This is a genomic window from Larsenimonas rhizosphaerae (genome assembly GCF_023700005.1).
GTDB classification, from domain to species: Bacteria; Pseudomonadota; Gammaproteobacteria; order Pseudomonadales; family Halomonadaceae; genus Larsenimonas; species Larsenimonas rhizosphaerae.
This window is the reverse complement of the sequence record NZ_JAMLJK010000004.1, coordinates 1-115,343: the sequence shown is the minus strand read 5'-3', so window position 1 is coordinate 115,343 and position 115,343 is coordinate 1. Positions and strand designations below refer to the sequence as shown.

The 115,343-nt window shown below is 55.5% G+C and carries 102 protein-coding genes (1 of these 102 running past the window's edge); 16 read left to right on the top strand and 86 right to left on the bottom strand.

What is annotated here, in order from left to right; genetic code table 11:
- Together NAT21_RS13820 and NAT21_RS13815 are read right to left on the bottom strand one after the other, a co-directional pair.
- A protein-coding gene (locus NAT21_RS13820; protein ID WP_250939315.1) for a PDR/VanB family oxidoreductase crosses the window boundary here: on the bottom strand, window positions 1-236 show its 5' end (the start). It extends 727 nt beyond the left edge of the window; the window shows 236 of its 963 coding nt (coding positions 1-236); the start codon lies at window positions 234-236; its stop codon lies beyond the left edge, outside the window.
- 37 nt (window positions 237-273) lie between these two features.
- Window positions 274-1,323 carry an aromatic ring-hydroxylating dioxygenase subunit alpha gene (locus NAT21_RS13815; protein WP_250939313.1) on the bottom strand — a complete coding sequence of 350 codons (1,050 nt, stop codon included), beginning with the start codon at window positions 1,321-1,323 and terminating at the stop codon, window positions 274-276.
- Window positions 1,324-1,476: 153 nt separating this feature from the next.
- On the opposite strand from NAT21_RS13815, the gene NAT21_RS13810 reads away from it, so the two are divergent.
- On the top strand, window positions 1,477-2,172 hold the full coding sequence (locus tag NAT21_RS13810) for a GntR family transcriptional regulator (RefSeq protein ID WP_250939310.1): 696 nt from the start codon (window positions 1,477-1,479) through the stop codon (window positions 2,170-2,172).
- Between the two features lie 90 nt (window positions 2,173-2,262).
- On the top strand, window positions 2,263-3,420 hold the full coding sequence (locus NAT21_RS13805) for a hypothetical protein (RefSeq protein WP_250939309.1): 1,158 nt from the start codon (window positions 2,263-2,265) through the stop codon (window positions 3,418-3,420).
- A 68-nt stretch (window positions 3,421-3,488) separates the two neighbouring features.
- On the opposite strand, the gene NAT21_RS13800 is transcribed toward NAT21_RS13805, so the two are convergent.
- Window positions 3,489-3,773, bottom strand: a complete 285-nt coding sequence (locus NAT21_RS13800) for a hypothetical protein (RefSeq protein ID WP_250939308.1) — start codon at window positions 3,771-3,773, stop codon at window positions 3,489-3,491.
- A gap of 147 nt (window positions 3,774-3,920) precedes the next feature.
- On the bottom strand, window positions 3,921-4,481 hold the full coding sequence (locus NAT21_RS13795) for a TetR/AcrR family transcriptional regulator (RefSeq protein WP_250939307.1): 561 nt from the start codon (window positions 4,479-4,481) through the stop codon (window positions 3,921-3,923).
- Window positions 4,482-4,576: 95 nt separating this feature from the next.
- Between NAT21_RS13795 and NAT21_RS13790 the strand changes: the two genes are divergently transcribed.
- Window positions 4,577-5,779, top strand: a complete 1,203-nt coding sequence (locus NAT21_RS13790) for an MFS transporter (protein ID WP_250939306.1) — start codon at window positions 4,577-4,579, stop codon at window positions 5,777-5,779.
- On the opposite strand, the gene NAT21_RS13785 is transcribed toward NAT21_RS13790, so the two are convergent.
- The 13 genes from NAT21_RS13785 to NAT21_RS13725 form a co-directional block, all read right to left on the bottom strand.
- Complete coding sequence (locus NAT21_RS13785; RefSeq protein WP_250939305.1) at window positions 5,723-6,424, bottom strand: RraA family protein; 702 nt, start codon at window positions 6,422-6,424, stop codon at window positions 5,723-5,725. The two genes, NAT21_RS13790 and NAT21_RS13785, sit on opposite strands and share 57 nt — an antisense overlap.
- Window positions 6,414-7,190, bottom strand: coding sequence for an IucA/IucC family C-terminal-domain containing protein (locus NAT21_RS13780; RefSeq protein WP_250939304.1), 777 nt, complete (start codon window positions 7,188-7,190; stop codon window positions 6,414-6,416). The genes NAT21_RS13785 and NAT21_RS13780 overlap by 11 nt, the downstream gene beginning before the upstream one ends.
- Window positions 7,187-7,978: an ABC transporter ATP-binding protein gene (locus NAT21_RS13775; RefSeq protein ID WP_250939303.1), complete on the bottom strand. Its 792-nt coding sequence runs from the start codon at window positions 7,976-7,978 to the stop codon at window positions 7,187-7,189. Before NAT21_RS13775 ends, NAT21_RS13780 begins: the two co-directional genes overlap by 4 nt.
- A 6-nt stretch (window positions 7,979-7,984) precedes the next feature.
- Entirely contained in the window at window positions 7,985-9,013 is a 1,029-nt protein-coding gene (locus tag NAT21_RS13770) for a FecCD family ABC transporter permease (RefSeq protein ID WP_250939302.1), read from the bottom strand.
- Window positions 9,000-9,989 carry a FecCD family ABC transporter permease gene (locus NAT21_RS13765; protein ID WP_250939301.1) on the bottom strand — a complete coding sequence of 330 codons (990 nt, stop codon included), beginning with the start codon at window positions 9,987-9,989 and terminating at the stop codon, window positions 9,000-9,002. The genes NAT21_RS13770 and NAT21_RS13765 overlap by 14 nt, the downstream gene beginning before the upstream one ends.
- Window positions 9,986-10,918 (bottom strand): ABC transporter substrate-binding protein, encoded by a 933-nt coding sequence (locus tag NAT21_RS13760; RefSeq protein ID WP_250939299.1) that lies wholly within the window; start codon window positions 10,916-10,918, stop codon window positions 9,986-9,988. Before NAT21_RS13760 ends, NAT21_RS13765 begins: the two co-directional genes overlap by 4 nt.
- Window positions 10,919-10,940: 22 nt before the next feature.
- Entirely contained in the window at window positions 10,941-12,854 is a 1,914-nt protein-coding gene (locus NAT21_RS13755) for an IucA/IucC family protein (RefSeq protein ID WP_250939297.1), read from the bottom strand.
- Complete coding sequence (locus NAT21_RS13750; RefSeq protein WP_250939295.1) at window positions 12,851-13,633, bottom strand: HpcH/HpaI aldolase family protein; 783 nt, start codon at window positions 13,631-13,633, stop codon at window positions 12,851-12,853. Before NAT21_RS13750 ends, NAT21_RS13755 begins: the two co-directional genes overlap by 4 nt.
- Entirely contained in the window at window positions 13,623-15,485 is a 1,863-nt protein-coding gene (locus tag NAT21_RS13745) for an IucA/IucC family protein (protein WP_250939293.1), read from the bottom strand. The genes NAT21_RS13750 and NAT21_RS13745 overlap by 11 nt, the downstream gene beginning before the upstream one ends.
- 15 nt (window positions 15,486-15,500) lie before the next feature.
- Entirely contained in the window at window positions 15,501-16,883 is a 1,383-nt protein-coding gene (locus tag NAT21_RS13740; RefSeq protein ID WP_250939291.1) for an MFS transporter, read from the bottom strand.
- Window positions 16,880-18,088 (bottom strand): type III PLP-dependent enzyme, encoded by a 1,209-nt coding sequence (locus tag NAT21_RS13735; RefSeq protein ID WP_250939289.1) that lies wholly within the window; start codon window positions 18,086-18,088, stop codon window positions 16,880-16,882. The genes NAT21_RS13740 and NAT21_RS13735 overlap by 4 nt, the downstream gene beginning before the upstream one ends.
- A complete protein-coding gene (locus NAT21_RS13730) occupies window positions 18,081-19,847 on the bottom strand; it encodes an IucA/IucC family protein (protein ID WP_250939287.1) in 1,767 nt (588 codons plus the stop codon). Before NAT21_RS13730 ends, NAT21_RS13735 begins: the two co-directional genes overlap by 8 nt.
- Before the next feature lie 210 nt (window positions 19,848-20,057).
- Window positions 20,058-22,160: a TonB-dependent receptor gene (locus NAT21_RS13725; protein WP_250939286.1), complete on the bottom strand. Its 2,103-nt coding sequence runs from the start codon at window positions 22,158-22,160 to the stop codon at window positions 20,058-20,060.
- Between the two features lie 346 nt (window positions 22,161-22,506).
- On the opposite strand from NAT21_RS13725, the gene NAT21_RS13720 reads away from it, so the two are divergent.
- Window positions 22,507-23,007 carry an ankyrin repeat domain-containing protein gene (locus NAT21_RS13720; protein ID WP_250939285.1) on the top strand — a complete coding sequence of 167 codons (501 nt, stop codon included), beginning with the start codon at window positions 22,507-22,509 and terminating at the stop codon, window positions 23,005-23,007.
- Between the two features lie 30 nt (window positions 23,008-23,037).
- Here the strand turns inward: NAT21_RS13720 and NAT21_RS13715 are convergent, their stop codons facing one another.
- The gene (locus NAT21_RS13715) at window positions 23,038-24,699 is read right to left on the bottom strand and encodes a methyl-accepting chemotaxis protein (RefSeq protein ID WP_250939284.1); all 1,662 of its coding nucleotides are present in this window, start codon (window positions 24,697-24,699) and stop codon (window positions 23,038-23,040) included.
- A gap of 133 nt (window positions 24,700-24,832) precedes the next feature.
- On the opposite strand from NAT21_RS13715, the gene NAT21_RS13710 reads away from it, so the two are divergent.
- The 3 genes from NAT21_RS13710 (at window position 24,833) to NAT21_RS13700 (ending at window position 28,058) form a co-directional block, all read left to right on the top strand.
- Window positions 24,833-25,228 carry a DUF2946 domain-containing protein gene (locus tag NAT21_RS13710; protein WP_250939283.1) on the top strand — a complete coding sequence of 132 codons (396 nt, stop codon included), beginning with the start codon at window positions 24,833-24,835 and terminating at the stop codon, window positions 25,226-25,228.
- A 47-nt stretch (window positions 25,229-25,275) separates the two neighbouring features.
- On the top strand, window positions 25,276-26,655 hold the full coding sequence (locus tag NAT21_RS13705; protein ID WP_250939282.1) for a PepSY-associated TM helix domain-containing protein: 1,380 nt from the start codon (window positions 25,276-25,278) through the stop codon (window positions 26,653-26,655).
- 221 nt (window positions 26,656-26,876) lie between these two features.
- A complete protein-coding gene (locus NAT21_RS13700; protein ID WP_250939281.1) occupies window positions 26,877-28,058 on the top strand; it encodes an EAL domain-containing response regulator in 1,182 nt (393 codons plus the stop codon).
- Here NAT21_RS13700 and NAT21_RS13695 read toward each other — a convergent pair.
- Window positions 28,031-30,229 (bottom strand): ATP-binding protein, encoded by a 2,199-nt coding sequence (locus tag NAT21_RS13695; RefSeq protein ID WP_250939280.1) that lies wholly within the window; start codon window positions 30,227-30,229, stop codon window positions 28,031-28,033. The genes NAT21_RS13700 and NAT21_RS13695 overlap by 28 nt on opposite strands.
- A 12-nt stretch (window positions 30,230-30,241) precedes the next feature.
- The gene (locus NAT21_RS13690) at window positions 30,242-30,694 is read right to left on the bottom strand and encodes a putative pterin-binding protein (protein WP_250939278.1); all 453 of its coding nucleotides are present in this window, start codon (window positions 30,692-30,694) and stop codon (window positions 30,242-30,244) included.
- Between the two features lie 168 nt (window positions 30,695-30,862).
- Between NAT21_RS13690 and NAT21_RS13685 the strand changes: the two genes are divergently transcribed.
- Both NAT21_RS13685 and NAT21_RS13680 read left to right on the top strand, forming a co-directional pair.
- Window positions 30,863-32,668: a PAS domain S-box protein gene (locus NAT21_RS13685; RefSeq protein ID WP_250939277.1), complete on the top strand. Its 1,806-nt coding sequence runs from the start codon at window positions 30,863-30,865 to the stop codon at window positions 32,666-32,668.
- Window positions 32,669-32,761: 93 nt separating this feature from the next.
- The gene (locus NAT21_RS13680; RefSeq protein WP_250939276.1) at window positions 32,762-35,248 is read left to right on the top strand and encodes a two-component system response regulator; all 2,487 of its coding nucleotides are present in this window, start codon (window positions 32,762-32,764) and stop codon (window positions 35,246-35,248) included.
- Here the strand turns inward: NAT21_RS13680 and NAT21_RS13675 are convergent.
- The 11 genes from NAT21_RS13675 to NAT21_RS13625 form a co-directional block, all read right to left on the bottom strand.
- Entirely contained in the window at window positions 35,227-37,305 is a 2,079-nt protein-coding gene (locus NAT21_RS13675; RefSeq protein WP_250939275.1) for an FUSC family protein, read from the bottom strand. The two genes, NAT21_RS13680 and NAT21_RS13675, sit on opposite strands and share 22 nt — an antisense overlap.
- Window positions 37,306-37,311: 6 nt before the next feature.
- The gene (locus tag NAT21_RS13670; protein WP_250939274.1) at window positions 37,312-38,256 is read right to left on the bottom strand and encodes an efflux RND transporter periplasmic adaptor subunit; all 945 of its coding nucleotides are present in this window, start codon (window positions 38,254-38,256) and stop codon (window positions 37,312-37,314) included.
- Window positions 38,257-38,260: 4 nt separating this feature from the next.
- The gene (locus NAT21_RS13665) at window positions 38,261-38,470 is read right to left on the bottom strand and encodes a DUF1656 domain-containing protein (RefSeq protein ID WP_250939273.1); all 210 of its coding nucleotides are present in this window, start codon (window positions 38,468-38,470) and stop codon (window positions 38,261-38,263) included.
- Window positions 38,471-38,657: 187 nt separating this feature from the next.
- Entirely contained in the window at window positions 38,658-39,800 is a 1,143-nt protein-coding gene (locus NAT21_RS13660) for a porin (protein ID WP_250939272.1), read from the bottom strand.
- A 353-nt stretch (window positions 39,801-40,153) separates the two neighbouring features.
- Window positions 40,154-40,873 carry a ProQ/FINO family protein gene (locus NAT21_RS13655; RefSeq protein ID WP_250939271.1) on the bottom strand — a complete coding sequence of 240 codons (720 nt, stop codon included), beginning with the start codon at window positions 40,871-40,873 and terminating at the stop codon, window positions 40,154-40,156.
- A gap of 43 nt (window positions 40,874-40,916) precedes the next feature.
- The gene (locus tag NAT21_RS13650; protein ID WP_250939269.1) at window positions 40,917-41,465 is read right to left on the bottom strand and encodes a dihydrofolate reductase; all 549 of its coding nucleotides are present in this window, start codon (window positions 41,463-41,465) and stop codon (window positions 40,917-40,919) included.
- Window positions 41,462-42,256 (bottom strand): thymidylate synthase, encoded by a 795-nt coding sequence (locus tag NAT21_RS13645; protein WP_250939267.1) that lies wholly within the window; start codon window positions 42,254-42,256, stop codon window positions 41,462-41,464. The genes NAT21_RS13650 and NAT21_RS13645 overlap by 4 nt, the downstream gene beginning before the upstream one ends.
- An 18-nt stretch (window positions 42,257-42,274) precedes the next feature.
- Entirely contained in the window at window positions 42,275-43,078 is an 804-nt protein-coding gene (gene lgt, locus NAT21_RS13640) for a prolipoprotein diacylglyceryl transferase (RefSeq protein ID WP_250939265.1), read from the bottom strand.
- 10 nt (window positions 43,079-43,088) lie between these two features.
- Window positions 43,089-43,877 (bottom strand): sulfite exporter TauE/SafE family protein, encoded by a 789-nt coding sequence (locus NAT21_RS13635; protein WP_250939263.1) that lies wholly within the window; start codon window positions 43,875-43,877, stop codon window positions 43,089-43,091.
- Window positions 43,878-43,952: 75 nt separating this feature from the next.
- On the bottom strand, window positions 43,953-46,223 hold the full coding sequence (gene ptsP, locus NAT21_RS13630) for a phosphoenolpyruvate--protein phosphotransferase (RefSeq protein ID WP_250939385.1): 2,271 nt from the start codon (window positions 46,221-46,223) through the stop codon (window positions 43,953-43,955).
- 64 nt (window positions 46,224-46,287) lie between these two features.
- Window positions 46,288-46,803, bottom strand: coding sequence for an RNA pyrophosphohydrolase (locus NAT21_RS13625; RefSeq protein ID WP_250939262.1), 516 nt, complete (start codon window positions 46,801-46,803; stop codon window positions 46,288-46,290).
- Between the two features lie 160 nt (window positions 46,804-46,963).
- On the opposite strand from NAT21_RS13625, the gene NAT21_RS13620 reads away from it, so the two are divergent.
- Window positions 46,964-47,626 (top strand): histidinol-phosphatase, encoded by a 663-nt coding sequence (locus tag NAT21_RS13620; RefSeq protein WP_250939260.1) that lies wholly within the window; start codon window positions 46,964-46,966, stop codon window positions 47,624-47,626.
- 68 nt (window positions 47,627-47,694) lie between these two features.
- Here NAT21_RS13620 and rsd read toward each other — a convergent pair whose 3' ends face one another.
- From rsd to NAT21_RS13600, 4 genes are all read right to left on the bottom strand, one after another.
- The gene (gene rsd / locus NAT21_RS13615) at window positions 47,695-48,183 is read right to left on the bottom strand and encodes a sigma D regulator (RefSeq protein WP_250939258.1); all 489 of its coding nucleotides are present in this window, start codon (window positions 48,181-48,183) and stop codon (window positions 47,695-47,697) included.
- 22 nt (window positions 48,184-48,205) lie between these two features.
- The gene (locus tag NAT21_RS13610) at window positions 48,206-48,721 is read right to left on the bottom strand and encodes a disulfide bond formation protein B (RefSeq protein ID WP_250939256.1); all 516 of its coding nucleotides are present in this window, start codon (window positions 48,719-48,721) and stop codon (window positions 48,206-48,208) included.
- 44 nt (window positions 48,722-48,765) lie between these two features.
- Window positions 48,766-50,367 (bottom strand): glutamate--cysteine ligase, encoded by a 1,602-nt coding sequence (gshA, locus tag NAT21_RS13605; protein WP_284732815.1) that lies wholly within the window; start codon window positions 50,365-50,367, stop codon window positions 48,766-48,768.
- Between the two features lie 147 nt (window positions 50,368-50,514).
- Window positions 50,515-52,821, bottom strand: coding sequence for a Tex family protein (locus tag NAT21_RS13600; RefSeq protein WP_250939254.1), 2,307 nt, complete (start codon window positions 52,819-52,821; stop codon window positions 50,515-50,517).
- A gap of 189 nt (window positions 52,822-53,010) precedes the next feature.
- On the opposite strand from NAT21_RS13600, the gene NAT21_RS13595 reads away from it, so the two are divergent.
- Complete coding sequence (locus tag NAT21_RS13595) at window positions 53,011-54,744, top strand: methyl-accepting chemotaxis protein (protein ID WP_250939252.1); 1,734 nt, start codon at window positions 53,011-53,013, stop codon at window positions 54,742-54,744.
- A gap of 84 nt (window positions 54,745-54,828) precedes the next feature.
- Here the strand turns inward: NAT21_RS13595 and NAT21_RS13590 are convergent, their stop codons facing one another.
- The 4 genes from NAT21_RS13590 to NAT21_RS13575 all read right to left on the bottom strand — a co-directional run bounded on the left by NAT21_RS13590 (window position 54,829) and on the right by NAT21_RS13575 (window position 58,652).
- Window positions 54,829-56,385 carry a phosphoenolpyruvate carboxykinase gene (locus NAT21_RS13590; protein WP_250939250.1) on the bottom strand — a complete coding sequence of 519 codons (1,557 nt, stop codon included), beginning with the start codon at window positions 56,383-56,385 and terminating at the stop codon, window positions 54,829-54,831.
- 242 nt (window positions 56,386-56,627) lie between these two features.
- Entirely contained in the window at window positions 56,628-57,515 is an 888-nt protein-coding gene (gene hslO / locus NAT21_RS13585) for an Hsp33 family molecular chaperone HslO (protein ID WP_250939383.1), read from the bottom strand.
- A gap of 22 nt (window positions 57,516-57,537) precedes the next feature.
- A complete protein-coding gene (locus NAT21_RS13580; protein WP_250939248.1) occupies window positions 57,538-57,933 on the bottom strand; it encodes an RNA-binding S4 domain-containing protein in 396 nt (131 codons plus the stop codon).
- A gap of 62 nt (window positions 57,934-57,995) precedes the next feature.
- Window positions 57,996-58,652, bottom strand: coding sequence for an HAD-IA family hydrolase (locus NAT21_RS13575; RefSeq protein WP_250939246.1), 657 nt, complete (start codon window positions 58,650-58,652; stop codon window positions 57,996-57,998).
- Window positions 58,653-58,817: 165 nt separating this feature from the next.
- Between NAT21_RS13575 and nudE the strand changes: the two genes are divergently transcribed.
- The gene (gene nudE, locus NAT21_RS13570) at window positions 58,818-59,396 is read left to right on the top strand and encodes an ADP compounds hydrolase NudE (RefSeq protein WP_250939244.1); all 579 of its coding nucleotides are present in this window, start codon (window positions 58,818-58,820) and stop codon (window positions 59,394-59,396) included.
- Window positions 59,397-59,454: 58 nt separating this feature from the next.
- Here the strand turns inward: nudE and NAT21_RS13565 are convergent, their stop codons facing one another.
- Window positions 59,455-59,832: a hypothetical protein gene (locus tag NAT21_RS13565; protein WP_250939242.1), complete on the bottom strand. Its 378-nt coding sequence runs from the start codon at window positions 59,830-59,832 to the stop codon at window positions 59,455-59,457.
- A gap of 518 nt (window positions 59,833-60,350) precedes the next feature.
- Complete coding sequence (gene ilvD / locus NAT21_RS13560) at window positions 60,351-62,210, bottom strand: dihydroxy-acid dehydratase (protein WP_250939241.1); 1,860 nt, start codon at window positions 62,208-62,210, stop codon at window positions 60,351-60,353.
- A gap of 182 nt (window positions 62,211-62,392) precedes the next feature.
- Here ilvD and NAT21_RS13555 point away from each other — a divergent pair, with 182 nt between their 5' ends.
- Complete coding sequence (locus tag NAT21_RS13555; protein WP_250939240.1) at window positions 62,393-63,157, top strand: SDR family NAD(P)-dependent oxidoreductase; 765 nt, start codon at window positions 62,393-62,395, stop codon at window positions 63,155-63,157.
- A gap of 65 nt (window positions 63,158-63,222) precedes the next feature.
- Here the strand turns inward: NAT21_RS13555 and lon are convergent, their stop codons facing one another.
- The 9 genes from lon to nrdR all read right to left on the bottom strand — a co-directional run bounded on the left by lon (window position 63,223) and on the right by nrdR (window position 72,510).
- On the bottom strand, window positions 63,223-65,583 hold the full coding sequence (gene lon, locus NAT21_RS13550) for an endopeptidase La (RefSeq protein ID WP_250939382.1): 2,361 nt from the start codon (window positions 65,581-65,583) through the stop codon (window positions 63,223-63,225).
- Window positions 65,584-65,768: 185 nt separating this feature from the next.
- A complete protein-coding gene (locus tag NAT21_RS13545; RefSeq protein WP_250939239.1) occupies window positions 65,769-67,031 on the bottom strand; it encodes a DUF945 family protein in 1,263 nt (420 codons plus the stop codon).
- 27 nt (window positions 67,032-67,058) lie between these two features.
- Entirely contained in the window at window positions 67,059-67,532 is a 474-nt protein-coding gene (locus tag NAT21_RS13540; protein WP_250939238.1) for a phosphatidylglycerophosphatase A family protein, read from the bottom strand.
- Window positions 67,529-68,554 carry a thiamine-phosphate kinase gene (gene thiL, locus NAT21_RS13535; RefSeq protein ID WP_250939237.1) on the bottom strand — a complete coding sequence of 342 codons (1,026 nt, stop codon included), beginning with the start codon at window positions 68,552-68,554 and terminating at the stop codon, window positions 67,529-67,531. The genes NAT21_RS13540 and thiL overlap by 4 nt, the downstream gene beginning before the upstream one ends.
- Entirely contained in the window at window positions 68,526-69,032 is a 507-nt protein-coding gene (gene nusB, locus NAT21_RS13530) for a transcription antitermination factor NusB (protein ID WP_250939236.1), read from the bottom strand. The genes thiL and nusB overlap by 29 nt, the downstream gene beginning before the upstream one ends.
- On the bottom strand, window positions 69,029-69,526 hold the full coding sequence (gene ribH, locus NAT21_RS13525; RefSeq protein WP_250939234.1) for a 6,7-dimethyl-8-ribityllumazine synthase: 498 nt from the start codon (window positions 69,524-69,526) through the stop codon (window positions 69,029-69,031). Before ribH ends, nusB begins: the two co-directional genes overlap by 4 nt.
- 64 nt (window positions 69,527-69,590) lie before the next feature.
- Window positions 69,591-70,736 carry a bifunctional 3,4-dihydroxy-2-butanone-4-phosphate synthase/GTP cyclohydrolase II gene (ribBA, locus tag NAT21_RS13520; protein WP_250939232.1) on the bottom strand — a complete coding sequence of 382 codons (1,146 nt, stop codon included), beginning with the start codon at window positions 70,734-70,736 and terminating at the stop codon, window positions 69,591-69,593.
- An 88-nt stretch (window positions 70,737-70,824) separates the two neighbouring features.
- Window positions 70,825-71,970, bottom strand: coding sequence for a bifunctional diaminohydroxyphosphoribosylaminopyrimidine deaminase/5-amino-6-(5-phosphoribosylamino)uracil reductase RibD (ribD, locus tag NAT21_RS13515; RefSeq protein WP_250939230.1), 1,146 nt, complete (start codon window positions 71,968-71,970; stop codon window positions 70,825-70,827).
- An 81-nt stretch (window positions 71,971-72,051) separates the two neighbouring features.
- A complete protein-coding gene (nrdR, locus tag NAT21_RS13510) occupies window positions 72,052-72,510 on the bottom strand; it encodes a transcriptional regulator NrdR (protein WP_250939380.1) in 459 nt (152 codons plus the stop codon).
- Window positions 72,511-72,691: 181 nt separating this feature from the next.
- On the opposite strand from nrdR, the gene NAT21_RS13505 reads away from it, so the two are divergent.
- Both NAT21_RS13505 and NAT21_RS13500 read left to right on the top strand, forming a co-directional pair.
- Window positions 72,692-72,952, top strand: coding sequence for a hypothetical protein (locus tag NAT21_RS13505; RefSeq protein ID WP_250939228.1), 261 nt, complete (start codon window positions 72,692-72,694; stop codon window positions 72,950-72,952).
- A gap of 85 nt (window positions 72,953-73,037) precedes the next feature.
- A complete protein-coding gene (locus NAT21_RS13500; RefSeq protein ID WP_250939226.1) occupies window positions 73,038-73,286 on the top strand; it encodes a GlsB/YeaQ/YmgE family stress response membrane protein in 249 nt (82 codons plus the stop codon).
- A 66-nt stretch (window positions 73,287-73,352) separates the two neighbouring features.
- On the opposite strand, the gene NAT21_RS13495 is transcribed toward NAT21_RS13500, so the two are convergent.
- The gene (locus NAT21_RS13495; protein WP_250939223.1) at window positions 73,353-74,345 is read right to left on the bottom strand and encodes a TerC family protein; all 993 of its coding nucleotides are present in this window, start codon (window positions 74,343-74,345) and stop codon (window positions 73,353-73,355) included.
- Window positions 74,346-74,653: 308 nt separating this feature from the next.
- On the opposite strand from NAT21_RS13495, the gene NAT21_RS13490 reads away from it, so the two are divergent.
- Window positions 74,654-76,414: a sugar phosphorylase gene (locus NAT21_RS13490; RefSeq protein WP_250939222.1), complete on the top strand. Its 1,761-nt coding sequence runs from the start codon at window positions 74,654-74,656 to the stop codon at window positions 76,412-76,414.
- A 57-nt stretch (window positions 76,415-76,471) separates the two neighbouring features.
- On the opposite strand, the gene NAT21_RS13485 is transcribed toward NAT21_RS13490, so the two are convergent.
- From NAT21_RS13485 to cysC, 35 genes are all read right to left on the bottom strand, one after another.
- On the bottom strand, window positions 76,472-77,692 hold the full coding sequence (locus NAT21_RS13485; RefSeq protein ID WP_250939219.1) for a glycosyltransferase family protein: 1,221 nt from the start codon (window positions 77,690-77,692) through the stop codon (window positions 76,472-76,474).
- The gene (locus tag NAT21_RS13480; RefSeq protein WP_250939217.1) at window positions 77,685-78,521 is read right to left on the bottom strand and encodes an HAD-IIB family hydrolase; all 837 of its coding nucleotides are present in this window, start codon (window positions 78,519-78,521) and stop codon (window positions 77,685-77,687) included. Before NAT21_RS13480 ends, NAT21_RS13485 begins: the two co-directional genes overlap by 8 nt.
- 98 nt (window positions 78,522-78,619) lie before the next feature.
- A complete protein-coding gene (locus NAT21_RS13475; protein ID WP_250939215.1) occupies window positions 78,620-79,534 on the bottom strand; it encodes a 2-dehydro-3-deoxygalactonokinase in 915 nt (304 codons plus the stop codon).
- Window positions 79,531-80,202 carry a 2-dehydro-3-deoxy-6-phosphogalactonate aldolase gene (locus NAT21_RS13470; protein ID WP_250939214.1) on the bottom strand — a complete coding sequence of 224 codons (672 nt, stop codon included), beginning with the start codon at window positions 80,200-80,202 and terminating at the stop codon, window positions 79,531-79,533. Before NAT21_RS13470 ends, NAT21_RS13475 begins: the two co-directional genes overlap by 4 nt.
- A gap of 63 nt (window positions 80,203-80,265) precedes the next feature.
- Window positions 80,266-81,414, bottom strand: coding sequence for a galactonate dehydratase (gene dgoD / locus NAT21_RS13465; RefSeq protein ID WP_250939212.1), 1,149 nt, complete (start codon window positions 81,412-81,414; stop codon window positions 80,266-80,268).
- Between the two features lie 57 nt (window positions 81,415-81,471).
- The gene (locus tag NAT21_RS13460; protein WP_250939211.1) at window positions 81,472-82,191 is read right to left on the bottom strand and encodes a FadR/GntR family transcriptional regulator; all 720 of its coding nucleotides are present in this window, start codon (window positions 82,189-82,191) and stop codon (window positions 81,472-81,474) included.
- An 855-nt stretch (window positions 82,192-83,046) separates the two neighbouring features.
- The gene (gene cysQ, locus NAT21_RS13455; RefSeq protein WP_250939210.1) at window positions 83,047-83,862 is read right to left on the bottom strand and encodes a 3'(2'),5'-bisphosphate nucleotidase CysQ; all 816 of its coding nucleotides are present in this window, start codon (window positions 83,860-83,862) and stop codon (window positions 83,047-83,049) included.
- A gap of 27 nt (window positions 83,863-83,889) precedes the next feature.
- Window positions 83,890-84,738 (bottom strand): 3-deoxy-8-phosphooctulonate synthase, encoded by an 849-nt coding sequence (kdsA, locus tag NAT21_RS13450; protein WP_250939209.1) that lies wholly within the window; start codon window positions 84,736-84,738, stop codon window positions 83,890-83,892.
- Window positions 84,739-84,822: 84 nt separating this feature from the next.
- Window positions 84,823-85,752 (bottom strand): lysylphosphatidylglycerol synthase transmembrane domain-containing protein, encoded by a 930-nt coding sequence (locus tag NAT21_RS13445; protein ID WP_250939208.1) that lies wholly within the window; start codon window positions 85,750-85,752, stop codon window positions 84,823-84,825.
- A gap of 2 nt (window positions 85,753-85,754) precedes the next feature.
- Window positions 85,755-86,120 (bottom strand): GtrA family protein, encoded by a 366-nt coding sequence (locus NAT21_RS13440; protein ID WP_250939207.1) that lies wholly within the window; start codon window positions 86,118-86,120, stop codon window positions 85,755-85,757.
- Between the two features lie 35 nt (window positions 86,121-86,155).
- On the bottom strand, window positions 86,156-87,454 hold the full coding sequence (locus NAT21_RS13435) for an NAD(P)/FAD-dependent oxidoreductase (protein ID WP_250939206.1): 1,299 nt from the start codon (window positions 87,452-87,454) through the stop codon (window positions 86,156-86,158).
- Window positions 87,454-88,395, bottom strand: coding sequence for an NAD-dependent epimerase/dehydratase family protein (locus tag NAT21_RS13430; protein WP_250939205.1), 942 nt, complete (start codon window positions 88,393-88,395; stop codon window positions 87,454-87,456). Before NAT21_RS13430 ends, NAT21_RS13435 begins: the two co-directional genes overlap by 1 nt.
- Window positions 88,396-88,404: 9 nt before the next feature.
- A complete protein-coding gene (locus tag NAT21_RS13425) occupies window positions 88,405-90,693 on the bottom strand; it encodes a hypothetical protein (RefSeq protein ID WP_250939204.1) in 2,289 nt (762 codons plus the stop codon).
- Between the two features lie 56 nt (window positions 90,694-90,749).
- Window positions 90,750-92,327: a hypothetical protein gene (locus NAT21_RS13420; protein WP_250939202.1), complete on the bottom strand. Its 1,578-nt coding sequence runs from the start codon at window positions 92,325-92,327 to the stop codon at window positions 90,750-90,752.
- Between the two features lie 9 nt (window positions 92,328-92,336).
- Window positions 92,337-93,089 carry an SDR family NAD(P)-dependent oxidoreductase gene (locus NAT21_RS13415; protein ID WP_250939200.1) on the bottom strand — a complete coding sequence of 251 codons (753 nt, stop codon included), beginning with the start codon at window positions 93,087-93,089 and terminating at the stop codon, window positions 92,337-92,339.
- 1 nt (window position 93,090) lies between these two features.
- Complete coding sequence (locus NAT21_RS13410; protein ID WP_250939199.1) at window positions 93,091-94,383, bottom strand: FAD-binding oxidoreductase; 1,293 nt, start codon at window positions 94,381-94,383, stop codon at window positions 93,091-93,093.
- A complete protein-coding gene (locus NAT21_RS13405; RefSeq protein ID WP_250939198.1) occupies window positions 94,377-95,813 on the bottom strand; it encodes a UbiA family prenyltransferase in 1,437 nt (478 codons plus the stop codon). Before NAT21_RS13405 ends, NAT21_RS13410 begins: the two co-directional genes overlap by 7 nt.
- A gap of 325 nt (window positions 95,814-96,138) precedes the next feature.
- Entirely contained in the window at window positions 96,139-96,861 is a 723-nt protein-coding gene (locus NAT21_RS13400; protein WP_250939197.1) for a WbqC family protein, read from the bottom strand.
- Window positions 96,862-96,871: 10 nt separating this feature from the next.
- Window positions 96,872-97,963, bottom strand: a complete 1,092-nt coding sequence (locus tag NAT21_RS13395; RefSeq protein ID WP_250939196.1) for a DegT/DnrJ/EryC1/StrS family aminotransferase — start codon at window positions 97,961-97,963, stop codon at window positions 96,872-96,874.
- 6 nt (window positions 97,964-97,969) lie between these two features.
- Window positions 97,970-98,926 (bottom strand): glycoside hydrolase family protein, encoded by a 957-nt coding sequence (locus NAT21_RS13390; RefSeq protein WP_250939195.1) that lies wholly within the window; start codon window positions 98,924-98,926, stop codon window positions 97,970-97,972.
- A gap of 2 nt (window positions 98,927-98,928) precedes the next feature.
- On the bottom strand, window positions 98,929-99,624 hold the full coding sequence (locus NAT21_RS13385) for an acetyltransferase (protein ID WP_250939194.1): 696 nt from the start codon (window positions 99,622-99,624) through the stop codon (window positions 98,929-98,931).
- A gap of 2 nt (window positions 99,625-99,626) precedes the next feature.
- On the bottom strand, window positions 99,627-100,553 hold the full coding sequence (locus NAT21_RS13380) for a hypothetical protein (protein ID WP_250939193.1): 927 nt from the start codon (window positions 100,551-100,553) through the stop codon (window positions 99,627-99,629).
- A gap of 32 nt (window positions 100,554-100,585) precedes the next feature.
- On the bottom strand, window positions 100,586-101,542 hold the full coding sequence (locus NAT21_RS13375; RefSeq protein ID WP_250939192.1) for a hypothetical protein: 957 nt from the start codon (window positions 101,540-101,542) through the stop codon (window positions 100,586-100,588).
- Window positions 101,543-101,552: 10 nt separating this feature from the next.
- Window positions 101,553-102,938: an undecaprenyl-phosphate glucose phosphotransferase gene (locus tag NAT21_RS13370; RefSeq protein ID WP_250939190.1), complete on the bottom strand. Its 1,386-nt coding sequence runs from the start codon at window positions 102,936-102,938 to the stop codon at window positions 101,553-101,555.
- A gap of 49 nt (window positions 102,939-102,987) precedes the next feature.
- Window positions 102,988-103,650 carry an ABC transporter ATP-binding protein gene (locus tag NAT21_RS13365; protein ID WP_250939188.1) on the bottom strand — a complete coding sequence of 221 codons (663 nt, stop codon included), beginning with the start codon at window positions 103,648-103,650 and terminating at the stop codon, window positions 102,988-102,990.
- Window positions 103,647-105,101 (bottom strand): ABC transporter permease, encoded by a 1,455-nt coding sequence (locus NAT21_RS13360; protein WP_250939185.1) that lies wholly within the window; start codon window positions 105,099-105,101, stop codon window positions 103,647-103,649. The genes NAT21_RS13365 and NAT21_RS13360 overlap by 4 nt, the downstream gene beginning before the upstream one ends.
- 54 nt (window positions 105,102-105,155) lie before the next feature.
- Entirely contained in the window at window positions 105,156-106,079 is a 924-nt protein-coding gene (locus NAT21_RS13355) for a glycosyltransferase family 2 protein (RefSeq protein WP_250939184.1), read from the bottom strand.
- Between the two features lie 19 nt (window positions 106,080-106,098).
- Entirely contained in the window at window positions 106,099-106,938 is an 840-nt protein-coding gene (locus NAT21_RS13350) for a glycosyltransferase family 2 protein (RefSeq protein ID WP_250939182.1), read from the bottom strand.
- Window positions 106,928-107,914 (bottom strand): sulfotransferase family 2 domain-containing protein, encoded by a 987-nt coding sequence (locus NAT21_RS13345; protein ID WP_250939180.1) that lies wholly within the window; start codon window positions 107,912-107,914, stop codon window positions 106,928-106,930. The genes NAT21_RS13350 and NAT21_RS13345 overlap by 11 nt, the downstream gene beginning before the upstream one ends.
- Window positions 107,899-110,868 carry a glycosyltransferase gene (locus tag NAT21_RS13340; RefSeq protein WP_250939178.1) on the bottom strand — a complete coding sequence of 990 codons (2,970 nt, stop codon included), beginning with the start codon at window positions 110,866-110,868 and terminating at the stop codon, window positions 107,899-107,901. The genes NAT21_RS13345 and NAT21_RS13340 overlap by 16 nt, the downstream gene beginning before the upstream one ends.
- Window positions 110,868-111,440 carry a dTDP-4-dehydrorhamnose 3,5-epimerase gene (rfbC, locus tag NAT21_RS13335; protein ID WP_250939176.1) on the bottom strand — a complete coding sequence of 191 codons (573 nt, stop codon included), beginning with the start codon at window positions 111,438-111,440 and terminating at the stop codon, window positions 110,868-110,870. Before rfbC ends, NAT21_RS13340 begins: the two co-directional genes overlap by 1 nt.
- Window positions 111,437-112,321: a glucose-1-phosphate thymidylyltransferase RfbA gene (rfbA, locus tag NAT21_RS13330; RefSeq protein WP_250939174.1), complete on the bottom strand. Its 885-nt coding sequence runs from the start codon at window positions 112,319-112,321 to the stop codon at window positions 111,437-111,439. Before rfbA ends, rfbC begins: the two co-directional genes overlap by 4 nt.
- A gap of 60 nt (window positions 112,322-112,381) precedes the next feature.
- Complete coding sequence (gene rfbD, locus NAT21_RS13325; protein ID WP_250939173.1) at window positions 112,382-113,299, bottom strand: dTDP-4-dehydrorhamnose reductase; 918 nt, start codon at window positions 113,297-113,299, stop codon at window positions 112,382-112,384.
- Entirely contained in the window at window positions 113,275-114,333 is a 1,059-nt protein-coding gene (gene rfbB / locus NAT21_RS13320) for a dTDP-glucose 4,6-dehydratase (protein ID WP_250939172.1), read from the bottom strand. The genes rfbD and rfbB overlap by 25 nt, the downstream gene beginning before the upstream one ends.
- Before the next feature lie 112 nt (window positions 114,334-114,445).
- Window positions 114,446-115,343, bottom strand: an 898-nt coding sequence (gene cysC / locus NAT21_RS13315) for an adenylyl-sulfate kinase (RefSeq protein ID WP_250939171.1), incomplete at its 5' end; no start/stop codon positions are given.

The window sequence follows — 115,343 nt, the reverse complement described above, 5'->3', positions numbered from 1 at the left end:
CGCGACGATGGCTCACGCAGCACGGCAATGCGGTACTGGTCCCGGTCCGTGTCGGTATTGCACAGGGAATACTGGCGAATCAGCCCCTCTCCGACACGCACATCGATATGCGCGCCGGCACTGAAGGCCGGCAGGGGCCGGCCATGTGGATCCGCCAGGATAAACCCGGCAACGGTTTCGGAAGCGCGCCACTTTCTTTCGACGCGCACAAACAGGGACAGTGACGTATCGTTCATGACAGATCTCCCGACGAATGCTGGTGGCCATGCTCCCTCATGCCGCGGGACCTTTGGCCGCTGCGGTTTCTTCCTTGATGAAGCGCTCGATCACACGACGCGCCTGAACTCCGCCACTGTCGATATTGAGCTTGAGCAGATTACGGTCAGGCCAGTGCAGCAGGTTGCGCTGCTGGGATTCGAGCATCTCCAGATCTTCGCTGAAGATCTTTCCCTGCCCTTCTCGAATGCGATCGGTCAGCGCCTGGTCGGTCGGATTGAAGTTACGGGCCATGCCCCAGAAGTACCAGTGTGAGGTGTCGGTTTCCGGAGTGATGAAATCCACCACTATGCTGGACGCCTTGTACTCGGGCGGGGCGTCATACCCGCCGTGGCCGGCATGGGCCACACCGACCTCGATCAGCACATGGGTCGGCGGCGAAAAGCGACAGATCTGCCAGCGGTCCACCGGCACATCGGAGGCCAGATTGTTGCCTTCCAGCGCAGCCTGCCAGAACGGCGGCGCCATGATGCCTTCCATGGTGCGACGCGTAATGACTTCATCGCCGTTGACCACGGTTTCAGGAGCGGCCTCCTCGATTTCAGGCTGACCGATACTTGAGGCATGGACGTAGGTCTCATGGGTCAGATCCATCAGGTTGTCGATCATCAGTTCAGCGCCACACTGGATGTGATACATGCCTCCGCCATAGGCCCAGTCCGGATTGTCCGCCCACTCAAGGGTCGGGATCAGCGAAGCGTCTGCGGCGGCGCTGTCACCGGGCCAGACCCAGATAAACCCGTAACGCTCCTCGACCGGATAGGCCTTGATGGCCGGAAAGCCCCGAACCCGCTGCCCGGGCATGTCGCTGCACTGCCCATTACAGCCCATTTCCAGGCCGTGATAGCCACACACCAGTACGCCGTCACGGACAAATCCCAGCGACAGCGGCGCACCGCGGTGGGGGCAAAAATCTTCCACAGCAGCAACTTTGCCGCCTTCACCACGGAAGAAGACAATCCGTTCATTGCAGATGGTACGGCCCAGCGGGCCGGACTCGATATCATCGGGCAGACAGGCGACATACCATGCATTTCGGGGGAACATGGACATACTCCTCAGGGGTCGGTATCAGGTAGTTATTTTCTTATTGGATCCAAAGTACACGCCATAACCACTTTTGAAGGCAATATATGCTTTGGTTGGATCCATAATTGGCACATTGATTCTGTAAACGGCAACTCACTGAAAAGGAACGACATGAGCGACAACTCAAGCGTGGTGGCTCGACTGCGAAAATTGATCAGCGAGGGTCATTACCCCCCGGATGAACGAATTGCCGAGCTGCAGGTCGCCGAAGAACTGGGTGTATCGCGCACGCCGGTCAGACTGGCCTTTCGCACTCTGGAGCAGGAAGGATTGCTGGTACGCGTCAAAAGCCGCGGCTTCAAGGTACGTCACTTCACCGAGCAGGATATTGTGTGCGCAATTGAAGTGCGTAGCGTGCTGGAAGGGCTTGCCGCCCGGCGACTGGCCGAACAGGGTATTTCCCCCCAGGTACTGACGGCTCTGGAGCAGTGTCTGGATGACGGCCAGGCCGTTCTGGCCAATGGCCATCTGAATCATGATGACGTTGCTACCTGGGCCAGGGTCAACTCCCGCTTTCACGGGCTGATCGTGCGGGCGACCCAAAGTGATGTCATTGCCGATGCCTTGGCCCGCAACAATCACCTGCCGTTCGCCTCGTCGGATTCATTGCTGGTAGACAGCGACCACCTCGAACGGGAATACCAGAAACTGGTAGTGGCCCAGCAGCATCACGTACTGATCGTGCAGGCGCTGCGAGGCGGGGAAGGCAGCCGGGCCGAAATGCTGATGCGTGAACATGCCTATATCAATATTCGCTATGGTCGCCTGTTCGGGCTGGCGTATCCGCTGGCCGATGTATCACGCTGACAGCTGCCGAGGCATGGTTCACCCTTCGCGGCTCACGTATGATGCGCCGACTGCCCGTCGGGCGGCCTACCCTGTTTACATCGAGGGCTTATGTATAAATCGCTGTTGGCCGGCCTGGTGCTGGCGTGTTTCACCACTATCGCTCACGCCGATACCGACACGTTCTTTGATCGCGACAAGGCATTCAGCCAGCTCAAGGACGCAGTGGCATACTTTGACGAGATCGGCACCCTTCCAAGGGACAAGTGGTTTGCCCGTGACCAGGCCTCGGCCACCTCGGACATGAACAGGCTGATCGACGAAGCCATGGAGACCCTGGACGTGCCCACGCTGGTCGACATGCGCCGTCAGTACCGGGCGCTCGAAGACCACATTGCCGACGAGCGCACCCGCATTGCCGAGCTGAAGGAGAAACGGCTGACCGCGCCGGATACCGAGGTGTCGACGCTGACCCGCTATACCCCGACCGACATGCTCAAGACATTTACCGCCTCGACTCGCGGTGACTACGAGCTCTTGATCAAGGCGCGTCAGGACAATATCAGCGCCTGGCAACAGGATATGGACACCATCGAGCAGCAGATGGCTGAGGCCCTGAACAGCATTGGCGTCACCCTGTCCGCTGCCGAAGTCGATACCTGGCTCTCCTCCGCCGTGGGTGATGACGTGCTGTCGATGAGTGCGGTCTTTGCCAGCATCAAGGCCGTTACCGGCCAGCTGGCCCGGTTGACCGAAGACAGCGGAGAAGACCTTTCCTATGCCAGGCGCTATTACGGCATGGTCATGATCCTGCACAAGCTGGTAGTGAGAATGCAGCAGCAGTTCATCGATCATGTGGACCAGGACATTCTGCCGGTACTGACCGAGTTTGACCGCCAGGCCCAGGCCAATATTGCCCAGGCACGGACCCTGATTCAGCAGGGCGGCAACCGCTCAAGTCTTTCCGGCAACATCGAGGCCAACCAGCTGACCCGCCAGGCCATCGCCCTGTATACCCGTCTGGTGAGTCAGCAGCGTGACAGGGTGCGTCAGTCACTGGCACGAAGTCAGCAGGAGGCACAGGTGGCCGTTAATACCTACCGCACCGTCAACCTGAGCTCACAGGTATCCGGCCTGATTCGGGAAGGCCAGAAGACCTTCCTGGCCCTGTCCAACCTGCAGATTCCGGCCACCACCACCTTCAAGAATCAGCAGATCAAGGAAGAGTTCCGGAAACTGACGGAGCGATTGCGCGCAGCCGGACCATGACAGGCCCCCGACACTCAAAACGCCCCGGGCAGCTTCACTGCGCGGGGCGTGCGTATTGACACCATGGCTTACCAGTCGGCGCGATGGCCCACATCCGGCGTATCGGTGGTCATGGCGGGCAGGGACGTATCGAGCACACCGTGCGACAGGTAGGCCTGGGTTCTGGCCATGCTGATACTGGTACCGCGAATGTCATGAATGGGTGCATACCCCACTGACTCGAAGGCAGGCGCGGTGCGGGTGCTCAACGGCTCGCTGTGAATTCGACCGGCATGATCGGTAATGGCACTGGCATGTGCTGCCATCGGTAGTATGGAAAGGCTCAGGGCCGCGACAAGGTGGCGTACGTTCATTGGATACTCCAGTAATCAGGTGATGTCTTTCTCTGGGCACCAATTTACCTAGCATACTAACAAAACCCCAATATAAACTTAGCATGCTAACGATACAGTTCACCTATCGCATCCTCCACGAGGATCGAACCAGTCCGTGGCAGCGACTCACATGCTCCCCAGAGCCCGCGCAATACAGCGCCTGAGCCATGACTCGGACACCGTATCGGGTGCGTAACTCAACCGATAGGTCAGGGGCCCCATGATCAGATCCAGCAGGGTGTCGATATCGCAGGAGACGATTTCTCCCCGGGCATGGGCACGGGCCAGAAACAGCGACACCTGATCACACTGCCACTGCCGGCAGCGGCCCTTGAGCGCTGCATCCGTACTGCCGAGCGCATCTGCCAGCACCTGCTGTCCCGGCAGGGACACCATGTCCTCCATGAACTCCCCTGCCCAGGCCAGCAGGTCCCCGGCCAGCGACCCCGTATCCTGCGGCTCTGCCTCGGGCTTCAAACGCTCGGCAGCCACGTGAGCCATCAATTCCTTGAGGCTGCCCCAGCGACGATAGACGGTGGACGGTGTAACGCCAGCGCGCTCGGCAATCAGGGGTATGGTCAGCTGATCGCGTTCGACTTCATCGGCCAGTTGCCTGACAGCGTCATGCACTGCCTGCTGGACCCGGGCGCTACGCCCACCGGGTCGCACTGCTGTAGTGGTGCGCATGCCGCCCCTCCTAACGCAAAATAATTGCTTTAAACCCGTAATGGCTTACACTGGCGGCATTCTAACGCAAAAAGTCAGCCTTAAGGACGTTCTCCATGACCGCTCCGAGTGCGACCCATTCATGGGATACGCCTGATCCTCGTCAGTTGATGTTCTATACCCTGGTACTGGTCGCATTCGTGGCCGCCTCCAGCGTCCCTACGCCCCTGTACCCGCTGTATCAGCATCAGTGGCACTTCTCGACAGCCATGCTCACGCTCGTCTTTGCCACTTATCTGTTTACCCTGCTGCTGACGCTTCTGGTAACCGGAGCCCTGTCGGACCACCTGGGGCGACGGCCGATCGTGCTGGGCGGGTTGATACTGGAGGTGCTGGCAATGGCCTGTTTCTGGGGGGCACAGGGGCTTGATACCCTGCTGCTGGCCCGCGCCCTGCAGGGCATTGCTACTGGTCTGGTGACCAGCGCCCTGGGGGCCGCCATCATCGAAAGTGATCATCTGCGCGGCCCGGTACTGGCCAGCGCCGGGCCATTGTTCGGCACCGGGCTGGGGGCATTGGGCTCCAGTATTCTGGCAGATACCGCCCCTTACCCGCTGCGGCTGGTATTTATCGTCATGATCGGTCTGTTTGCCTGGCAGATAGCGGGGCTTCGTCATCGGCGGGAATATGTAGTGCCACGCCCGGGAGCGCTGCGCTCGATGCGCCCCCGGGCGCATGTTCCTGCCGAGGTACGTGCAACCTTCCTCCGAGTGATTCCAGCCAATATTGCGTCCTGGACCCTGGGCGGGTTCAGTTTGTCTCTCGGCCCCCACCTCGTGCAGGTCATCACTGGCAACGATAGCGCCATGCTCGGCGGGCTGGTCATTTTCCTGCTGACCGCGACCGGCTCCCTGAGTGTATGGCGGCTGCGGGGGCTGCCGACCGACCGGATCCTTCGCGTCGCCAGCACCCTGCTGCCGACAGGTATGGTGATCGTACTGGCCAGCGTTTACCTGCACGCCACCTGGTTGCTGCTGGCTGGCATTACCGTGGCTGGCGTCGGTTTTGGTACGGGGTTCATGGGATCGATGCGCGCGGTCATGCCGCTGGCCCCCCCGGAAGATCGGTCATCATTAATGGCCGCATTTTATGTGGCAAGTTATCTGTCAGCCAGCCTGCCCGCTCTGATCGCGGGGGTGGCCATTCAGTACGTGGGGTTCGAACCGGTGGTCTACGTGTATGGCAGCTGCGTCGTCATGCTGTCACTGATGGTGCTGATCAACGTCCTGCGCGGCCCCGACGTCGTCCTCACGCGCTAGATTGCCCGGCCGATCCGGCGCCCCGTCTTCGCCAAACCGACGCATCAGCTCCTGGCGGCGACGGGCATCCTCGGCTTCTCGGGCCTGCACGTCGGGAAGCAGCGCCCGTGCCCGGCCCGGGGGCAAGGCAAAGACGCCATCCTCGTCACCGAAGATCAGATCCCCAGGTGCAATGCGCCGGCCCTGTAGTTCAAGCACCTGATTCAGACGGCCCCATGGGCGCTCGGAATGGATGGTCAAGGCACTGATGCCCTGATGAAATATCGGCAGGTCAAGCGTACGCAACGCCGCCACGTCCGTCACCGAGCCGAAAATCACCACCCCGGCCAGCCCCTTCACAAGCCCGGCCAGGGTTCGCAATTCACCCCAACAGGCCAGCCCCTGCCCCCGGTCATGATCCAGCACGACCAGCACATCACCGGCGCGGGCCATGATCAATGCCTCGCGCAGGATCCGGCTGTCCTGATTATTGACCTCCACGGTCAGGGCGTTGCCGCAGATTCGGGTGCGCCGTCCCAGTGGCCGAACCTCAGCCAGATAGCCGTCATGCGTAACGTGCCCCAGCGTAGACGCCGCCAGCACTTGCCAGGCTGCTCGCTCCGACAGGGAAAGCCCGTCGCTTCGCGGGGCAAGGTCATAGGCCATGTCGATCTCTCCGGGGCTTTAACAAAGGGCAGGCATCACAGTATTCCGGCGGGCAGGTGGCCTTGAAATAAAGACAGCAGGTCTTGCGAAAACGCACCGAACCACCCGCCTCAAGCGGCGTTCGCTCACCAAGGAAATACGCCAGCGGGTTATAGGGCAGACCAAATACAGCCGGCGAGGCCGACAGGAGAAACTCGAAATCAGCGTCACGCCTTGCCTGCGCCCGAGCAGAGGGCAAGGTCTTCATTCGCCGCTCATAGAGGGAGTACACGCGAACGGCCGTGTTCTCCCACAGCATCCTCGGCGGCACGCCACTGACCTCGGTGAGCACCTGCCACAGCGGCTGCATTACTCCGGCAAAGAGCCGATGCACAAGCTGCTCACGGGCGGACGGCCGCGCCTGGTCGGGCCAGTCGTACAGCGCCGTATCTTGAAGCAGCAGGGAGGACACCCAGCACTGGCCATCATGAGAGAGATCCAGCAGGCAGTTGTCCCGCGACACATCGAGTCCGCGATCACAGGCCGACAACGCATAAAGGCCAGCCCCGGTCAGCAAAAATGCCCACCGCTTGGCCAGCAAGGAGGCCGTGATGCGTCGCCGGGGCGAGCCGATCACAGGCCCAAGCCAATCCAGCATCTCAGCGCAGTAGTCACGGTCAAGGAAGGCATCCACCGTACAGGTCTGAGGCCCGGCCTGTGTGGCAGGCATCAAGCGCAACGGACCGGTCAGAAACGCCGTATCAACCTCACCGTGCAACACCGTCATGGCGGCGCATCCCGGCCAAAGGGAATACACAGGGGCGTATGGAAGAAAGGATCCTGGATGATCCGGCATGACAGCCCGAACACTTCCTTGACCTGCTCACGGGTGACGACCTCGGACGGCGTCCCCTGAATATGCACACGGCCACGGCATACCGCGACCATGTGGTCAGCGTAACGACAGGCCAGATTGAGGTCATGCAGCACCATGACCACGGTCTTGCCCTCCTGCCGGTTAAGGTCACGTAACAGATCCAGCACCTCCATCTGATGAGTCAAATCCAGAAAGGAGGTCGGCTCGTCCAGCAGCATCAAGGGGGTATCCTGGGCAACCGCCATGGCGATCCAGGCGCGCTGGCGCTGCCCGCCTGACAGTGAGTCCACACCACGTTCGGCCATATCCACCAGCCCGGTACGCGTCAGGGCACGCTCTACCTGCCGAGCGTCCTCACGGGACCACTGATTGATCCAGCTCTGATGAGGATAGCGACCCAGGCTGACCAGCTGTCGTACGGTCATGCCCTCCGGCGCGACCGGATGCTGGGGAAGCAGCGACAACAAACGCGCCACCTCACGGGTCGGGCGGGTCTGGATATCGACACCGTTCAGACACACCTCCCCGGACCAGGGCGACAACAGGCGCGCCAGCGCCTTCAACAGTGTGCTCTTGCCGCAGCCGTTGCTGCCGACCAGCACGGATATCTGCCTTTCCGGCAAGACCACATCCAGTTCATCCAGAATACGCTGATGCTGGTAGCCAAGCGTCAGCGCACGAGCAGAGACGGTCGCCATAATGATCTAGCGCACCTCACGCAACAAAAGGCCCAGAAAAAACGGCGCGCCAATGGCGGCCACGAAAATCCCCGCCGGCAAGTCCAGCGGTAAAAACAGGGTGCGCCCCAGCAAATCGGCCAGCATGACCAGCGTGCTGCCGATCAATACTGCCAGTACCCCCTGGGAAAGCCCCGGTCGCCGGCAGACAAGCCGCGCCAGATGAGGCGCTACCAGCCCGACAAAGGCAAATGCCCCTCCCCAGGCAATGGCCACCCCGGCAAGCGTCGCCGCCAGGGCCAGCACCATGGCCCGGAGGCGCTGTACCCGCACCCCAAGGCCCGTTGCCAATGCGTCATTCAAAGGCGCCAACGGTACATGACGCATCAGCGGCACCAGCACCATCAGAAGCAGCGCGCAGCAGCCGGCCAGCGTGCGCACCGTGCCCCAGTGGGCACCATAGACACTACCGGTCAACCAGACATACGCCGACAGCGTCGTGGTCAGTGGACTGAGCACCAGTGCCAGCATCGTCAGCGCGCCAAGCGTTGCAGAGGCCCCGATCCCCATCAGCACGAGCCGGATCGGCGTCACGCCGCCCTGCCATGCCAGCCGATAAATACCCAGCGCCGTCGCAATGGCCCCGGCGACCGCCGCGACCGGCAACCACTGCATGCCAGAACCTGCCCCCAGCAACGCCATATACCCGACGGCCGCGGCACTGGCCCCACTGGTTACGCCAATGATATCCGGCGAAGCCAGAGGATTACGCATCACTTGCTGCAACAGCCAGCCGGACAAACCAAGCGCTCCCCCCACCAACGCCGCCAGCACGATGCGTGGCAGACGAAGCTCGGTGACAATCATGCCGGCCGGGGTGGACGGGGCTCCCCATGCCGCCCACAGTGCCGCAGGCGTTAATACCACCTTGCCCAGTGACAATGACACCAGCACCACTGACACCACGACCAGCAGCGCCAGACCAACACGGCCGCTGCCCTCACGGCACCACTGCCGTGAAAATCCCGGCGTTCGGGTCAGGTCACGCTCGGCCATGTCCACCTCCCTGTCGGCGTACCAGCGTAATAAACAGGGGGGCGCCGATCAGCGCAGTCATGACACCAATCGGTATTTCCCGCGGGAGTATCACGGTGCGCCCGATCACATCAGCCAGCAGGAGCAGCGTGGCCCCCATCAGAGCACACCCTGCCAGCCAGATACGATGGTCTACCGGCAGTAGCCGTCGGGCAATATGCGGCACGATCAACCCCACAAAGGCAATATTGCCGGCCATCGCCACCGAGGAACCGGCCAGCAGGATCACCAGCACCACCATCAACAGCTGCAGCCGCGCCACACCGACGCCGACGCCACGAGCAATCGCCTCGCCCGCGGCCAGTACATTCATGCTTCGCGCCAGAGGCCGGCAGGCAAACAGTGCAACCAGCGCCACCCCCATCAACGGGGTAACCTCCGCCAGCGGACGCCCGGCCACTGACCCTGCCAGCCAGAACAGGACGGTATCCAGGCCTTGCTGATCGATCACCAGCATGGCCTGGCTGAACGAGGTAAACAGCGCCGTGATGGCAGCACCGGCCAGCACCAGCTTGAGCGGCCCCCCGGACGCCTGTCCACGCATGGCCACGGCCCATACCAACAGGGCCGCCAGGGCCGCCCCGGCAAAGGCCCCGCCATACCACAGGGAAACGCCCGCGCCAGGCCAGAGGGATACCAGCATCACCATCACGAACAGGGCTCCGGCATTGACCCCCAACAGCCCAGGCGAAGCCAGTGGATTGCGGGTCAGGGTCTGCATGACGCCGCCGGCCACGGCCAGACAGGCCCCGGCGACCAGCGCCACCAGTGTTCTCGGCACACGGGTGGTGCGTATTACCAGCCCCTGCACATCGGTAGGCGACGCCGACAACAGCGCGTGCCCGACAGTAGACGGCCCGTACCAGACCGCTCCCGCCATCAGGCTAAGCCACAGACTCGCCAGCAACAGAACCAGCATCATGACAAGACGCGTCATGACTGCACCTCACGCCGGTCAAGCCAGTGCTCGATGTCATCAAGCATGGCAAACACCCCCAGCATGCCACCGGACAGGCTCCATGCGACTGTATCCACCGGCACCACCTGACCATGGCGCGGCGCGGCGAGGCGTTGCCACAGAGGGTGATGAATCAACCGTTCATAATGAGCTGTCACGGCCGGCGAATTGCTGTGGCGCATTACGAAAAAAAGTGACGCATCAATGGCCGACACACTTTCAACACCACCCAGCTTGAGCATCACACCACCCGCCTGACGGGCGGTTGCGTTCCATCGAAACCCAAGCGCCGATAACACCTCGCCGCCAAAACTGGCCGGGAGGTAGCTGCGGATCTGATCAGCACGTACATCAATCAGTGATACGGTCATCGGCCAGTGCGGCGCCAGGGTCACGGCAAGGCGTGCCCTGAGCGCCACGATACGCGCCGCGTACTGGCTTTCCAGCCAGTCGGCGGCAGGCCTTTTCCCCAGGGCACGGGCCATGCTCGCCAGCGTGTCATGAAAGCGATAGACATCCTCCAGCATGATCACCGGCGCGATCCGGGTCAGCAGCGGCGCAATTTTTTCATGGCGAAACCGGGAGGCCACAATCAGGTCGGGTTGAAGCATGACAATATCTTCAAGGCTGGGCTGGGTTTCCAGCCCGACCAGCGTGGCATCACACAGTGCAGCACGAAGGTAGGGATACACCGGTGGGTCCTGCCATGACTCGACCACCCCGACCGGCATGACACCCAGCGCCACGGCAGTATCCGTGGCGCCCTGAAACAGCGTCACCAGCCGTGGGCGCGCCCCGGCCGCCGCCAGCACGGCCTGAGGCGCTACCGCCCAGATGCAGGCCATGCCCAGCAGAGCACGCCGGGACACGCCACTGCGCCGGGTCATCCCCGATACCGCCTGCTGCATTTATCCTCCAGTGTCAGGCGCATCACGCGATGCGCTGTAACGGATTAACGGCCCTGCCGGTGCCAAACGGCATGCTGCCCGGCCCGCCGGCACGCACCATGATCGGCCCGACCAGATGCTTGAACGGCCAGTACGGCGCGTCGAACAACTGCTTGATCAACAGCGCACGCACCGGCGCGGTAAAGGGAATATCGTGTATCTGCCGGCGTAACTGCCTGGCCACTTCCTGCCAGAGCGTGGACACTGGCATCTCGAAATGAGACGCAATAGTATCAACAACAGCCCGCACATTGACTTGAATGGCCAGGGTTTGCAACCAGAACAACAGGCCCGCCAGGTCATCGTGGTAAAGCGTATTCGAGTGCCCCGGCTTGATGCGGTACTCAGGATCGGCAAGGCCCGCGGCCTCCAGGGCCGGGACAGCAATCCGCAGGGAATCATGGTCACGCAGCACCATGCCGGTGATCCGCCCCTCGCGCCATACCAGCACCGCATTTTGCCCATGCACTTCCGGCAGCATGCCCAGCCGAAACAGGCGCAGGGTGAGTTCGAAGAACACGCCGACCAGCTCACCGGTCAGCTGCACCACGTTCTCTTTACAAGGCTCAAGCCGGCGCCAGGCCAGCCAGTCATCCAGAAAGTGATGGCCACCCTCCGGCAAGGGCGTTCCCAGTGCGGCCATCGGTAACAGGCGGCACGCCGGATCGCGGGCCAGTGCCTCGGGATAACTTCTGACCATGGCGGATAAATGCCGTGGCGCTTCATCAAAAAGCGAGGCACCCTCGGGCATGAAGGCCCACCATCGCCCCTCCTCGCACAGGTGCAGTGCCTCCGCCAGCCGGGCATCGCGTGCCTGGGCCTGATGCAACAGGGCGGCGCTCAGATCGCCGTTCATCATTTTGACCGCCGGCAGGTAGCGCGACGCCCCCAGTGAGTTAACCGCCATGGGCAGCTTGACGCTGTGTCGACTGTCTCGTCCGGGCAACAGTGACCTGAGTGACGAGCTGGCCCTCCAGTCCGTCGAGGTAACCGCAAGCGTCAGGCAGTCACCGCAGGCGAAAGCCTCGGCAAGCCAATGAGGCAAGGCGTGCCGCTGCTGCCAGGGATGTACAGGCAGCGCCATGTGGCTTTCCTCAACGCCCAGGCGGTGAAGCTCGGCCGCCAGCGCGGCCTGTTCGGCAGCGGTCATCAACCACGTGGCCGGGGCATCGCCAGCGGCCACCTTCGCGCCGGTCATCAGCGCACTGCGCCTGACGGCCACCCAGGCAAGAGTCACCGGCTGGTCAAACTCGGCCACCCAGGCGACATACTCCTCCGCCGAGAGCCCTTCCTTGGCCTTGGCCGTCGGGTGATAAGGTCGGTCCAGCAGCGAGGCCCATTGCTCCATGACGGTAAAGAATGCCCACGCCGGCTTGTCGAGCAGGCCCTGATGATCAATACAGTGCGCCTGCGAGCGGGCCAGTTGCCAGGTACTGGTGGCCAGCGCATTTAAAAACACGGCCTCCCCCGCCGTGGGGTCAGGGTCGTCTGGATGAAGGCCCACACACACCTGGCGCATGAACTCATCCGGGGCAAGGGACGCACCCTCCACTGACACCGCGCCATGGGCAGGCACACACCAGACACCGCTGCCGTCGGCCAGCTCCCAGGCCTGGGTAATCCCCGGTTGCAGCACCATGAACAGCGTTACCTCGGGCGTAGTCGCCACTGTCCAGCGCCAAAGCCGTCGCGCCGGGTCTGCGCTCAAGAGGGACATCGCCGAGTGACCGGCAAGCCACAAGGAGGCCTCATCGGCGTCTGACCAGATCACCGGTAGATGGCTGAACATCTCCTCGACCAGCAGTGCATCCACCAGACTGCGAAGCAGATGGCGTCGGGCTGCCTCGGCATGAAGGTCATCCGTCGTCGGGGCATCGTACGTGGAAAATGCAGTCATGAGCGAGCTCCTGTATCGGTATGTGCTTGTTCAAGGGCGCGGCGCAGTGCGCGAAAGGCAATACCGCGCTCATCGCCGAGCATGAAGGTCGTGACGCCACGCGCACGCCAGTAGGCACCGGCATCCTCGTGGCGCAGAAAGGCGGCGTAGGGTACGCCGCTGTCGAGACAGGTCCGGGCAGTATGTTCCAGCGCCGCCAGCACACGAGGATGGCTGGTATCCCAGCTGACACCCAGCGACTGGGACAGATCAGCCGCGCCTTCCAGCACCAGATCCAGCCCCGGGGTCTCGGCAATATCCCGGGCGGCCGCCACCCCCGCCACGGTTTCAATCATGGCCACCACCATGATGTGGCGATTGGCATGCGCCACGTACGTCGACAGGGCATCCCGCCCGAAGGCCCCCGGGCGCCCGGCATTCAGACTGCGGTTGCCTTCCGGGGCGTAACGGCAGGCCTGAACCGCCTGGCGCACCGTTTCCGGCGATTCAACCTGAGGGATGACAATGCCCTGCGCCCCGCCATCCAGCAGCCGCAGCATGCGCTTGGGGTCGGCATCCGGCACACGCACCAGCGGCGTCATGCGATAACGCTCCGCCGTGCGGATCATGTGCTCAATGGTTTCGGGGTTAATCAGCACGTGTTCGGTATCAATCACCACAAAATCAAAGCCGGCGTCGCCAATCAGCTCGATGGACGCGGCCGTGGGCAACGACGCCAGCACGCCAAATACGCTACGGCCGGCCTTGAGGGCCTGCCTGAGACGGTTCTCACTCAGCATTGCGCTGCTCCCCGGGCCGGAACGCCGTCAGTGGATTGGGTACGTGCCGGATACGGGGTTCGTCATCGCCAAACAACCGGCGACAGGTCAGCGCCTCCACGTCATACCCGGCATTGAACACGTCAAAGCGTTCGAATCGCTCACGGTGCTGCGGGTGCGCCTGCTGATACGCCATGATGACCTCGGCCGTCATCTGCCAGAACCGGGACTCGTCCAGGCCGTAATGCCGCTGCAGGAAAATGGCCATATCGGCCAGCGCGATGAAGAAAAAGGCATCGCAGGAGTAGTCTCGAACCGCGGCCGGGTCATCGGTAATCAGGAAGGAATTGCGGTTCAGTGCGGCGTGGCGGGCAGGCACCGGCTCAAGCTCAGGGACCTGCTGCGGATGAGCCAGATGGGCCGGACTGAAGCGTACCCCATCATGGAAGTCCTTCAGGGCCGCTCGCACCGGCCAGCCATTCCGGTGCACGATAACGATGTTCTGCCCATGGGATTCAAGCCCGATGCCTTCGGCAAACAGCAGGTGCAGCACCGGCGCTGCTGCTGCCTCGATCAATGCCCGGGTCCAGGCCATGAGGCCATACTGCGCGATCCAGGGATCAATGAAAGGTGCCGCCGGTATCCCGTCCGGAGAACGGCCACACTGACTCAGCCCATTGAACGGCACCGCCTGCTCCCCCGACCGCAGGTGCGTGGCGATATTGTCTCGCCAGATCGCGCCAAGCGCTCCGTAAACCGTGTCATGACGCAGGGCGCTGACCCTGCGCTCATCCAGGCTGACCCCGGCGACTTCCCCCAGCAAAATAAAATCCATCGCGCGGGCGGCCTCATCCTGCGCGACCAGCGCCTGAAGCCAGGCGGTAATCCGGGGCGCATTGGTGACGGTATGCCGCGCCAGCAACCGGGTGCTGGAGGTGTTGGTCAGGCTCATGGCCAGTTTAAGGCAGGGCTCGGTGGGCGTGGTCGGCGATAGCGTGCGGATCGATTGCTGGGGCACAAACCAGCTGGCACCGGCGCCCAGGCAGGCGACTTCATCACGGGCCAGTTCCGGGTACAGGGCACGCAGGCCCTGCTCCCGCCACTGCCAGGGATGTACCGGCAGCAGAACCACCTCATCACGGCGCAGGCCACGGCGATCACAAAAGGCGTCGCGCTCTGCCATCACGGCAGTCCCGGCCTGTCCGGCCATCAGGGCGTCCAGATTCACTTCATCGGTATGGCCGACCACGGCGCGCGAGGCCGGTATCGCCAGCCAGACCACCTGCAGCGGCTGGCCAAACTCCGGCCCGAAACGCGCGTTGTCCTGCAGCGTGAACCCTATGCGAGACTTGTAGCAGGGATGATAACTGTGCGCGTCCGTAAAGTACTGCTCCAGCGCATCGGCACCAAGCGCCGTGGGTGGACCTACCGGTGGCGTATAAGCCGCCGCCGACTGCAGGTCATGAAGCAGCGTCTGCTCAAGCTCTCGTACAAACCCCGGCTGGGCGGCCAGGGCCCCGGTCAGTGCATCCACCTCGCTCAGTAATGTCGGCAGTGTGAGCGCCACCGCCGGCTCCGCCGGAGACTCGATCCTGAGGCTGTCGGCTTCCAGTCGAATCAGCGAAAAGCTCTGGCACACCCGGCCCAGAGCCGTGAGTACTCGCCCCCCGGCAAGCGCCACCTCAAAGTGATGCGCGCCCGCCCTTTCGGTCACGTCATAGGCAAGCACCTGTTCATACAACAGGGTTTGCAGCAGCTGAGCCACCACGCGGCGCTCTATACGCGCTGCGTGACGCCAGTGCGCCGTCTGATCCAGAAAGGGCGTCTCCGACGTTGACACATCGGGTAAAACCGCCTGATCCATACACATCATGGGGAATATTCCTTGTCATCGAGATTCAGCGCCGGTCTGGCGAGCAATCGGAGTGGGCGTAAGACGCAGGGCGCTGGGGACTGCCAGCAGCAGTAACAGGCCAGAGAGGGTAAACAGCAGATGAAGGATGTCCGGCAGGGCAACGCCACGTGCCGGCAACAGGTCGATCGCGACAGACACCGCCACCACCGCCAGCGACGCCGTGACGCGTCGGGCGATATTACTGATGGCAGCGCCCTGGGTCGTGAGCGCCTCGGGCAGGGTATGAAGCGCGACCGTAGTGGACGGCATGTAGGACAATCCGATGCCGGCACCGCGCAGCGCCATCAGGACGCAGAGGCTGACAATGGAGGCCTCTGCCGGCAACCGGCCCAGCGCCACGGTGGCCGCGGCCGTCACGACCAGCCCGCTGCCGATGAGCCAGCGCGGCCCGTGCAGGTCAAGCCAGCGCCCACCCAGGCGACCAAAGCCACTGGCAAACACAGCGGTACACAGCAGCGCCGTGCCGGTCCACAGCGCACTGCGGCCCATTACCACCTGCACCCACAGAGGAATCAGCACCAGGCTTGAAAACATGCTGACAGAGTGCAGTACGGCCACCACCATGCCGTGGCAGAAATCGCGACGGCCGAAAATGGACAGGGCCAGCAGCGGCGCCGGGTGGTGACGTTCGTGGCGAACCAGCACCGCGCCCACCATGAGTCCGGCGACGATGCCTGCCAGCGCGTTCAGCCCGCCGCCGCGGGACATCCAGTACCCGCCCCCCATCACCAGTAGCAGCGCCGTCACAATCAGCCCGTACCCGATACCATCGAACCGGACCGGGGCCTCTGATGGTCCATCACGGCCAGGCAGACAGCGGCAGGCCCCCGCGCCTGCCAGCACGGCCAGAGGCACCTGCATGATAAAAAGCCCCCGCCACCCGCCATTTTCGACCATCAGCGCGCCGACCAGCGGGCCGACCGCGGGTACCAGCATCACCACGCTGGCCCAGACCCCCGTCACCCGGCCCCGTTCAGCCGCTGGAAATACCTTGAACAACAGCGGCAATGCCAGCGGGATGACCAGCCCGCTGGCGGCTCCCTGGACCGCGCGCGCCATCAGCACCTGGGGAAAGGAAAACGCCACCCCGCCCATCACCGCGCCGAGGGTATAAAGCGACATGCCCACCAGATATAGCCGCCGCCGGCCATAACGCTGTCCCAGATAGCTTGTGAGCGGCATGGCCAGCACCATCGAGACCATGAAACCGGAAACGACCCAGGCAGCGTGGCCGGCGCTGACTGAAAACGCCTGCATAAAGGACGGCAGGGCCGGGTTAAGCATGCTGTTGCCCAGACTGACCGTACCGGTTCCCAGCAGAACAACCTGCAGCACCCGGCGAGGCGCAGCCGTCATACCCCGCCTCCGGCCCGGCCAGTACCAATAAAGTGAAGCATGGGCCGGGGGTGACAGAGGAAATCCGCGTGGGAGATGTTATAGCCGTACGCTCCGGCCAGCGGTAGCACAAGCACATCACCCACGGCCACATCGTCCAGATACTGACCGCGGCTCAGCACATCCTTTGGGGTGCAGAGCTGTCCGACCACGGTCCACACCTGGCCTTGCCCCTCTCCAGCAGCGTGACAGGGCACATGAATAATCGGGTGGTCATGGCCCTGCGCCACCGGCAGACGAAACTGGTGCGTACCGCCACGACATATCAGGAAGTGCTCGCCATGGCTTTGCTTGCAGTCCAGTACTTCCATGACGTAGTAGCCGCAAAACGCGCTTAAATAGCGTCCGATTTCAAACCGCAGCACCGGGGCCTCCGACCAGGCGGCAAGCGTCTCACCCAGCCAGGCACAGAATGCCGGCCAGTCAAACCCGCCCTCCCCGGTGTAATCAACGCCAATGCCACCCCCCACATTCAAGTGGGTCACCCGCGCAGGATCCGCGCACAGCGCACGCCACCGGGGCCATTTATCCAGATAAAGGGCGATAAGGGCCTGATGACGTTCAGCACTTTTCTGGTGCGACATGGCATGCACGTGAAACCCCTGCAACACCAGGGCCTCGGAGGCGTCGACCCGGGCCACGGCGGCTTCAAGCTCTGCCTCGTCGATCCCGAAGGGGCTGGCGCGCCCGGCCATGTTGAGCCGGGTGGAAAACCGCGCATCCAGCGCAGGATTCACGCGAATGAATACAGCCTGTTGTCGCCCTGCTGACCGAGCCAGAGCCGACAGTCGGTCAATTTCCGACAGACTTTCAACATGGATCGCCGCAATGTCACAGGCCATGGCAGCCCGCAATTCACTGTCCAGCTTGCCGGGCCCGGACAGCAACCAGGGACGCGCGACGCGACAGGCAGCAGCGCGTTCAAGTTCGCCCCCGGAGGACAATTCAAACCCGTCCACGCTGGGGGCCAGGACCTCAAGCAGGGGCGTTTCACTGTTGGCCTTGATGGCATAGAAAAGCTCGACCCCCTCTGGCAGCATCAACCGGGTCTGCCGGGCGTGGCGCGCCAGGGCGTCCAGGTCAAACACAAAGGCAGAGACGGGGTCATCATGCTCGGCGCGTGCAGCCAGCACGGCGGCTTTCACGGTGGGGGGCAACTCACGCACAGGCCACCTCCATCGCCCACGGGCTGGGCAGGTCCACATAGCCCGCTTCACGGTCGGCGCCGGCCATCAAACGCACCTTGAGATTGGTTTTACACGGCAGTGACGCCCCGTCGAGCAGCGCATCCAGCTCCGGTGCTTCCGTCTCGCCCAGCGTGCTTCGCACTTCGACAAGGTGCTCCCTGACCTGCGCCCATAATGCTGGCGCCAGCGCCGGACGGTTCCAGCTCAGCGCCAGCACGGCCTCCGACAGATGGTTGATCAACAGGCAGTAAACGACCCGACGCCATCCCTGAGCACGGCTGTAGGTCATCGCATCACGCACATGTCCCGGGATTTCAGCATCCATCCACCGTGTGCCCTGCCCATCGACCAGCTTGATGCCTTCGAAATCGCGCAACAGCATGTCCCGCGGCTGGCCCTGGTCATGTATCAGCACACAATTCTGCAAATGGGGTTCAAGCACCACGCCGTAGCGGAAAAAAAGCACCAGCACCGGCGCGAGCAGGGTTTCCAGATATGCCGAGAACCAGTTCAGGGCGTACTGACCGGCACCTCCCTGCCGGTGTCGGGGGAGAAAGTCATCGATCAGCGCGTTTCCGTCCACGTTGCGCGCAACCAGCGTGGCGGTCAGCACGCACCGGTGCCGCCCCTCCCTGAGGCAGAAGTTTTCACGAAAAATGATGCCGGTCTGCTCCATGAACCAGCGCCGCTGCCCCTCCTCGACCTCAGGCGGCGCCCACCAGAGCACCGCGGGTTCCCGGGCAAGGCGAAGCCGCGCCAGGGCAGGGTCATTTTCAGCGACCAGGGTCTGAAGCACGCGATCAATCACCAGGGTGCCTTCAAGCTCATACCAGGCGTTCTTGCGCACACAGTTGGTGACGCGCAGATTGAGTGAGCCCTTGATGAAAAACGGCTGCTGATCCACATACCAGGTGCGAAGCGAGGCCGTTGGGCTGGCCCGTCGACCACTGGCGCCCAGGTCACGAAGCGTGCCGGATGCCAGCAGCGCCTGCACGGCCGGTGCCTGCTTGAACAGTGACGCCTGGACAGGATGCATGCTGATCACCACCTCCCCGGCCCGGGCCTGATGCTGCCGACCGACGCTATCGATGATCAAGGCCTCATCTAGGCCGTTGACGACCACTTCCAGACCACGTTTCGGGACCGCGAACTGGTACAGCGCACATTGCGCCTGATGCTCCGGCGTCACGGCGTCACGATCAGTGTCGTTCGGCCAGTGCCGCGCCTTGGGGGCCGGATGAGATGGATGGCCGAACCACAGGCCCTGTTCACTTGCCACATAATCAAGCAGCGGTGAGCCAGCCTGATGACGCGCCTGAACGATCTCGGTCATCGTCTCCAGACTGTCGCTTATCTGGGTAGCAAGCTCATCGTTACGTACGCCTTCCAGACCGGTCAGCGTGGCCAGTAGCGTCGTGACATGCTGCCCCATCGAGAAAACACACCAGTCATTCTCGTCAGGCCGCTTCATGTACAGCGGGGACAGATAGCGGTGCGCGCCAAGCGCAGAGCACCTGTCGACCGTAATAAACAGGGCCAGCCCGTCAGGCCAGTGGATGGCCAGCGGATAGACACCTTCCGCCGGGGCCACCATCAGGCCATGACGACACTCGGGCCAGTGATGAGCCAGATAGCCGCCGGGTATCGCATACTCCCTGATGATACAGTTAAGAAGCGCATGGGTGGATTCGCGCTCGCTGATGGCGCGCGCGGGATAAAACAGCTGCCGTTCGTTCATACACTCTCCGCCGGGTAAAGCTTCCAGTTGTATTCCGTCTACGGCCAGTCACAGGGTAATTATTGTGATGTGTTGTTGTAATGCGTTGCGCCCGCACAGCGGGGCAATGGGTTATTAAACAGGACACTTGAGTCATGGCAGTGGCCTCGGCTCATGCACTGTGCGGCGTGCCATGGCGTCCATGCAGGAAGACACCATGGCACTGCCCCGTTAGAAGTCTGCGCTGTAACCAAGCGTCAAGGTACGACCTCGCCCGGCGAAATAACGTTCATCCTGAGTGACGGCGCTTTGCGAGTAATACGTGATGTACTGCTTGTCGAACAGGTTCGAGATCCCGACATTGATCCGCCCGACCGGCAGGGTATAGCCCACGGCAGCATCTACCAGGGTATAACCATCGAAGTCCTTGTCGTCACCGTCATAATCTTCATTGAAGGCATGCGAGGCCTGGATAAAGGAAGACCATTCGGGGTTCCACCGGGCCGACCAGCTGGCAATCAGCCGATCCGGCGCCACGTTGAGGCCATCGAGGTCGGCATCCAGTGACCCGTTGTCATCACTGTCATAACGCCCACGAATGTGGGAATAGGCCAGCTTGCCGTGATGGGCAGGCGTGAACTGATACCCCACCGATGCTTCAATGCCGTCGATTTCGGTTTTCTGGCGCTGCATGACAAAGGCGTCATTAACGCGGGTCACACGGCTGCCGAAATCGGAGGATGACACGTAGTAGCTGAGTTCGGCGTCCAGGCGCCCATCGTTGTAGCGCACGCCGGTTTCGACGTTATCGGTGACAATCGGCCGGAGGTTGTCGAAGTCATCCACGGACTGACCCGGCTGGCTGATCCCGCGCAACGCCCGGCCCACATCAGGAATGGCAAACCCTTCCGAATAGTTGGCAAACAGACTCCAGTCGGTAATCGGAGTCCATACCGCGCCTACGTTGTACAGGGTCTCGTTAAAGCTGGGCGAGCCGCCCTCGACGTTGACGCCATTGTTGGCCGCCACGGTCTGATAACCATCGATATCAAGTCTGGCGTACTCATACCGGGCTCCCATCGACACGGTCAGGCTGTCGATCGGCTTGATATCCACCTGCATGAACGGGGAGAGATCAAGATACTGAATTTCAGGCACATACGTGCGCCCGGTACGCCAGAGAGACTGCTCGGTCTTGTCAATAGTGGTATCGAATCCCACGGTCAGCTTGATGCGGCTGTCCCAGATGTCATCCCTGGTCAGGGACGTCTTGGTGCCGTATTTCGTGGTACTGGCCATGGACTGGTCATACAACGTCCCTATCGGGGCCAGGGCAGGATCCTGATAGCTGCCGGAATCCGTGGCGCCGAACAACGATTCGTAATCCTGATAAAACGCCAGCATGTTCAAATGCATGCCGGCCAGGTCGTAGTCGTCGTAGGTAATGCCGGTCGTCCAGACCTTGTTGTAGGGTGCCTCGCCCGGCGGATTGCCGCGGCGTGACGTAGTCGGCACACCGTTATCCCGGTCACCATCGACGCTGATGTAATCATCATTGCCCCGGATGATGTAGCGGTTGGCGCTAAACTGCAGACGCTGGTCATCGTTGAACCAGTAGGACGCCTTGCCGAACAGGTCATAGCTGCGGGACGCCATCAAATCTCCCTGGGTGTTATCCACCCCGACCGGATGGTCATCACCATCACGAAACAGCCCCTGGTCTTCATGGCTCATCGAGAAAACATAATCGAGCTTGCCCTTGTTGCCGCTGACGCCATAGGTGGTTTTATACCCGGTGGTTTCGGAATCAAGCCGTGACGTGGGGGTGGTCACCTGGACATTGAGGTGCTGGGTAAATGACCCCGAAGCCGGACGACGCGTGATGATATTGATGACCCCGCCGGTGGCTCCGAGCCCGTTGGTGGCATTGGCCCCCTGAATAACCTCGATATGATCCACCATCGAAAAATCGATGGTATGCAGTTCACGGCCGGTCGGGCGCAGCGGATTGGACTGCGGTATGCCATCGATCATGACCAGCGGTGTGCGCCCGCGCAGCGTTTCACCACTGCCGCTCATTTTCTGGCGGGCCGGTGAGAACCCAGGCAAAAGGTTGCTGAGAATTTCCGACGAGTCCGAGGTAATCTGTTGCTGCTGGCGGATTTCCTCGTGGCTGATGATGCGAATGGTCTGGGGTGCATCCTGCTTGTCCGTACCGGTGCGCGTGGCGGTCACCACCATCGAATCGGTATCAGACGGTTCGGCACCTGCCACCAGAGGCGCCCACGCAAGGCAGGCCAGAGGGAGTACCGACCATCTTTTCTGTAACGTCATTTAGCCCTGTTCCTTGTCTTTTTTGTGTTCTTCTCGGGTCGTACCACCCGGGGAATGTGTTGACCAACACCGCCCATTAATAGCACTTATTATCATCTACAAAAAATTATCATTTGTATTTAACAGGACGTTTATTTTTGAAACAGACGAGACACTGCACGTATCCAGATCGGGGCAATGTGTATCAGGCAAAGAATAATGAGGACTTTCAGGCCGGCATCGGTCTGCAGGTCGAGCCGGCGTCATACATCGGCTATCTTGGCGAGATAGAAAATGCCGACTGGGCGTGCTGCACACACCGCGCCATACTGGCTGCATTCATGACCGATAAGGAAAGAGGCCCTGCATGACAGATACTCCCCCACCGCTGGATGATGACGCTCTCGACCTTGCCGCACGCATCTTCAATGCTGCCCGCGAGGGAGACAGTGCCAACTTCACTACCTGGCTTGCCCACGGCATGCCGGTAGACATGCGTAATCACAACGGTGACAGCGTATTGATGCTGGCCAGTTACCATGGTCATCATGAGACGGCCCGCCTGCTGCTGGAGCACGGCGCTGACCCGGAGCTTTATAACAGCAAGGGTCAGAACCCGCTGTCAGGCGCGGCGTTCAAGGGAGATGTCGAGATGATCAGGATATTGCTCAACGGTGGTGCCGCAGTCGATGGCAGTACAGAAGATGGCAAGACGCCACTGATGTACGCTGCCATGTTTGACCACCCCGAGGCGGTGCGCCTGCTGATCGACCAAGGGGCCGATGTCAATCGTACCGATAGCAAGGGTGTCACGGCCAGGCAGCTTGCAGAGGTCATGGGCGCACAAAAAACCCCCGCCCTGCTTTAACAGGACGAGGGTCATCGGCACCTCATACCATCAGGTCTGATATTCCGGCATGTGATGCCCGGAGGACCGACCTGATCGGCTTTTGGACGTGGTAGTGCCATGTGACTCAGTGGCGGCATGTGCCTGTTCGGCCCACTGTTCGTCCGGTAGCTTGAATCGCGCCACCAGGGCCTTGAGTTCGGAGGCCTGCTGTTCAAGTTCAGCCGAGGACAGGCTGGATTCCTGCACCAGTGCCGCGTTCTGCTGAGTCACTCCATCGATCTGTGATACGGCGGTATTGATCTGGTCGATCCCCTGCATCTGCTCACGGGTAGCCATGGCGACACTGCTGATCAGTTCGGCAACCCGCGTAATCGATACCACCACCCCTTCAATGGTTTCGCCGCTGTGCTCGGACTGAGTCGCACACTCGAGAATCTTTTTGTGCGTCTCATCCAGCATGATGCGGATGTCGTGTGCCGATGCCGCACTCCGGGTTGCCAGCGAGCGTACTTCATTGGCTACCACGGCAAACCCGCGCCCCTTGTCGCCGGCGCGCGCCGATTCAACCGAGGCGTTCAGTGCCAGCAGATTGGTTTGAAAGGCAATGTCATCGATCACCTTGATGATCTCGTGCATCTTGCTCGAACTGGCCGCAATCTCACGCATCAGGATCACATTCCGCTGAACATCAGCGCCGCCTCTAGAAGCCTGCTCCGCGGCACTATTGGCCTGCTGATCGGCTTCGCGCGTCGCGTCGGTGCTGTGTTTTACAGTCGCGGTGATCTCTTCCATGCTCGCAGCCGTCTCTTCAAGCGACGCGGCCTGCTCTTCGGTCCGGGACGACAGTTCACGCGCTCCGGAAGAGATATGATTGGCCCCGTCAAACACGGCATTGCTTGAATGACGCAGAGAGGTGACCAGAGAGGCCAGCGAAGTACGCATCTCGGCAACGCCACGAAGCAGGGTGCCGATTTCATCCCTGCGTTCGGAACGCACCTCATGACGCAAATCGCCATCAGCCATCTGATTGACGGCCGACAGGGCCTGGTTAAGGGGCCGGGTAATCCCGCGTGTAATTACCCAGGACAGTGCCGCTGCCAGCAGCAGCGCCATGCCGGAAAAGGCGATCAGGGCAATCAGGGCCTTGTTGGACTGCTGGTCAATATAAGGCGGTGCTGCCGCGAGCCGGCTAGCCGCCACGTCATTGATTTGACCGGCCAGCTCTTCCAGTTCATAGATATTCTGCTTGTAGGCAGAAAAAGCCGTATTGGCATCGGCGGTCGTTGTCAGCTCCCCTGCCTGGATCCGCTCATGGACTCCGATAAAGTCAGACGCGTACCGCTCCAGTGCCTGCTGAGCACGGGCATAGAGCTCCCGGTTTTCAGGCGCTACCGCCAGCGCCTCTCCAGTGCGCAATGTCTGCATCAGCTCGGTACGCGCACCGTCCCACCTGGTACGGTAGGATAGAAGCTTGTCAGGGTTATCAAGATTGATGAAGGCATCCTTCTCGAAACGACGTTCCTGCAGCGCCAGCCGCTGGATATTCAGTGCATTCATTGACAGGGCCGCGTCACGTTCGATTGCAGTATGAGCGGTCTCCTTCATGGATAGCAGGCCGTATAACCCGACCGCAGAAGACAGCAGCAACAGCAGGGAAACGATGGCAAACGCAGCGGCCAGACGCGTACCAATCTTGATGTTCGACAGCATGATGCATCCTCACGAATGGGTATACCGTGCTATCGACCGGCACCACCTGACCTTGATCATGAGCAGTCGGATGTCAGTGGTCGCCACTGTCTGAATCGGGGGCAAACGAGTATGATATGGATCGCCTGTCCACATGGCTGCTGACCTGATGATATCTTCCCGACATGCTCCTCGAACATTACCTGCCTGGCTTGGCCTTTTTGCCATGCTGCTGGTGTTCATGGGGCCGTTGATCAGCCAGAGCCAGCGAGCAGCAGATCACGCTCAGACAGCCGAGCACTCCATGGCCGCAGGCCATGACATGAGTCAGGACGGCGAGACGCACGCACATCTGGCAGCCTGTGGTTATTGTCTGCTGTTTGCCCATGTGCCGGCCTTGAGCCTTCCCGCCCTGCAGCTTCCGGTCGGGTCGCGTCAGATATCAACGCCGTTGATGACCGCCTGCCAGGCCCCTCGGGCCCCACCGTTCCTGCATGCGACCTTCGCGCCCAGAGCGCCACCTTCTTTCCTTTCGACACGCATCACCTGACTCGCGGCCTGTGCCGTATTCCATGTCCATGTCGAAGAGACTGCCCCATGTCGATTGCCCGTTCTTCAAACGCGGCCGGCGTACGCGCGACGCTACGCCCCCTGCTGCTGCGCCTGCACCTTTATATTGGCCTGTTCATTGCGCCGTTCATGCTGGTAGCGGCCTTCACCGGCACTGCCTATGTGCTGACACCACAGCTTGAAAACCTTGTATATCACCATGCTCTGACGGCCCCCACTCAGGGCACAGCCCGCCCACTGGCCGATCAGATCCTCGCCGCTCAGCAGGCCCTTGGCACGAAGGCCCTGCCATCGGCAGTACGCCCTGCCACGGCCCCTGGCCGCACGACGCGCGTCATGTTCACGCCACAGGATGCCCCCGCGTCCACCAGTCGCGCTATTTTCATTGCCCCCGACACGCTGGAAGTCAGGGGCGACCTTGAGGTCTATGGCACCAGTGGCATCCTCCCGCTGCGAACCTGGCTTGACCAACTGCATCGCAGCCTGCTGCTGGGAGACACCGGCCGCGCTTACAGCGAACTTGCCGCCTCATGGCTATGGGTAGCCGCACTGGGTGGGCTGATACTCTGGATCACGGCCCCTCGGCGCACATCATCCGGAGCCTCCTCCCTGCGCAGCCGCTATCGTCGATGGCACCAGGTGCTGGGCGGATGCCTGCTGCTGGGGCTGCTGTTCTTTTCCGCCACCGGGCTGACCTGGTCGACCTGGGCAGGGGCCAACATTGCCGAATTTCGCCACGCCTTCGGCTGGAGTACGCCCTCGGCTTCGACGACCATGACCCACACCACCATGGCAAGGGAGCCGGACGCACATGCCGAGCACAGGGCTACAGGCGGCAGCATGCCATCGATGGCAGGCACGGCAGCCACGTTTGACTTGATGCTGGCACGGGCGCGTCAGACCGGGCTTGAAAGCCCCGTGATCGAAATTCAGGCAAAACCGGCCGGCCAGGCATGGAAAGTACGCGAGATCGACCGACGCTGGCCGACTCATGTGGATGAAGCCACGTTCGACCCGCTGACCGGGCGGGAAGTGGACCATGCCACCTTTGCCGACTACCCTCTGGCCGCCAAGCTGACTCGCTGGGGAATTGATGCGCACATGGGCATTTTGTTCGGCCTGCCCAACCAGCTGATTCTGGCAGCTACCGGCGCTGGATTATGTACCATGATCATACTGGGATACCGGATGTGGTGGCTTCGACGCGCTACCGCGGCACAGGTGCACGGAAGCCTTGTCGGTCTGATGCGCGACCAGTCATGGACGGCCCGTCTGACCATCACAGCCGGTGCAATCGCACTTGGACTGGCTCTGCCGGTACTGGGCATCAGTCTGGCCATCATGCTGGTTCTCGATATGCTGGTTGCTCTTCTCAGGCACGGCTCCAGACGAACCGCCGTCAACTAAATCAGACAGTTCTTAACCCCCTGTCACCGCATCCGGTGACAGGGACCACTGACCGCATCCCTCCTCTTATCCAGTGTTCCCCCTGCAGTGACGGCTACCGACGTGGCCGTTTTCGGAGTAGGATGCGATTAACTTCGGTTAAACTTTCATGAACAACAACACAACATTCAAAAAGATGTGTGCATTTTTTTACCATGCGCTCTTCACTCGACTGATGGCAGATGCCCCTGATGACATTGAACGCACTGGTCATTGATGATGATGATGAAATTCGCTTGTTATTCCAGCACCTGCTGGCACGTCGAAACTATCAGGTCACCACGGCAGCCGGATTGGATGAACTGATACGCTCCGCCCATACCGCTGACATTGATCTGGTCATTCTGGATTTGAGCCTGGGAGATTTTTCGGGACTCGATGTGCTGGGTTATCTACAGGAACAACGTCTTGACCCGGCAGTGCTTCTGCTCAGCGTCAGCGATGAAACCATCGCGGAAGACACCCTCAAGTTTGGTCAGGCTCAGGGATTTCGCATGCTGGGGTTCATGCCCAAGCCCGTCCTGCCCGAAACACTGGACCGCCTGACGGCGCCTCTCGATACGACCCAGCGCGCGGTAACGCCGGCAGATGTTGACCGGGGGCTGGATGCCAACGAGTTTGAACTGTATTACCAGCCCAAGGTGCGCCTCAGCGATCACCAGCCTACGGGAGTGGAGGCACTACTGCGCTGGCATGATCCGGAACGCGGCCTCATTCCTCCCGCACGTTTTATCGCTCTGGCCGAACGCCATCACCGGATTGTTCCCCTGACCTGGATGGTACTGGCTCAGGTATGGCAACAACACGCCACCTGGCGTCGGCGCGGCTGGATACTCGATATTGCCATCAATATTCCAGCAGTCTTTCTGCAGCAAAAGAATGTACTTGAGGAACTTGATGCACTGGCCATGCGCCATGGCCTGCCCCCCGAAGGGCTTACCCTTGAAATTACCGAGACCTCGGCCTTTGAATGCCTACAATACGCCCGGCATGTGCTGAGCGGGCTGCGGGAACGGGGCTATAGCCTGTCGCTGGACGATTTTGGCACGGGGTATTCTTCCATGACCCAACTGTACCGATTGCCCTATGATGAATTGAAGATTGATCGAAGCTTCGTGTCGCTGTGCGACAGCGAGCATGAAGCAGAAGCCATTACCCGCTCGATCGTCGAACTGGGACAGCGGCTCAACCTGCATCTGGTGGCAGAAGGCATAGAGTCACTGGCCCAGTATCAGTTTCTGGAACGTGCCGGCTGTGAACTGGGTCAGGGGTTTTATATTGCACGCCCCATGCCACTCGCGGCGATGGAGCAGTGGTACGTTGACCACACGTCAGATCAACGATTGATCAGCGAACGCTTGTAGTTTTCAAGGGCGCTGAACGTCTGATCAGCACACAGGTAAAGGCGAGAAAGACGGGCCTTCATCACCGCACCTCGCTCAGCATTTACCCGCTGCTCCATGTCCTCAAGCAACGCACCCATGGTCTGACAGCCCAGTGACAGGGATGTGCCCTTGAACGAGTGGGCCTCCCGCCCCAGAGCAGCCCAGCGTGCCTGCTCAAGACAGGTATTCAGGGTATCAAGTCGCCTGAACAGGCGAGACTGATACAGCGTGATCAGTTCCTTCAAGGCCTCATGCCCTACCGCAGACTCAAGATCTTCCAGAACAGCCAGACTGATATCGCTCGATCCATGGCTGGATGATGAAACATCAGCCTGAAGTGCTGTCCGCGGTGATGGCGCTGCGTCACGACGCCCGGCATATCGATACAGGGCTGACAGCACATCACGCTGGAGAAAGGGTTTGTAGATCACATCATTCATGCCGGCACACATGCACCGTCGCCGATCCGCCAGCGACGTATTTCCCGTCATCCCGATAATGGGAATATCAGCAGGCTTGCCACCACCGAGACGCCAGCGGCGCGTCGTCTGGAGACCATCCATGATCGGCATGTTCACGTCCATGAAGACAAGATCGAAGGACGGGTCGTCAGCATGCTCCAACGCCTCGGCGCCTTGCTCCACCAGCACCACCTCAACACCGAGGCGCTCCAGCATGACCCGGGCAAGCATGCGGTTGATGCTGTCATCTTCCACCACCAGCACCTTCATTCCGTGTGTAACCACGGTATCGTCGGTATCCTCGTCCAGCGCGGTGGGAGCATCACTCGCCGCCAGAGGCACGGTCAGACAAAAGCAACTACCCTTGCCCGGCGTACTCTCGGCGGAAATATCACCCCCCATGGCTTCAGCCAGCCACTGGCTGATGGCCAGCCCCAGCCCGGCGCCCTTGTGATGGGAACGCTGTCCCACCTTGTTGAAGGGCTCAAAAAGCGCGCCAAGATCGGCACGAGAAATCCCGCAGCCCGTATCGCGAACGTCAATACTCAGCGACTGCCCACCGGCATGGCAGACACTGAGTGATACCGCGCCCTCATCGGTGAACTTGATGGCGTTACCCAGTAGATTGGTCAGAATCTGTCGAAGCCGTTGCGTATCGCCATTAACCCAGTCCGGCAGGTCATCGGCCAGTGTCAGATTGAAATCGAGTCCTTTCTGCCTTGCCTGCATGCGATGATACACACAGGTCTTTTCGATGAAGTTGACCAGTGAGAAGGGGCTGTTGTTAAGCACGATCGCCCCCTGCTCAAGGCGGGCATGATCCAGTACGTTATGGATGATGCCATGCAGACCATGCGCGCTTTGCAAGAGCGCCTGCAGGTACTGGCGGCCCTGGCTGGATACGGACTCATGCTCCAGCAACTCGGCCATGCCAATCATGCCATTGAGGGGATTGCGAATTTCATGGCTCATCATCGCCATGAACCGGGTCTTGGACTGGCTGGCAGCGCGTGCACGCGCTACGGCCTTGTCCAGTGCCAGGGCATTGTCCCTGAGCCGTTTCGCCTGTTCCAGACCAAAACGCCGCTCCCTGAGCACGATCATGATCAGCAGCAGTCCGGACAGAATCATCATGCCCAGCATGACCAGCACCCACCGATACAGCGACGACAACTGCTGCCTTGAATCGGATTTAAGCGCCGCCACATGTGCCTTGACCTCCAGAAGGATTCTAGCGGTCACGTGACGCAGATCCCTGGCCGTGGCCAGTATCCGGCGCTTTCCATCTTCAGACAGCCCCCCCGTAGAATGCCGCAGGGGCGCCAGAAGATCATCCAGTCTGTGCGTCTGCTGCCATACCTTCTCCAGATCACTGTCCAGCATCGAGCCTGATGTAATGACATGAGCTACCTGCCCTTTTCTGAACAGACGGATGCGGCTGAAGAGAATTTCGTAGCGCAGTAGTAGCCGCTCACTTGACGAGTCCGTCGCCGCCAGTTGCCAGTAAAACCGATTGGCTTCCTGGTCAAGCTGATAGGCAATCCAGGACATGTTTTCAAAGGTTCGATTTTCAAGCACCTTCTGGCGCTGGAAGATCATCCAGCCGATCGCCATGGAACCAACCAGAAACAGGATGGATGCCAGAGTAGCCACCTTGAAATGCAGGGAATAACGTGGAGCAGAAAGCATGGCAGGACGCCGTTAATGAACAAGAATACGATTGATCTGCCAGACACATCGCGCCCGTGTCAGCGCATCCATGAGCCCTGGCGTCTCATCGAAGGGATAAATGGCAAAGAGTGGACCGAAATCGCGCACCCTGAGCGGTTGGCCATCAGCGGACATGGCAAGAATGACATCATGGTTCATATAGTCCGAAGCAGGCATTCGGGCATGATAGTCGTTCAGTCCCGTCAGAGTGATATCCGCTCCCGGATGGGCAGCCAGCGTCAGTACGTCTCGCACCAGAGGCCCTTCAAATCGCACCGCGTGGTCATGCCAGGGCGTATGCGTGATTATGACATGCTGCGGCAGGGCAGCCAGCTGGTCGTATTCCAGCACGACCGGCGAGGCCTGAGCCTCCTGACTGACAATACCTATCGATACATCCCGAGCCTGTATCGTCTGGCTTGCTGCCAGACCGATGGACAGCATTGCGACTCCTGCCCATACCTGCAGTAATTTGCCCGGCAACCTCATCTCATTAAAGTCTCCTGCACGACCACCCGTGGCCAAACATGCTCATCGCCCATCAAGTTATACGCGGCGTATCCGTTAGTTCCCTTTACTCTCGCGCACTTCAGGGGTCATTGACCAAGTACCATGCAAGCCAACTACCTCAAATTGCTGGCCATTGATGAGCATGCATCCACCCGTGGAACACTGGCCGCCCTGCTGGACAGCACCGGACTGGCGCTCCAGATCCATCTGTCGGCCTCCCTGGCGGAGGCACGGCAATACCTGCTTCATCATGACGTTGACTGCATACTGGCAGATCATGATACCGCAAGCGTGGTCAGAACCGACCTTTTATCCATTCTGAAACGCTATCAAAAGACCCCTTATTGCGTCATCGTGCTGAGCCACGATACCAATGAGCGCATTGCCGAAGAGGCGCTTGCGCATGGCGCCTTCGACTACCTTGATGTTCAGGAACTCAATACCGGTCAGCTTCGCGTGGCGCTGACCCGGTGTCGCAGCTGGCTGGAACAGGAATCCCGTCGGGTAGCCACGGAAAACCGGCTGCGCTCACTGACGGAAGGCATCCCGCAGCTGGTATGGAGCTGCTCTCCGAACGGTCGCATTGATTATCTCAGCCGACAATGGGCCGACTATACCGGCGTCACCTTCGCAAAGGACCTTCAGGTTGCCTGGTTTACTCGCATCCACTCGGATGACAGGGACAATTTTGTCGATGCCTGGAAAAAGGCCCTGGAAGCGGAGCAGGACTTTCAGCTTCTATGCCGGATTCGACGTCATGACGGTGTATTTCGCTGGTTTGATACCCGTGTTACGGCGAGAAAGGACAGTGATGGCCGGCTTACGCAGTGGATCGGCAGTCATACCGACATTACCAAGATCGAGGAAGCCCGCCTCAGTCAGGCGCACCTGGCGGCCATTGTGGAAAACTCCCAGGATGCCATCATCGCCCATGATCTTCAGGGCCGTGTTACCAGCTGGAATACCTCAGCCGAGCGTCTTTTCCTTTATAGCGCTCAGGAGGCCATCGGTCAGCATCTGCAGGATCTGACGGTACCGCCCCATCTACAGTCCCAATTCGAGCAGCACCTGTCCCGACTGTCGGACACGGGTGTATCTCAACCTCATTACGAGACCCTGCGCCGGCGACGGGATGGCCAGTACATTGACGTAGCCATCACCTCATCGCTGGTGCAAATGGTGGACGGACGCGTACAGGGGGCCGCCAAGATCGTGCGCGACATTACCGATCGAAAACGCTTCAGTGAGCAGCAACTCGCCTCTCTGCAGGAAAAGGAAACCCTGCTCAAGGAAGTCTATCACCGCGTCAAGAATAACCTTCAGGTCATCGGCAGCCTGTTCAACATGCAACTGCGCCAACTGCCCGAAGGGGTGGCGCACGATGCACTGCGAGAAAGCGCAGATCGGGTAAAGGCAATGGCTCTGGTGCACGAAAAGCTGTACCAGTCGGCGTCACTGTCCTCGATTGACCTGGCCGCCTACGTCGGTGACCTGTGTACCAACCTGGCATCATCGACCGGTGCCAATAGCCGCGACATCATCCTTGAACCCACTATCGAAACGATCCAGGTCGGCCTTGAAACAGCTGTTCCATTAGGCCTTCTACTGAACGAACTGCTGACCAACAGCCTGAAACACGGCTTCCCTGGCAAGAAGACCGGTCATGTACGCATCACGATCGACATGCTGGATGACGACACCCTGAAGCTGGAAGTCATCGACAATGGCGTTGGATTTGATGACACCCAGGCCACGGGAAAATCACTCGGGCTCAAGCTCATCCGCATTCTCAGCCGTCAACTCGATGGCGAATTCACGACGAAAAGCAAAAACGGCAGCCACAGCCGGCTGGTGTTCCGGTTACCGGCACCTGAATTAATCAGCGGCGGGGCCGATACATCCTACTAATCCGGATACTTCGACCATCACGTATCGCAGCTGAAGAGTTCTGCCATGATCAAAATGCCTCTCGCCCCTATCTCGAAGCAAAGGTCATCTGTCATGACATCACGGCGACTGCTCATCGTCGAGGATGAGGCCATTGTGGCCCATGATCTGGCCGAGCAGCTGGGCGAGATGGGATACGATATCTGTGGCGTTGCCGACAATGGCCCGCAGGCCCTTGAGATGGCCCGAACCCACCGGCCCAACCTGGTGCTGATGGACGTGGTAATCAAGGGGCCGATGGATGGCATCAAGACTGCCGCCATGATGCATCAGGAGCATGATGCCGCCATCGTGTTTCTGACCGCCTACAGTGATTCGGATACCGTCAGGCGCGCAACGGATACGGCGCCCTATGGCTTTCTGACCAAGCCCTATCAAATCAATGAAATAAAGGCGGCACTTGAGATAGCAGCCTACAAGTTCGCCATGGAAAGGGAACTGAAGGAGTCAGAGCAGTGGTTCTCCTCCATGCTTCGCTGTGTCACGGACGCCATTATCGCTACAGATCGCACCGGTGCCGTACGCTTTATCAATTCACGCGCAGAAGCACTGTTTGGCCGCTCACTCGATCAGCTTGCCGACACCTCTGTTTCCAGCCTTCTGACGTTTTCAACATCAAACGGCGAAGCACGCTCAATCGAGCTGGCCGATATCCTTGATGATCACGGCTGTGCTCATATCGAATTCAATCAGCAGCTGATTCTTGATGCTCCGCGCACCTGCCTGACGGTGGATTATGCAGTAGCCCCTATCCGCTCCACACTTGATGGGCTGGACGGCCTACTGATTTCGCTTCGCGATGTCAGCGAGCGACTGAACGTTGAGCAGACACTGCGCAGCAGCGAAGAAAGCTTTCGAACGGCCTTCGATTTTGCACCCACCGGCATGGCGCTGGTCGGCATGGATGGCCGATTTCTTCAGGGTAATCACGCCATCTGTCGCCTGCTGGGACACAGTGCATCAACCCTGGTCAATCAGTTGCAGCGAGACGTAAGCCTGCCCGAGGACATGGCAGAGGAAGAGCGACAATTGCTCAACCTCTTTATAGAAGGCATTACCTCGGTTCAGTTTGAAAAGCGTTATATCAATCATGCCGGCCAGCCGGTATGGACGCTGGTCAGCGTTTCCTTGCTGCGCAAATCAGATATTCCGGTATGTTATCTCTATCAGGTGCACGATCTGAGCCTGAGAAAGGAATATGAACTTCATTTGGCCCGACAGGCCAACAGTGACAGCCTGACAGGCCTTCCCAACCGTTCAGCTCTGATGACCGAACTGAACAGGCTGATCGTCGGCAGCAGGCGCCGGCAAAGCAAATTTGCACTGCTGTTCATCGATATCGACCATTTCAAGCAGGTCAACGATACCTGGGGGCATGATGCAGGAGATCAGTTCATCAGCGAGGTGGGGAGACACTTGAGCTCTCTTGTCAGGGCCTCGGATTTTGTAGCTCGACTGGGAGGAGATGAGTTCATCATCCTGCTCTCCGAGCTTACTGATGCCAGTCAGATAAAGCCGGTCGTGCGCAAGCTATTGAACCACTTTGCCCAACCCCTGACGGTCGGCAAGCTGAGCATCCCCTGCTCCATCAGTATCGGCATCAGCATGTATCCCGATGACAGCGAAGAGCCTGCTCGCCTGATGCAGTATGCCGACAATGCCCTTTATCAGGTCAAGGCCGAGGGACGTGGCAGCAGTCAGTTCTATGCTCGCGAGCTGACAGACCATCTGCGCCAGCGTCTCTCCCTTGACGATGAGCTTGAACGGGCAGTTGCTCAGGAAGAATTCGAGCTGTTTTACCAGCCCATTGTTCCCCTGGAAGCACGATTACCCATCAAGGCAGAAGCACTGATTCGCTGGCGCCATCCTGTTCGAGGGCTGGTCGGCGCCCATGAGTTCATCAATCACCTGGAAGACAGCGGCCTGATCGTTGACCTGGGACGCTGGATTATCAAGGAAGCCTGCCGTCAGGCAGCGACATGGCCCATGACAAACAACCTTGCTCCAGGTGTTTGCATCAATGTGTCGGCGCGACAGTTTCGATTCGACGATCTGGCAAAAACCGTGACCGAGGCACTGGATGAGACCGGACTCACCCCGGAACGGCTTTGCATTGAAATTACTGAAAAACTGCTGATGATCGACTCGGAACGCACTCTGTGCACCATCAATGAGCTGAAAGCCCTGGGAGTGGAAATCGCCATCGATGATTTCGGGATCGGCTACTCATCCCTTTCCTATATTCGTCGTTTCAAACCCGACAAACTCAAGATTGATCGTGAGTTTGTCATGGGCATAAGCAATAGCGAATTTGATGAAAGGTTACTGTCGGCCATCATCGCGATGGGAGATCAGTTGCGCATCGCCATCGTGGCTGAAGGCGTGGAAACACTGGAACAGCGCGATTACCTGAAAGGCCAGCACTGCGGCTATATTCAGGGATTCTTTTACGCCAAACCCATGGAGGAAAGCAGTTTCAGACAGTGGCTGATTCAAAACGGGCCCGACATTATCCGTGATCAAATACCATTGGCCGACTGAATTCTACCGGCAGCGGCTTCATCCGAAAAGATAACGGCCTGGCGGTGAAAGGTCATTTCCAGGCGCTCGGTCAGCCCTTCGATCAGCTCGACCTGCTCCCTGTCCATGTCACTATGATCCCGCAACTGCGCCAGCAGCGAATCGGATGCTTCCCTGAAGCATTCATCCTCCTCCCCCCAGGCACATTTCTGAAACGCCTGGGCCAAAGCCTGCTGCCAGTGACGTGACGCCGCCAGCACGCGCGGCTCATCGTGTTCGGCAAGCCTTGAGTGCATACGAATGGACACATGCCCAAGGTTCAGCCCGGTCAGTCCAAGATCCAGCAGATTACGCTTGTCCTCGGGCAACGTGGCATCATAGCCTGCAAGACGCTGCAGTCGTTCGGCCATTCGGCCATTGAACCAGTGTTCATTGCGCTCACGCTCTCTACGCCAGAGTTTGCATAAATCATCCGCCGTTGCACTGATCAGGCGACGGCGCATGACCAGAGGCCCGGGCGAGCCTACCATTCTGAAAACGGCCCAGAGAATGATCAAGCCAACCAGCACTGCGATACTGCGATTAAGTGTACTGGTTATATCGAAACTCATATGGTTTCCCGGCATGACCAGCACCGTATAAATGATGCAAAACCCCAGTCCGTAAGCCAGCGTAGGCGGGTTTGCCAATGCCATTAGACCAAGGAAAAGGGGTGGCCCGAAGACGAGTACCAGCATTTCAAAGTCCCGAGGAGCCTGCGCCAGCAATACGTTGCCGAAAAGCAGCGCCGTCGGAATGGCCACCATGGCACCAAGAATAACCTTTCTGAGCGCCACTGCAGGTTCAGGGAACCGGGCAAACATGATGCTGAAGATGACGGGCATGACCATCATCAATACAGCAGAGGATGAGCCTGACGCCACCCAGAAAACTGCCCCGAGCGCAAAGACAAGCCCGGCCCGCAACCCGGTCAAAAGCCCCAGCAAACCGTCACGATATACCGAAAGGCTGGGAGCCTTCAGGCGGGTTTTATCTGCATTGACTATGGCCTTGTTGGCTTCGAGCATCACGATGGCATAAGCCACCAGCTCACGAGCCCCGTGAAGCGCCCGACGCTGCAAGGGGGTGCTGTTGTTTTCCTGCCGAACATGCTTGATTCGCTGCCGAAGATTCTGCGCCAGCTGACGCGCTTCGGCTTCTGAAGAAGTTTCGCGCATTTTCCTGAAGGTATCGCGCAGATCCTCCAGTACATCGATAACATGCTGACTCATGAGCTCGGGGGCGTAGCGCATCAATCGGCCAAATATCTGAATTTCGGCAATCATGGTCAGGGTGCGCTGCGCCAGTACGTTGGCAGCCCTGACGCGACCGGCACCGGCCGGACCTTCATACACCATGGCACTGCTGTCATTATCAAGCTGTACTACAGCCTGGATAACATCCACTACACTTTGCCGGGCCTTTTGAGCATCCGCGTTGAGGGTCAGTTGCTGCTCAAGACAACTGAAGGTGGCATTGACCACGGTACGCGCATGGCTGGTAATAATGTTTCTCACGCGTGCAGGCCACAGCAACATGCTGACCAGCGTGGCGCAGGTTGCCCCGAGTGCAATTTCGCTGATACGGGCCACTGCTGTATCAAACACGCTGTAACTGGTAGGCGTACTGCTGTAGACCAGCGACAGCACCACGACCAGTGTTGCCGTGGCGGCGGCGATGGCAAACCCATAGGTAAGATTGAAGTTTCGAACCAGTGCTGAAGCCGCAGCATTGAAGGAAACCCACAGCATCAGACAGCTCAAGGCCATGCCGGGCATCTGCATGAAAAGCCCCATGATGGCAACACCTACCCCACCACCGACCAACGTGCCACCGATCTGGCACAACCCCTTTTCGATAACAAGGCCGCTTTGAGGGCGTATCTGCAGAAATACAGCAGAAATAAGCGCCCAGTACGGACGCTCAAGGCTCATTTCCATCGCCAGAAACAGGGAAAGCGCCATGGCAATGGTGCCTTTCAGAGCAAATTGCAGCACCGCTCTTTCAGGCAACAGGTAAAGACGCAGAAATACCGGCATGGCGGCCTATCCCCTGTCCGACAGCGCGCCATCGCTGCCCGCTTCGGCATGGGAGCCTGATGCCTCGCGTACTACCGTATCAGTATCGTCGGCGGAATGGCCGGCTATCTTGATCGTAGCCGTCATGCCGGCACTGAGCTTTATGTCTGTCGGCATATGGTCAAAAACGATATCAACAGGAATTCGCTGTGCCAGCCGTACCCAGGTAAACGTCTGCTGAATCCGGGGCAGCAACTGCCCGTCAGGTGTGGTGTTCTGATTGGAAATCCCCTGGCCGATACTGGCGACATGGCCAGGTATTCGTCGAGCCCCACTCATGAGATAAACCTCAGCCTTGTCGCCCACCTGAATGGAAGGAATCTTGGTTTCTTCGAAATAGCCGGTGGCATAAAAGGATCCCTGCTTCACGATCGACAGCGATGCCTGCCCCTGCTTTATGTAGTTACCCTGACGCAACTGAAGGTTGATGACCGAGCCTGCAACCGGTGCCGTAACGGCAACACGGGCCAGATTGATCTTGTCAGCCGAGAGTTTAGCGAGTGCCTGCTGATAGGTGGCCCGCGCCACTTCCGCCTGGATACGAGAGGATTCAAGATCTTCGGAGCTGATCGCGTTTTTGCTCAAAGACTTGCGCCGTTCGTACTGATGCTGAGCCTGCTGCCATGAAAACTTGCGCTGCATGACACTTGCCTGATCCTGATTAACCATGGCCTGGTAGCGTGCATCGTCAACCATAAAAAGCGGATCACCCTGCTGAACCTGCTCATTGTCACGCACATGAAGCGTCCTTACCCAGCCGGACACATCAGGGGCAACGGTGACTACCTGCGCCCGAATGCGACCATCACGCGTCCAGGGCGAATACATATAATATTTCCACAGCCAGATACCGGCCAGAATGGCCGCGACAGCAATGGCAAGCGTAATGATGATACGAAGTGATTTTTGCATGTAATTAACTCAATGCACCAAGCCAAAAGGTAACGCCTGCCAGAATGCAGACATATAACGCCACGTCGAACCAGGCCTCTTTCCAGACCCAGCGTTCAAGCACGGTGCGGTGCATGACATAACGGACAGCAAAGGTGAGCACTAGGCTGATCAAAGCAAACAGAAGCAGTGGGCTGAAATAAACACCACCCCAGGCCATTTCATGAAGCAGCATGCCGGAAATACTCTTTAAAGGAAGGATACAGGGCGTTCACGGCGATAATTGCCCAGTCACACCGGTCAAACACGCAGTGTAGCATGACATATGCCACGCCCAACAACCTAGCCTGCTAACCTTCCACCGGTTGGGCATAAAAAAACCGGCCCAAAGGGCCGGTTTAGATAACTCAAGACGCTGTGTCTTAGAAGCTGTAGGCAACACCGGTGGCAACGCCGTTACCAGTGTTGTCATCGCGATCGTAGTAGCCACCTTCCAACCAGACATACATTTGGCTGCTCAGGTTATAGGTACCACCAAGCAAGTATTCATTGTAGCTTTCATCGCCCTGGTTCACGCCAGAGTATCCGTTGTTGTCCAACAGAGCGACAGCCTGTCCTTCAGCATCGACATACTGGTAAGAGGCATAAATATCACCCATGCCATAGCCGTAACGGAACCCAAGACCGTAACGATCAACATCAGCATCATCGCTCCAGTCAGCATCCATATGGCTGAACTTGAAGCTGACCAGAAGAGTGTCGATATTGTAGGCAACGTTGGCACCGTACAGATCGCCATAATCACGCTGATCGCCAGCATTATTAATATACTGGAAGTTTTTCAGATCATCGTAGACTGCTGCAAGCGTCCAGCCGCCCATGGTGTAACGCAGGCCACCGAACAACGAAGCACTGTTGTCGTCATCAAGTACAAACTCACCAAGATCGGACGGTGTGTTGTAGTCGTAGTTGTCGTAGGACTCGCCATCGCCTTTATACTGCGTACCTACGGCAAACTGGAAACCACCCATGATCGGTGAAGTATAAGTGAACTTGTCACTTTCATACTGAGTACCAGCTACATCATCGATGGCTCCGGTGTGGCCGAAGTACTCATCGTTCGCCATCGGATCCTGGATCCAGTCGTTGAACAGGGCGTCCCATGAGCCTACGCGGAAATCACCAAAGTTACCGGTGATACCGACATATGCCTGGTCACCCTTGGACAGGCCGGACTGGTTGGTATTATCGGTGTCTGCACCAGCATAGTAACCTTTCTGCTGATCAGCGTTGAATTCGAATTCAGCGCGGAAGTAAGCAGTCAGGCCGTTATCGAGAACATGTTCACCCTTCACACCCAGAGTTGAACCATTGTCGAAAAGGTCACTCTGAGAGTCTACGGTGCCATCGGAGGCATTCTGTTTGATATTACGAAGGCCCAGCTGAACGTTGCCGTACAGATCAAGCTTGGAGCCGTCCTGGTTGTACACGGTTGCAGCCTGGGCACCAGAGGCAGCCATACCCAACGCACCGGCAATCGCAGTCGCTAATAGCGTCTTTTTCATTTTTTTAAGTCCCTTACTAGGCTTACTGTTCGATTGTCTGCTTTTTAATTATTTGCAGAGGGTTGCTTCGTGCCTGTGGTCCAGGCTGTGAAGCTTGTTATTATCTGTTGCTCGCAGACGTACCTTATAACGACCCCTGACCGAACGCAACAAGAAAAAAACACTGTTTTCGATCCCTTATTGCCTCATCTCAGCGACGTCATAACACAAAAAAAGTGCCACATTATTGTGACACTTCAGTTAAAAACCCTTTAAAAAAAGCAACTTGCAATTTCGTTAATCTGCAAAAGGTATTAATTACCCTTATTGAAAAAGTTCCGCCACCCTTTATTATACTTTGGTTTAATAAGGCGTTAGTCGTGGTGATGCAGTGTGCTCAGCGCCGACAGTTTTTTAGCCATGCGCTCACGGTTTTCCTGGTCTTTCTTCTGTTGCTGCCGTGCCTGAAGTGATTTCAACTGCTCCCTTGCATGCTGCTCTTCTTCTGCGGTGATTTCACCAGCTGGAGCACCGTCAAGATCAACTCGCTGCACTCCCTGTCGAATTGATTTCAAATAACGAGGAAGATTGACATAGCAGGCAAGTGCCCGCCGAAGAAGTCGCGAGGATACGGGATAATAAGTTGCAAGCACTTCGTGGATACCAACCTGAAGTGGCTGCGTGTGCCCCTTGTAGAATGCCTTTGGAAACCGTGCATACCACTCTTCCAGAAGAGCCTGTGGCGTACGAAAGTCGCTCTCAGAAATATCGACAGCCGCCTCATCAGCCCGACTGTCGTGATGAGGCGTGCCCTGTGTCACATCATGGTCTTCAACTGATGCAAGGGGCGACGCAGCCACTGTTGGCGAAACTGATGCCTCATCGCCTGATATCGTTGAAGGTTCAGTCATGGCGCCACCCTCCTCGCGAGGGCGTTTCTCGCCGCTGCTCCCCAACGTCTCTAGACGCGACTTGAGGGCCCTGTTATCAGCCTCAAGCGCACGAATCCTGCCATGGGCCTTCTCCAGTTGCTCCCAGGCATTGATGGCCCGCTGCTCCAGCGCGTCCATGAGTGCGCCCAACTGCTCGCTCATAATAAACTCCACACATTGTGCGCAACCTCATGGCTGCATAAGGTTAATCGTTGATGGTAGACGTGCGCTCATAGCGAACGAAGTCATAATCAGGCTGTTGTGGTGTCGGGCTACCCGCCACACGCTCCACTTCCGTCCATTCCGTGTCGGTAAGTGGAGGAAACCAGGTATCGCCCTGAATATCAACATTCACTTCTGTCACATAAAGGCGCTGTGTCATGTCCAGAGCCTGACCATAAATATTTCCACCACCGATCACCATGATTTCCTCACTGCCATCCAGCATTGCCTGGTGGTCGGCAACCTCGATGGCCGTGGCCAAGTCATGACACACCCTAACGCCATCGTGAGAAAAACTGGTGTTACGCGTCACCACAATATTAAGACGGTTGGGCAGAGGCTTGCCGATGGACTCAAAGGTGGCTCGCCCCATGACCAGCGGCTTGCCCTGAGTCGCCGCCTTGAAGAATTTCAGATCTTCCGGCAGATACCAAGGCAACTTGCCGTCGACCCCGATAACCCGGTTACGTGACATGGCCACGATCATGGCTACCGGCACAACCGTATCATCACTGCTTGAGTGCTTTTTCATACTGCCACCTGTGCCTTGATATGCGGATGAGGGTCATACCCCGAGATGCTGATATCGTCAAAGGTAAAATCAAACAACTCCGTCACGGCCCCGTTAAGCTGAAGCTGCGGTAACGTGCGGGGTGTGCGGCTCAATTGCTCTTGAGCCTGTTGCAGATGATTAAGATAAAGGTGAGCATCTCCCAGCGTATGAATGAACTCACCGGGTTCAAGCTGACAGACCTGCGCCACCATACGGGTCAACAGGGCATAGCTTGCAATATTGAAGGGCACACCCAGAAAGATGTCGGCGCTACGCTGGTAGAGCTGGCAGGACAGACGGCCATTGGCCACATAGAACTGAAACAGGGCATGACAGGGAGGCAATTGCATTTCATCAACCAGCGCCGGGTTCCAGGCCGATACGATAAGACGTCGAGAATCAGGTGTTTTGCGAATACCATCAACAACCTGACTGATCTGATCGATGTGTCCTCCCTGATAGTCTGGCCAGCTACGCCACTGGTACCCGTATACGGGCCCAAGTTCGCCGTTCTCATCTGCCCATTCATCCCAGATGCGCACCCCGTTGTCCTTGAGGTAGGCGATATTGGTCTCGCCTTTCAAAAACCATAAAAGCTCATGAATGATAGAACGCAGATGCAGCTTCTTGGTGGTCACCAGCGGGAAGCCGGCCGCAAGGTCGAAACGCATCTGATGGCCGAACACCGACAGCGTGCCGGTGCCGGTGCGGTCAGTTTTCTCGACGCCCTGGTCGAGAACACGCTGCATTAATTCCAGATAGGGCTGCATGAACTTTATTTACACTCATTACGCGGTGGGGGTTGAGTACGGTGTCTCAACAGACTGGCGCCGCGACCAGACGACAAGCAGAATGCCGCCGGCCAGCATTGGCAGACATAGAAGCTGCCCCATGGTCATCCAGCCAAAGGCAATGAAACCAAGCTGGGGGTCGGGGCGCCGGAAAAACTCGACCGAGAACCGAAACAGGCCATAGAGTAACAAAAAAAGACCGGACACAAGACCCCTGCGGCGGGGTTTCAATGAGACAAACCACAGGACAAGGAACAACACCACACCTTCCAGCAGGAACTCATAAATGGCAGAGGGGTGACGTGGTTGCGGGCCATATTTGGGATAGTCCATGGCCCAGGGCACATCGGTGATACGACCGGGCAGTTCCTGATTGATGAAATTACCCAGCCGCCCTGCCCCCAGGCCAATAGGTACCAGTGGAGCCACAAAATCGGTAAGCTGAAAAAAGGCCAGCCCATGGCGCCGGGCGAATAATATCGAAGCGATCAGTACGCCGATCAGCCCACCATGAAAGCTCATTCCGCCATCCCATACCTTGAACACCCAGAGAGGGTCAGCGGCAAGGGCCTCCCAGCCGTAAAAGAGCACATACCCAAGGCGACCGCCCAGCACAACACCCAGTGCGCCATAAAAGATCAGATCGCCTACATCATCCCTTGTAAGCCCCAGCCGGTCTGCGCGCATTCGCGCCAGTAACCATGCACCGGCAAAACCTACTACGTACATGAGGCCATACCAGTGTATGGCCAGCGGACCAATGGAAAACAGGACAGGATCAAAATTCGGGTAATGCAACATGCCAACATCCTTAGCCGAAAAGTAACTTGAGTGCCATGACAAGCAAAAGTACGGCGAAAATACGCTTCAGCCAACGTTCTGACAGATAATGCGCGACACGCGCCCCAAGGCGGGCCGTCAACACACTCATCAGTACAATGCCAAGAAAGGCAGGCCAGTATATATAGCCCGTAGCGCCATGAGGTAATCCTGGTGAGTGCCAACCGACAACAACGGCTGTGACTGCACCGATGACGGCGATGGGCACACCACAGGCCGATGACGTTCCCACGGCAGAACGCATGGAGACTCCGCGCCATTCAAGAAACGGCACCGACAAAGTACCGCCCCCTACACCGAAAAGCGAAGATACTGCTCCGATGACGCCTCCAGCACCAGCCATGCCCGGGAGAGGCAAAAGTCGCTCCTTATCGCGGGCAAGACCGGGAGCAATCAGAAGCTTGAGTGCTACCGCCACAAAAAACCCACCAAGCAGGAGTGACATGACAGGGCCGGATAACTGTCCTCCGATCACCACACCGAGCATCGCGCCAGGAATCAGGCCTGGCAACAATTTCCTTAGACAGTCAACGCGCACACACCGGCGAATGAAGTGTGCCCGTGCCGAAGAAAGAGAGGTAATGGCTATGGTGGCAAGCGATGTGCCAGTGGCCAGATGTACAATAGTCTCGGAAGAAAAACCGAGGACGCCGAATGTCAGTACCAACAGCGGCACGATCACGGCACCACCACCAATACCGAAAAGCCCGGCCAGAAAACCGGCCAGGGCGCCTATCGCGGCAAAGATCAGAAAACTCACGTTGATCGCGTCCTGGCTGCGTCCTCAGGACTTCCGCACCCAACGCAATGAGGCAGAATGCCGTCGGAGAGCCTGTTAATGATGCTCGCTCCGCGGAGGAAGAAGATGAGCCAACCCCCACTCGTTCATGCGATTGAAAAGATGGCGATGTACCAGCGCCGGTGTAGGCTGTGTCAGGGTCTCTTCGACCAACTGGCGCGCCGAACCAAGACTGACACGGCGAATCGCAGCACGGACACGTGCAAGATTGGGCGCATTCATCGACAGCATGTCGTATCCCATGCCCGTCAGCAGCAGTGCTCCGGCAGGGTCACCGGCCAGTTCACCACAGACCGAAGCAGGAATGCCGAGCCGGTTTGATTCAACCGCCACATGATATAACGCCCTCAATACCGAAGGATGGCAGGCATCATAAAGCGATGATACGCGTGCATTATTGCGATCAACCGCCAGAAGATACTGGGTAAGGTCATTGCTGCCCACTGAAAAGAAATCCACCAGCTGTGCCAGCGCATCCAGTTGATAAAGCGTGGCAGGCACTTCGATCATCACCCCTACCAGCGGCCGCTCGATCGATACCCCGTCGTGCTTGAGCTCCTCGATCACCCGGTCCATCAGTTTGAGCGCGGTAATGACCTCTTCAACACAGGACACCATGGGCAGCAGGATACGGAGATTGTTAAGCCCCTCTCCTGCCCGCAGCATTGCTCTTAATTGCACCATCAATACTTCGGGATGGTCCAGCGTAACGCGAATGCCTCGCCAGCCAAGAAACGGATTATCTTCCTCGATTGGGAAATACGGCAGATCCTTGTCTCCACCAATATCCAGCGTACGCATGACTACCGGCAGCGGAGCAAACCCTTCCAGTTGATCACGATACAGGCGCTGCTGCTCCTGCTCACTAGGAAAGCGCTGATGCATCATGAATGGCACTTCAGTGCGATACAGGCCCACTCCATCTACACGCGCCTTGAGAGAGCTGGCGATTTCCAGCGACAGGCCGGTATTGACCATCAGCTTGACCGAATGGCCATCTTCGGTTTCGTTCGGCAGAAACTGCTCGCTTTCAAGCATGCGCGTAAGCGCACGCTCTTCCTCGATCAATATTTCGTAACGGGCTTCCATTTCCTCATCGGGCCGAACCATCAGCTTGCCCCGATGCCCGTCGACAATAAGGCGAGAGTGAGTCAGGCGAGACAGGGGCAAATCACTCATTCCCAGCACGGCCGGAATCCCCATGGCACGCGCAAGGATGGCCACATGAGAAGTGCTCGACCCTCGTGTCGCCACCAGCGCGACCAGCTTGTCACGAGGAATCTCCCCGAGTTGCGCCGCACTGATTTCATCGCCTACCAGGATAGTATTATCAGGATAGATCACCGGCTCGGCAGCGCTTTCCTGCTGCAGATACCCAAGAACACGCCGACCGAGGTCCCGGATGTCGGCAGCACGCTCCTTGAGGTAATCGTCATCCACACGCTCAAGATACTGAACATGACGACGCACGACTTTTGAAAGGGCAGTCGGCGCAGACCATCCCTCACGAATACGTTTCTCGACCTCCTGTCCGAGTGAATGCTCACCCAGCATCTGCTGATACACTTCAAACAGCGCCTGCTCCTGGGCCGAAATGCGGCTTGCCAGTCGCTCCGCTGCAGACTTGATATCGGCACGTACACCATTGATCGCCTGATTGAAGCGCGCCACATCGGCATCAATATCGTTTGTGCGCTTTTCGGGCACCGCATCAAGATTGGCCGGCGGCACGACCACATGAGCCTCACCAATCGCAAGTCCGGGCGAAGCAGCCACACCGGAAAGCACGGCCGACCCCTCGAATTCATTCAAATGCGCCAGTGCACCGGAAGCCAGTGCCTGAACAAGCACACCGGCCAACTGGGCAGCCATCGTGATCAGAAACGCCTCGTCACCCTCATCGAAGCGGCGCTTGTCTCGCTGCTGCACGACCAGTACACCCAATACACGGCGCTGGTGGATGATCGGCACTCCCAGAAAGCTGGAATAGCGCTCTTCCCCGGTTTCCTCGAAGTAACGAAAATGCGGGTGTGATGGTGCATCTTCCAGATTGAGCGGCTCTTCCCGGGTCCCGACAAGACCGACCAGCCCCTCATTGTGCGTCATGCTAACGTGCCCAATGGCGCTGGCATTCAGGCCGATGGTGTCCATCAGGACGAAGCGGTCTCGCTCGCTGTCCAGTAGATAGACGGAACACACATCGGTTTTCATCGCCTTGCGTATGCGGCGAACGATGATCGACAGCGCAGAATCCAGACTTTCTGCGCCGTTGACCTCCTGAACAATTCGCCTGAGCACCTTTAACATGGAAGTCATTATGTCCTTATAGTCTCGGTCAACGGGCCACGAACATGCGCATGCCCGTTTGTTGCTACCCCGACACCCTGTACGGAGAAGTTATCAACGCTGCATCCCTGCACGGCAACCTGGGTGCCAACTCACGCAGCGCACGACGGTAAACCTCGCGTTTAAAAGGCACTACCTGTCCAAGTGGGTACCAGTAACTTACCCACCGCCAACCATCAAACTCGGGCTTGGGCGTAGTATCGACACAAATGCTGGCTTCCTGACATCGAATCCGGAGCAAAAACCACTTTTGCTTTTGCCCGATGCAAAGCGGCCTTGAGTGAGTCCGTATCATGCGCTGAGGCAGCCGATACCTGAGCCAGCCTCGGGTACAAGCCATTATTTCAACATCGTCTCGGCATAATCCGATTTCTTCCTTCAACTCACGATAAAGCGCCTGCTCGGGTGATTCATTCGGTTTGATGCCACCTTGCGGAAACTGCCAGGCATCCTGTCCTACCCGCCGAGCCCAGAGTACCTGCCCGCTGGCGTTGGCAATGATGATACCAACGTTAGGGCGAAAGCCGTCCGGGTCGATCACGAGTATCCCCTTTTAAAAATACAATAAGGGCATTTTTCCACAAAGCCTGAAAGCCCATCAACAGCCACTGACAAGTATTAAACAATTGGCCTGTTTGACATAATCACGTAAAACCACTGTTTGAGCATTCTTCTTTTACTCAAGCCTACAGGAGCCATGCGTGCGACTGGCCATTTTTGATCTCGATAATACCCTGATTGCCGGAGACAGCGACCACGCCTGGGGCGAATTCCTGGTGGAGCAAGGCGCTGTCGACCCGCTTGAATATCGCACTGCCAACGACCGCTTTCACCAGGATTATATCAACGAGACCCTGGACCTTGACGCTTATCTGCGTTTTTCACTGGCACCACTGGCATCACACTCTCGTGGACAGCTTGCCGCCTGGCATCAGCACTTCATGGCGTCGGTGATTGAACCGATCATTCTTCCCCGGGCCGAGGAGCTGCTGGCAAGGCATCGGGCCAATGGTGATTACCTGCTGATCATCACTGCCACCAATCGATTCATTACCGGACCGATTGCAGAGCGTCTCGGTGTGGATGACCTGATTGCCATCGAGGTGGAAGAAATTGAGGGTAGATACACCGGTAACCCTACCGGCGTACCCAGCTTTCGAGAGGGCAAGATTACACGGCTTGAACAGTGGCTCGAAGCGCATGACATGTCACTTGAAGATGCCTTTTTCTACAGTGATTCCCGCAATGACCTGCCACTACTGAAGCAGGTTGATCATCCGGTTGCCGTCGATCCGGATGAACACCTGAGAGCATACGCCGAAAAGGCAGGCTGGCGGATCATGAGCCTGAGAGATCCGATTTGAACAATGGCAGGACATGAAAAGGGGCGGTGCCATAGGCACCGCCCCTTTTCATTGCCGCCGGTCACCTGTCACCCGGACACCTTGTCGGACACGTCCGCATGGTCGGCATGCAACCTTGCAATCAACACATCCTCCAGTGCAAAGCGGTCCTTCAAAACACGCGCCAGCCTGTCAAGCCAGGCCGTGATTTGCAGGCGGTTTTCCTTGAAGGAAGTCTCATCGGCATAGGCATCATTAAAATCCAGCGCCAGCTGCGTTGACGGATCCATGTTTTCAAGCAACAAATGCCCCGTTTGAAGTGCGGCCTCATCATCGAACAGCCGGCACTCCTCGCAAAGGCGGGGATAAAGCTCAAAGTGTCCGGTACTGACGTAATCCACCAGTGCTTCACCGAACCGGTCAACCAAAGCGCGGTCAGCGATTTCAAGGTCACTGTCACAGGCCCGCTCCAGCGCCGCGTAATGCTCGAGCAGCTCACCTCGCTGCTCAAGCCACCGATCAATCAGTGTATGAACACCACCCCAGCACTCCCGAGCACTTGCCCACTGTTTCAACATAACCGGCTCTCCTTTCATTCATTCACGAGGCACGGCGCAGTGAACGCACCATAATGCCGAGGGTGATCACAGCCAGTACCGTAAAACCAATCAGAGTCCATACCGGCAGGGTCATGCCCAACCAACGGAAGGATACTTCAGCACACTCTCCCGACCCGGACAACACCTGGGAAATAACATTCCAGAACGGAAGTACCTCCATCATGTAATCAAGCCCGGGACCACAGGTGGGCACCTGATCCGGCGGCAGTGTCTGAAGCCAGGCATGGCGGCCGGCAATGCCCGCACCCACCAGCGCCGACACCAGTGCCAGGCCGCCATACACCGCCCCGCCCCTGCCTTTGGGATTATGAAGCGCTCCAATACACAGAATGATCAACGCCACCAGAACCGCAACGCGTTGAAAGATGCACAGCGGACACGGATCAAGTCCGAAGCCATGCTGCATGATCAGGGCGGCGCCAAGCATCAGCGCGCAGAATACGGCACCCAGCCCGCACTCTCGTCGTGTTGTACCTGCCTTTATCGGCGAACTCATTGGCGTATCCATATACCGTCGTTGTCTGGGAGTGTCGTCACTGCTTAGTCCCTGCGCGCTACACGAGGTTCACTGGCTTTCTCAAAGTAGCTTTCCAGAAAGGTCGCAAAATCGACGGTTTCGTCCTGCTCAATGTCCCCTTGCTGCTGATGAGAGGTGTCAGTCAGCTCCTTCAGTAATGACTCACGCGCCCGATCCATCGGTTCGGCAGCCAGCCGATCGGTATACATTTTCGCCTGTGAAAGCGCCCAGTCGGTGAATTCCTCACCACTGTCACGCAATGCCGCTTCCATTCGGCCGGCCGGAGTCAGCGCGGCATTATCCAGAAGCGGCGCAAGCGCCGTGATGGCCGCCTGATGCGGTGCACCGGCATCACCTTCATCAAGCAACTCGGCTACCGCGCCCATGGATCCCAGAACATGACGGGCCTGATCGCGCATGGATACTTCATTCCCATCCACAAGCAGTGTCAGCTCGGGGTCACGGCCATGAGCCACAACCCGTGTACGGTTCAGATCCAGCTGATCGCACTCGCGGTCAGAGACCTTCGGGCTCGGTGACAACAGGCACCAGACCAGAAACGCATCCAGAAACCGAATTTGTGTTTCGCTGATCCCCAGGGGCTCGAACGGGTCGAGGTCCAGGCAACGCACCTCGATGTACTCCACACCACCAGCCTCGAGGGCCTGCGTAGGCGTTTCGTTGTGACGAGCGACCCGCTTGGGACGAATGTCACTGTAATACTCGTTTTCGATCTGGAGAATATTGGCGTTGAGCTGTTTCCATTCGCCCTGCTCATCCTGAACACCCAGCGCTTCATAGGCAGGCCAGCGCGCCGTAATGGCATGACGAAGTGTATTTATGTAATTTTCGAGCGAATTGAAACAGATACGAAGCTGATCCTGTACCTTGTTCTGATAGCCCAGATCACTCATGCGCAGACTACAGGCGCTCGAGGATAACCGTGTCCGCTTGCCGTGCCGCGGGAGTTCCGAATCACGCCCGTCCAGAAAGCTTTCGTCGATGGCAGGCGAGCCACCGAAGAGATAAAGCAGCAACCAGCTATTACGTCGGAAGTTTCTGATCAGATCGAAGTAACGCCGCGATCTAAAGGTTTCCAGAGAGACGTGCTCAGCCCCTTCGAGGCTCTGCAGCACCGGCCACAACGCATCCGGCAGGGAAAAGTTGTAATGGATACCCGCAATGGACTGCATGATGCGCCCATAGCGGGCGTCCAGGCCATGCCGATAGACCTTTTTCATGATACCGCTGTTGGAAGAACCGTAATCAGCAATCGGCACACTGTCGTTGCCTGACAGACGACAGGGCATGCTTGCAGGCCATACCCATTCACCGTCCAGCTGGCGGAAGGTATAACGATGCAGATCGCCCAGAAAGGCCAGCGCATCCTTCGGGCGGCAATAAACAGGCGTGATGTATTCCAGCAGGGATTCGGAATAATCCGTCGTGATATGCGGATGTGTCAGCTTTGACCCCAGTCCGTGCGGATGATGCACCGCACTGATACGCCCCTGGGCATCGGCTCGCAGACCTTCCTTCTCGATGCCGCGCCGAATACGACGAAACATTCCCTGACGCGCTGCATTTCGCAGCGCCTTTACATGACCGGTGAGTGACTCGGACAAGAGAGGCACCTTCTTTCAGGGAGGGCCACAGGGGGCCCTCGTGTTCGGATCGAGCCCATGGGCTCTCTTTAGACAGGGTCAAACCTGACAGTATCAGGCTTGAACATGCCGCTCATTATGACGCTAACTTTTCTGCTTTCAAGCACCTTACTGCTCGCGCGCGCCCGCCTTTAAAAGCGCTGCAGCCAGTGCGCCTGCCGGCTTGTCTTCCTGCGGTGCTCGCGACGGAGTACGACGCGAGCGCCCCTTGTCTTCAGCAGCCCGTTCAACCACATCGTCATCAAGGCGCATGCTAAGCGCGATTCGCTTGCGCGGTATATCGACATCCATCACCTTTACTCGAACGATGTCACCGGCCTTGACCACTTCACGGGGGTCCTTGACGAACGTGTGCGACAAGGCAGAAATATGTACAAGGCCATCCTGATGCACACCGATATCCACAAAGGCACCAAAATGCGTCACATTGGTAACAGCGCCTTCGAGCACCATCCCGGCACGAAGGTCCTTGAGTTCCTCCACTCCGTCCTGAAAACGGGCAAAGTTGAATTCGGGGCGCGGATCCCGACCGGGCTTGACCAGCTCCTTCAGGATATCTGTGACCGTAGGAAGGCCAAACTGTTCATCGGTAAAATCAACCGCCTTGAGCTGTCCCAGAAATGCAGCATCCCCTACCAGACTGCCAACCTGGCGCTGATATCTATTGGCGATACGCTCGACCACCGGATAGGCTTCCGGATGCACGGAAGAGGCATCAAGGGCATTCCGGCCCTCCCGAATGCGCAGAAATCCGGCGCACTGCTCGAATGTTCTGGGCCCAAGCCGTGACACTTCCAGTAACTGGCGCCGCTCATCGAAGGCACCATGCTGATCGCGCCATGCGATGATGCTATCGGCCAGATTGGCGTTAAGCCCCGAAACACGCCGAAGCAATGCACTCGACGCCGTATTGAGGTCTACCCCCACGCCATTGACGCAATCCTCGATCACCGTATCCAGTGACCTTGAAAGCTGCATCTGCGAAACATCGTGCTGATATTGCCCAACGCCGATGGACTTGGGATCAATTTTCACCAGTTCAGCCAACGGATCCTGCAGACGCCGGGCAATCGACACGGCCCCCCGAATGGTCACGTCCAGATCCGGAAACTCGCTGGCCGCCAGTGCCGAGGCCGAATATACCGATGCACCAGCTTCACTGACGATGATCTTGTTGACCTGTCGCCCACGCACCGCTAGCTGCTTGACCACATCGCCCGCCAGGCGATCGGTTTCACGACTGGCGGTTCCATTACCGATAGCGATCAATCCGATGTCGCATCGCTCACAGAGCGCTACCAGAACATTGACAGCGTCAGCCCACTGGTTTTTGGGTGCATGCGGATAAATGGTGTCATGAGCCAGAAACTTGCCGGTAGCGTCTATGGCAGCAACCTTGACACCGGTACGAAGCCCGGGATCCAGCCCCAGTGTCGGCTGCGCTCCCGCAGGAGCCGCCAGCAACAGATCCTTGAGGTTGGCCGCAAAGACCTGAATGGCCTCACCTTCGGCCCGCTCTCGTAACCGGCCCAGAAGCTCGGTTTCAAGATGGGTATACAGCTTGACTCGCCAGGTCCAGCGTACAACATCACGAAGCCAACGATCGGCGGCCCGGCCCTGATCTTTAATCCCGGCAGCATGAGCAATATCCACTTCGGCAGGATGCACATCGCCTTCTGTTTCAGGTAGCTCCAGCCGCAGCGTCAGCACTCCCTCGTTACGGCCACGGAACATGGCCAGCGCACGGTGTGACGGCGCCCTGCACAGTGGCTCCTGATGGTCGAAATAATCGGAAAACTTGGCGCCCTCCTGCTCCTTGCCATTTACCACTTCAGCCCGAAGCAGGCCATCTGTCCATAAGCGATCGCGCAGACGACCGACCAACTCGGCATTCTCTGCAAACCGCTCCATCAGAATCTGGCGAGCGCCATCCAGAGCATCACGCGTAGTTGCAATCCCGTGCTCGTCGTTGATGAAAGAGGCTGCCGTTGTGTCCGGGTCGCGTGTCGGATCCGACAGCAACTGATCCCCCAGTGGTTCAAGCCCGGCTTCGCGGGCAATCTGTGCCTTGGTGCGCCGCTTCTTGCGAAAGGGAAGGTAAAGATCCTCGAGTCGCTGCTTGGTCGTGGCGTCTCGAATCTGCTGTTCCAGTTCAGGCGAAAGCTTGCCCTGCTCGTTGACCGATTCAAGAATGGTCAGCCGGCGCTCATCAAGCTCGCGCAGGTAACGCATCCGCTCTTCCAGCGTACGCAGCTGACCATCATCCAGCCCCCCCGTGGCCTCCTTGCGGTAACGCGCCACGAAGGGCACGGTCGCCCCTCCATCCAGCAACGTCATGGCTGCCTCGACCTGGCGAGGTTCAACATCAAGTTCTGTAGCAATACGTACTGCTATATCGTTTGAAATCATTGTCATACCCGGTCATCCCCTTATCGCTGGCAACACCCTACCACACAACATGAAAAAGGCCGCGGCCATGGTCGGCAACCTCAAGATTCAGGCCATCCAGGGCGATAGGTTCTACTCGACCCTGTCCCGGTGCCAGCGCGACCTCATCCAAAAGGGCGTCTCCTGATCGGCACCGACCTTATTGAGGAAGGCGTTATGGCCATTCAATTCAACAGTCTTAAAACCAAATACATGGCGGCATTCATGGGTGTCGCCATCGCACTGCTGATAACGCTGCTGCTGGCAGAGCTGACCATTTCATCCACTCGTGATCGCATGGTCGAATTCAGCGGCACGTTCAACCGTGCTGTATCCGCCGTCCTCAATGCCGACAGGGATCTGTACCAGGCCCATGTGGCAGAACTGAATTACCTTTCCCTGCCCAGCGAATCAAAGGCTGCCGCCGATGCAAAGGCAGATTACGAGGAAAATGCCCAGCAGGCGTTCGATCGCATGAAGCTCTACCAGTCCAGTCTGGCAGCGTATCCGGCCCTGGTTGAGCGGGTAAGCGATTTCGAGCAACACTATGCCCTCTGGAAACAACAATCCAGCCAGGTCTTCGCCCTCAAGGCCGCAGGTGATACCGCGGCGGCCACGGCATTGAGCCAGGGCCAGTCGCTGGATGCCTTTTCCCGTCTTAGAGACGTCTACGACACCGCCGGTGAAGCAGCAGACCAAAAGATTGATCAACTGGGTGCAGAAACCCTTGGCGACATCTCGAATCGAATGATCATGCTGTGGATCGTATCCGGCTCCGCCTTCATTTTTTCCGTCGTGGTCGCTCTGATGGGCCCCACCCTGCTGACACGCAACATCAAAAAACTGATCAATCGTATCCATGACATTTCCAATGGGGAAGGCGACCTGACACGGCGACTTGATGCCTCGCGACAGGATGAACTGGGTGATCTTGCAAGGGCCTTCAACGAGTTCGTCGAGCACATTGACGAGACCCTCTCGGGCGTTCAACACAGCACAGCCAATGTACGAGGCTCCGCAAACGAAATCGCCGGCAGCAGCCGCGAAATGGCGTCACGTACCGAGAAGACCGCAGCCAACCTGGAACAGACCACCGCCTCCATGGAAGACATGACACAGGCCGTCAACAAGACATCCGATGCAGCGAGGGAGGCCAGTCGCCTCTCCGAGCAGACGGCTGAACTGGCCAGAGACGGGCAGCAGGCCATGACAGCCGTGGAAGCCAGCATGGACAACATAAGTACCTCGGCAGGCAAGGTCAGCGACATCATCACCCTGATAGACAGCATTGCCTTCCAGACCAACCTGCTGGCATTGAACGCCTCGGTAGAGGCTGCCCGCGCCGGGGAGCATGGCAGAGGGTTTGCAGTAGTGGCCCAGGAAGTTCGCACACTGGCAGGCCGTGCCGGAGATGCTGCGCAAAACATCCGCGATCTGATCATGACGTCGGCTGAACACACCGAGAATGGCACCAGGATGGTCATACAGGCCAGCGAAACCATGACGCGCATCCTGGAAGGAGTTGAACAAGTCAATACCACCATCAACCGCATCAGTGGTGAATCCCAGGGCCAGAGCGACGGTATCAGACAAATCAGTCTGGCCATCAACGAGCTGGATCAGATTACCCAGCAAAATGCTGCCATGGTGGAAGAATCAAGTGCGGCAGCCGATGACCTTCGTGAACAGACAAGCCACCTTTATCAGATGATCAGCGGGTTCAAACTCAGCAAGCAGGCCCCGACGGTTGCAGAAACCTCGTCGCACCCTGCACCTTCGACCGCACCAGCACCAGCACCAGCACCGAAAAAGGCACCAGCACCTGTGAAACCCCTGGCCCAAAAGACAGCTACGCCACCTCGCAGGACAGTACCTGATACTGTTAGTGAGGATGACTGGACAGAGTTCTAAGCGAATCATCACTTCTGTAAAAGCCAGTCAAAAAAAGGGGGGAAGACAATGTCTTCCCCCCTTTCCTGTTACTTCATACTGACATCAGGCCTGCGGACCAGCCTTGATGATTTCGTCGTCCACGCCTTCGAATTTTTCAAAGTTGGCCACGAATTTCTGGATCAGCGCCTCGGCCTGCTCGCGATACGCTGCCTTGTCTTCCCAGGCATTGATCGGATTGAGCAGATGGGACTCAACCCCTTCCACTTCCAGTGGAACAGACAGGTTGAGCCCCGGTACATGTTCGGTTTCCGCGTGACGCAGAGCACCGGACTGAATGGCGGCAATCACGCTACGTGTCGTCGGAATGCTGAATCGCTCTCCGCCCTGGCCGAAGGCACCACCGGTCCAGCCGGTATTGACCAGATATACCTGAGACCCAAAAGCCTCGACACGTTTCATCAGCAGCTCGGCATACACATGTGCCGGCCGCGGAAAGAACGGCGCACCGAAACAGGTAGAGAACGTGGCTTCCAGTTGTGACGTTGAACCAATCTCGGTAGACCCGACCTTGGCGGTATACCCGGACAGGAAGTGATAGGCAGCCGCTTCAGGCGAAAGAACCGAGACCGGCGGCAGCACGCCACTCATGTCACAGGTAAGGAAGATAACGGCGGTAGGTTCTCCGGCGCGGTTATCAGGAACCCGCTTTTCCACGAACTCAAGAGGATAGGCTGCGCGGGCGTTCTGAGTCAGAGATGTGTCGTCATAATCCGCTGCACGCCTGTCATCCAGCACCACGTTTTCAAGCACGGTGCCATAGCGAATCGCTCGCCAGATAATAGGCTCGTTCTTCTCGGACAGATTAATGGTCTTGGCATAGCAGCCCCCTTCAATATTGAAGACGGTACCTTCACCCCAGCCATGTTCGTCATCACCGATCAGATAGCGGGAAGGGTCAGCAGACAGCGTGGTCTTGCCTGTGCCGGACAGCCCGAAGAACAAGGCCGTTTCGCCGTTTTCGCCAACGTTGGCACTACAGTGCATTGGCAGCACGTCCTTTTCCGGCAGCAGAAAGTTCTGCACCGTGAACATGGCCTTTTTCATCTCGCCGGCATAGCGCATGCCAGCCAGCAATACACGACGGCGCGCAAAGTTGATCATGACCGTGCCATCCCCATTGACCTGATCCCGCTTCGGATCACAGGTAAAGGTTGGCGCGCTCAGGATTTCCCATTCGCCCTTGCCGCGCGGATTGTACTGGGGCGGACGGACAAACAGGTTACGGCCGAACAGCGCATGCCATGCAAATTCGGTACGCACACGCATCGGCAGATAATGGTCCGGATCCGATCCGACATGCAGCTCGTTCAGAAAAGAGGCCTTTTCGGCGACATGATCTTCCACCCGCTCCCACAGCGCATCAAAGATGGCCGGAGTGGTCGGCTGATTGACCGCGCCCCACTCGATGAATTCGCTGGTGGAGGGCTCGTCGACAATAAAACGGTCCCGCGGCGACCGCCCGGTGCGGTGTCCGGTTTCCGCAACCAGTGCACCATCTACCGAAAGGTGCGCTTCGTTGCGCATCAGCGCCTGTTCCACCAGCTCGGGCATCGTAAGATTAACGAGCGGCTTCGAAGAACTGTCCAGTTGTGTCGTCATGTATATCCTCGGCCGTGAGGCCTCTCTCTCGTTGGTACTTGCTTGTAAAGCAGGGGCATTATATGCGCCCTGACATCCACGCTGCCCTCTCTAATGGAGGTTTACAGCAAATATCCCGCAGTGCATGCCTTTCACGGGGCCGCCAGTATGGCAAAAAAGCACGAGGCCGGGAATGGCCGACAGGGAAGGCGCGACATCTTATGCACATACGGCACAACGCATGCCAGGCGCAGTGTCGGTTTTCAGTGCACTGTCGGCGATGGGGCGCCGGGATTTTCGATCAGATGCTCGATATCCGCCGCCGAGAAATGATAGCTCGTATTACAGAAATGGCACTGCGTATCAATGGCCTGGCGCGTTTCCAGGGTTTCGCGCAGCTCGGTTTCGCCCATACTCAACAGCGCCGCGGCAAACCGTTCCCGAGAACAGGTACACCCGAACGACAGGGGCGCAGGATCAAAGACTCGAATCTGTTCTTCGTGGTAAAGCCGATACAACAGCTCTGTAGGCTCAAGCGACAGCAGCTCATCGCTCTTGACGGTCTCGGCCAGTTTGGTCGAACGATTCCATGCATCCGGGTCCTTGCTGGACTGATCATCCGGAAGGGTTTGAAGCAGAAGCCCGCCGGCAGCATGCTCACCAGCGGCCAGCCACAGCCGCGTCGGCAGCTGCTCTGACTGGGAGAAATAATGCTCAAGACAGCCCGCCAGCGTGTCGGAATCCAGCGCCACGATGCCCTGGTAACGCTGTCCGTCCCTGGGGTCGAGCGTCATCACGATATGCCCTTCACCCATCAGATCGGCCAGTGAGATATCCGATGCGATATCTGCATGCTCATCAAACCGTGCAACCGCGCGCAATGACTGGGCACGCTCCTCGTTCCCCGGGTTGGATTCAGCCATCAGAAGAGTGGCCGCACCCTTGCCTCGCACTTCCAGACTCAATACACCATCAAGCTTGATGGTAGTAGTCAACAGTGCAGCGGCCGCCAGCAACTCACCCAGCTGGCGTCGAATGCCGGCGGGATAGTCATGACGAGCAACGACCTCGCCAAAGGTATCGGCAAGTGTTGCCACTTCGCCGCGTACATTGGTGTCGTCAAACATGAATCGTTGTATATGGTCCATAATTTTCTCTTTCGCGTCTGCCATGTCAGGTCTCGGTATCCTGACGCTGAAAACGCTGAATGTGTCGCCGCTCCCGCTTGTCGGGACGATGTTTGGGCGGTTGCATTGCCTGATTGGCCAGGCGCCGGCTTTCGGCTTCCTTCAGACGGCGGGTCTCGCTGTCAGGCGTTTCCTGATACAGCAAACGTGCCTCAGGTGCACCACGGCGCTGGCCGGAAAGAGACAACACCTCAACTTCAAGGATGTCCCATCCCTGCGGCACCTTCACCAGTGCGCCCTTTTCCACCATTTTACTGGTCTTGGCGCGCGCGCCGTTGTAATTCACCTTGCCGCCTTCAATGGCCTTCTTGGCCAGCCCACGGGTCTTGAAAAACCGCGCTGCGCACAGCCACTTGTCCAGTCGAACGTCATTGTCGCTCATGAGCACTCCTGTATGTCGTGTGCATGACTCAGGATATGAGGGCTGATCTGCTCAATGACAAGTCAGGGCAATTTCACCATGGTCTCTGCAAATCGGTCGAGCGCCACGAACTCGGCAAATACCTTTCGGGGAGACTGACTATTGGGTTGCAGGATACCCAGTAGATGGCGAATACCGTGCTCGCGTGCGGCTTCAAGCACTCTGACATTATCATCAATCAACAGGGTTCTGGTCGGGTCGAAGCCCAGCCGCTCCTCAAGCAGCAACCAGAATTCGGCGGCCTCCTTGGGATGGCCTATATCTTCGGAAGATACGATATCGTCTACCAGCTCATCCAGTCCGGTCATTGGCAGCTTGAGGGCCAGGCCACGCCGGTCCGCGTTGGTCGCCAGCACAACTCGTGGATGCTGCTCCCTGAGCCACAGCAGGAAGTCGCGAGCATCCTGTCGAAAGCCGATCAGATGAGCCACCTCCTTCTTGAGTGCGACAATATCGAGATCCAGTTCGCGAGACCAGTACTCGAGGCTATAGCCGTCAAGTGTGCCGTACTGCTCCATGACTCGACTCAGCATGGCCTCACTGGCAGCTTCATCCAGCTTGTGTAATTCCCGATAACGCTTCGGAAGGTGTTCCAGCCAGAAGTGGCTGTCAAAGTGCAGATCCAGCAGCGTGCCATCCATGTCCAGCAGCACCGTATCGACACTCGACCAGTCGATCATGCTTGTTCTCCCCGGCAATAAGCCTTCATTGTAAGCGTTGACATTCGAGACGCCAGAGTCATATTCGGCTCATCCGGAATGCTGAATTTTCCTGCACCGGTTTTCAATGCCGGGTACTACGGTATTGAGTACCATGGGCACAGGATACAGCCAGGAGGTAATGCCATGCCGAAGAAAAAACCCTGCGTTGACGCCGTTTACCCGGTCGCAGAAAGTCGCCTTTTCCGGATTGAGGCGCTGGATTTGACGTTCAGCAATGGCGAACAGCGCTGCTTTGAACGCCTGAGTACCTCAGGCACAGGCAACGGCGCGGTCATGATAGTGGCCATGCCGGATGACGAGCACGTGCTGTTGATCCGCGAATATGCTGCAGGTATTGAAGACTATACGCTGACCCTGCCCAAGGGCATCATTGACAACGGTGAGGATGTGCTCACTGCCGCCAATCGTGAACTCAAGGAAGAATGCGGATATGGGGCACGAATACTTGAGCCACTGACCGAGCTTTCCCTGGCGCCCAACTATATGTCCTACCGTATACAGGTAGTGATCGCTCAGGATTTGTACGAAGAAACCCTGCCGGGCGATGAACCCGAACCGATGGAAACCGTGCGGTGGCGGTGGGATGAGCTTGGCGCGCTTCTGGCAAGAGAGGACATGCATGAAGGCCGTGCCATTGCGGCATTGTTCATGGCGCGGGAATATCTGAAAACGCGTGAAAACAACGATGCTCGATGGTGGTAGGCTTTCCTGAGCACAAAAAAGCCGGCTTTAGCCGGCTTTTTTTTATACACATTTAAAATTACTGTGCTGACGGAGACTCACCGGTTTTGGTCGGATCATCATTACCGTAGGTCGGTGTTGCTTCCATCTCGGCAGAAGCACCCTGACGACCTGTATTCGTTACCGGTTGCTGCGCAGCGTGATCCGGATTGGCATCGGAGCCTTCATGCTGCATCTGAGCAGAATGACCCTGACGACCAGTATCCATGTTGCCGGTATTGTCACCAATAGTGCTGGGGGTGGTCTTGCCATCAGTAGCAGTATCGGTGGCTTGGCTGCCCATGTATTCCTGACCATCGCCGGTCGGGCTTACGTCATTCGCGCCGGTCTGAGCGGCCATGGCGAATGTCGGTAGTGTAAGTGCTGCGCAGAAGGCAGTAGCTATCAGCTTGTTCATGGTTCCATCCTTAAGCTTCCACGGGAGGTTATCCCCCGTTCAGGGTGCTTGATGCTGCTTGGTGTCGTGGCAGATAGAAGCAGTGTTCATCCTGAACGACCCCTTGAATCAGCTCGACCTTACATGGTCCTTTGCCAACATCCTGTCGGCAGGGAGTGCATCAACTCTATGACTGTAAACCTAGACAAAGCCAGACCAAAAGTCAAAGTTCTGTACAAGATTTCATTGACACAGTATCACCAAGTTATATCGCGCAGTGACGTTGTTTGCACCTTTTTAACCGACTGCAAGACAATTTGTTAAGTGTCATTTCAAACAGTGGCCACATTTTGAAGCCGTCTGGATCAGGTGGGTTAGCACATGGTTACTCCGCAGCGCATATGAGTGCCCGCCCTCTTCTCGGTACCGTAGTCTCGAGAGCCCTTACAGAATGAGCATGGTACTGATCTGCGTCATGATCATGTGCCGTAAAGATAAAAAAGGCTCGCCGGTGGCGAGCCTTTTTATGGGGAACGGTGTTACTGGCTCAACAACTGTTCCAGCTTGGTAATATCACGCACCGCGCCACGATCTGCTGAGGTAGCCAGCAGTGAGTAGGCCTTGAGAGCAGCCGACACATGTCGATCCCTGGTGATACCAGGTTTCCAGGCATCTTCGCCGCGATCATTCATCGCCTGACGACGGTGCGCCAGCTCTTCCATGGAAAGATCGACATTGATGGTGCGATTGGGGATATCGATCCTGATCATATCGCCCTGCTCAACCAGACCGATTGCGCCACCGGCAGCCGCCTCAGGAGAAACGTGACCGATCGACAGGCCGGAGGTGCCGCCGGAGAAACGTCCATCGGTCAGCAACGCACATGACTTGCCCATTCCTTTCGACTTCAGGTAGGAGGTCGGATACAGCATTTCCTGCATGCCAGGGCCGCCACGAGGCCCCTCATACCGGATTACGACAATTTCGCCTTCCTTCACCTTGTCATCAAGAATGTGCTCGACAGCCTGATCCTGAGACTCGACCACATGTGCCGGGCCTTCGAACACCAGAATGGAGTCATCAACGCCAGCGGTTTTGACCACGCAGCCACTCTCGGCGATATTGCCGTACAGCACGGCCAGACCACCTTCACGGGAGAAGGCATTGTCAAGGTTGCGAATACACCCGTTGGTACGATCACCGTCCAGTGACGGCCAACGGGATGACTGTGAAAATGCTTCCTGAGTGCGTACGCCCCCCGGCCCGGCCTTGAAGAAGTCCACTACTTCCGGTGTAGGATTACGCATGATATCCCACTCATCCAGAGCGGCCTTCAGCGTATCGCCATATACGGTAGGCACCGACGTATCGAGAACACCGGCCCGATCAAGCTCACCCAGAATGGCCATGATGCCACCGGCACGGTGACAGTCTTCCATGTGATACTTCTGCGTATTGGGCGCCAGCTTGCAAAGCTGGGGTACTTCACGTGAAAGCCGGTCAATATCGGCCATTGTGAAATCGATCTCGGCTTCCTGAGCCGCAGCCAGCAGGTGAAGGATCGTGTTGGTGGATCCCCCCATGGCAATATCCAGCGTCATGGCATTTCTGAAGGCTGCCTTCGAGCCGATGGCCCGCGGCAGAAGGTGCGCCTCATTGCCTTCATAATAGCGCTTGGCCAGGTCAACGATACGGTGACCTGCCGTTTCAAACAGCCGCCGCCGATCACTGTGCGTAGCAAGGGTGGTACCGTTACCGGGAAGGGCCAGACCCAGGGCTTCCGTCAGACAGTTCATCGAGTTGGCAGTGAACATGCCGGAACAGCTTCCGCAGGTCGGGCACGCACTGCGTTCGACTTCGTTGAGCGTCTCGTCGTCCACGCTATCGTCGGCCGCCATGACCATGGCATCAACCAGATCCAGACCATGATTCAGCAGTTTGGTCTTGCCTGCTTCCATCGGCCCGCCAGATACGAAGATGACCGGCACGTTCAGCCGCATGGCCGCCATCAGCATCCCCGGGGTAATCTTGTCGCAGTTGGAAATACAGACCAATGCATCAGCGCAATGGGCGTTCACCATGTACTCCACGCTGTCGGCAATGATGTCGCGACTCGGCAGCGAGTAAAGCATGCCGTCGTGGCCCATGGCGATGCCGTCATCCACCGCGATGGTATTGAATTCCTTCGCCACGCCACCGGCCTTCTCGATTTCACGTGCCACCAGCTGCCCCATGTCCTTCAGGTGAACATGGCCGGGCACAAACTGGGTGAAGGAGTTTGCTACGGCAATAATCGGTTTCTGAAAGTCGTCATCCTTCATGCCGGTCGCACGCCAGAGCGCGCGGGCACCAGCCATGTTACGACCCTGGGTTGTCGTTCTAGAGCGATATTCGGGCATGATGTCCTCATCTTGTTTATTCGTCTGCGCATTATCAGCGTCATGACGGGCAACAGGGTTGCCATGTGTCTCAGCAAAATCATTTTGTCACGGGGCGCGCGCCCTTGACCAGACCAGGAGCACGCAGAGCCGGCAGAAAGCGGTTATGCTCACCTGTGTGTATTCACTGATAATGGAGATTCATGATGTCGACGCCCGTCGTGTTCATTACCGGGGCCACCTCCGGGTTCGGTCGTGCCTGTGCACACCGCTTTGCCAGCGCCGGCTGGGCCCTGATACTGACCGGTAGACGCCAGGAACGGCTTGAAGACCTGAAAACGGAACTGAAAGACAGCGTACCGGTATACAGCGCTGTTCTCGATGTTCGTGACAGCCAGGCCGTGACAGCAATGATCAATGACTTGCCTCCCGAGTTTTCAGACGTTACCTGTCTGGTCAACAATGCCGGTCTGGCGCTGGGCGCCGGGCCCGCACAGGAAGCCAGCCTCGAGGACTGGCATACGGTCGTGGATACCAACATTACCGGCCTGCTCAACGTGACACATGCACTTCTGAACACGCTGATCAGGGTGGGCCGCGGAGCCGCCATCATCAACATCAGTTCAACGGCCGCCCTGTGGCCCTACCCGGGCAGCCATGTCTATGGCGCCTCCAAGGCATTCGTGAACCAGTTTTCCTATAACCTGCGCTGCGACCTCAAGGGCACCGGCGTGCGCGTGACCGATATCGCGCCAGGCATGGCCGAAACCGAATTCACGCTGGTACGCATGAAAGGCGATCATCAGGCCAGTGATAACCTGTACAGCGGTGTTGAGCCCATCCAGCCGGAAGATATTGCCGAGCAGGTATTTTATGCGGCAACCCTGCCGCCACACCTTAATATCAACCGCCTCGAAATCATGCCGGTCTGCCAGTCCTGGGCAGGGCTTGCCGTTGATCGCGAGTAGGAAGTCGGCTTATCCATGAAAAAAAGGCCACCCTGTCGGGTGGCCTTTTGAATGATTACTGCCGGCTATTGCCCGAAGACAATTCGCGATACATCACTGTATCTGGTCGCAAAATGCACGGTCATGCCCTGCTTCAGATACTCGGGCAGTTCGTCATAATCCCGCTTGTTGGCCTGAGGAAGAATCAGCTCGGGGATATCACTGCGGCGTGCAGCAATGACCTTTTCGCGAATCCCACCGACTGGTAATACCTGTCCCGTCAGCGTGATCTCACCGGTCATGGCCAGAGGACGATCAATCTGACGTTCCAGTGCCAGAGAGAGTAGCGCCGTGGTCATGGTGACGCCCGCCGAAGGGCCATCCTTGGGCGTGGCACCTTCCGGCACATGCATGTGTACAAAGGCCTCGTCGAAAAAGCCCTTTGGCGCACCATATTCTTCCAGATGCGCAACGGCAAAACTGTAAGCCAGATTGGCAGATTCCTGCATTACCTCGCCCAGCTTGCCGGTCAGCTTCAGCCCCCGTGACAGGCTGTGTACACAGCTGGCCTCGATGGGCAGCGTAGCTCCGCCCATGGATGTCCAGGCAAGACCGGTGACTACGCCTTCACCACGCAGTACCTTCTCCTTACGAAAAATGGGTGCTCCCAGGAACTCCTCGAGGTTATTGACCGACACCTTGACGGTCTCCTCCTCGCTTTCCAGTAACCGCACGGCAGCCTTGCGCACAATGCGGTGAAGCTGCTTCTCGAGCTGGCGCACACCTGATTCACGGGCATAGCCTTCGATGACCTGCTTGAGCGCGGCATTGGTCAGGTTGATGCGCTTTTTGGGGATGTTATTGCGACTCAGAAGACGCGGCCAGAGAAAGTGACGGGCAATGCCGTATTTTTCCTCGGCAATGTAACCGGAGAGTCGAATCTGCTCCATTCGGTCCAGCAATGGCCCGGGGATGGTATCCAGCTGATTAGCCGTGCAGATGAACAGCACCTTCGACAAGTCGAGACGCACATCCAGATAGTGATCCAGGAAATCCGAATTCTGCTCCGGGTCCAGAACCTCAAGCAGGGCCGACGCCGGATCGCCCTGGAAGGACTGCCCCAGCTTGTCGATCTCATCAAGCATGATGACCGGGTTTTGTACCTCGATTTCCTTCAGTGCCTGCACCAGCTTGCCAGGCATTGCACCGATGTAAGTGCGTCGATGCCCCTTGATTTCAGCTTCATCCCGCATGCCACCGACCGAGAAGCGATAGAACTTCCGATCCAGCGCCTCGGCAATGGACCGGCCTATCGAGGTCTTGCCGACCCCTGGTGGGCCCACCAGCAGCAGAATCGAGCCCCCGACATCCCCCTTGAAGGTGCCCTCGGCCAGAAACTCGATGATGCGTTCCTTTACATCATCCAGCCCATCATGATCTCGATTGAGCACACTGCGGGCATGAGGCAGGTCCAGCTGATCCCTTGAGAAGACGCCCCAGGGCAACGAAGTCAGCCAGTCCAGGTAGTTCCGGGTGGTGCCGTATTCCGGGGAGCCGGTTTCAAGCATTCCCAGCTTGTCGAGCTCCTCCTCGATGCGCGTCAGTACTTTCGGCGGGACAACCAGGCCCTCCATTCGCTCCCGGAACGTATCGACATCGTTGTCGCGGTCATCCTTTGAAATGCCGAGTTCCTTCTGAATGACCTTGAGCTGCTCACGCAGGAAGAACTGGCGCTGATGCTCCTGCATCCTGGAATTGACCTGCTCGGAGATTTCACCCTGAAGCTTGGCAACATCGATTTCCTTGCGCAGCAACGGAAGCACCACCTGCATGCGCTCAAGCACCGGCAGGGTTTCCAGCACGCCCTGCAGCTCGTGGCCTTCTGCAGAGGTGATGGCAGCCGCAAAATCCGTCAGTGGGCCCGGCTCGTTGGGACTGAAATGGTGCAGGTAATTCTTGAGCTCTTCCCCATAGAGCGGATTGATCGGCAGCAGTTCCTTGATGCCATTGATGATCGACATCGCATAGGCACGCGTCTCGTCACTGTGCTTGTCGAGAGCTTCCCTGGGATACTGCACTTCAACCAGATACGGGGGCGTCCGAGACAGCCAGCGCACAATCCGGAATCGGCGCAACCCGCGGGCAATGAACTGAATCTGCTCATTGGACTGCTTGGCCTGATGAACCTTCACCGCCGTGCCGACGGTCGGAAAATCATCATCGCTGAGATCGTCAGACTGCCCGTCACCCACAAAAGCCACACCCACCATGTGGTGTGACGTTTTGGCAACGGCCTGCATGGTCTCACCCCAGCGTGCCATGTTGACCAGAAGTGGCTGCACCTGGGCGGGGAAAAAGGGGCGATTATGCAGTGGCAGCAAATAAAGACGCTCGGGAAGCGATTCCTGGCTTGGCACCATGCCCTGGCCGGGAGACGCCGTATCCATCCCGTCATCGTCGATCAGTACTTCAAACTCGTCGTGTTGATCCGTCATGTTCTTCCCTGGTCTGGTGGAGACATGTCATGTCTCGATGAGATCAGCAATATGGGCGATACAGTGTGCAATCAAGCACTCGGATACAAAAACGCGCCCCGAAAGGAGCGCGCAGTAACTCATTGCCATCTCACAGACTAGTTCAAACGCATCAGTCTCTGGTCATTGACTGTCACAATCCCCTGATCAATCCGGAAGACCAGCGTCTGCTGATCAGGTGATAACCCTGCAAACAGCGCTACCAGTGGCGGAGCATGATTCAGAGTAAAGGTGCCATTCAGCCGATTGATCAACGCGTCCTGTCCCTGAGGAGTAGTCAGCGCATCGGCCGGCATGGTGTCGATGCCCTGTCCGTCAAACGTCAGGCGGCCAGTCATGTCTACCGGCTCCTTGACCATCGGGCTTTCAAGGGAGAGGGTCTTGAGGGTAAACACCGGTGACGGTGCCAGCAGCTTGAGTACATGCGGAGATATCGCCGTCAACGTACGCTGCGACGTGATGGCATCCGTATCCTCGAACCACTCCGGATGTTCATTGCCAATGGCCGCAATGGCCTGCCATGCCGTGGCGTCCAGCCCATCAAGCGTGCTTTCAAAGGCGATATCACCCAGCGCCTGTCCCGAGGCTTCAATGCCCTTCAGGCTGCCACTGGAATGCTGATTCCACTGGTCATTATCCCTGACTGCTTCCCCGGAAAACTCCAGTGCACCGATCGTGACCGGCATCAACTGACTGGCCGACAGGGTAAGCCCGTCCGAGGTCATGTGATATTTCTGGTGATCCGGGTTATCCCTCGGCCCCTTCTGATCCATCACGAAACGTGACGCGCCGGCCGTCATGGCCCCCTGTGCATCACGATACTCAAGCCCTGCCAGATCCGCCGTGGCGTTGACAGAGGCGTCGGTGTAATCCGCTCTGATCGTCAACCCGTTGATGTTCATCATCTGAAGCCCGGTATCGGCCTTCATGTCCGGCATCTCAAGTTCGGCCCTGCCGCTCTGATCAAAATGCTTGAGCGTGGCATCGAAATGCGCCTTTTTGCCATCCGCCAGAATATCCGCCAGTACCCAGGGCGCATCAGCGCCGGTACGCGCATCAAGGGTGCCGTCAAGCCCGGTAGAAAGCAGGCCGTGATGAGCCGTCCAGGGCGCCTGCAGGTTCAGGGGAGTGGCCTGGGCATCGGGTTGATAACGGACATTCAACACCCCGGTCGAGGTAAACCAGCCATCATGCCGATCAGCCACGTCCATTGTCATCCCGTTGTCGGCGGCATTGATCTGTTCTACCTGGCGCGTCAACTCCTGGTCAAACCGGTGTGCACTGTAGGCATGCCCACCGACCCACAGGGCTGCACCCACGATAATGACGCCACCCAGTCCATAAACGACCGCTTTTTTCATTTCCCCTCCAGAGACAGACAGCACCGGCTAGTGAAGCCAGAACCACAAATGCATGGTGCTCCAGGCGTACACGCCTGCCAGCACATCATCGAACATGATGCCAAAGCCACCAGCCACCCGGCGGTCTACCGTCCGAATGGGCCAGGGCTTGATCACGTCAAACACACGAAAAATGGCAAATCCCCACAGGGCGGCCTGCCATGAAAATGGCACGGCCGCCATGGTCAGCCAGTACCCGACAAACTCGTCCCATACGATGCCTGAATGGTCATGCACCCCCAGGTCCCGGGAGGTTCGTCCACACAGATAAATGCCCACAATCATCGCCACCAGCACCACCAGCAGGTAGGTCGGCAGTGATAGAAAGCTCAACATCCAGTAAAAGGGAATCGCGGCAAGGGTTCCGAAGGTGCCGGGGGCGAACGGGGCCGCACCACTGCCCAGCCCGAAGGCCAGGAAATGAATCGGATTGCGCCAGATACTTTTTGGTACAGGCGTCATGAGGCGTCTCCTGCGAAGTGCTGCCAGCCACCGGCAGATGACGGCCCGCCATGAATCCCGGCAGTGGACGTGCACTCCCCGATGGGATAAAGCTTGCCGCCAATCGATGACATTGCCTCGTTGGCTACATCCCACTGCCCCGGCGCAATAGCCAGCAACAGTTCGTAATCATCACCACCATGCCAGACGGCAGCATCTCGGGCGGACTCGGTAGCCGTTGCCAGATCGGGGGCGACAGGTACGGAAGGCATCAACTGCGCCCCCACACCACTGGCCAGACACAGATGCCCCAGATCAGCCCACAGGCCGTCGGAAATATCGAGCCCGGCCGACACCAGGCCTCGCAGGCATTGTCCGGCGGCCACGCGAGGCTCCGGCAGAAGATACGCCGCAATCAGAGGGTGGCCCATGTCGCGTTGCCCCTGCTGCCATAGTTCAAGCCCGCCATGCGCCCCGCCAATCGGGCCGGTGACAGCCAGCACATCTCCAGGACGAGCACCATGGCGACTGATGAGTTCACCGGCAGGTACTTCACCCATCACGGTAATACTGATCGACAGGGGCCCACGCGTCACATCGCCGCCTACCAGCGTAATGCCGTGCCGGTCAGCCAGCCGATGCAACCCGGAGGCAAAGTCATCCAGCCACTCGGCGTCGGCATCGGGTAGCGTCAGGGCAAGTGTATACCAGCGTGGCACCGCCCCCATGGCGGCAAGGTCGCTCAGATTGACGGCAAGGGCACGATGCCCGATGGCGTCCGCTGGCGCGTCGGCCGGGAAGTGCACACCCACATTGGAGGTATCCGCGCTGACCACCAGCTGATGGTCCGGACGCGGTGCCAGCACGGCACCATCATCACCGGGACCAAGCACCACGCCGGCAGCATCCTGCTCGTGGCGGGCGTAGCCGTCTGCATCACGCGAACCCAGGGCTCGCACGAAACAGCGCTTGATCAGGTCAAACTCGCCGAGAGCCGCCATCGTCAGCAGGCGATCAACGGCGACGCGCCTTGACTTCAGCACTACGCAGCTGAAGGGCCAGGCGGTCGAGAATGGAATTCACAAACTTGTGGCCATCGGTGGCACCAAAGGACTTGGCAAGCTCCACGCCTTCATTGATGGCCACGCGGTAAGGCACTTCAAGGCGCTTGGCAAGTTCGTAGGCTCCCAGCCGTAGAATCGCCAGCTCGACCTGATCAAGCTCGTCGAGCTTGCGGTCCAGAAGCGGCGAAATCAGCTGGTCAATCTCGGCCTTGAAGCGGGATACGCCCTGCAACAGCTCACGAAACAGCGCGATATCGGCAATTTTCATGACCTCGGCCCAGTTCTCATGAGCAGGCATGTCATCGTCCGGCAACTGGGCGCGAAATTCGGCTTCCAGCTGTGAAATCGGCTTGTCGGTCATTTGCCACTGGTAGAGACACTGTACAGCCAGTTCCCGCGCTGCCCGACGTGCCAGCTGTGCCTTCGAGGGCGCCTTCTGGGGCCTTGGCTGACTCACGCATCACCTCCGATACGCATACCGCCCAACTGACGCAGCAGCGACACCATTTCCATTGCTGCCATGGCCGCTTCCGCGCCCTTGTTGCCTGCCTTGGTACCGGAGCGCTCGATGGCCTGCTCGATGGTATTGACGGTCAGTACGCCATTGGCTATCGGTGTGTCGAATTCAAGCTGCAGCGTATTCATCGCGCTGTTGCACTGACCGGCAATATGTTCGAAGTGCGGCGTACCACCACGGATCACGGCGCCCAGTGCAATGACCGCATCAGGCTCCAGAAAGGTCAGGGCCCGCTTGACCGCCAGAGGCAGCTCCCATGCGCCAGGCACATGGATCAGGTCGATGTTTTCTTCACTGACGCCGTGGCGCACCAGGGCATCAACTGCTCCTTCCACCAGGCTATCCACGACGTGATGGTTGAAACGGCCCACGACGATGGCATAACGCCCGTCGATCTCGGTGAAACGGCCTTCTACTTGAGCAATAGGTTGCATGACACGTATTCCTTGACCGCGGCAACAGCAGGCCGCGGTTCGATGATCCGGTGATAAAGGGAGGCTATTCTACCGGTTGTTGGCCGTCGAGGGTATCGCCACCAAGCTGTTCTATGACTTCAAGGTCAAAACCGGACAGGGCCGAGAAGCGCCAGGGCGAACTGAGCAGTCGCATTTTACCGACACCCAGGTTCCGAAGAATCTGCGCGCCCGTCCCGATGGTCAGGTAACTGCCGCTGCCGTCGGATACGTTATCGCGGGGAACGCGCGTACGTTCAAAAAAGACGTCCAGCTGGTCCTTGAGATCTCCGCCGGTGCTGCGAGTATCCAGCAGCACCATCACGCCCTGCTCGGCCCTGGCCACTTCCATCAGGGCTTCCTGCGCATTCCATCCGGTACGTTGACCACTGCGTTTCAGCATCAACAGATCACGCAGCGGGTCTGATACATGCACCCGAACCGTGGTGATCGTATCCGGCGTCGGCGTCCCCTTGACCAGGGCCAGATGATGGGTATCCAGCGTAGTGTCAAAAAAGCGGTGCAGCCGAAATTCGCCCAGCGTGGTCTCGACGACTTCCTCACCGGCAGGCTCGACCGTTTTCTCGTTCATCATCCGGTAGTGGATCAGATCCGCGATGGTTCCGATGCGAATGCCGTGCGCCTCGGCAAAGACTTCAAGCTCGGGGCGACGCGCCATGGAGCCGTCATCGTTCATGATTTCACAGATGACGCCGGTAGGTGAAAACCCGGCCATGGCCGCCAGGTCACATGCGGCCTCGGTATGGCCGGCACGACGAAGTACGCCACCCTCCTCGGCCATCAACGGAAACACATGCCCCGGCTGAACGATATCATCGGCCCGAGCACCACGGGCCGCCGCCGCCCGAACGGTACGCGCTCGATCCGCCGCGGAAATCCCGGTACTTACCCCGGTGGCCGCCTCGATGGAAACGGTAAACTTGGTGCCAAAGCCCGACCCGTTGCGCTTGACCATCAGATCCAGGCCCAGCCGCTCGCACTGGTCACGATGCATCGGCATGCAGATCAGCCCACAGGCATGACGCGCCATGAAATTGATATGGCTGGCCTCGACGCACTCGGCCGCCATGATGATGTCACCTTCGTTCTCGCGATCCTCATCATCCATGAGAATCACCATCTTGCCTTGCCGAATGTCGTCGACCAGGTCCTGAATGCGTGAAAGGGCCATGCTTGCTCCTTGTCGGGCTGTGAACGCCACACCGGCGGACAGCCTACCTGCCGGGCGGCCGGGCTGCCAACCTTGCAGCAATACCGGGTTACCCCTGTATACGGGGCCGGGCGAGAATACGCCAGTCGTCACCGAACGCACGAACATCTTCGATATGAAGATGACGCTGATGTGCCATGGCAGTCATGCCCGCCATCGAAAACAGCGGACGAGCCTCGGGCCCGAGCAGTGTCGGCGCCATGAAAAGATGCATCTCATCAACCAGACCGGCCTCCAGCGCTGCGCCGGCCAGCGTGGCGCCGGTTTCAAGCAGGATGTCATTGCAGGCTTCCTGCTGACCCAGATAGCGCCACAGCGCCTCAAGATCCACCTGGCCATCCGGGGTTGCCGGCAGAACAATACAACTGGCACCAGCACGTTCCAGCACCTGCCGCTTTGTCTCATCGGTGGAAATCGTTGCGATCAGCGTGCGACCGGGCTCGCTCAGGCAACGGGCTGCCACCGGCATTCGAAGATGGGTGTCCACAACCACACGAAGCGGCTGACGGTAAGGTCGACCCACAGGCACGGGCACCGCTGGCTCACCCGCCTCGGGCAGGCGCACGGTGAGGCGGCTATCGTCGTACAGGATAGAATCAATGCCGGTCACCACGGCGCTGGACAGTGCACGCAGGCGTTGCACCTCATCACGGGCCGCCGGGCCGGTAATCCACTGGGACTCCCCGCTGGCCATCGCGGTGCGGCCATCCATGCTCATGGCCATCTTGAGGCGCGTAAAGGGCCGACGTCCCGTCATTCGTGCCACAAACCCTCGGTTCAGGGCCATGGCATCGGCTTCAAGCACCCCACGCACAATCTCGATACCTGCATCTTCACACATTCTGAAGCCACGTCCGGCGACCTGCGGATTGGGGTCCTGCATGGCCACCACCAGCCGGACAATACCGGCATCGACAAGCGCCTGAGAACAGGGTGGCGTGCGACCGTGATGCGAGCACGGCTCCAGCGTTACATAAGCGGTAGCACCGCGCGCCTGGTCTCCTGCATCGTGCAGGGCGTTGACTTCTGCATGGTTCTCTCCCACCCAAAGGTGCCAGCCCTCGCCCACAATCTGGCCATCCCTGACCAGCACGCAGCCGACGCACGGATTGGGAGCGGTAGTGTAGCGGCCTCGTTCTGCCAGCCGCAGGGCGTGCGCCATATAGAGAGCGTCCATTTCAAACTGACCGGACATTACAGTGGGTTCCTGAAAGCAGGCGACGCATTCACGTGCGCCGCCTGAATAAACAAATGAGCTTTCTGCGACAACGTGTCGCTATGAAAGGTCGCCGGTTAAGCGTTCAATTTCCGCTCGGAATTCGTCCAGATCCTGAAACCGACGATAGACCGAGGCAAATCGAATATAGGCCACCTGATCCAGTCGCCGAAGCTGCTCCATGACCTGCTCGCCGACAATGCGCGCCGCCACTTCACGTTCGCCGCGCGCCCGCAGGTTCTGACGGATGCGAAGTATGGCTGCTTCAATGCTCTCGGCGCTGACCGGTCGCTTTTCCAGCGAGCGCATCATGCCGGCACGCAGCTTGTCTTCATCAAAGCTTTCACGTGACCCGTCGCCCTTGATGATGCGCGGCATGATCAGTTCGGCGGTTTCATAGGTAGTAAAGCGCTCGCCACAGGCCAGGCACTGGCGGCGGCGACGCACCTGGTCACCGTCGGCTACCAGACGGGAGTCGGAGACCTTGGTTTCGTGTGTACCGCAAAATGGACAGTGCATCGGCAGACTTCCGATGAAAAAAAGAGAAAACAGCCCGGGCAGGGCCTGAACGCTACCAGCCCCCGAGCCACGATGAGGCTCATTGTAACCGCCCGGGCCCCGTGGGGAAAATTGCGTCACTGTGCATCAATGCATATTGCGCCGGAATTGATTCAACACACTTCTGCTCAAGGAGCATTTCATGGATATTCTTTCCTGGTTTTTTACCGGCATTCTGACCGGCCTGATGTTTAACGTGGTGGTACCACAACGCATCATGCTCGGTTTTCTGGGCAGCATGGGGGCCGGCGCCCTCGGTGGCACGGGGCTTGCCTTCATCGCGTCGCTGGCAGGCCTTCTGCCGGAAGGTGAATTCAGCCAGCTGGGGATTGCCCTGGCCTTTGCCGGAGCCATGGGACTCAACATGCTGTCCTGCATATTTCGTCTGTCGACGGGCCGCTGACGTCGACAAGGCCACACCTACCGCGTATCTTGCTGGCAGGTGCTGACATCTGTCAGCACCGCCCTGGACTGACACGGAGGTGAGTATGGGCATTATCGCATGGATTGTATTTGGCCTGATTGCAGGCGCTATCGCCAAACTGCTGATGCCGGGCAAGGATCCGGGTGGCTTCATCATCACGATCGTCATCGGTATCCTGGGTGCCGTGGTCGGAGGCTGGATCGGTACCGCACTCGGCATGGGCGGTGTCAGCGGGTTCAACTTCGGCAGCTTTGTCGTCGCGGTGCTCGGTGCCATTGTACTGCTGGTGCTTTATCGCGTCGTTCGTCGCTGATCGAGTACCCGCTGAATGAAAACGCCCGGCCAAAATGGCCGGGCGTTTTCATTACAGAACAATAACTCAGGAGGCTGCGCGCTTGTCCTTTCTGCTTTTGGCAAGGCTGGCCACCGTGGTGATGATCAGCACGCCAATGATAATCGACAGGGACAGCCAGGTGGAAATATGCGGCACCCAGGTAATCGACTCGCCATTATTGAGAAACGGCAGCGTGTTTTCCGACATGGCATGAAAGACAAGCTTGACCCCGATGAATGCCAGGATCGCTGACAGCCCGACCCCCAGGTACACCAGCCGGTCCAGCAGGCCACCCAGCAGAAAATACAGCTGCAGCAGGCCCAGCAGGGCAAAGGCATTGGTGGTAAAGACAATGTAGGGTTCCTGCGTCAGGCCATAAATCGCCGGGATCGAGTCCAGTGCAAACAGTACATCGGTCAGTCCCAGCGCCAGCACAACCAGAAACAGCGGTGTCATGACCCGCTTGCCGTTTTCCCTGGTGAACAGGGCATTGCCATGAAACTGCTCCGTCATCGACAAATGTTTCTCGGCAAACTTCACGATCAGATTCGGCTCGTATTCCTCTTCTTCCTTGCCATGCGCCATGCTTTCCATTGCCAGCTTGACCGCGGTATACAAAAGGAACAGGCCAAAGATGTAGAACACCCAGCTGAATTCGTTGATGGCAGCCGCCCCGACAGCGATGAAGATACCGCGCAGGACAAGAGCAATGATAATACCGATCAGCAGGGCTTTCTGTTGGTACTGCCGTGGCACATTGAATTTCGCCATGATGATGGCAAAGACAAAGAGGTTATCCACCGACAGGCTTTTCTCGGTGATGAAGCCCGCCAGAAACTCCCCGCCGTGGCCGTGGCCCCAGAAGCGCCAGACACCGGCACAGAACACCAGGGCCAACGCAATATAAAACAGCGACCAGAGCGCTGCCTCCTTCATGGAAGGCGTATGGGCCTTGCGGGTATGTGCAAGAAAATCAAATAGAAACAGGGCGGCAAAGCCCCCGATGGTTACTTCCCAGATCCAGGCAGGTACATGCACAGCACATTACTCCGGTGAGTCAAAAAAAATCCGACACCTGGCCGGACCGGCTACCGGAGGTCTCTCCCGCAGCCCTGAGGCTGCCAAAGGCACCGGGGGGTTAACCCGTGATGACGGCACCTTCGCGCGTGACAAGCACGACCTGGAATACTCCCCTCCTGACGCTCGGCAAGTCTCCATGAGTCCTTATCCACATGCAAGGTGCTTCAGCTTAATACCTGGCCAATGGTCGTACAGGGCCTTTTGCCGGGCTACAGTAAAAGGGCAGCAAGACGCCATCCATAACAACAAGGCACCAGGAGCTTCCCATGGGCGCACGTGAATACACGGTTTCCCCATTATCCGAAGATGCATTTACCGACCGGGCACGAACACTGCTTGAATATGTGTACGGCGAAGAGCGCTCTGAATCCATACTTCGCCGCCTTTTGCAGCTGATTGACGGCTATCGTGGTCACTTCGACAATACACCGCGACCGCTGTGGAGCGAAAAGAGCCAGTTTCTCATTACCTACGGCGATACGATCAAGTCGGCCGATGCCGAGATTTTTCCGCTTGATGAGCTGCATCGTTTCCTGAACGAGCGGCTGTCCGACACCTTCAGTGCGGTCCATATCCTGCCCTTCTTCTCCTGGAGCTCGGACGACGGATTTTCCATCAAGCATTATCGGGAAGTCAGTCCTGATCTTGGCGGCTGGTCGGATGTGCGTCGCATAGCCGAAGGGCACAACCTGATGGTGGATCTGGTCATCAACCATGTGTCCAGGGAGTCCCTGTGGTTTGCCGACTACATTGCCGGGACGCAACCCGGTCGTGACTACTTCATCGAGCTGCCTCCCGAGACCGACGTATCGCTGGTGACTCGCCCGCGCAACACTCCCCTGCTGGTGCCGGTATCCACCCGGCGTGGCACTCGCCATGTCTGGGCGACCTTTTCCGAAGACCAGATCGATCTGAACTTTGACAACCCCGATGTACTGATCGAAATGTTCGGCGTACTGCTTGGTTACCTGGAACAGGGCACTCGTATCGTGCGCCTGGACGCCATCGCCTTTCTGTGGAAGGAGCTGGGCACACCCTGCATTCACTTGCCCCAGACCCATGCCATTGTGCAGTTGATTCGTGCCCTGTTTGATTATCTGGTACCAGGCGTGCTGCTGATTACCGAAACCAATGTGCCCCATCATGAAAACCTCAGCTACTTTGGCGACGGGGATGAAGCCCATATGGTTTATCAGTTCACGCTGCCGCCACTGCTGGTACATACCCTGACCACCGGCGATGCCGGTCCGCTGACCGAATGGGCTGCTACCCTGCCGCCGCTGCCGCCGGGCTGTACCTACTTCAATTTTACTGCCAGCCACGACGGCATCGGGGTACGTGCCCTGGAGGGCCTGCTGCCGGAACACGATATCAGCCAGATGCTTGAGCTGATGAAGCGTTTTGGCGGGCATGTCAGCATGAAAAGCAGCCCGGATGGCACGGACTCCCCCTACGAAATCAACATCACCTATTTCGACGCCATGAAAGGGACACGCAAGGGAGAAGACCCATGGCAGATCGGACGTTTTCTGTGCAGCCAGACCATCATGCTCGGGCTGCAGGGTATTCCCGGCATGTATCTGCACAGCCTGACGGCCTCAGCCAATGACTACAACGGCGTCCAGCACACCGGCAAGCTACGCAGCATCAATCGGCGCAAATGGCAGCGAGACCAGCTTGAGCCCCTGCTCGACTCCCCCACGACGCCTACCCGCATCGTGTTTGATACCTTGACGAAGCGGCTCCAACTGCGCCGGGAAGAGCCCTGCTTTCACCCGGATACCCCGCAGAAGATCCTCGATATCGCACCTCAGGTCTTTGCCTTCCTGCGCGGCCCTACCAGCGAGGGTCGCAAGCTGCTGGCGCTGCATAACGTATCGGACCAGCCTCAGGTGATAATCCTGCCAGAGGCATTGCAGCACGAATACTGGCGCGATCTGACCGATAACCTGCCGGAACCCAACGCGACGCAACTGTTGCTGAAGCCCTATCGAAGCGCCTGGCTGGTGAACGACGGCCGGCCCTGATCGCCCATGAAAAACGCCTCTTCAGGGGCGTTTTTCATGCTCGGGCAACGAATTGCGTCATACTTCACCGCGATTATCCAGATCCACCGCCTGCTGCATGTGATCCAGAATCGCCGGAAAGGCAGACTGCACACGACTCCAGCTCGGAATGAACGGCTTGTCCCGCGGGTTTTCCAGAAATGCCGCCCCCGCATCCATGATGGCCTGCGCGAAGAGTTCGACGGCCTGCTCCTCGCTGTGGCGGTCTACCTTGAGGCCATTCATCATGGCATCGTTGTAATAGGTTTCGATCAGATCCAGCGCAGTCCGATAATACGTCGCCTTGAGGGTACGGAAATCCTCTTCCTGAATACGTACTCCAAGGGTCGCCAGCTTGCGATACAGCGCCTTGGCGATATCGATGCTCATTCGGTTCAGGCCGCCATTGGCATCGTCTGCCGACAACGGCTGATGCTTGTGATCATAGGTATCGGCAATATCCACCTGACACAGGCGCTTGGTCGAATAGTTCCGGTGCACCTCGGACAGCACGCCAATTTCAAGCCCCCAGTCGCTGGGAATCCGGATGTCGTTCAGCACGTCCGAGCGCATCGAAAACTCACCCGACAACGGGTATCGATAACTGTCCAGATAATCCAGATAATCCAGCGGCCCGTAGAGTTTCTTGAGCGCACGCAGCATCGGCGTCACCATCAGCCGTCCGACGCGGCCGTTCAACCGGCCGCTGGCTACTCGAGCGTAATAGCCCTTGCAGAACTGATAGTTGAACTGGGGATTGGCAATCGGATACATCAGCCGGGCCAGCAGGGAACGGTCATAGGTCACGATATCGCAGTCATGCAGGCCAATCGCCTCGGACTTGCCGGAAGCCAGCGCATAACCGGAGCAGAACCAGACGTTACGCCCCTTCCCGGGCTCCTGCGGCGATAGCCCCTCCTTCGCCAGCTCCTTGTCGATGGCCTTCAGGCGCGGGCCGTCATTCCATAAGATCCGGTGATGCTGGGGCAGGCGGGAGAAAAACTCGCGAGCATGCAGGAACTGGTCCCGATTGGCACGATCAAGCCCGATGATGATCTCACCGATATAATCCACCTTGCTCAGCTCATCAACGATATTCGACAGCGCCGGTCCTTCAAGCTCGGAATAAAGGGACGGAAGAATCAGCCCCATGGGACGTTTTCGAGAGAACTGCCTTAACTCGCTTTCAAGCGCAGCGACCGGCCGGTCGCCCAGGTTATGAAAGTTGGTAATGATGCCATTTTGATAAAAATCACTCATCCAGCGTGCTCCCTTCGAGGCTGATCCAGTGCGTCAATCCTTCATCCCAGCCGGCGGGGCCGGACGCACGGGTGAAATAACAGTGGGCGTTGTCCACCTCAAGCACCTGCCCATGAGGGGCATGAATGGCAACGGCCATATCGCAGGCCTCAAGCATCGAGACATCGTTGGGCCCATCCCCCAGCCCGATCGTACAGGGGCGCTCCTGATGCAGGACCTCACGTCGGGACGTCAGCCAATGAACCGCGCGGCCCTTGCCCGCCTCATCCCCCATGACATGGTAAAACCGCCCGCCACGGGTCAGGGTGAGTCCGAACCCGGTGAGCACCTGCTGAAAATGCACCAGACGTCCGGGAGTATCCTCCCAAACCAGCGGCTCCGATCCCTGACGCTGTTTGGCCAGCGCTGCCCTGTCCCTTGAAAGTGCGGTGCGCTCGGCCACCTCGTCAGTGTCCATATCGCTGAAGCAACGAAAGCTCAGGCCTTCGTTCTCGCGAATAGCGGCCAACACGCTCACGATTCGATCGTGACTGGCCCCCAGAGGAAGGTGCGCCCACTGCTCGGCAGTGGCCGTTTCATCCACACACCATTCGGGAGGAAGAACCACGACACTGCCGTTTTCAACGGTATAGGGGGCGTAAAGGTCCAGTTCATGACGAAGCTGCTCTACTTCAGCTGCCGTTTTACTGGTATTGATGATGACGGGAACAGCCGCATCACGCAGACGTGCAAGCCATGGCTCTGCTGGAGACCAGTCATAGCTTTCGTGGTCCAGCAGCGTCCCGTCCAGGTCGGTATAGATGAGCAGGGGATCATTCAACGAAACCATATATGCGCCTTTGTTTATAATCTTGTCGGCGTCAGCCAATAAGCAGAATAGACGTGAAGCGGCGCAAGGGAAACGTCAACGCATCATGCAGAAAGCCCTCATCTGTGGCGCACGGCCATCAGCGCTCGCACACCCGCCAGAGTCGCAGCATCACTGGATACCATGCGCACTGCAATGCTTCGTCGCAACAGGGCGGTTTCATACAGCGGCGACAGGCCGGAGGCCCCCACCAGTACGATCTCCTGCTCGGCACTCAATGCCCTCATGGCCTCTACTTCCGCCCCGATCAGTACACCGGAGAGAAAGCTGCCTACCTCGTCGGCTTCCAGGCCGGTATACAGATGGCGGCTGCGGGCTTCAAACAGGGCGTGCAGCACTCCCCCCTCACCTTCGGAGCGCTCAAGGCCCAGCCGGAAGGCATCTTCATTCAGCGGCGCATCATCCCGGGCAGGCTCCCCCGGCAGGGTATGAAACCGAACGGCATGATAAAGCTCGCCAGTCATGGCCGTCGTAAACCTTATCAGCGCGTCCCCTGAAAGCGTTGCCCACTTGCTATGGGTTCCCGGCAGACAGAACCAGCAGGCCGATTCGCCCAGCAGCGCCCGCGCGCCGAATATCTGAATTTCTTCACCGCGCATGACATCCACATTGCCACTGGCCTCCGTATCCACCCATTTGGCGCCAGGAATAATCCAGCTGTTCTCCATGCCAGGTGCATCAATGCAGTGATCGGCCAACGACTCGAGCGTTACCGGCAGGGAAAGCTGCGGCGCCTCACGCCAGCCTCGTGCAGCACCCACCATCCCGGCCAGATATACCGGCACATCACCTCCGGCGCGCCACTCACCCAGCTGGCGCGCGCAGTAGTGTGGAAACTCGTCGCGATTCAGCGCCTTGATGCCCGCCTCGGCGCGGCGATCATCAAGGCACTCACCCGTGGCAGCATCCACCAGGAAGGCCCTGAAATTACTGGTCCCCCAATCCACCACAATATAGCGCGGGGCCTGACTCACTGATCACACTCCCGTTGCTGGGCTTCAACCTGACCGGCCAGCTCCTGCAGGCGATCCCATTCCGCGACAATCTCGCAGGCGGTCTGCCCGACCTCACGTGCCGACCTGCCAGGGGCATACAGCATGCTGCCAAAGCCGAACCCGTTGACGCCTGCGGCGTGCCACTCCCCCATGCTGGTAATGCCGACACCGCCCACGGCCATGACCGGAACGGTCGGCGGCAGTACGGATTTGATGTCCTTCAGAAAATCACAGCCCAGACGCGCCGCGGGAAACAGCTTGAGGCCACTGGCACCATGCTTGATAGCGCTGAACGCCTCGGAGGGTGTTGCGCACCCGATCAGGCTGTAAAGCCCGGCGTCATCGGCTGCTTCAATGACCTCCGGATCCGTATTGGGCGTCACCACCAGCTCACCTCCCATCTCGGCCAGCCGCTTTACATCTGCGGGATGAAGCACCGTACCGGCCCCAACCACCACATCAGCGGGGACACGCTTGATCAGCGTCTCGATGGAAGCCCAGGGCGAGGGAGAATTCAGCGGAACTTCGATCAGCTTGATACCGGCCTCGACCAGTGCATCGCAAACCTCTTCCACCTCGGACGGCTTGATTCCCCGAAGAATCGCGACCAGCGGGCGTGACTTGAGTGCATCATGAAAAGCGGTCATTCACTTGCTCCTGTTCAGGTTTCAAAAGGCCCCGCCGTGACAGGGCCTTTTCACATTCAGTGTTTACCACTCGGCAATGCTGCCATCCTCGTGGGTCCAGACCGGATTACGCCAGCGATGCCCGACCTTTGAGCGCTCCTCGACAAAGGCCTCATCAATTTCGACCCCAAGCCCGGGCCCTTCGGGGATATCCAGATAACCATCGGTAATGGTCAGAGCAGTCTTGTCGACCAGGTAATCCAGGACGTCATTGCCCTTATTGTAGTGGATCCCCATGCTCTGCTCCTGAATGAAGGCGTTGTGCGACACTGCGTCCAGGTGCAGGGAAGCAGCCAGGGTCAACGGCCCCAGCGGGCAGTGAGGGGCCAGCGCCACATCATGGCAGGAGGCAAGCGCGGCAATCTTCATCCCCTCGGAAATACCACCGCAATGTGACAGGTCGGGCTGAATGATGTCGATCATGCCGTCCGCCAACAGGTCACGGAACTGATACCGGGTATGCAACCGTTCCCCGGTCGCCAGGGGATAGCTCAGCCCACCGGCAATGTGCTTGAGCGAGGGTAAATGCTCAGGCAGCACCGGCTCCTCAACAAACATCGGGCGATACGGCTCCAGCTCCTTGAGTAGAATTTTGGCCATGGGCCGGTGCACGCGGCCGTGAAAATCAATGCCGATACCGATATCCATGCCCACTGCCTCGCGCGCCTCGGCGACGCGGGCGACAGCTTCATCCACCTTGGTGTAGCTGTCGACCATGGCCATTTCTGCCGTGCCGTTCATCTTGAACGCCGTAAACCCCTTATCGACCAGCGCCCTTGCACCCGCGCCGACATCCTGGGGCTTGTCCCCACCGGTCCAGGCATACATCCGCATCCTGTCGCGTACCCGCCCACCCAGCAGCTGATACACCGGTACCCCCAGATCACGGCCCTTGAGGTCCCACAGTGCCTGGTCAATTCCGGCAATGGCACTCATCAGAATCGGGCCACCACGGTAAAACCCGGCGCGATACAGGGTATTCCACAGATGCTCGATGCGCCGCGGATCCTGGCCGATCAGATAGTCTTCCAGTTCGTGCACCGCCGCCTGTACCGTCGCGGCACGCCCCTCAATGACAGGCTCTCCCCATCCGTATACACCTTCATCGGTTTCTATCTTCAGAAACAGCCAGCGCGGGGGCACTTGCCAGGTCTTGAGTCGCGTAATCTTCATGGGTACCTCTCAGTAGGTAATAACAGGTCAGCCATCATCCTGGCCGATATCAACACCTCAGAACGCCACGGCATTCGTGGCGAGATCTGCTGCCGTGCGATCCAGCATGGCCTGCGTGGCCTCGCCTGCCTGTCGACGCTCACGCAGGCGAATGGCTTCAAACACGCGACGATGGCACGCGACGCTTTCGAGCAGGCTGTCAGTCGTACGATTGGTGCGGGCCACCTGGGCCAGGATGATGGGTTTCAGTACGTGGGAAAGTTGTGTCCAGATGACGTTATGTGTTGCGGCGTACACCGCTTCATGGAATGCCACATCAAATACGTCAAACAGGGGGTCAATCCGGCCTGCATGAGAGGTATGCCAGGCCGCCTCCATCCCCGAAAGTGCATCTTCGATGGCATGCAGGTCAGCGGCACTGGCCCGCGTTGCGGCTTCCATGGTGACAAACGGCTCAACCGAGGCCCGAAAATCGAGCAGATCCTGCATGTAGAACTGTCCTGCTTCGCTATAAAGCGTCAGCCAGTGCGTAACACGCGGGTCAAGCAGCTGCCATTCTCGAGGATCACGGACCCGAGTCCCCTGCCCGGAAATGCGCACCAGAATGCCGGTATCCGCCAGCGTTTGAAGGGCACTTCGGGCTGTGCTGCGGCTGACGTTATAGGTATGGCAAATATCCACTTCACGAGGCAGAAATTCGCCCGGAGCATATTCACCGGTAAAGATGGAACGCGCCAACTGCTCCAGCAGATCATCACGGTTAAAGGCGCCCTGCATGAGACCAACCCTGTCAGGAAAAGAGCTATAGAAATAACGTATGTCGGACATACTGGCAACCGTTTCAGTCCTGGACAATAGTGGCGTCCATGCATGTCTGACTACAAGACGATCAACACCATACGCCGTAGCTTCTTCTTGACCATGGATAAAATACTGCTCGACAACCTGAAGCACTGTCTCTTTTATTTTAAAAACCAATAAAAAAATGACATAAAAAAAGCCCCTGCAGGGGCTTTTTAATATTAAATCATTCAATCATTCATCAGCACATCTGGCTGATCGGGCTGTGATGGCTACCGCCATGATCATCATGGGTTCTGTCGTTAGCCATGATACCGCCGAAGATTAAAACAAAGAGAAGTACGATGCCGATCTGACCCATGACGAATTACCTCAAACAGAATATTTTGAACAACTTTCTTTTCTGTTGAGTAATCTAGAGGATTTTTTTACTTACATTTATGCCGATATGATTAACATGATACATAATGGATAAATAATACTAACAGAAATTAACGTTTACGATTTTTGAATTCATCAAGTTTTAAACCATTCTATATTAAAGGATGTCATACCAATTATTTTGACCAGACATGCGACCTACAAAAATAATTAAAAAGTAAAAATAAATAACCAGGATACAGGAGCACTTAAAACCAGAACACTGATACCTTTAAAGACAACAGGACTAATCACAGCCATTCTTTAAGCTACACCAGGTCTCATCCACGCTATCAGCGCTGCCTGATGAACAGGATCATCGGATGACAGACACACCATAAAAAATGGCGCCCGAAGGCGCCACGATGCACATGAAGCATGGAGAGTCAGCGCCCGCAGGGGCAATTTCACCTACGAGGCCTCACTGTCATCCAGCGCCCTCACCCACCTGTCAGAAGGCCCGGCATGAACCATGAACCAGGGGTTAAGCAATGACGCCTTCTGGTTGTAGCGCAGGGGTAGCCTTGTTTCGATATTCATCACCTCCCCACCGGCTGCCCGTACCACAGCATGTGCGGCGGCAGTATCCCATTCACAGGTAGGGGCAAAACGCGGATAGAGGTCTGCCTTGCCTTCAGCCACCAGACACAGCTTGATCGAGCTTCCCATGGATACCCGCTCATGAGCAGGCAGACGGGCACAAAAGGCTTCCAGTGCATCGCTGCCATGGCGGCGACTGGCTACCACGTGCCAAGGGGCTGTATCCGGTGCGGGCAGAGGGCGCACCTTGATGGAAATATCGCCTCCTTCCTCGCGTCTGAATGCCCCGATACCCTGCGCACCCCACCAGGTTACGCCCAGCACCGGCGCATGGACGATTCCGAACACGGGTTCACCCTGTGCAATCAGGGCCACATTGAGGGTGAACTCACCGTTCTTGTTGATGAACTCCTTCGTGCCATCCAGGGGATCGATCAAAAAATAACGATCCCACTGGCGGCGCTGCTCAAAGGCTACCTCGGCATCCTCTTCGGAAAGCACGGGTACCTCGGGGAAGTGATGACCCAACAGTGCTACCAGTGCGTGATGAGCCGCCATGTCCGCCTCGGTCAGCGGGCTGTCATCTGCCTTGGTGGCAATATCAAAATCGCGTTGATAAATCGCCAGAACCTGACGCCCCGCCTCGATGACACCCTCGATCAGGGGATCGCGTTGCTGGCTGTCCATTATGAGCACTCCTGAAAAAAGCTTGAATTATCGGGAAGTATCTACTTCGGTGAAGGATTTCACCAGATCATCGATCGCCTTGATCTGTGCAAGAAAAGGCTCAAGCTTCGATAGCGGTAACGCACTCGGACCATCACAGCGGGCATTTTCAGGGTCAGGATGAGCCTCAAGAAAAAGACCTGCCAGACCGGTCGCCATACCAGCACGTGCCAACTCAAGTACCTGGTCGCGACGGCCGCCGGATGCGGCACCCAGCGGATCACGGCACTGAAGGGAGTGAGTTACATCAAAAATGATCGGACGATTGCCTGTCACCCTTTTCATGACACCAAATCCGAGCATATCAACAACCAGATTGTCGTAGCCGAAACTGGCGCCACGCTCGCACAGAATAATCCGGTCATTGCCGCACTCAGTAAACTTGTCCGCCACGTTCTTCATCTGATGCGGGCTCAGAAACTGCGGCTTTTTGACGTTGATCGGTTTGCCGGTTTTTGCCATGGCTTCAACCAGATCAGTCTGGCGGGCCAGAAAGGCTGGCAATTGCAACACATCCAGCACCTCGGCAGCGGGTACGGCCTGCTCGATTTCGTGGATATCGGAGATGACCGGTACGCCGAACTCCTCCTTAACCTTTTGAAGAATACGAAGTCCTTCCTCAAGCCCAGGCCCACGAAACGAGTGGATGGAAGAGCGGTTGGCCTTGTCGAACGAAGCCTTGAACACGTAAGGAATACCAAGCCTTGTTGTCACTTCGACGTAATGCTCGCAGGCCCGAAGGGCAAGGTGCTCGCTCTCGATCACATTAATACCACCGAAGAGCGTAAAAGGCAGATCGTTGCCTGCCTGAACAGTATTCGTAATGGAAAGGTTCATGAATGGTCCTGTAAATACGTTGATATGTTCAAGGCGTGGAATGGTCAGAAAACTGCAGGAATATAGCTTTTGACAAGGCTGACATTATTTTGTGACGCGCCACTCCAGCCAGGCCATGGCCACAATGCCACATACCATTGAAAACCACAGCGTCGAAATCCGTATGCCAATCGCCGCCAGAGTAGCCATGACAATACTGTAACCATGGGACATCACACTGGCAGCGATGACGGCTTCCGTTGACCCAAGGCCACCGGGAATCATGGAAGCTGCCCCGGCCAGCATGGCAAGTGGGTATATCGATATAGCCTCATTCAAAGGAACGCCGACTCCAAGCACATGCAGGAGGTAGACAAGGGACAGTGATGTCATCCCCCAGGCAAGCAGGCCCGCCAGAAAGCAGACCACGACATCGAGCGGTACACACCAGTACCGACAAAGATGAAACCCCTCACGGATCTTTCTGAGCAAAGAAGCAGTGCGCCTGTATCCACGTACACGCAGCCAGCCCACCGCTCTCGACAACCAACGCGGATACAACATCAGCGCTCCGACCAGAGCCAGTAGCACCGCGACGAATAATAGTGCGACGAGAAATGTACCCTTGTCGCCGATAAACAGCGACGCCAGTAAAAGTACCGACAACAGGTCAAAGACACGTTCAAATACAAAAGCGGCCAGAGTCAACTGCGCGGGCACCCCCTCCTTCAAGAGATAACGTGCCCGGACAAGCTCACCGACCTTCCCGGGTGTTGCAGTAAAGGCAAAGCCGGACAGATAGATCAGCCCGCCACGGACTATCGGGTGACCATACCCGGCTCGATGTAAAAGCCAGTGCCATCGCCCATAGCGCACCAGATAGCCCACAAATGACACAAGCATGATGACCACCAGGTGAACACCAAGCGCCGGGAGCCGCTCAAAGAAGGGATTTTGTGAATCGATCCAGACCAGTATCAAAAAATACGTCAACGTCACGGCAAGAAAGGCATGGAAGGGTTTCCGCTGGAACATGTCTAGGCCTTGAATGACAAGTGCTTATGGCCGAGATAACTCGTGAATACGGGAACAAGCACCCCCGTACCATGAGCAATCTCGCGTGCGTACTGCTCAATGCCCATCCAGGGCAATACCGCATTGAACAGCAGCATGCTGATCATCCAGGTTTGTAGAACCGCGACCATATTCACCAGAACAAAGAATAGAACGGACTGATGAAGCTTTCGGGTGCTTTCCCTGAAGACAAATATCTTCGCCAGCACAAAGGCAGTAACCATACCAGTCATGTAGGCGAGAATAATGGCCGACGAAAAATCCATCCACTGATTGTATATAACCCGGCTGCCAAAATTGGCAAGGGCAGCAATGCCACCGGTTATCATAAAACCGATGAACTGCCTTGACCTGAATGCCTGAATCACCGCGTAGCATCCCGAGCCATCTGTCGGCCAAACCCGATACTTTCCGATATGCCACGGTCCTCGGGATAGTAATAGGAGGTATCTGCCACACGCAGCCCCTTCACGGGTAAATTTACCGGCGGAAGGGTATCGAGGTAACCAGGCTCGCATATAGGCTGAGCAAAGCGATATCTGCTTGCTCGAATATCGATGAAATCGTCATCCGTCAGCTTAGGATTGATCTTCTTGAGATAACGCCGAACCTTGTCAATAAAGACGGAATCCTCGTCGGCATACTTGGGATGCTCACCTGGCACATAAAAAGGCACGTAAACCACATGGTCATCAAGCGGTCGAAGGTTGGAGTATTCAACAAGGCCCGGAATATCCATCTCGGGATCATTGATATTTATCCAGAATTTATCACTGACCCGACGACGTAGTTTCGCAATGACACATACGGCGGCAATATTATTTTTGGCCTGATACTGTTCAAGAATATCCTGAGGTAAATCCGGCATGACACGAGAAATATATGGCAATGGGATGGTACTGATCACCTGATCGAAGGGCTCTTCACCACTCCGTGTAACCACACCCTGAACACGATCATTGGCCATGGATACCTTGATTACCGGTGTACTCAAACGGATATCCCCGCCAAGCCGCTCGATTTCCTGTTTCATGGCAGACAGGAATGTTGTTGAGCCTCCCTCCAGATATCCCAGCTTTTCACGAAACAGATCGTACCGTGACCTGCCGATCCTACGTATTCTACTCCAGATCCAGGCTGCAGAAAGATGGGGAGTATGCTCATAAAATTTCAGCTCGAACAGGCTTCGCCAAAGCACGTCATAGGCCTTTTCCCCCACTGCCCGCTTGATCCAGCCAGTCGCTTCGACGTTATCAAGAGGCTTCCAGTCATTACGTTTGGTCGCCAGAAAGGCATGAAGCCCATAACGAAACTTGCTGACAGGACCCAACCCCTTGAACTTCAACAGGGCAACCGGGTTACCCCAATCCTGCAAACGGGACAAATACCAATAGCCCATTCGAGTTTCAACCCACTTCATTTTATCGGCAAGGCCGAGTTCATCCAGCAGCGTGAGAAAATCAGTATCGGACGTACAGTGGAAATGATAATAACGCTCAATATCGAGACCATTGAAATCAAAGGTCGCGGTCATACCTCCCACTCGGTCATCAGCTTCAAAGACCACCGGACGATACCCATCCAGTGCCAGTTGATATGCCACGGCCAGTCCCATGGGGCCCGCACCCAGCACAGCAATCCGTTGTTGTTTATCAGCCACCATTAAAACTCCAGAGTAATATTGCTGTAGCGGTCATCGTTGAACGTTTCCTGCACGGCCTGCCGAAAGGGGGTGGCCTTTACACCAAAAGTGCCTGGCCAGTCCATGACTTCAAACTCGTCTCTGGCAGTCAATGCCTCGAGTTGTTGCGTGGTAAAAGGAGGATTCTTGTCGAAAACAGACCATATGCGCAACAAGGCATAAAAAAGAAAATACGGTATTTTCACAATCAGAGCTTTTGCGCCAGTAGCTCGTTTTATTTCACGAATGATATCGATGTAATCAATCCGTTCGTGTCCCGTAATATTATAAATACCGTCATTAATACGATTTTCGATACAGCTGATGATGACATCACAGAAATCACCAGCATAAAGTGGCTGCCTCATATAACGGCCATGTCCGGGTACAGGAAAAACCGGCACTTTCTTCATGAACCGGGAAAGCCAGCCCAGGTGCTTGCGATCAAACCATCCAAACATCAGGGTAGGCCTCAGAATCGGGCAGGAAATGCCACTCTCCAGAACCATCTGCTCCTGATCCGTTTTACTGCGTGTATAAAAGTCATCTGCCACCGACTCAACCACGGAGGAGCTGATATGCACGAGATATGGCTGCGACGGCTGAGCCTTGATGGCATCAAGCACCAGTTCGGTAGAAGATACATTGTTATCCACAAATTCCTGATACGTGTTCCCCCCGATCTGAGCCTGCAGCATTACAACAATATCAGCCCCCTCAAAGTGAGCCTGCCATTTGCCGGGCCGGGCCAGATCCGCATATTCAGCAACAATATCGGGCTGTACCTGTTGAAGAACCCTGAGATTAGCCTGATGCTTATCAAGCACTACTATATTGCTGTACCCCTTGTCCTTGAGTCGTGCAACAAGGTTCTGCCCCACCAGACCGGCACCACCGGGAAGTATTATTTTTTGCGTATTCATTTTAAGTACTTAACCATTGGAATTTAAATCAACAGGAATGTTGTATTGCGAACATGTCACCAGATTCCCCTGGTAGCGATATGCAAGCCCTAGAGTATAGTGCCCATGCAGATGATCGATTCGGCCTGCCAGCCTGAAACCGGCCTGCGCCAGCAAGGGATTGGAAAAGTGCAGGCCCACATCCGGGCGGCGCATGGGTTTTGTAGCCAATAACAACATCTGTCCGTTTTCAGGTGTCAGCGTTATATAAATGTCATCAGCGAGCTGACCCTTCGACGAAGAAACCGTCAACCATCCCGTCGCACCCAGCAGATCGGAGTCAATGGATGAAAAATTCTCGGGTTGCTTTCCATCTATATCATCCATGCCCCCTTCACACGCCTTTATATTCGCCACATCTGATAAAGTCCGCACCTCAGGCTCTGAAAAGGCATAGACAGTTATCAGGCTTTTATCCGTAGGTACCTTGAGCGAGAAAAAATGAACGGTAACATCCGGTTTCCAGAAACTGACATGCTGTTTAGGCATAATGGAAAAGGAGGTAACACCTTTGTGACTTTCAGATAGCCTCATTCCTGTATAGAGCAGTCCAAAATCAAGCGTGTTCTCAATATCCTGCGAGATCAAAAAAGGCGTTTTTCCCATCCCTGGTATAAACCGGTAATTTTTGACACTGCCATCTATTTTGTTTAGCCGAATATCAACTTCACTTGACTTGAAAAACGTATTGGCCAGCCGGCCCTTCCAGGTCTTGCTGACATCGACAGTCGCAAATAGCGCGTCCTCGGGTACAGGTATAGGCTGCCCAAGCTTGACTTCGGCGCTGCCAACTTCAACTAGCCGGCTATCAAACGGTGCCGATTTTTTATTTAATAACAAAGTGTTATTATCAAAACTAACAGGCGCATAACGAGTAAGCAGCACGGGCCAGCTAGCCCCATCCGCCAGCGAGGGAAGCCTGCTATCAATGGGCTGAATCCTGAATAAAATATTATCCGGCGCATCATCTCCCAGCAGATAGTTGCGATTCAACGCCAGAAGCTCGGGGGTATACGCCGAATAGCTTTGCAGTACTGGCCGTGGAGCCCAGTGATTGCCTGAAGCAATCAGTTCAGCCTGGTCAAATGAATAAATATCGGTCGTGCCTGCAAGCTGCGGAAAGCCTGCCATCTCCTTTAAATCGTTTATTTTTTCATCATACCTTTCATTAAAGAAATCAGGATCAGAAAAACGATACGCCAACCCTTTGACGGCCTTGATGTAATTATCATGGGCCTGCCGTTTATATATCTGAAAGGGTGAAGCGCCATAATGTGAAGCAATATAGGCACCGGCCAAAAATACCAGCACGGCGACACACCAGATTCGTTTACTTAAAGAAGTAGCAGCTATCCAACCAGCACACAGTAATAATACACACGCTGCAGTAGTTGCATGAGCATCATGACGAACAAACCCGGCCTTGAAAGCCAGAAACAGTATCAAGGCAAACAGCAGTGCTGCAAACGAACGCTCACACCAGGTTCTTTTCGCTTCCAGTGCTGCAAACAGCACCACAGCAATGCCGGCAAGTATATAGGTGACAGGCTCGATTATATTACCAGGCTGAGACATTGCCTCGGTATACCCGGTAATGATAGGCAGCATTGCCTGAAAGTAATCAGGCAACGCCGATAATGGCTGGCCGGCAATCGTCCAGAATATAACCATTGCCAGCACTGGCAAGACCAGCACAATCCCGGCCAATAGAAAATCTCTTTTAAGAGCGCAAAATATGAAACTCAGCAAAGAAACTGCAAGACATCCGATCAGGTAGGAGCCCTTCACCAATGGGAGCAAGCCAAATGCCGTAAATAGGGAAGCTACCAGAAGGTAGTGTACTTGCCTTGCTCTATCACCTAAGGCCCTTTCACCAGCCACTTCACGAACGGATAGACCCGCTAACAGCGTATAAAAGAACATCATTCCATCACTGGAATAAAAGCACCCTGCAAATAAAAGCAGCATGATCACGCCGCCAGTAATAGCCCGCTTTTTCAGGTTTACGTAAAGAGCCAAAAAAAGCATTAGCGTAAAATATAATGATCCCCCTAGCATCAAACCATCGGTTACAGGATGATAAAGATGCGTTTTTATAGATGCGTAAGGTCCGTAAGTGAAAACGATATTCTGACCAAATACGAGGCTCTGAGCCACGGCTTGATTCATTCCCAATGCCCAAGAAGGATCAAGACCGACTACAGGCATACCAGGAAAAAAAGGAACCCAGGCAAGTACAAGAGTTATAAAAACCAACATCCATATAAATCTTGACACCATTCTACTATTGTTATTTATGATCACTTGCTACACCCTCAATTGGAAAGTAAGCTTCCAACACATATTACAGAAGCGCTTTCAATCGCCCCATGCCCCTTGTGCTCCATGGGATCAAATCGTAAATTGAAGTGACCGCCATTATTATTAAATGCATACTGCTGTAATGAATATCCTTTTGGATACCACCTTCTCAAGGAATTACTTTCAGTAAATTCTGCTTTATCTGTTTTCCAGAAAAGCTGGCTCCACCCAGCCTGATCCCGGTAGACCTTCAACTCCACACCTACACTTTCATAGTCATGGCAGCTGATACTGCGCCCGAACATCATAAAAGGATCATTGCTCAACGAGTTAAACTCACCACCTCGAACCACCTCAATATTGTGAGCAGCCATATCTTTTAAATCAATATCCAAGCTTATTGATTTATGGTCCTCATCCTCACGAACAGAGTCAGCGATATACCATCCGGGATATTTTCCCCACACAGGGTTTATAGGAATTATTGTATTGGTGACTTTGGACATATTTGCATAATCGGAGAAATTAAGATTATATCTTTCAACCTTCTTGAAACCTGAAAAACATATCGTGAGCATGCAAACCATAAAGGCTCTGCCCAGGATACCTGTATTTACAACAGAAATAGCTGCGATAAAATATAAAGCGTAAGGGATCCATGAATATCGACTTCCCGTCCCTACAGGTGAAATCTGTGTGGGAAAATCCTTGCTTGACCAAAGGCTGGCAACAACCATCAAAACTCCACAAAAAACCAAGAATATAGAGCTGTCGACCCTTCTGTAATACCTTCTCTTTACAACAAAAAACAAAAAACAAAACCAAAAAAAAGAAACCACTACCACCATTGGAAACGATATATCGCCAAAAAAGTTAATTCTCGAAAATGCCAGCAACCACTGTCCCGGATCAGTATTAATGGTTTTATCTGCACCGCGCCCAGAACTTAATAGGAAAAAACACTGCACCAATGCGCCAAGAACAATTGGAACAAGAGCACACTTGACACGAAACCAATTTTTTTCCAAAAAACAAAAAATAATTAAAGGAAGCATGCAAATTATTGAAAATGGCCCCGTTAGAGACAGAGAAAAAACCAGAAAGAAAACTATCAAACCATGCCTTGGCTTGAAATTAGAAAAAACCAGCAAAAAAAGACTGGCGCCCAGCATCCATTGCGAATTTGTTATATTGAAAAAAACCTCGTTATCGTTTGGCTGGACTGTAACAAGGAATATTGCTAAATATATAAGAGGAGCCTTCACCCCCCGTAACATCATAAAAAAAACAATAGAATAAACCATAAAAAAATAAGAAAAAAACCATCCGAGCGATGATATCAATGGCCTTAATTCAAAATTAAAAAAACTGGCAACATAAGAAATCAGCCTGGGATAAAGGTGCATATATCCAGCATGAGGTTTGAAAATGGATTGCCATCCAAACTCGGAGGCTTGCATTAAAAAAATTTTCCCATCTTCAGCCCAAAGCATTTGTCCAAAAGAGTCAAAATCACCCAGGCCTTTTAAAAAAAGAAAAGAAACACCCAAAATAAATGGTAAAAATAAAAAAATCACCCGACGATCGTTCATATCGAAAACCTATATATTAACCTTATTAAATACAAACCGAGGCAAAAGCTTTATCACAAGCATAATAATATTCCATTTACCAGGGGCATAAATTACAGGTTTACGCTTATCCACGCCCTTCACGATACATTGTGCTACTTCCTCAACACTGGCCAGAGCCGGACCGCTGTTCTTGAGATGGGCGGTCATGGGCGTATCCGTGGGGCCGGGCTTGATCAGCGCTACTCTCACCTTCGTTGCACCAAGGCGATGATCCAGCCCCTGGGCGTAACGTTCCACCAGCCCTTTGGCAGCGCCATATATATAATTCGACTTACGCCCACGATCCCCGGCTACCGAACCGATAATGGCAATGCAGCCCTGCCCCACGCGCTCCATAGCTCCCGAGAAAGCTTCGGCAAACAGCACCGGGGAGATGGCATTGATGTCCAGCGCTTCATTGGCAAGTGACAGATCAGCCTGACACATGCCCTGATCCGGTAATGACCCATGCGCGATCAACACCAGATCCACGGCCCGCCTTGTCGTCAACTCGTCTACAAGTTGCTGTATATTGCCTGGTGACTGAAAATCAGCCATCCGCACACTGATTGAAACTCCCGGCGCTCTGGTGCGAAGGTCTGCTGCCACTGCTTCGGTTTTTTCCTGATGCCTGCCGACAAGCACCAGCTCGTCCGGCGAGCGGGTAACCCATAGACGCGCGCAATGTTCGGCAATGGCCGATGTCGCACCGACAATAACAATACGTTGATAGGTATTCACATTAACTGCCCATTAGACGGCGTGACATTTCGGAACTGATGCCCGGATCACGAAAGGAAATAAAGTTATCAAGGCCAGGATAACCCGCTTCGAACAGATGACGAGGCATACGGGCATCCTTGGCCGGATAGAGTCGCCCCCCCGCTTCTGCAACAATCGAATCCAGTGCCTCAAACAGTTTCAATGTCTGATGACCATGGTTGGGGAAATCCAGTGCAAGAGTGACGCCCGGCCGCGGAAAGCTAAGCATGCCCAAAGCCTCACGATTACCAAAGGTTTTCAATACTGCAAGAAATGACCCCTCACCCGAGCGGGAAATGGCGCTCAGCATCGCGGCAATTCCGGACTCACCAGACTCACGCGGCAAAACACACTGATATTGATAAAACCCGCGGGGCCCATAAAGCCGGTTCCAGTCGTGCAGGTTATCAAGAGGGTAAAAAAAGGATTCGTAATGAGCCGTCCCTGTGCCACGTCGACGTTTCTGAAGCTGATAATAGCTCCAGTTCATCGGCGGCAGGGTGAGCCGGTTGATCACGGAAACCGGTGGCGTCACGGGCACGGAACGAGAGCGAGCACGAGGCAGTGGCATATCCTGCTCGCCCACATGGTTACCTCGCATGAAAATACCGCGCCCCTGTTTTGCGAGGCAGTCGATCCAGGATACGGTGTGTTCCCATCCCGACTCCGAGTCGTCTGCCAAGGCAAAAAATTCATCGAGACTGTCGTAGGGTATGGTTTCAGTGGAAAGCCACGGCCCGCGAGTGGCGCGCAGCTGCAGCTCAACCTCCGTGATGACCCCCGTCAGGCCGATCCCTCCTACGGTGGCAGCGAACCAGTCTTGCTCAAGTTCCGGCCCGCACTCGATAACCTCGCCGGAAGTGCGATGCAGACAGAGTCTGGTCACACAGTCGCCAAAGGAACCCACGACATGATGATTTTTGCCATGGACATCATTGGCGATGGCACCACCCACTGTGACAATCTGCGTTCCCGGGGTGACGGGCAACATCCACCCTCGTGGAATCATGAGTCGCTGGATATCCTGCAGTAACACACCAGCTTCACAGCGTAGACGCCCCGATCCCTGATCAAATGATATCAGCCGATCAAGCCCCCTCATTTGCCAGATCGCACCGCCACCATTGAGACAGACATCCCCATAACTGCGGCCCATCCCGTGGGCGATGGATGATCCTGGCGCTGCAGAGAGCCCCGGCTGATTCCGATCCGTCACAGGAATGACCCTGTGCTGATGACGCGTCAAGCGCCCCCAGGAAGTAACCTCTACCATGGCACCCCCATCGCACCTACGGCCAGCACGCCGCAGAAGCATGCTCCCGTTATCAGGCTGGTTCTATCCTTGACGGCAAATACCAGCGGGTCATCGTGCATATTGCCGCGGTGCGCCTGCATCCACATCCAACTGATCCAGAACAGTAACAGGGGTACCGCCGCCCAGATAACTCGGGGTGATTCATAAAGCCGTAAAACGGCGTCACTGTTTAAATAAAGGGCCAGAACGAGTGCCGAGGAGTAACCGGACACTATTCCCATTGTCTGGATAAGCGAAGCATCGCTGGTGTGATAGCCACGACCATGAAGCTTGCTGTTGCCACCAAGAATATTGACTTCAAGCTCGGCGTATCGCTTTACAAAAGCCAATGACAAAAAGACGAATACGGAAAAAGCCAATAGCCAGAAGGACAATATATTGCCCACGGCGGCAGCTCCCGCAATGATTCGCAGGGTATACAGCATCGCAAGGGTCAGGCAATCCAGTAACACCAGACGTTTCAACAGAAAGGAATATGTGCAGGTCAGGGCAAAATAGAAGGCAAGCCATGACAGAAAATAGTCGCCTTTGACCAGGCTACCAATGGCAACACTTACAAGAAGCAGTAATGGTGCAATAACAACACCCATCCATGCAGGCACGACGCCAGCAGCAAAGGGTCGCTTGCATTTCCGTGGGTGTAGACGGTCACTTTCCAGATCCAATAGATCATTGGCAATGTAAACAACGGAAGCACACAGGCTAAAGGCAATAAAGGCCAGGGCTGATGAAAGCCAGGCGCCTGCATCCGTCAACAGGTGTCCCGCCAGAAGCGGAGCGAAAATAAGCAGGTTTTTAAGCCATTGATGAATCCGCAGGGTACGTCGCCACGCAGATATCCCTCGCGGCTGGCGCAGGAAACGCTTTTCTACCTGAACACATGCCTCTGCCTGACTTGCAAGCCTGTCGGAAGCATTCACGACGATCGCCCTGCGGGCCTCTTTCCAGACCAGCAAGTCAGGTGAGGCATTACCGACGTAGTCAAAACCTTGATGGCCGTAACGCGCCTGAAGAGTCGCTGCCTTGTTATGACCAGCCATGTTCTTAAGGCCATCACTTGCAATCACTTCGTCAAAAAAACCAAGATGCTCGGCAATGGCATGTGCAATGCGAGTATCCGAGGCCGTACACAACACCAGAGGGCGGCCCATGGCATGCTGTTGCTCCAGCCACTCGATAAGCTCTTTATTATAAGGGAGTGTGGCCGGGTCAAAATCGGTACGGGATGCCAGTTGCTGCTTGAGCACAGCCTTCCCCTGGGATAGCCAGACCGGGATACGTATCACGTCAAGGGGACTGTCTTTCAATAACCGAAGGGCATATTCGTGCAGCATGTCAGTGTTGACAAGGGTTCCATCCAGGTCAACTACCAGTGGACACTGAGTCAAAATCATTCCCCTGAAAATTTTGTTCTATTTTTCACCAAGTCTTACTGACCGAAGACCTTTTCCTAAGACATGACTCTAACACTTTTAGACTGGATATCTAACCGCTCCACATATTGGACCTATGAAAAATATACACTTCAGCGCTGGAGCTGGGATTTTCAGGGATCAGAAAAGCTAATCAAATGGCTTGATCGGCAAACGTATAAATCGTTTGCGTCACCACTTTTTTAAAAACAAGAAAGCCAGAAATGGCTATCTGAAGACGCCAGTCCATTGGACCGCATTTAGAACATAAATACTGTTGACATGAAATAAAGTGCCCTGATCAAAATTCAATTTTGGCTGACTCCAAAAAGAGAGGATAATCTTCTGGAGGGATTCTGGCTAGAAAATCAAGAATGGAAAGAGGGAGGAAACACCTGGAAAAATTATCCCTTTCAAGATAGGAAAGTGAATTTGCATGCATAAAACCAAGACGTATCATCTTTGATGCAAATAAATTATTATCGTAGAGACTCCGACCACCGGCAGGATTTATATAACACTCCGCCCCCACCTCCTCACATACACTTACAATTCTTTCCTGACCTCTTTCATGCTTACCTATGGGAAGAGTTGATGTGCGACTTATATTTGTATCAATTGCAAGAATATTAAATAATTTTTCCAGGGAATACATTGTAACATCGACAAAATCGCGATTACCGGATGCAAAAGACGCAACGTCCTCTATCAGAGAAACGGCAACATCCTTGAACTCGAACAAACGATACTCACTTTCGACCAGCCTAATCAATTTAACAAAGTCTTCTTCAAAAGGATCAGCAAGGAATTTATTATTTATTCTATCTTCGCGGTGGCCTTTATTAACAGAAATAGTAAACAGCCTGCGATTTTCGCTTCCCCCCTGAACATAGTTCCTGTTCATCCATCCACGACGAATATATTGAACACAATCGTAAATCCAAAATTCATCGACATGATTGGCAAGCTGAAAATACCCAAGATAAGGAAAAAGATAAGGCTGCATTACAGCGATTTTCTTCATGCATGGCTTCCTAGAGAAGGCACTTAAGCTCATTTATTATGGTTTCGTCACTGAAAAAACTCATGCTGGCATGAGTAGGAATATTTATCATATGATTATAAATATTCATAGCACCAGAGCCAAATCCGACAGTAGGTCTGTAATACTTTTCCAAGGGGAGAATAGAAGCATCTATTTCATGACGGCTGACAGGACGTTTCGATAAAAAACCGATTTGCCCAACAACATGTCTCGAAGGGAGATCGTTCGACAGTGGCACCAGACCAGCCTTGCAAGCCAGATTCATTATTCTGTGTGTTTGATCACGGTACTGACTTACCCAATTCTGGCGATCCCGTACTCGACACATGATTGCTGCAGCCGCAACTTCACTCATTTTTCCATTGCTGACCCAGCGGGAATCCTCGAGAACAATTTCAGGTGAAATTCCGAAATTGAGTGCGGCTGCAATATATTTAACAAGCTCTGAATCCGCAAAGGCTACGCCTCCCTCACCAAACCCCCATGGCTTGGTGTGATGAAGGCTTACAATCTCTATCCATTCAGGTGCTAGACCAGGCTCCGAATTCATGTGCCTGTTCGCTAGAGATCCAAAACCTGCGGCATTATCGACTATCAAAATTTTGTTTTTCTGACGACAAAAACGGAAATAATCTTCAAAATCATCATGCCAGCCAAAAACATTGGTCACCATCACGACATCAAAAGAGTCATCTGGCAGTAGCGCAAGCTGATCAATATCCAGCATACCGGCCGAATTACATTTCACTTTACTGGCTGTCTTGACGGGACCTGTAAAATTGGTAAAAAAACCAAAATCACATACTGCCCATCGAAGTGATGTTTGATACCGGTTATCGAGTGCTGCGGCTACTGCAGATATAAGTAGAGTAGCGCTGGAACCACAAATCGCCTTAAAGTTGCTTTGCAAGGAATCAATACCGTTGAGCAGGGAAAGCTCGGATTCGAGTTCCTTACTAACAGGTCCAAAATTCGATACCCTATTGTTGGATATCGATTTTTCAAGCAACACATTAAAAAGTGAAAAATCGATATTTTTCCTTTCAACGAAACCTATATCACACGGTATGTAGTTTTCCATTATCAATTACTCCATTTCAGCCCAGCCAATACCGCTTTTTCCAAAAAAATTCCCATTATAAAACATGAAAAAGCTGTCGTCTGACCCATACACAAACGGATAGCATTCCATTTCCGAGTCGAAGTCAGCTGAACCTGGGGACGTCACAAAAACAGATTTTGATTCATTTCTTACCCATGGATTTTCGCCAATGCGAGAAGAATATCCAATCTTGTATGAGGTCTGCCGACCTGATCTATAACCATCGATACCACGATGGCAGTAAAACATTAATTCTGTATTTTTTTGGTAACTCATTAAAGTGGCGCGCGCAATACCACCTTCATTATTGTTTTTATAATCAACAACTACAGGATTATCCTTGCGCCATTCAACGCCATCCCGGGAAACCGAGTGCCTGATATTGTAACGAGGTTCAGATTTACCCTGAATTGTTCTCCATTCCGTAGCACTCATGTAATACATATCGAGTTTGCCATCTGATACTACTACTTCAGATGTGCCACAAAAAAAGGGTTCATTTTTCCCTTGGGAAATAACAGGGCCAGAAAATGAACGCTCCCAGGTCAGGCCGCCATCAAAACTTTCACATAAACCAATAGCATTATGATAGGGAACATCAGTGCGGACGGTCCAACCTATCGTGTACATCAATAGTCGGTTTTTCCATCTGACGATCGATGAAGGCATCACCCCCGCAGCATCGAAAAGGCCTGGGCCGCTGGGAGACAACACAGGTTCAGGAGCCATGCGAACCATTCTCCACGGCGGCGAATTTTCAACGTCAGCCCAGAGTATGTGTGATTCATTTCTTCTGTCTCGACTACAAAAGAAAATACGAAGCAGGCCATTTTCCAACAACAATGGAGTAGGCATCTGGCAATGGCCAGACCAGGCAGAATCCAAGGATTCAGGTGAAATTAAAACTCCACGCCTAGACCAGCCTCTAAAATTAGAACTCATGTTCAGTCTCCACCCAGTTTCCCTTTGTACTCATCAAAGTATCTTGACTTTGGAGCGGCTACCATTGAATTGGCAGGGAGACTTTTGGTGACCAGTGCAGCAGCGCCTATAACGCAGCTTTCACCGATATTGACATTGTCAACCACTGTAGAATTGACCCCAAAAAAACAACTTTCACCAATATTTACAGCACCAGATATGACAACATGAGACGCCACAAAGCAATGATCTCCAATAATAGAGTGATGCCCAATATGGTTTCCACTCCACAAAATACAATTATCACCAATTCTTGTATAAGGCTGAATTACGTTATCTTCAAAAATAAAGCAGTTTTCACCAACAAATGTATTATAGTAGCGCGCATCCGGATGTATAAAGGAAACAAAACCGTATCCCTTTTCCTTACCCTCCAGATAAACTCTCTTCCTGTTTTTGTTGACATTCTTGAATGACACAGGACAAAAAAGCCGATAATCTTCTGTACTATAGTTCAGTTCAATATTTTCCCAAGGAATAACAGGAAGATTGTCCTTGAATGATTCCCTTATGAATTCCCTATTAACCGTATACCCAATCACGTCATTATCACTGAAATTATCCAGATAAAATCTGGCTATTTCAGCTATTTGACCCGTACCAAAAACAATTACCTTGTGACCACTGTATCCCTGCTCTTCCAGGAAGTTTTTTTTCATGATTATGCTCCAGCATCAAGGAAACTAAAATCATAACCTATGCTTTCATAAAAACCGCGCAATTCAAAATGGGAGAAGAAGTATATAAACAACTCTTTTTGCCATATTGAAAGCTGCTCCCAACGTTTTGCACTACCATCTGGAGCACTACGGTGGTGTCGGTTTATTTTCCCTATACCCCTGATTTTCTTCCTGTATTCTTCAGTTGAAAATATATTGCCGCCTGAAAGATCGGATATAAACTCAGAAAAACCATTATCGTTACCTATTATATCCTCCATTCTGATAATCCCTCTGTAATCGAATGGAATCTTTCCATTGCCACTTATTTCATTTATTGCCTTTATATCAAGTTCGAGACTTCCTAGTACAGCACATGCTGATGCAAAGCAGATAATCTGATAATCTCCGGGTGCCTTCCCCCCCAATGAAGCAGCCTTTTCAACTGCCTGAATAGCCCCCTCGACTCTGACAAGCTTATTCAGGGACCAGGCATATTCATTGATATCGATCTGAAACAGATCAAGAAACTGCCCGTAACCTGATATAACCAGATCAAAGGGATTACGAACCAGATTCCATACCGGATAAATATATTTTATCTCGTGATTTATTAACTGCTCTGGAAGATCCCGCATTCTATAGGTATGTACAGTACCTAAAAAGCAGTTACTACCTGATTCAATGGTGCCAACCTCCTTTTCCAGAGCATCATACCTGCAGTCTATCGATTCTGATATTCGCTTGAGGTATCCGGATCTCAAGGCAGGTATGCTTTTTTTTAGTCCATCACCATCAAAAATGGACTTGTCATTGGAAAGTATAGCAGCTGAACTATGCGCACAACTTATGGAAGGATGTTGATTGAGCACGTATGAAACATAATTACTTGCACTCCACCCATGACAGGCAATAACAAATCTATTCATAAAACATCCAGCCATGTTGATTTAAAATCACCCTAAAAGGGATAGCCCTTGCCGCGAGTAACCCTTAAAAAGGCTTGTTGTGTAAAGTTATCGACGTCATCCTTGTCTAGTTTTTTCTCCATGAAAAAATTGAAACTTTCAGGAGTTGAAAAAACTTCTCTTCGCTTGTAATTATTTTCTCGCAGGTAGTGCAAGAAAACTATATTATCAAACTCATCCGGGTATAATATAAACGCCTTCGAATCATTGGGAAAATTATACCTCATTGGCAGGGAAATCCCATCCATGTTCATGGATTTTAAGGCAAGTGGCATTGCCACCTGCCCCGCAAAATCAGTCATACCAAATTCTGATGACAGCCTTTTTCTTATATCAAAGTATGTTGGGTAGAATTTCTTTAATGACTCACGCACGAATGCAATAAATCCATGATTAATATAAAAAGGAGCTTTAAAAATGTAATCCTGTTCGCCGCCATGGTCTAGCAGGGAAAAATCATAGGGTGTTTGTAATCGCATACCAAGCATCCTATTACCTAGCGCCATAAAACCTGGTAGACCTTTATTAAAAAGATTTGGTGGAGGAAAGTGTGCAATAACACCGGCAACAGGATGAGTATCTGTTAGTTTCTCAAATACATAATCCAGGCTCCCCAATGGAATGGTATCAGCATCACATAAAATACATATATCAGCATTTGAAGATTCAGCGTGTTCAAACCTTGCCTTTGCCTGGGCGAAATAACCCTCCTTTCTTACCAGATTACTATCCACAAACCTTACATCAACATCTTCAAGAAATGATTGCCATTTTCCCAGTTTTTTTTCCTGCTCATTTAAAGTACCCAGATAAGCAACAACATGGGATTGAGCATGCCTGTCAAAACAGTTATCAACAGCTTTTTTAAAAAATGCAATTTGGGACAAAAAACCTGAGTTGGGTTCACCTGCTATCACAAACTCAATGGATATATTCTCGATATCGATCATTTAAACCACCTTAAACTGCATCATTACTTGATTTTAATTTATATACCGTCATAAATATTATTTTAATATCAAGCAGTAATGACCAGTTTTCTATATACCAAAGATCAAACTCAATACGCTTTTTGAGGTTCGTATCCCCTCGCCAGCCGTTGACTTGCGCCCAACCGGTAATACCTGCTTTCATCATGTGTTTTTGCATGTAGCCAGGAATTTCACTTTTGAACTGATCGACGAACAGGATGCGCTCAGGGCGCGGCCCTACTATCGACATATCACCTTTCAAAACATTAATGAACTGGGGCAACTCATCCAGGCTCGTTCGACGGAGCCAGCGCCCTATCGGGGTCATTTGTTTATGTCTGGCCTGGCCCCAGGTAACACCATCCTGTTCTGCAGTAGTGACCATACTGCGAAACTTGAGCATGTCGAACGCTTTACCGTTCCAGCTCATACGCTGTTGGCGATAAAACACCGGCCCTTTTGACGTTAATTTCACTGCAATCGCCAGACTCAAAAACAGCGGTGAGCAGAGCAACAAGGCCATTACCGCCAGCAACCTGTCTTCCAGCAGTTTGAAAAACTGAGCTGAATCACTCATGGGACTACACGACATATCCAAGAGATAAAGCCCGCCCACTGTTGAAATATTGTGATTCAACAACCGTAATCCCTGCATGTCAGGCATATAGCGTACGTTGGCAACGCAATAACTCAGCACGGACATGACCTCTTCCACGACCGCCCCACGGGATAAGGGCAAGCAGATCCATATTTCGTCGGCCTGCATGTTGTCATCGACTGCCGGATCAAAGGGCCGGCAGTCGGCTATTCCCAGGGTTTCATGGCCCGATGCCGTATCCATCAGACGTATCCGGGCGATGTCGAAGCCTACCGACGGGTTATTACGCATCGCGTGTACTGCAGTACGGCATGACTCAATATCACCTACCAGAATAATTTGTTTCCGGTTTTTGCCATAACGACGCAGGCGATTGAGCGCCGGATAAGCCAACGTGCGTATGCCCACAGATAACACAAAGGCCATCAATAACCAGTACATCAACCACAAACGTGAAAACCGGATACCTGTTTTAGAGAGGTAAAGATAGGTAAAGATGATCGCGCCCAGAATCATGAAACCATGACCGATACGCACCACCAGCTCTACGCGGACAGCACCGCGCCACGAGCGGTATACACCACTGGCCGAAAAAATGATCATTCCCGATAGCGTCGAGAAAAGCATCATCCACAGGTAGCGCTCATCAATCGGCCCCGAGACTCCGAAGCGAATAGCGTAGGCAGCAAACCCGGCCAGGATAATGGCAGCGACATCGGCCAGCCTGGCCGCCAGGTGTGAATAAGGTGCAAACCCTGAGATTGTTTTAATAACCATTGAATCACTGTTTATCGTATTCGGTAATCATGTCACTGGCCTGCTGCCGTCAGGTAAGAGAGGATGAGGTCAGCTCTATTTTTCGATCGCAAACTCGATTTACCTGTTCCTCTGAATGAGAAACCAGTAGCACGGTCTGATCTGAATGGAGCTTTTTCATCATTTCGGCCTCCGCCTTTTTTTTGAAGTCGGCATCCCCGACACTCAATATTTCATCAAGCAATAACACGTCAGGTGTCATGTACATGGCGACCGCAAAACCAAGGCGCGAGCGCATTCCCGAAGAATAGGTCTTCACCGGTTGATCCATGAAAGAACCCAGCTCTGAAAATTCTCGAATATCATTCAGTCGCGCCACAATCTGCTGACGCCGGTATCCCAGTAGCATGCCACTGATAATGGCGTTATCTACCCCTGACAGATCAGCATCAAACCCTGCAGCAAGTGATAACAGTGATACAGTCACACCATGATTTATAAACCTTCCGGTATCGGGCTTTATAATGCCGGCTATCAAACGAAGCAGTGTTGACTTTCCTGCGCCGTTCCGCCCTATGATGCCCAGGGTTTCCCCACGATAAATATCAAGGTTCAGCCCCTCAAACGCCTGGTAATACCCTGGTTTTTTAAAGCGCCCACCCTGCTGGCGATAACGCACCCCCACGTCCTTCAGGGAAATAATAACTTCACTCCCAGCAGGTGCTCCATTCATTGTCCCACCACCCTTGGCAAGTCACTTTCAACCCGTTTGTAAAACCACGAAAGGGCAATGCCGCCTATGCTACAGCCCAGCAATATCCACCCCATGCCAGACCAGTCCGGCCATTGCCTATCCATCAGCACTAGACGATATTGATATAACAGACTAGCCATCGGGTTGGAAAAAAACAGCGTTTGCCACTTTTCAGGGATAGTATCAACGGTATAAAAGACGCCGCTACAAAACAGCATGAATTGAATTCCGGTCGGAATAAGGTTGTTTAAATCACGAGCAAAAGGCACCAACAAAGCCAGAAAGCAACCTATAACCGACATCAACACTAACTGGAGGACGATAATGGGTAACAATGCAATCCAGTGCCAGGTAGGGTGCAGCCCATAAAAAATCAAAAAACCAATCAAGAGTAAAAATACCGGCATTTGTTTGCCAGCATTTTGCATAATACCCACCAGCGGAAAGAACAAGGGGGAAATATGCACCTGGTTCATCAACCCTCGTCCTGCAAAAATGGCATTGGAAGATTGCTGTACCGTTTTTGCGAACCATTGAAAGGGAACCAGCCCGGTCAACAGATAAACGATGAAATCCCCTCCACCGCCTCGGTGCAGCATTACTCCAAATACCAGATAAAACACGCTCATATAAAGCAGCGGGTCCAGCACCCACCAAAAGTAACGGAGCGAATTCTGGCTGGCTTCCGACTTGAGATTAAAGCAGGCCTTGACCCATACAAGCTCAACAAACTGGGCCGCATTGCGTCGTCGCGGTGGGGCAATATGATCGCTGGCCAGGTCAGGGCGGTCAAAGCTTGCCAACCATTCAAGTCCGTATTCTCTGGCAAGCTTGAGCCTTCGCGCCTGTTTCACATGGCCCTGCGCCTCCGCCGCTTCAGCAGCGCGCTCATAGCCAGCCGGCATATCAGGAAAACGCGCACGCACCTCAGCCCAGCGGAGCAGCGCTTGCGACCAAGCCATACGCCTCATGGAAATTTCGGCATACTGACACCACGCAGAGGCTTCATTACTATAAAGGTCTCGCGTCCGCGCATTGAGCGCATCGGCTTCATCGAAAGCATCATCCAGCATCGCCTGCTCCGCTGCTGACATCATTACTGCCAACTGATGCGGAAAGCGCTCAAGCGTTTTATTCAGATATGTGCGTGCCTGCTCGTTGGCTCCCTTGGCACGATAGAGCGCTACCAGTTCAAGCCAGGCATTCGGGTTGGCTTCAAAGCGCCGAATAGCCTCTGTCAAAAGCTCCTCAGCCGTATTCCAGTCACCCAGTTGGCGATGGCAAATAGCAGCCTGTACCCATACGTCAGCGACCTGCCCATGTGCGGCACGAAGAGTAGCCCAGCGTTCGGCAGCCAGCTGCCAACGCTGTTGTTGCATTGGGGCCAGTGCCCACTCCATGGCATCCTGGCTATGTACTGTATTATCCATCATTAGTCCTGTTGACCTGCAGTGATCGCTATTCATTTAGACTGTTGAAGTTCTTCAGGACTTGTCCCAGAAACGTCGATGCATACTCAACCGCCGTTTCAGCCAGTTGGGTAATCTTTTTTCCTGTTGACCGAGCTTGTAGAAAACAAGTTTGCCCACATTCCGTACGACTGAGAGAGCCCATAACGCTTTATTTGATTTTCCCAGATACTTGAGCTCTTCGATAACAAATCGCTTGCCTTCTCCACTGGCGGTACCAAACCGCTCAAGAATCCAGGGTGCACGCCCGTGGAAAACACCAATGTCAAAATAGCGCCGCCATTCCTGCGAGATTGAATAGTTATGAGAGTGAATACATTCAGAATTTGCGACATATGAAACGACCCATCCGGCCTGCACCAGTAGCGCAGCTGCCCATGCATCTTCACCAAGAATAATCCCGTCAGGAAATCCTCCTACCTGCTGAAGTGCCTGTCGCCGATAGGCAGCAAAGGAATTTGAAATAAAGACCGTTTTCATCCCAAATGAAGGAATGGAGGCCAGCGATTGCCGACGCGATACGCCCGGATAATTAAAGTCTCTCAGAAATGCCGCAAAAGGTGTTGCATCAGCTCGTGGAAGCTGGCGCCCATAGGCTGCGCCAACCTGGTGGTCATCAAACGCATCCACAAGACGCTCAAGAGCCAAGGCGTCAGCCAATACAACGTCCTGTGTTAGAAACGTGCATATATCATACTGCTCCAGCGTATCGACCATGCGCTGCCTCGTCCCGCCATGGTCAAATGTCTCAACATTTATTTCCGTCACCTCTGCACCAGCAGCACGTGCTGCGAGGCGACTATCATCCTCGGAACTGGAATCCACGATGTATAGATCAAATGGCTGTTTCTGAATCGCAAGCGACGCAAGCAGCGCCTTGATATCGTCTCCGCCATTGCGAGTGGGAACGATGCAGGCGACACGTAATGAATCTGTCATATCCAATGGAGTCTCTGGCTCAAGCCTGTGGCCTTTTCTTAAGGCGCCGAAAGGTCAGTACTGTTTTACGCTGCACGATATTCCACAGCGAGACGTCGGGATCGATCGCCCTCGCTTGCCGATAGATTGCCCACCAGGGCTTGATAAACCCCCACTGCTTGAAAAGGGTACGTATATAATAAAATACATCGATATCCCGGGCGCCAACGACATTGGCGCCATGCTGGCGATACTTGACCAGTGGCCGGTCAACGAAACCAATTACACCACCGTGATAGCGTACTTTTGCCGCGATCCACCAGTCATGCATTATGGCCTCTGGTGGTATGGGGAGTACCAGATCTCTCGCAGCACGATTGATCAGTAAAGTACAACCCGTCACATTATTTTGGACCATCTGATCAAGCACAGAGCCATGAACACGAGGCAGACACTGACTATCAAAAAAGGATGGTGAAAGCGTATTCAATGTAGCGTCCACTACCTCGAGATCACAGTGCACAATAATCGGCCTGTCTGGATAAAGCGCTTCAAGATGCTGCATTTCGGCCATTTCCAGCGTCAACTTATCAGCATCCCAGACATCATCCTGATCACAAAAAGCCACATAGTCAGATGAACTATTTTTCAATAATTCAGAGAAATTTTCCTTGGCAGAGACCCTGCCGGAGGAATCCAGAATCCTGTAACGCGCTCCCTTTCGAAAAGCTTCCCTGATAATGGATAATGATCTGTCACAGGACCCACCATCACGTACACATAGCATCTTGTCCTTATAGACCTGCATTTGCAGAGAAAGGATCTGTGACTCAAGATATTTCTCGCCATTGAAAACGGCCAACAATATCTCAATACTCATTATTTATTAAATACTCTCTGGTCAATTTTTGACCATTTTGCTCAATAAAGCATTCAACGTTATCATCTTCATTGAAAACCGCCTTAGATACAAACCCTATAACGCGGCGCTCCGGAAAGAAAACCGATGGCCCCGGCATGTGGACATCTGATTCAATAGTATCCACATGGACGTTATTTATATATACCTTCACCCTTGGGGGCGTATTATCATTTTCAAACCACGCCCAACCTTCTATGGCACCTGACGCACAGCTGGATATCGCACAGTGAGCAACATCCTTGCCACCGGCAAGCAATTCGCTACGCTGCCTGGATAGCAGGGTTGCCAAGTCATAGAGAACATAATCCTTTTTATTTAACTCAATAAATTCAGCCTTATGCCTATCGAGATCAAGACGATTAAAACTTACCCTTGACTTGTCAGTAGACACATTTTCTCTGGTGACCGGAATTCTCAAGCCATATATCCTTTCAAGTGACATCAACTCACTTTCATATAACTCGGTAATACCAACAAAGCCTATGGCCTGAAGAGGCACATTTGCCAGCATTACCGACTGCCTGTTGATAAAGTCACTTCTTCCAATGACATCAATAAAACTTCCTTTATAGCCGTTATCCCGAACAAAATGCTCGTACTCGGACACCATCCTATCCCAGGGGTTACGAATAAAGGTTAAAAACATGCATGCTTTAAAAATTGATATATAACGAAATATCTCAAAATGACCCACAAGCCAAGAATATTTCTTTTTATTGAACTTGATGCCAAACAAACATTCATCGCGCTGATCATAATGATATTTTTTAACTATTCTCGATGTAACCCTGGAGTCCCTTGAATAGTCATAACATATCCTTCTACGACCAAACTCAACCTCAAGAGAAGTTCTGAAGCTTGTTCCCGCAGTCTTCGGGATATGTAAAAATACAAAACCACTCATAAATTGCCCCGAAGTTAAACCGTTGACCATGACAGGCTGAAATCTTCATGAATTAAAGACAAATTCGGATTATAAGCCGAATCCCTGTCAAGCAGGTCGCCCCAACGCTCTCTCATATAAGTCACTTCCGAGCTAAAGCGTGCCATTTTTTCAGGCGTATTTTCTGCACCCCGGCTGACCGACTCGTGATGATAAAGTTGGGCGTAAGGCGTCCATACATTACGATACCCGGCCTCACGAACACGCAGGCAGAAATCAACATCATTGAAAGCAACTTTCAGATGATCTTCATCCAACCCACCGACATCGTCATAAATGGATTTTCTGATCACCAGGCAGGCCGCCGTCACAGCGGAATAGCTACTGATCAAATTCAAACGGTTGAGATAGCCCGCCGAAGTACATGGAAAGTGCTTATGGGAGTGCCCGGCAACGCCACCGATGCCCAGCACAACACCAGCATGCTGTATTGTGTCATCCGGATAAAGCAGCTTGGCTCCTACCGCGCCAACCCCTGGCTGCAGGGCCAGGCTGACCATCTCGGTCAACCAGTCTTCGGAAATGACTTCGATATCGTTATTGACCAGCGCAATGACTTCTCCGCTCGCTCTGGCCACCGCATCATTATTAATTGCGGAATAATTGAAGGGCTGTTCATCCCGAATTACCTTGATATTCGGACGCCTGCCAAGCTCGGCGAAATAAGCCAGCGCCTCGGGATCATCGGAATTATTATCTACCAGCAAAATTTCATATTGCGGATAATTCGTTTTTGACATGATGCTGTCAATACACATCCTGACCAGATCAGCGCTATTGCGTGTAGGAATCACCAGGCTGACCAGGGGCGGGGAATCAGGCAATGTATAGCGGGCTCGATAGCCAAACGGTGTGGCTTCCACATGTCCGCGCCGCCCGGTACGCTGAAAATGCTCATTGAGCGCCTTGAGTCCTGCCTTGACAGTGTAGGGCTTGGCCTCGCCACCAGCTGAAGTACTTGCGGCATGCATACGCCAGTGGTATAGCACTCGAGGAACGTGGTGAACCTGATGATCTTCAATCTGCTCAATGAAGCGAAGCGCGAGATCGTGGTCCTGTGACCCTTCCAGCCCGAGCCTGAAACCACCAATGCGTTCAATAATGTCGCGCTGATATACCCCCAGATGACAAATAAAATTCTGTGAATATAAAAGGTCACGGTTCCAGCCCGGTTTGAAATACGGCGCCTGACGGTGGCCGTATTGATCCACCTTGTCTTCATCGGAATAAAGCAGCTTCACATCAGGACAACCACGAATCGCCTCTGCCATGTAAAAAAGCGCGTGTTCTGTCAGCAGGTCATCATGATCGAACAGAGCCACCCATTCGTTTTTGGCCAATGCCAGAGCACTATTGGAACTGGCTGAAATATGACCATTTTCCTCTCGGAAAGCTACTTTGATGCGTGGTTCCGCCCGAGCGTAATGGTCAAGAATGTCTCGAATGGCGGGATCGGTCGAGGCATCATCAGCAATGCACAGCTCCCAGTGCGGGTAAAGCTGGCCGATGACTGAATCGATGGCCGCCCGCAGCATGTCAGGCTCGGGATTAAAGGTCGGCATGATAATCGAAAAGGTCGGGCACTCGTCCCACGCATTGATTATCCCCATAATGCGCCGTCTCTCGGCAACATCAAGGGTATCGAAATGCTCTACCCAGGCAGCGTAATCGTTACGGTCGATGCCCTGGAACTTAGCTGATAGGGGGCCTTCAACCGGGGAGTGCATGGTACCTGCGCGAATTTTGTAAAAGCCTCGCTTTAATCCGCTCACTCCTTCAACACGGTAAAGTTGTACGGCCTTTCGTACCATGCCCTTGACACCACCGCCCTGCTGTATCCCATGTCGGACAAGATTGACCCATGGATTGCTGCGCCCGCTATTCCCCAGATACCTGAGGGGCGCGGTAATTTTCCAGCTATCAGAAGCTAAAACGCTATCAAGTAATGCCTGTTGTTTTTCCAGATGCAGCCTGGTCGCCACCAGCTCATCCATAGTCTGCTGATGTGCTGCACCGATGCTCAGAACATGTTGATTACGCTCGTCAATGCTGTTTTCAAGCTCTGCATAATCAGCAGCAAGTATATTGCGCTGATGAACGGTTTCAGCAAGCTTTCTGGAAACGCTTTGGGAATTCGCCTCGTAACGTTCGCATCGGAGGCCATCGATGTACTCAAATGATGCGCACAGGTGCTGATGATAGCTGGCCAGCTGTTCCAAAATGGATTCATCATTTGATAACAGCGCGGTATAAAGTGCCTCACAGGCTTGAGATAGCTCAAATTCGTCTGAAGCGCGCTGATGATTGTTACGCAGCCCCTTTTCTGCAATGGAGTCAAACCCGGAAGCAGGTAGCCCCAAAAATTCGGCAATTGACTGTCCGGTACGCTCTTCCTCATCAATCAACTGATCGTAGTCGACCATGAGACGCGAATACCCGAAACGGCATACGTCGCAGTAGGCGTCATAGTTGTATACAAACCATAAGGCCAGCCCCAGCTGGCGATCAAACCCATTACGCTTTGCCAGTGAACCGGCAACATCCGAAGGGTGGCGTACGACGAAAACGACCCGAGCACTCGCACCAAGAATGGGGTGCCAGTATGAAAGCGTACGGCATATACGGGGATCCTTGAGTGCCACCATCGCCTTCTCATGGTTATCCTCCAGAAAGCTGTGCCACCAATGCGTCGCCGCGCTACTCCATTCCAGGCTGTGATGCTGGCTACATTGCGGGTTGATCAGTGTCCACCCTATTTCATGCCCAAGCAGCTGCTCGTTGAAGGCCACCAAAGAAAGGTCTTCCAGAAAACCACGCGGATTTTCCTCGGCAGCAGGCATGAGATTATTCCCAAAGCCCACGCCCATGGCTTCAAGCAACTGGCACACGGCGCTGGTTCCCGAGCGGTGCATGCCAACCACGAGTACAAGCTGCTGCTCGTTCATTATGCGTCTCTCTTGTTGAACACATCACCAGCTGCGATGACGTCTGCAAAATACGGGCTTGCTGCATCCTTTTCAGATACGCTGACATCACCGCTTAAAGGCCAGTCAATGGCAAGGGTTTCATCATCCCAACGAATACTGCGCTCATGTTTTGGCGCGTAGAAATCAGTAGTCTTGTATAAAAAATCAGCCGATTCAGAAAGTACAACAAAGCCGTGGGCAAACCCTTCCGGCACCCAAAGCTGGTGCTTGTTTTCCGCACTTAAATGCGCACCCACCCACTGACCGAAGGTAGGCGAACTCTCACGAAGGTCCACGGCGACATCGAATACCTCACCTTCAACCACGCGTACCAGTTTACCCTGCGCGTATGGCGCAAGCTGATAATGCAGACCGCGCAGCACACCCTGGCTTGAGCGGGAATGGTTATCCTGTACAAACTCGATATGCCGACCCACTGCTTCATCGAACTGCTTCTGGTTGAAACTTTCGAAGAAAAAACCACGCTCATCGCCAAACACTCGAGGCTCGAAAAGAATTACATCAGGGATGTTCTGCGGTACGGCCTTCATTGAATAACACCCTCTTTTAATATGCGCTGCAGATACTGGCCATAGCCATTTTTCATCAATGGCGCTGCCAGACGCTCGACCTGATCTGCGTCAATCCATTGCTGCCGATAGGCAATCTCTTCCGGGCATGCCACCTTAAGCCCCTGCCGGTGCTCGAGCGTGGCAATAAACTGCCCCGCCTCCATCAGGGACTGATGCGTGCCGGTATCAAGCCATGCATACCCGCGCCCCATACGCTCGACGTGCAGCAAGCCATGGTTCAGGTAGGCAAGGTTAACATCGGTAATTTCAAGCTCCCCCCGGGGCGAGGGTTTGATGTCTCTGGCAATATCAACGACATGTTCGTCGTAAAAATAGAGGCCGGTAACCGCAAAGCTGGACTTGGCTACCTCGGGCTTTTCCTCAATGCTGATCGCCTTGCCGGACGCATCAAACTCCACCACCCCATAACGCTCCGGATCCTGAACGTGGTAGGCAAATACACTGGCCCCTTCCCGACGTTCATTGGCCTGTTGAAGCAACACATGAAAATTCTGACCGTGGTAAATATTATCCCCCAGCACCAGCGCACAGGGGCTATTGCCAAGAAACTCACTTCCGATCAGAAAGGCCTGAGCCAGCCCATCCGGAGAGGGTTGCACCGCGTACTGCAGGTTGACGCCCCACTGGCTGCCGTCACCTAGAAGCTGCTCAAAACGTGGCGTGTCCTGGGGAGTCGAAATGATGAGAATGTCCTGAATACCCGCCAGCATAAGCGTGCTGAGCGGGTAATAAATCATCGGCTTGTCATAAACAGGCAACAACTGCTTTGAGATGGCAAGCGTGGCCGGATGCAGACGAGTGCCGGACCCACCAGCGAGAATAATGCCCTTGCGCTTCATGATTATGTCCCTTTTATTTGTAAGCCCTCTTTTAAATTGATACCAATCAGGGCCTGTTTGCTATTTATTCAGATATTCAACCATCATGCGCTCTGCATGAAGCTGCCACCGGGGCAGCATCAGACCAAAGGTGCTGCACAGCTTGTCGGTATTGAAAAGTGAGTACGCCGGCCGACGTGCAGGTACCGGAAATTCGGCCGTTGTAATCGGTCGAATCTCTTCAGCTGAAAGCCGCGTTTCATATCCCAGGGCATTGGCATGCTGGATTACAAATCGTGCAAACCCATGCCAGGTGGTGTGCCCACCGGCCGCCAGGTGATAGATACCACTGGTACGCCTGGCAAAGTTACGATCGTCAAGAGCACGAGCCACCACCTGCGCAGTAACATCGGCAATCAATTCTGCACTGGTCGGGGCTCCGTACTGATCAGCCACCACATTAAGTTCATCTCGCTCGCTGGCCAGGCGCAGCATGGTTTTGGCGAAGTTCCCTCCCCGTGCGGCATACACCCAGCTGGTGCGGAAGATATAACCCAGGCAGCCACTGGCCGTAATCTCTCGCTCCCCGGCCAACTTGGTACGTCCATAGGCACTTAAAGGGCCTGTCTCGGCATCTTCCTCGTAACCCAGTTCATACGTGCCATCGAATACATAATCCGTCGAGTAATGGACGAAAACAGCACCCGTAGCATTCGCGCAATCGGCCAGAACTCGCACGGCCTCTGCATTGACAAGCCTCGCAGTCGCTTCATCATCTTCGGCCTTGTCTACCGCAGTGTACGCTGCCGCATTGATGATGGCCTGAGGAGCATGGGCATCAACCAGTGCTTTCAAACTCTCGGGCCGGGACAGATCGGCCTGCTCTCGCGTGCAGGCAACCACCTCGCCCAAAGGAGCCAGAGAGCGCTGCAACTCCCATCCGACCTGGCCATTGGCGCCCAAAAGCAAAAGCTTTACTGGTACTGTTTGTTGACCCATTCGCGATAAGCTCCGCTGGTGACATTTTCAACCCACGTTTGATTGGTCAGATACCATTGCACAGTCTTGCGAATACCTGTCTCGAAGGTTTCCTTCGGTCGCCAGCCCAGTTCGCGCTCCAGTCGGGTCGCATCAATGGCGTAACGCCGATCATGGCCCGGGCGATCAGTCACGAATGTGATCTGGCTACGGTAGGAGGCACCGTCACTCCGCGGGGCTTCCTCGTCCAGGATATCGCACAATGTATGAACCACATCGAGATTGGCCTTTTCATTCCAGCCACCCACGTTGTAGACCTCACCTGTCGTACCCGCCTCCAGTACACGACGAATGGCACTGCAATGATCCGTCACAAACAACCAGTCTCTTACCTGCTGACCATCTCCGTAGATAGGTAAGTCACGGCCGCCCAAGGCGTTATGAATGACCAGCGGTATCAGTTTCTCGGGAAAGTGATACGGCCCGTAGTTGTTGGAACAGTTTGTCGTTAGTACCGGCAGACCATAGGTATGATGGTAGGCCCTAACCAGGTGATCTGAAGCCGCTTTAGATGCCGAATAAGGGCTATTCGGTTCATAGCGATGCTGCTCGGTAAAGGCGGGGGCATCAGCCTCCAGAGAGCCATATACCTCGTCGGTCGACACATGCAGAAAACGAAAACCTGCAGCTGCTTCTTCATTCATATTCCGATGGTACTGGCGAACGGCCTCAAGCAATCGAAACGTTCCGACCATATTGGTCTGGATAAAATCTTCCGGACCATGGATAGAGCGGTCTACGTGTGACTCGGCTGCAAAATTGATGACAGCACGGGGCTGATGCCTGTCGAGCAGACCGATAACACAGTCATGGTCACCAATATCGCCATGAACAAATACGTGACGGTCATCACCTTCCAGATGTTCAAGGTTGGCCAGATTTCCGGCGTAGGTCAGCAGGTCCAGATTAATCACTGGCTCATCATGGTGAGCCAGCCAGTCCAGTACAAAGTTGGAACCAATAAATCCGGCCCCACCTGTCACAAGAATTGTCATCGCCATCCCTTATTCATGTAGTGTCAGCACAAACTCGGCTCAACCACTTGATACACCTGCGCCAACGACGTCATGGTCTCGGCAACAGGTCAAATTATCTTCCGCATAAACATCAGCGCTGAAGTGCCTTTAGTAACTGGCTGACAAGCGCATGTTGATCATACTGTCCTGCCTTCAGCACCACCTCGGCATCCATCGGCGTCTCATAGGGACTATCGATACCGGTAAAATCTCTTATTTTTCCTTCCCGCGCCTTTTTATAAAGCCCTTTAGGATCACGCTGCTCGCAGACAGTCAGGGGCGTATCTATGAACACCTCGACAAAATCCCCCTCATCAAACAGTACGCGGGCTTCTTTTCGGTCGGCCCGATACGGTGAAATAAAGGCGGTAATCACGACTAAACCGGCATCAACAAAGATTTTTGCAAGCTCACCTACCCGGCGAATATTTTCATTGCGATCCGCCTCGCTCATTCCTAGATCCTTGCAAAGACCATGGCGAATGTTGTCACCGTCCAACAGCATGGTGTGATAGCCATGGCGGTTCATTTCTACTTCCAGCGCATTGGCAATGGTGGATTTTCCCGAGCCCGACAATCCCGTAAGCCAGATGCACCGAGGCTGATGGCCCTTGATGGCAGCTCTCATTGCTGGCGTCACGCTAGTCGTATTCCACACGACCTCTGCCGGACTGTCGTTATCCCTGTATTCATAAGGCGTTTGAATATCCAGTGATCCTGTTACCATGCCGGCCCCCACGGTCACGTTGGTCAGCCGATCGATCACGATGAAGCTGCCCGTGCCCGGACTCCTGCGGTAGTTGTCGATCGGCACCGGAGAGGTCAGCTCCACCTGGCACCGCCCGATGGCATTGAGCACCAGCTCGTCGGCGGCGTGGTGATCCAGGGTGTTGACGTCAATCTGGTAGTCGATGTGCCGGATCTGGCCGCTGACTTCCCGTGTACCGATCTTGATGTCGTACGCCCTGCCCGGCTGCATCGCCTGTTCG

Bases quoted from the DNA above. Each gene is read 5' to 3' on its own strand.
- NAT21_RS13815 (WP_250939313.1), bottom strand. From the start codon at position 1,323: ATGTTCCCCCGAAATGCATGGTATGTCGCCTGTCTGCCCGATGATATC.
- NAT21_RS13810 (WP_250939310.1), top strand. From the start codon at position 1,477: ATGAGCGACAACTCAAGCGTGGTGGCTCGACTGCGAAAATTGATCAGC.
- NAT21_RS13805 (WP_250939309.1), top strand. From the start codon at position 2,263: ATGTATAAATCGCTGTTGGCCGGCCTGGTGCTGGCGTGTTTCACCACT.
- NAT21_RS13800 (WP_250939308.1), bottom strand. From the start codon at position 3,773: ATGAACGTACGCCACCTTGTCGCGGCCCTGAGCCTTTCCATACTACCG.
- NAT21_RS13795 (WP_250939307.1), bottom strand. From the start codon at position 4,481: ATGCGCACCACTACAGCAGTGCGACCCGGTGGGCGTAGCGCCCGGGTC.
- NAT21_RS13790 (WP_250939306.1), top strand. From the start codon at position 4,577: ATGACCGCTCCGAGTGCGACCCATTCATGGGATACGCCTGATCCTCGT.
- NAT21_RS13785 (WP_250939305.1), bottom strand. From the start codon at position 6,424: ATGGCCTATGACCTTGCCCCGCGAAGCGACGGGCTTTCCCTGTCGGAG.
- NAT21_RS13780 (WP_250939304.1), bottom strand. From the start codon at position 7,190: ATGACGGTGTTGCACGGTGAGGTTGATACGGCGTTTCTGACCGGTCCG.
- NAT21_RS13775 (WP_250939303.1), bottom strand. From the start codon at position 7,978: ATGGCGACCGTCTCTGCTCGTGCGCTGACGCTTGGCTACCAGCATCAG.
- NAT21_RS13770 (WP_250939302.1), bottom strand. From the start codon at position 9,013: ATGGCCGAGCGTGACCTGACCCGAACGCCGGGATTTTCACGGCAGTGG.
- NAT21_RS13765 (WP_250939301.1), bottom strand. From the start codon at position 9,989: ATGACGCGTCTTGTCATGATGCTGGTTCTGTTGCTGGCGAGTCTGTGG.
- NAT21_RS13760 (WP_250939299.1), bottom strand. From the start codon at position 10,918: ATGCAGCAGGCGGTATCGGGGATGACCCGGCGCAGTGGCGTGTCCCGG.
- NAT21_RS13755 (WP_250939297.1), bottom strand. From the start codon at position 12,854: ATGACTGCATTTTCCACGTACGATGCCCCGACGACGGATGACCTTCAT.
- NAT21_RS13750 (WP_250939295.1), bottom strand. From the start codon at position 13,633: ATGCTGAGTGAGAACCGTCTCAGGCAGGCCCTCAAGGCCGGCCGTAGC.
- NAT21_RS13745 (WP_250939293.1), bottom strand. From the start codon at position 15,485: ATGATGTGTATGGATCAGGCGGTTTTACCCGATGTGTCAACGTCGGAG.
- NAT21_RS13740 (WP_250939291.1), bottom strand. From the start codon at position 16,883: ATGACGGCTGCGCCTCGCCGGGTGCTGCAGGTTGTTCTGCTGGGAACC.
- NAT21_RS13730 (WP_250939287.1), bottom strand. From the start codon at position 19,847: ATGAACGAACGGCAGCTGTTTTATCCCGCGCGCGCCATCAGCGAGCGC.
- NAT21_RS13725 (WP_250939286.1), bottom strand. From the start codon at position 22,160: ATGACGTTACAGAAAAGATGGTCGGTACTCCCTCTGGCCTGCCTTGCG.
- NAT21_RS13720 (WP_250939285.1), top strand. From the start codon at position 22,507: ATGACAGATACTCCCCCACCGCTGGATGATGACGCTCTCGACCTTGCC.
- NAT21_RS13715 (WP_250939284.1), bottom strand. From the start codon at position 24,699: ATGCTGTCGAACATCAAGATTGGTACGCGTCTGGCCGCTGCGTTTGCC.
- NAT21_RS13710 (WP_250939283.1), top strand. From the start codon at position 24,833: ATGGCTGCTGACCTGATGATATCTTCCCGACATGCTCCTCGAACATTA.
- NAT21_RS13705 (WP_250939282.1), top strand. From the start codon at position 25,276: ATGTCGATTGCCCGTTCTTCAAACGCGGCCGGCGTACGCGCGACGCTA.
- NAT21_RS13700 (WP_250939281.1), top strand. From the start codon at position 26,877: ATGCCCCTGATGACATTGAACGCACTGGTCATTGATGATGATGATGAA.
- NAT21_RS13695 (WP_250939280.1), bottom strand. From the start codon at position 30,229: ATGCTTTCTGCTCCACGTTATTCCCTGCATTTCAAGGTGGCTACTCTG.
- NAT21_RS13690 (WP_250939278.1), bottom strand. From the start codon at position 30,694: ATGCTGTCCATCGGTCTGGCAGCAAGCCAGACGATACAGGCTCGGGAT.
- NAT21_RS13685 (WP_250939277.1), top strand. From the start codon at position 30,863: ATGCAAGCCAACTACCTCAAATTGCTGGCCATTGATGAGCATGCATCC.
- NAT21_RS13680 (WP_250939276.1), top strand. From the start codon at position 32,762: ATGACATCACGGCGACTGCTCATCGTCGAGGATGAGGCCATTGTGGCC.
- NAT21_RS13675 (WP_250939275.1), bottom strand. From the start codon at position 37,305: ATGCCGGTATTTCTGCGTCTTTACCTGTTGCCTGAAAGAGCGGTGCTG.
- NAT21_RS13670 (WP_250939274.1), bottom strand. From the start codon at position 38,256: ATGCAAAAATCACTTCGTATCATCATTACGCTTGCCATTGCTGTCGCG.
- NAT21_RS13665 (WP_250939273.1), bottom strand. From the start codon at position 38,470: ATGCTGCTTCATGAAATGGCCTGGGGTGGTGTTTATTTCAGCCCACTG.
- NAT21_RS13660 (WP_250939272.1), bottom strand. From the start codon at position 39,800: ATGAAAAAGACGCTATTAGCGACTGCGATTGCCGGTGCGTTGGGTATG.
- NAT21_RS13655 (WP_250939271.1), bottom strand. From the start codon at position 40,873: ATGAGCGAGCAGTTGGGCGCACTCATGGACGCGCTGGAGCAGCGGGCC.
- NAT21_RS13650 (WP_250939269.1), bottom strand. From the start codon at position 41,465: ATGAAAAAGCACTCAAGCAGTGATGATACGGTTGTGCCGGTAGCCATG.
- NAT21_RS13645 (WP_250939267.1), bottom strand. From the start codon at position 42,256: ATGCAGCCCTATCTGGAATTAATGCAGCGTGTTCTCGACCAGGGCGTC.
- lgt (WP_250939265.1), bottom strand. From the start codon at position 43,078: ATGTTGCATTACCCGAATTTTGATCCTGTCCTGTTTTCCATTGGTCCG.
- ptsP (WP_250939385.1), bottom strand. From the start codon at position 46,223: ATGTTAAAGGTGCTCAGGCGAATTGTTCAGGAGGTCAACGGCGCAGAA.
- rsd (WP_250939258.1), bottom strand. From the start codon at position 48,183: ATGTTGAAACAGTGGGCAAGTGCTCGGGAGTGCTGGGGTGGTGTTCAT.
- NAT21_RS13610 (WP_250939256.1), bottom strand. From the start codon at position 48,721: ATGAGTTCGCCGATAAAGGCAGGTACAACACGACGAGAGTGCGGGCTG.
- NAT21_RS13600 (WP_250939254.1), bottom strand. From the start codon at position 52,821: ATGACAATGATTTCAAACGATATAGCAGTACGTATTGCTACAGAACTT.
- NAT21_RS13595 (WP_250939252.1), top strand. From the start codon at position 53,011: ATGGCCATTCAATTCAACAGTCTTAAAACCAAATACATGGCGGCATTC.
- NAT21_RS13590 (WP_250939250.1), bottom strand. From the start codon at position 56,385: ATGACGACACAACTGGACAGTTCTTCGAAGCCGCTCGTTAATCTTACG.
- NAT21_RS13580 (WP_250939248.1), bottom strand. From the start codon at position 57,933: ATGAGCGACAATGACGTTCGACTGGACAAGTGGCTGTGCGCAGCGCGG.
- NAT21_RS13575 (WP_250939246.1), bottom strand. From the start codon at position 58,652: ATGATCGACTGGTCGAGTGTCGATACGGTGCTGCTGGACATGGATGGC.
- nudE (WP_250939244.1), top strand. From the start codon at position 58,818: ATGCCGAAGAAAAAACCCTGCGTTGACGCCGTTTACCCGGTCGCAGAA.
- NAT21_RS13565 (WP_250939242.1), bottom strand. From the start codon at position 59,832: ATGAACAAGCTGATAGCTACTGCCTTCTGCGCAGCACTTACACTACCG.
- ilvD (WP_250939241.1), bottom strand. From the start codon at position 62,210: ATGCCCGAATATCGCTCTAGAACGACAACCCAGGGTCGTAACATGGCT.
- NAT21_RS13555 (WP_250939240.1), top strand. From the start codon at position 62,393: ATGATGTCGACGCCCGTCGTGTTCATTACCGGGGCCACCTCCGGGTTC.
- lon (WP_250939382.1), bottom strand. From the start codon at position 65,583: ATGGATACGGCGTCTCCCGGCCAGGGCATGGTGCCAAGCCAGGAATCG.
- NAT21_RS13545 (WP_250939239.1), bottom strand. From the start codon at position 67,031: ATGAAAAAAGCGGTCGTTTATGGACTGGGTGGCGTCATTATCGTGGGT.
- NAT21_RS13540 (WP_250939238.1), bottom strand. From the start codon at position 67,532: ATGACGCCTGTACCAAAAAGTATCTGGCGCAATCCGATTCATTTCCTG.
- ribH (WP_250939234.1), bottom strand. From the start codon at position 69,526: ATGCAACCTATTGCTCAAGTAGAAGGCCGTTTCACCGAGATCGACGGG.
- ribBA (WP_250939232.1), bottom strand. From the start codon at position 70,736: ATGGCCCTTTCACGCATTCAGGACCTGGTCGACGACATTCGGCAAGGC.
- ribD (WP_250939230.1), bottom strand. From the start codon at position 71,970: ATGTCCGGTCAGTTTGAAATGGACGCTCTCTATATGGCGCACGCCCTG.
- nrdR (WP_250939380.1), bottom strand. From the start codon at position 72,510: ATGCACTGTCCATTTTGCGGTACACACGAAACCAAGGTCTCCGACTCC.
- NAT21_RS13505 (WP_250939228.1), top strand. From the start codon at position 72,692: ATGGATATTCTTTCCTGGTTTTTTACCGGCATTCTGACCGGCCTGATG.
- NAT21_RS13500 (WP_250939226.1), top strand. From the start codon at position 73,038: ATGGGCATTATCGCATGGATTGTATTTGGCCTGATTGCAGGCGCTATC.
- NAT21_RS13490 (WP_250939222.1), top strand. From the start codon at position 74,654: ATGGGCGCACGTGAATACACGGTTTCCCCATTATCCGAAGATGCATTT.
- NAT21_RS13485 (WP_250939219.1), bottom strand. From the start codon at position 77,692: ATGAGTGATTTTTATCAAAATGGCATCATTACCAACTTTCATAACCTG.
- NAT21_RS13480 (WP_250939217.1), bottom strand. From the start codon at position 78,521: ATGGTTTCGTTGAATGATCCCCTGCTCATCTATACCGACCTGGACGGG.
- NAT21_RS13470 (WP_250939214.1), bottom strand. From the start codon at position 80,202: ATGACCGCTTTTCATGATGCACTCAAGTCACGCCCGCTGGTCGCGATT.
- dgoD (WP_250939212.1), bottom strand. From the start codon at position 81,414: ATGAAGATTACGCGACTCAAGACCTGGCAAGTGCCCCCGCGCTGGCTG.
- NAT21_RS13460 (WP_250939211.1), bottom strand. From the start codon at position 82,191: ATGCAGGGCGCCTTTAACCGTGATGATCTGCTGGAGCAGTTGGCGCGT.
- cysQ (WP_250939210.1), bottom strand. From the start codon at position 83,862: ATGGACAGCCAGCAACGCGATCCCCTGATCGAGGGTGTCATCGAGGCG.
- kdsA (WP_250939209.1), bottom strand. From the start codon at position 84,738: ATGAACCTTTCCATTACGAATACTGTTCAGGCAGGCAACGATCTGCCT.
- NAT21_RS13445 (WP_250939208.1), bottom strand. From the start codon at position 85,752: ATGTTCCAGCGGAAACCCTTCCATGCCTTTCTTGCCGTGACGTTGACG.
- NAT21_RS13440 (WP_250939207.1), bottom strand. From the start codon at position 86,120: ATGATAACCGGTGGCATTGCTGCCCTTGCCAATTTTGGCAGCCGGGTT.
- NAT21_RS13435 (WP_250939206.1), bottom strand. From the start codon at position 87,454: ATGGTGGCTGATAAACAACAACGGATTGCTGTGCTGGGTGCGGGCCCC.
- NAT21_RS13430 (WP_250939205.1), bottom strand. From the start codon at position 88,395: ATGAATACGCAAAAAATAATACTTCCCGGTGGTGCCGGTCTGGTGGGG.
- NAT21_RS13425 (WP_250939204.1), bottom strand. From the start codon at position 90,693: ATGTTGGTTTTTATAACTCTTGTACTTGCCTGGGTTCCTTTTTTTCCT.
- NAT21_RS13420 (WP_250939202.1), bottom strand. From the start codon at position 92,327: ATGAACGATCGTCGGGTGATTTTTTTATTTTTACCATTTATTTTGGGT.
- NAT21_RS13410 (WP_250939199.1), bottom strand. From the start codon at position 94,383: ATGGTAGAGGTTACTTCCTGGGGGCGCTTGACGCGTCATCAGCACAGG.
- NAT21_RS13400 (WP_250939197.1), bottom strand. From the start codon at position 96,861: ATGAAGAAAATCGCTGTAATGCAGCCTTATCTTTTTCCTTATCTTGGG.
- NAT21_RS13395 (WP_250939196.1), bottom strand. From the start codon at position 97,963: ATGGAAAACTACATACCGTGTGATATAGGTTTCGTTGAAAGGAAAAAT.
- NAT21_RS13390 (WP_250939195.1), bottom strand. From the start codon at position 98,926: ATGAGTTCTAATTTTAGAGGCTGGTCTAGGCGTGGAGTTTTAATTTCA.
- NAT21_RS13385 (WP_250939194.1), bottom strand. From the start codon at position 99,624: ATGAAAAAAAACTTCCTGGAAGAGCAGGGATACAGTGGTCACAAGGTA.
- NAT21_RS13380 (WP_250939193.1), bottom strand. From the start codon at position 100,553: ATGAATAGATTTGTTATTGCCTGTCATGGGTGGAGTGCAAGTAATTAT.
- NAT21_RS13375 (WP_250939192.1), bottom strand. From the start codon at position 101,542: ATGATCGATATCGAGAATATATCCATTGAGTTTGTGATAGCAGGTGAA.
- NAT21_RS13370 (WP_250939190.1), bottom strand. From the start codon at position 102,938: ATGGTTATTAAAACAATCTCAGGGTTTGCACCTTATTCACACCTGGCG.
- NAT21_RS13365 (WP_250939188.1), bottom strand. From the start codon at position 103,650: ATGAATGGAGCACCTGCTGGGAGTGAAGTTATTATTTCCCTGAAGGAC.
- NAT21_RS13360 (WP_250939185.1), bottom strand. From the start codon at position 105,101: ATGGATAATACAGTACATAGCCAGGATGCCATGGAGTGGGCACTGGCC.
- NAT21_RS13355 (WP_250939184.1), bottom strand. From the start codon at position 106,079: ATGACAGATTCATTACGTGTCGCCTGCATCGTTCCCACTCGCAATGGC.
- NAT21_RS13350 (WP_250939182.1), bottom strand. From the start codon at position 106,938: ATGAGTATTGAGATATTGTTGGCCGTTTTCAATGGCGAGAAATATCTT.
- NAT21_RS13345 (WP_250939180.1), bottom strand. From the start codon at position 107,914: ATGGTCAACGGTTTAACTTCGGGGCAATTTATGAGTGGTTTTGTATTT.
- NAT21_RS13340 (WP_250939178.1), bottom strand. From the start codon at position 110,868: ATGAACGAGCAGCAGCTTGTACTCGTGGTTGGCATGCACCGCTCGGGA.
- rfbC (WP_250939176.1), bottom strand. From the start codon at position 111,440: ATGAAGGCCGTACCGCAGAACATCCCTGATGTAATTCTTTTCGAGCCT.
- rfbA (WP_250939174.1), bottom strand. From the start codon at position 112,321: ATGAAGCGCAAGGGCATTATTCTCGCTGGTGGGTCCGGCACTCGTCTG.
- rfbD (WP_250939173.1), bottom strand. From the start codon at position 113,299: ATGGGTCAACAAACAGTACCAGTAAAGCTTTTGCTTTTGGGCGCCAAT.
- rfbB (WP_250939172.1), bottom strand. From the start codon at position 114,333: ATGACAATTCTTGTGACAGGTGGGGCCGGATTTATTGGTTCCAACTTT.